The 115,343-nt window shown below is 70.6% G+C and carries 99 protein-coding genes (2 of these 99 only partly in view); 51 read left to right on the forward strand and 48 right to left on the reverse strand.

Annotation, left to right across the window (positions count from 1 at the left end; translation table 11 throughout):
* Positions 1 to 1,517 carry the 5' portion of a winged helix-turn-helix domain-containing protein gene (locus ABD235_RS09845; RefSeq protein WP_344172259.1) on the reverse strand. The gene continues 1,018 nt to the left of window position 1, outside the view, so 1,517 of the gene's 2,535 nt are visible here — the first part of the coding sequence; the start codon lies at positions 1,515 to 1,517; its stop codon lies beyond the left edge, outside the window.
* A gap of 99 nt (positions 1,518 to 1,616) precedes the next feature.
* Here ABD235_RS09845 and ABD235_RS09850 point away from each other — a divergent pair, with 99 nt between their 5' ends.
* Complete coding sequence (locus ABD235_RS09850; protein ID WP_344172261.1) at positions 1,617 to 2,240, forward strand: hypothetical protein; 624 nt, start codon at positions 1,617 to 1,619, stop codon at positions 2,238 to 2,240.
* Positions 2,237 to 3,400, forward strand: coding sequence for a PrsW family intramembrane metalloprotease (locus ABD235_RS09855; protein ID WP_344172263.1), 1,164 nt, complete (start codon positions 2,237 to 2,239; stop codon positions 3,398 to 3,400). The genes ABD235_RS09850 and ABD235_RS09855 overlap by 4 nt, the downstream gene beginning before the upstream one ends.
* Here the strand turns inward: ABD235_RS09855 and ABD235_RS09860 are convergent.
* Complete coding sequence (locus ABD235_RS09860) at positions 3,374 to 3,550, reverse strand: TetR family transcriptional regulator C-terminal domain-containing protein (protein ID WP_344172265.1); 177 nt, start codon at positions 3,548 to 3,550, stop codon at positions 3,374 to 3,376. The genes ABD235_RS09855 and ABD235_RS09860 overlap by 27 nt on opposite strands.
* Here ABD235_RS09860 and ABD235_RS09865 point away from each other — a divergent pair.
* The 3 genes from ABD235_RS09865 to ABD235_RS09875 are packed head-to-tail and all read left to right on the forward strand — an operon-like array spanning position 3,531 to position 7,218.
* A complete protein-coding gene (locus ABD235_RS09865) occupies positions 3,531 to 4,382 on the forward strand; it encodes an SDR family NAD(P)-dependent oxidoreductase (protein WP_344172267.1) in 852 nt (283 codons plus the stop codon). The two genes, ABD235_RS09860 and ABD235_RS09865, sit on opposite strands and share 20 nt — an antisense overlap.
* Positions 4,383 to 4,393: 11 nt before the next feature.
* Positions 4,394 to 6,103: a cation:proton antiporter gene (locus ABD235_RS09870; protein ID WP_344172269.1), complete on the forward strand. Its 1,710-nt coding sequence runs from the start codon at positions 4,394 to 4,396 to the stop codon at positions 6,101 to 6,103.
* 41 nt (positions 6,104 to 6,144) lie between these two features.
* Entirely contained in the window at positions 6,145 to 7,218 is a 1,074-nt protein-coding gene (locus ABD235_RS09875) for a zeta toxin family protein (protein ID WP_344172271.1), read from the forward strand.
* Here the strand turns inward: ABD235_RS09875 and ABD235_RS09880 are convergent.
* On the reverse strand, positions 7,215 to 7,403 hold the full coding sequence (locus tag ABD235_RS09880) for a hypothetical protein (RefSeq protein WP_344172273.1): 189 nt from the start codon (positions 7,401 to 7,403) through the stop codon (positions 7,215 to 7,217). The genes ABD235_RS09875 and ABD235_RS09880 overlap by 4 nt on opposite strands.
* 80 nt (positions 7,404 to 7,483) lie before the next feature.
* The gene (locus tag ABD235_RS09885) at positions 7,484 to 8,092 is read right to left on the reverse strand and encodes an HD domain-containing protein (protein WP_344172275.1); all 609 of its coding nucleotides are present in this window, start codon (positions 8,090 to 8,092) and stop codon (positions 7,484 to 7,486) included.
* Between the two features lie 146 nt (positions 8,093 to 8,238).
* On the opposite strand from ABD235_RS09885, the gene ABD235_RS09890 reads away from it, so the two are divergent.
* Complete coding sequence (locus tag ABD235_RS09890; protein ID WP_344172277.1) at positions 8,239 to 9,147, forward strand: NADP-dependent oxidoreductase; 909 nt, start codon at positions 8,239 to 8,241, stop codon at positions 9,145 to 9,147.
* Positions 9,148 to 9,150: 3 nt separating this feature from the next.
* On the opposite strand, the gene recD is transcribed toward ABD235_RS09890, so the two are convergent.
* Genes recD through ABD235_RS09925 form a run of 7 tightly spaced genes read right to left on the reverse strand, consistent with a single transcriptional unit; the run spans position 9,151 to position 22,960 of the window.
* Positions 9,151 to 10,914, reverse strand: coding sequence for an exodeoxyribonuclease V subunit alpha (gene recD / locus ABD235_RS09895; RefSeq protein ID WP_344172279.1), 1,764 nt, complete (start codon positions 10,912 to 10,914; stop codon positions 9,151 to 9,153).
* Positions 10,911 to 14,189, reverse strand: coding sequence for a UvrD-helicase domain-containing protein (locus tag ABD235_RS09900; RefSeq protein WP_344172281.1), 3,279 nt, complete (start codon positions 14,187 to 14,189; stop codon positions 10,911 to 10,913). The genes recD and ABD235_RS09900 overlap by 4 nt, the downstream gene beginning before the upstream one ends.
* Complete coding sequence (gene recC / locus ABD235_RS09905) at positions 14,189 to 17,500, reverse strand: exodeoxyribonuclease V subunit gamma (protein WP_344172283.1); 3,312 nt, start codon at positions 17,498 to 17,500, stop codon at positions 14,189 to 14,191. The genes ABD235_RS09900 and recC overlap by 1 nt, the downstream gene beginning before the upstream one ends.
* Before the next feature lie 48 nt (positions 17,501 to 17,548).
* Positions 17,549 to 18,775 carry a D-mannonate dehydratase ManD gene (gene manD, locus ABD235_RS09910; protein ID WP_344172285.1) on the reverse strand — a complete coding sequence of 409 codons (1,227 nt, stop codon included), beginning with the start codon at positions 18,773 to 18,775 and terminating at the stop codon, positions 17,549 to 17,551.
* A gap of 8 nt (positions 18,776 to 18,783) precedes the next feature.
* Positions 18,784 to 19,983, reverse strand: a complete 1,200-nt coding sequence (locus tag ABD235_RS09915) for an acetate/propionate family kinase (protein ID WP_344172287.1) — start codon at positions 19,981 to 19,983, stop codon at positions 18,784 to 18,786.
* The gene (gene pta, locus ABD235_RS09920) at positions 19,980 to 22,103 is read right to left on the reverse strand and encodes a phosphate acetyltransferase (RefSeq protein WP_344172289.1); all 2,124 of its coding nucleotides are present in this window, start codon (positions 22,101 to 22,103) and stop codon (positions 19,980 to 19,982) included. Before pta ends, ABD235_RS09915 begins: the two co-directional genes overlap by 4 nt.
* A gap of 14 nt (positions 22,104 to 22,117) precedes the next feature.
* Positions 22,118 to 22,960 carry a helix-turn-helix transcriptional regulator gene (locus tag ABD235_RS09925; RefSeq protein ID WP_344172291.1) on the reverse strand — a complete coding sequence of 281 codons (843 nt, stop codon included), beginning with the start codon at positions 22,958 to 22,960 and terminating at the stop codon, positions 22,118 to 22,120.
* An 86-nt stretch (positions 22,961 to 23,046) separates the two neighbouring features.
* Between ABD235_RS09925 and ABD235_RS09930 the strand changes: the two genes are divergently transcribed.
* Positions 23,047 to 23,832 (forward strand): SDR family NAD(P)-dependent oxidoreductase, encoded by a 786-nt coding sequence (locus ABD235_RS09930; protein WP_344172293.1) that lies wholly within the window; start codon positions 23,047 to 23,049, stop codon positions 23,830 to 23,832.
* 1 nt (position 23,833) lies between these two features.
* On the opposite strand, the gene ABD235_RS09935 is transcribed toward ABD235_RS09930, so the two are convergent.
* Positions 23,834 to 24,355 (reverse strand): hypothetical protein, encoded by a 522-nt coding sequence (locus ABD235_RS09935; RefSeq protein ID WP_344172295.1) that lies wholly within the window; start codon positions 24,353 to 24,355, stop codon positions 23,834 to 23,836.
* 156 nt (positions 24,356 to 24,511) lie between these two features.
* On the opposite strand from ABD235_RS09935, the gene ABD235_RS09940 reads away from it, so the two are divergent.
* Complete coding sequence (locus ABD235_RS09940; RefSeq protein WP_344172297.1) at positions 24,512 to 27,733, forward strand: BTAD domain-containing putative transcriptional regulator; 3,222 nt, start codon at positions 24,512 to 24,514, stop codon at positions 27,731 to 27,733.
* A 67-nt stretch (positions 27,734 to 27,800) separates the two neighbouring features.
* The gene (gene ligA, locus ABD235_RS09945) at positions 27,801 to 29,795 is read left to right on the forward strand and encodes an NAD-dependent DNA ligase LigA (RefSeq protein WP_344172299.1); all 1,995 of its coding nucleotides are present in this window, start codon (positions 27,801 to 27,803) and stop codon (positions 29,793 to 29,795) included.
* On the opposite strand, the gene ABD235_RS09950 is transcribed toward ligA, so the two are convergent.
* On the reverse strand, positions 29,792 to 29,992 hold the full coding sequence (locus ABD235_RS09950; RefSeq protein WP_344172301.1) for a three-helix bundle dimerization domain-containing protein: 201 nt from the start codon (positions 29,990 to 29,992) through the stop codon (positions 29,792 to 29,794). The genes ligA and ABD235_RS09950 overlap by 4 nt on opposite strands.
* 220 nt (positions 29,993 to 30,212) lie before the next feature.
* Here ABD235_RS09950 and ABD235_RS09955 point away from each other — a divergent pair, with 220 nt between their 5' ends.
* Entirely contained in the window at positions 30,213 to 30,983 is a 771-nt protein-coding gene (locus ABD235_RS09955) for a hypothetical protein (protein ID WP_344172303.1), read from the forward strand.
* A gap of 96 nt (positions 30,984 to 31,079) precedes the next feature.
* On the forward strand, positions 31,080 to 33,191 hold the full coding sequence (locus tag ABD235_RS09960) for a hypothetical protein (protein WP_344172305.1): 2,112 nt from the start codon (positions 31,080 to 31,082) through the stop codon (positions 33,189 to 33,191).
* A 34-nt stretch (positions 33,192 to 33,225) separates the two neighbouring features.
* Here ABD235_RS09960 and ABD235_RS09965 read toward each other — a convergent pair whose 3' ends face one another.
* Positions 33,226 to 33,858 carry a TetR/AcrR family transcriptional regulator gene (locus ABD235_RS09965; RefSeq protein WP_344172307.1) on the reverse strand — a complete coding sequence of 211 codons (633 nt, stop codon included), beginning with the start codon at positions 33,856 to 33,858 and terminating at the stop codon, positions 33,226 to 33,228.
* Between the two features lie 77 nt (positions 33,859 to 33,935).
* On the opposite strand from ABD235_RS09965, the gene ABD235_RS09970 reads away from it, so the two are divergent.
* The 6 genes from ABD235_RS09970 to ABD235_RS09995 all read left to right on the forward strand — a co-directional run bounded on the left by ABD235_RS09970 (position 33,936) and on the right by ABD235_RS09995 (position 39,044).
* Entirely contained in the window at positions 33,936 to 34,736 is an 801-nt protein-coding gene (locus tag ABD235_RS09970; protein ID WP_344172309.1) for an SDR family NAD(P)-dependent oxidoreductase, read from the forward strand.
* A gap of 297 nt (positions 34,737 to 35,033) precedes the next feature.
* Positions 35,034 to 35,324, forward strand: a complete 291-nt coding sequence (locus ABD235_RS09975) for a hypothetical protein (protein WP_344172311.1) — start codon at positions 35,034 to 35,036, stop codon at positions 35,322 to 35,324.
* 201 nt (positions 35,325 to 35,525) lie between these two features.
* Positions 35,526 to 36,203, forward strand: coding sequence for a GAF and ANTAR domain-containing protein (locus tag ABD235_RS09980; protein ID WP_344173701.1), 678 nt, complete (start codon positions 35,526 to 35,528; stop codon positions 36,201 to 36,203).
* 108 nt (positions 36,204 to 36,311) lie between these two features.
* Positions 36,312 to 37,019, forward strand: a complete 708-nt coding sequence (locus ABD235_RS09985; RefSeq protein ID WP_344172313.1) for a GAF and ANTAR domain-containing protein — start codon at positions 36,312 to 36,314, stop codon at positions 37,017 to 37,019.
* Complete coding sequence (locus tag ABD235_RS09990; protein WP_344172315.1) at positions 37,016 to 37,711, forward strand: GAF and ANTAR domain-containing protein; 696 nt, start codon at positions 37,016 to 37,018, stop codon at positions 37,709 to 37,711. Before ABD235_RS09985 ends, ABD235_RS09990 begins: the two co-directional genes overlap by 4 nt.
* Before the next feature lie 40 nt (positions 37,712 to 37,751).
* The gene (locus tag ABD235_RS09995; RefSeq protein WP_344172317.1) at positions 37,752 to 39,044 is read left to right on the forward strand and encodes a cytochrome P450; all 1,293 of its coding nucleotides are present in this window, start codon (positions 37,752 to 37,754) and stop codon (positions 39,042 to 39,044) included.
* On the opposite strand, the gene ABD235_RS10000 is transcribed toward ABD235_RS09995, so the two are convergent.
* The 3 genes from ABD235_RS10000 to ABD235_RS10010 all read right to left on the reverse strand — a co-directional run bounded on the left by ABD235_RS10000 (position 39,045) and on the right by ABD235_RS10010 (position 40,365).
* Complete coding sequence (locus tag ABD235_RS10000; protein WP_344172319.1) at positions 39,045 to 39,428, reverse strand: VOC family protein; 384 nt, start codon at positions 39,426 to 39,428, stop codon at positions 39,045 to 39,047. It abuts the gene before it with no gap.
* Between the two features lie 78 nt (positions 39,429 to 39,506).
* Positions 39,507 to 40,190 carry an alpha/beta fold hydrolase gene (locus ABD235_RS10005; protein WP_344172321.1) on the reverse strand — a complete coding sequence of 228 codons (684 nt, stop codon included), beginning with the start codon at positions 40,188 to 40,190 and terminating at the stop codon, positions 39,507 to 39,509.
* A gap of 22 nt (positions 40,191 to 40,212) precedes the next feature.
* Complete coding sequence (locus ABD235_RS10010) at positions 40,213 to 40,365, reverse strand: hypothetical protein (RefSeq protein WP_344172323.1); 153 nt, start codon at positions 40,363 to 40,365, stop codon at positions 40,213 to 40,215.
* A gap of 133 nt (positions 40,366 to 40,498) precedes the next feature.
* Here ABD235_RS10010 and ABD235_RS10015 point away from each other — a divergent pair, with 133 nt between their 5' ends.
* Entirely contained in the window at positions 40,499 to 41,242 is a 744-nt protein-coding gene (locus ABD235_RS10015; RefSeq protein ID WP_344172325.1) for a helix-turn-helix domain-containing protein, read from the forward strand.
* A 15-nt stretch (positions 41,243 to 41,257) separates the two neighbouring features.
* Here ABD235_RS10015 and ABD235_RS10020 read toward each other — a convergent pair whose 3' ends face one another.
* A complete protein-coding gene (locus ABD235_RS10020; RefSeq protein ID WP_344172327.1) occupies positions 41,258 to 43,534 on the reverse strand; it encodes an Hsp70 family protein in 2,277 nt (758 codons plus the stop codon).
* A 68-nt stretch (positions 43,535 to 43,602) separates the two neighbouring features.
* On the opposite strand from ABD235_RS10020, the gene ABD235_RS10025 reads away from it, so the two are divergent.
* Entirely contained in the window at positions 43,603 to 45,603 is a 2,001-nt protein-coding gene (locus tag ABD235_RS10025) for an NlpC/P60 family protein (RefSeq protein WP_344172329.1), read from the forward strand.
* 102 nt (positions 45,604 to 45,705) lie between these two features.
* Positions 45,706 to 48,411 (forward strand): AfsR/SARP family transcriptional regulator, encoded by a 2,706-nt coding sequence (locus tag ABD235_RS10030; RefSeq protein ID WP_344172331.1) that lies wholly within the window; start codon positions 45,706 to 45,708, stop codon positions 48,409 to 48,411.
* On the opposite strand, the gene ABD235_RS10035 is transcribed toward ABD235_RS10030, so the two are convergent.
* The 8 genes from ABD235_RS10035 to ABD235_RS10070 are packed head-to-tail and all read right to left on the reverse strand — an operon-like array spanning position 48,377 to position 55,433.
* Positions 48,377 to 48,919: a phage tail protein gene (locus ABD235_RS10035; protein WP_344172333.1), complete on the reverse strand. Its 543-nt coding sequence runs from the start codon at positions 48,917 to 48,919 to the stop codon at positions 48,377 to 48,379. The two genes, ABD235_RS10030 and ABD235_RS10035, sit on opposite strands and share 35 nt — an antisense overlap.
* Positions 48,919 to 50,865: a putative baseplate assembly protein gene (locus ABD235_RS10040; RefSeq protein WP_344172335.1), complete on the reverse strand. Its 1,947-nt coding sequence runs from the start codon at positions 50,863 to 50,865 to the stop codon at positions 48,919 to 48,921. The genes ABD235_RS10035 and ABD235_RS10040 overlap by 1 nt, the downstream gene beginning before the upstream one ends.
* Before the next feature lies 1 nt (position 50,866).
* On the reverse strand, positions 50,867 to 51,301 hold the full coding sequence (locus ABD235_RS10045) for a GPW/gp25 family protein (RefSeq protein ID WP_344172337.1): 435 nt from the start codon (positions 51,299 to 51,301) through the stop codon (positions 50,867 to 50,869).
* Between the two features lies 1 nt (position 51,302).
* Complete coding sequence (locus tag ABD235_RS10050) at positions 51,303 to 51,584, reverse strand: PAAR domain-containing protein (RefSeq protein WP_344172339.1); 282 nt, start codon at positions 51,582 to 51,584, stop codon at positions 51,303 to 51,305.
* 18 nt (positions 51,585 to 51,602) lie between these two features.
* A complete protein-coding gene (locus ABD235_RS10055) occupies positions 51,603 to 53,354 on the reverse strand; it encodes a VgrG-related protein (RefSeq protein WP_344172341.1) in 1,752 nt (583 codons plus the stop codon).
* A complete protein-coding gene (locus ABD235_RS10060) occupies positions 53,355 to 54,098 on the reverse strand; it encodes a CIS tube protein (protein WP_344172343.1) in 744 nt (247 codons plus the stop codon). It lies immediately after the preceding gene.
* Complete coding sequence (locus ABD235_RS10065) at positions 54,098 to 54,538, reverse strand: phage tail protein (RefSeq protein WP_344172345.1); 441 nt, start codon at positions 54,536 to 54,538, stop codon at positions 54,098 to 54,100. Before ABD235_RS10065 ends, ABD235_RS10060 begins: the two co-directional genes overlap by 1 nt.
* A gap of 13 nt (positions 54,539 to 54,551) precedes the next feature.
* Positions 54,552 to 55,433, reverse strand: coding sequence for a hypothetical protein (locus ABD235_RS10070; RefSeq protein WP_344172347.1), 882 nt, complete (start codon positions 55,431 to 55,433; stop codon positions 54,552 to 54,554).
* 475 nt (positions 55,434 to 55,908) lie between these two features.
* Here ABD235_RS10070 and ABD235_RS10075 point away from each other — a divergent pair, with 475 nt between their 5' ends.
* The gene (locus ABD235_RS10075; protein WP_344172349.1) at positions 55,909 to 56,607 is read left to right on the forward strand and encodes a hypothetical protein; all 699 of its coding nucleotides are present in this window, start codon (positions 55,909 to 55,911) and stop codon (positions 56,605 to 56,607) included.
* A 262-nt stretch (positions 56,608 to 56,869) separates the two neighbouring features.
* On the opposite strand, the gene ABD235_RS10080 is transcribed toward ABD235_RS10075, so the two are convergent.
* The 5 genes from ABD235_RS10080 to ABD235_RS10100 form a co-directional block, all read right to left on the reverse strand.
* Positions 56,870 to 57,028: a DUF6760 family protein gene (locus ABD235_RS10080; protein WP_344172351.1), complete on the reverse strand. Its 159-nt coding sequence runs from the start codon at positions 57,026 to 57,028 to the stop codon at positions 56,870 to 56,872.
* Positions 57,025 to 57,474, reverse strand: coding sequence for a hypothetical protein (locus tag ABD235_RS10085; protein WP_344172353.1), 450 nt, complete (start codon positions 57,472 to 57,474; stop codon positions 57,025 to 57,027). The genes ABD235_RS10080 and ABD235_RS10085 overlap by 4 nt, the downstream gene beginning before the upstream one ends.
* Positions 57,474 to 57,917, reverse strand: coding sequence for a phage tail protein (locus tag ABD235_RS10090; RefSeq protein WP_112246009.1), 444 nt, complete (start codon positions 57,915 to 57,917; stop codon positions 57,474 to 57,476). The genes ABD235_RS10085 and ABD235_RS10090 overlap by 1 nt, the downstream gene beginning before the upstream one ends.
* A gap of 29 nt (positions 57,918 to 57,946) precedes the next feature.
* Positions 57,947 to 59,500 (reverse strand): phage tail sheath family protein, encoded by a 1,554-nt coding sequence (locus ABD235_RS10095; RefSeq protein WP_344172356.1) that lies wholly within the window; start codon positions 59,498 to 59,500, stop codon positions 57,947 to 57,949.
* Positions 59,501 to 59,610: 110 nt separating this feature from the next.
* Positions 59,611 to 60,594 (reverse strand): sigma-70 family RNA polymerase sigma factor, encoded by a 984-nt coding sequence (locus ABD235_RS10100; RefSeq protein WP_344172358.1) that lies wholly within the window; start codon positions 60,592 to 60,594, stop codon positions 59,611 to 59,613.
* Positions 60,595 to 60,722: 128 nt separating this feature from the next.
* Between ABD235_RS10100 and ABD235_RS10105 the strand changes: the two genes are divergently transcribed.
* Positions 60,723 to 61,328 carry a dihydrofolate reductase family protein gene (locus ABD235_RS10105; RefSeq protein ID WP_344172360.1) on the forward strand — a complete coding sequence of 202 codons (606 nt, stop codon included), beginning with the start codon at positions 60,723 to 60,725 and terminating at the stop codon, positions 61,326 to 61,328.
* On the opposite strand, the gene ABD235_RS10110 is transcribed toward ABD235_RS10105, so the two are convergent.
* From ABD235_RS10110 to ABD235_RS10130, 5 genes are all read right to left on the reverse strand, one after another.
* Positions 61,300 to 61,764 (reverse strand): hypothetical protein, encoded by a 465-nt coding sequence (locus tag ABD235_RS10110; protein WP_344172362.1) that lies wholly within the window; start codon positions 61,762 to 61,764, stop codon positions 61,300 to 61,302. The genes ABD235_RS10105 and ABD235_RS10110 overlap by 29 nt on opposite strands.
* 187 nt (positions 61,765 to 61,951) lie before the next feature.
* Positions 61,952 to 62,734 carry an eCIS core domain-containing protein gene (locus ABD235_RS10115; protein WP_344172364.1) on the reverse strand — a complete coding sequence of 261 codons (783 nt, stop codon included), beginning with the start codon at positions 62,732 to 62,734 and terminating at the stop codon, positions 61,952 to 61,954.
* Between the two features lie 51 nt (positions 62,735 to 62,785).
* Positions 62,786 to 66,760 (reverse strand): hypothetical protein, encoded by a 3,975-nt coding sequence (locus ABD235_RS10120; protein ID WP_344172366.1) that lies wholly within the window; start codon positions 66,758 to 66,760, stop codon positions 62,786 to 62,788.
* A complete protein-coding gene (locus ABD235_RS10125; protein WP_344172368.1) occupies positions 66,757 to 68,808 on the reverse strand; it encodes an ATP-binding protein in 2,052 nt (683 codons plus the stop codon). The genes ABD235_RS10120 and ABD235_RS10125 overlap by 4 nt, the downstream gene beginning before the upstream one ends.
* Positions 68,809 to 69,580: 772 nt before the next feature.
* Complete coding sequence (locus tag ABD235_RS10130; RefSeq protein ID WP_344172370.1) at positions 69,581 to 70,366, reverse strand: Pvc16 family protein; 786 nt, start codon at positions 70,364 to 70,366, stop codon at positions 69,581 to 69,583.
* A gap of 167 nt (positions 70,367 to 70,533) precedes the next feature.
* On the opposite strand from ABD235_RS10130, the gene ABD235_RS10135 reads away from it, so the two are divergent.
* On the forward strand, positions 70,534 to 72,081 hold the full coding sequence (locus ABD235_RS10135; protein WP_344172372.1) for a hypothetical protein: 1,548 nt from the start codon (positions 70,534 to 70,536) through the stop codon (positions 72,079 to 72,081).
* On the opposite strand, the gene ABD235_RS10140 is transcribed toward ABD235_RS10135, so the two are convergent.
* Positions 72,078 to 73,223, reverse strand: a complete 1,146-nt coding sequence (locus ABD235_RS10140; RefSeq protein WP_344172374.1) for a zinc ribbon domain-containing protein — start codon at positions 73,221 to 73,223, stop codon at positions 72,078 to 72,080. The genes ABD235_RS10135 and ABD235_RS10140 overlap by 4 nt on opposite strands.
* 77 nt (positions 73,224 to 73,300) lie before the next feature.
* On the opposite strand from ABD235_RS10140, the gene ABD235_RS10145 reads away from it, so the two are divergent.
* Both ABD235_RS10145 and ABD235_RS10150 read left to right on the forward strand, forming a co-directional pair.
* Positions 73,301 to 75,487 (forward strand): dynamin family protein, encoded by a 2,187-nt coding sequence (locus tag ABD235_RS10145; protein ID WP_344172376.1) that lies wholly within the window; start codon positions 73,301 to 73,303, stop codon positions 75,485 to 75,487.
* A 168-nt stretch (positions 75,488 to 75,655) separates the two neighbouring features.
* A complete protein-coding gene (locus tag ABD235_RS10150; protein ID WP_344172378.1) occupies positions 75,656 to 77,116 on the forward strand; it encodes a dynamin family protein in 1,461 nt (486 codons plus the stop codon).
* On the opposite strand, the gene ABD235_RS10155 is transcribed toward ABD235_RS10150, so the two are convergent.
* The gene (locus tag ABD235_RS10155) at positions 77,109 to 77,735 is read right to left on the reverse strand and encodes a helix-turn-helix transcriptional regulator (protein WP_344172380.1); all 627 of its coding nucleotides are present in this window, start codon (positions 77,733 to 77,735) and stop codon (positions 77,109 to 77,111) included. The two genes, ABD235_RS10150 and ABD235_RS10155, sit on opposite strands and share 8 nt — an antisense overlap.
* Before the next feature lie 79 nt (positions 77,736 to 77,814).
* Positions 77,815 to 79,047, reverse strand: coding sequence for an MFS transporter (locus ABD235_RS10160; protein ID WP_344172382.1), 1,233 nt, complete (start codon positions 79,045 to 79,047; stop codon positions 77,815 to 77,817).
* A 109-nt stretch (positions 79,048 to 79,156) separates the two neighbouring features.
* On the opposite strand from ABD235_RS10160, the gene ABD235_RS10165 reads away from it, so the two are divergent.
* Positions 79,157 to 79,627 carry a winged helix-turn-helix transcriptional regulator gene (locus ABD235_RS10165; RefSeq protein WP_344172384.1) on the forward strand — a complete coding sequence of 157 codons (471 nt, stop codon included), beginning with the start codon at positions 79,157 to 79,159 and terminating at the stop codon, positions 79,625 to 79,627.
* Here ABD235_RS10165 and ABD235_RS10170 read toward each other — a convergent pair.
* From ABD235_RS10170 to ABD235_RS10185, 4 genes are read right to left on the reverse strand one after another with little or no spacing between them, the layout of a single operon-like run.
* Complete coding sequence (locus tag ABD235_RS10170; protein ID WP_344172386.1) at positions 79,609 to 80,016, reverse strand: tautomerase family protein; 408 nt, start codon at positions 80,014 to 80,016, stop codon at positions 79,609 to 79,611. The two genes, ABD235_RS10165 and ABD235_RS10170, sit on opposite strands and share 19 nt — an antisense overlap.
* Positions 79,986 to 81,302 (reverse strand): amidase, encoded by a 1,317-nt coding sequence (locus ABD235_RS10175; RefSeq protein ID WP_344172388.1) that lies wholly within the window; start codon positions 81,300 to 81,302, stop codon positions 79,986 to 79,988. The genes ABD235_RS10170 and ABD235_RS10175 overlap by 31 nt, the downstream gene beginning before the upstream one ends.
* Positions 81,299 to 82,480: a hypothetical protein gene (locus tag ABD235_RS10180; protein ID WP_344172390.1), complete on the reverse strand. Its 1,182-nt coding sequence runs from the start codon at positions 82,478 to 82,480 to the stop codon at positions 81,299 to 81,301. The genes ABD235_RS10175 and ABD235_RS10180 overlap by 4 nt, the downstream gene beginning before the upstream one ends.
* Positions 82,477 to 83,376: a nitrilase family protein gene (locus tag ABD235_RS10185; protein WP_344172392.1), complete on the reverse strand. Its 900-nt coding sequence runs from the start codon at positions 83,374 to 83,376 to the stop codon at positions 82,477 to 82,479. The genes ABD235_RS10180 and ABD235_RS10185 overlap by 4 nt, the downstream gene beginning before the upstream one ends.
* Positions 83,377 to 83,501: 125 nt before the next feature.
* On the opposite strand from ABD235_RS10185, the gene ABD235_RS10190 reads away from it, so the two are divergent.
* The 3 genes from ABD235_RS10190 to ABD235_RS10200 all read left to right on the forward strand — a co-directional run bounded on the left by ABD235_RS10190 (position 83,502) and on the right by ABD235_RS10200 (position 84,782).
* On the forward strand, positions 83,502 to 83,951 hold the full coding sequence (locus ABD235_RS10190) for a winged helix-turn-helix transcriptional regulator (RefSeq protein WP_344172394.1): 450 nt from the start codon (positions 83,502 to 83,504) through the stop codon (positions 83,949 to 83,951).
* Positions 83,952 to 84,040: 89 nt separating this feature from the next.
* Positions 84,041 to 84,349, forward strand: a complete 309-nt coding sequence (locus tag ABD235_RS10195) for a hypothetical protein (protein ID WP_344172396.1) — start codon at positions 84,041 to 84,043, stop codon at positions 84,347 to 84,349.
* Positions 84,350 to 84,413: 64 nt separating this feature from the next.
* A complete protein-coding gene (locus ABD235_RS10200; RefSeq protein ID WP_344172398.1) occupies positions 84,414 to 84,782 on the forward strand; it encodes a hypothetical protein in 369 nt (122 codons plus the stop codon).
* Here ABD235_RS10200 and ABD235_RS10205 read toward each other — a convergent pair.
* The gene (locus ABD235_RS10205; protein WP_344172400.1) at positions 84,772 to 85,632 is read right to left on the reverse strand and encodes an aldo/keto reductase; all 861 of its coding nucleotides are present in this window, start codon (positions 85,630 to 85,632) and stop codon (positions 84,772 to 84,774) included. The two genes, ABD235_RS10200 and ABD235_RS10205, sit on opposite strands and share 11 nt — an antisense overlap.
* Before the next feature lie 167 nt (positions 85,633 to 85,799).
* Between ABD235_RS10205 and ABD235_RS10210 the strand changes: the two genes are divergently transcribed.
* From ABD235_RS10210 to ABD235_RS10235, 6 genes are all read left to right on the forward strand, one after another.
* The gene (locus ABD235_RS10210; protein WP_344172402.1) at positions 85,800 to 86,798 is read left to right on the forward strand and encodes an MBL fold metallo-hydrolase; all 999 of its coding nucleotides are present in this window, start codon (positions 85,800 to 85,802) and stop codon (positions 86,796 to 86,798) included.
* 116 nt (positions 86,799 to 86,914) lie between these two features.
* Entirely contained in the window at positions 86,915 to 88,030 is a 1,116-nt protein-coding gene (locus ABD235_RS10215) for a sensor histidine kinase (protein WP_344172404.1), read from the forward strand.
* Positions 88,027 to 88,629 (forward strand): response regulator, encoded by a 603-nt coding sequence (locus ABD235_RS10220; RefSeq protein WP_344172406.1) that lies wholly within the window; start codon positions 88,027 to 88,029, stop codon positions 88,627 to 88,629. Before ABD235_RS10215 ends, ABD235_RS10220 begins: the two co-directional genes overlap by 4 nt.
* A 95-nt stretch (positions 88,630 to 88,724) precedes the next feature.
* Positions 88,725 to 89,609 (forward strand): ABC transporter ATP-binding protein, encoded by an 885-nt coding sequence (locus ABD235_RS10225; RefSeq protein WP_344172408.1) that lies wholly within the window; start codon positions 88,725 to 88,727, stop codon positions 89,607 to 89,609.
* 28 nt (positions 89,610 to 89,637) lie between these two features.
* A complete protein-coding gene (locus tag ABD235_RS10230; RefSeq protein ID WP_344172410.1) occupies positions 89,638 to 90,354 on the forward strand; it encodes an ABC transporter permease in 717 nt (238 codons plus the stop codon).
* An 18-nt stretch (positions 90,355 to 90,372) separates the two neighbouring features.
* The gene (locus ABD235_RS10235; RefSeq protein ID WP_344172412.1) at positions 90,373 to 91,050 is read left to right on the forward strand and encodes a GOLPH3/VPS74 family protein; all 678 of its coding nucleotides are present in this window, start codon (positions 90,373 to 90,375) and stop codon (positions 91,048 to 91,050) included.
* Positions 91,051 to 91,095: 45 nt separating this feature from the next.
* Here the strand turns inward: ABD235_RS10235 and ABD235_RS10240 are convergent, their stop codons facing one another.
* Complete coding sequence (locus tag ABD235_RS10240; protein ID WP_344172414.1) at positions 91,096 to 91,350, reverse strand: GlsB/YeaQ/YmgE family stress response membrane protein; 255 nt, start codon at positions 91,348 to 91,350, stop codon at positions 91,096 to 91,098.
* Between the two features lie 220 nt (positions 91,351 to 91,570).
* On the opposite strand from ABD235_RS10240, the gene ABD235_RS10245 reads away from it, so the two are divergent.
* The 14 genes from ABD235_RS10245 to ABD235_RS10310 all read left to right on the forward strand — a co-directional run bounded on the left by ABD235_RS10245 (position 91,571) and on the right by ABD235_RS10310 (position 109,781).
* Positions 91,571 to 92,374, forward strand: coding sequence for an AfsR/SARP family transcriptional regulator (locus ABD235_RS10245; RefSeq protein WP_344172416.1), 804 nt, complete (start codon positions 91,571 to 91,573; stop codon positions 92,372 to 92,374).
* 13 nt (positions 92,375 to 92,387) lie between these two features.
* The gene (locus tag ABD235_RS10250; protein WP_344172418.1) at positions 92,388 to 94,967 is read left to right on the forward strand and encodes a peptidoglycan-binding domain-containing protein; all 2,580 of its coding nucleotides are present in this window, start codon (positions 92,388 to 92,390) and stop codon (positions 94,965 to 94,967) included.
* Positions 94,964 to 96,259, forward strand: a complete 1,296-nt coding sequence (locus ABD235_RS10255) for a hypothetical protein (RefSeq protein ID WP_344172420.1) — start codon at positions 94,964 to 94,966, stop codon at positions 96,257 to 96,259. Before ABD235_RS10250 ends, ABD235_RS10255 begins: the two co-directional genes overlap by 4 nt.
* The gene (locus ABD235_RS10260) at positions 96,256 to 96,498 is read left to right on the forward strand and encodes a hypothetical protein (RefSeq protein ID WP_344172422.1); all 243 of its coding nucleotides are present in this window, start codon (positions 96,256 to 96,258) and stop codon (positions 96,496 to 96,498) included. Before ABD235_RS10255 ends, ABD235_RS10260 begins: the two co-directional genes overlap by 4 nt.
* Positions 96,488 to 97,288 (forward strand): hypothetical protein, encoded by an 801-nt coding sequence (locus ABD235_RS10265; RefSeq protein ID WP_344172424.1) that lies wholly within the window; start codon positions 96,488 to 96,490, stop codon positions 97,286 to 97,288. The genes ABD235_RS10260 and ABD235_RS10265 overlap by 11 nt, the downstream gene beginning before the upstream one ends.
* The gene (locus ABD235_RS10270; RefSeq protein WP_344172426.1) at positions 97,285 to 98,658 is read left to right on the forward strand and encodes a S8 family serine peptidase; all 1,374 of its coding nucleotides are present in this window, start codon (positions 97,285 to 97,287) and stop codon (positions 98,656 to 98,658) included. Before ABD235_RS10265 ends, ABD235_RS10270 begins: the two co-directional genes overlap by 4 nt.
* Positions 98,655 to 100,538 carry a hypothetical protein gene (locus tag ABD235_RS10275; protein ID WP_344172428.1) on the forward strand — a complete coding sequence of 628 codons (1,884 nt, stop codon included), beginning with the start codon at positions 98,655 to 98,657 and terminating at the stop codon, positions 100,536 to 100,538. The genes ABD235_RS10270 and ABD235_RS10275 overlap by 4 nt, the downstream gene beginning before the upstream one ends.
* An 18-nt stretch (positions 100,539 to 100,556) precedes the next feature.
* The gene (locus ABD235_RS10280; RefSeq protein WP_344172430.1) at positions 100,557 to 101,612 is read left to right on the forward strand and encodes a hypothetical protein; all 1,056 of its coding nucleotides are present in this window, start codon (positions 100,557 to 100,559) and stop codon (positions 101,610 to 101,612) included.
* Entirely contained in the window at positions 101,609 to 102,721 is a 1,113-nt protein-coding gene (locus ABD235_RS10285; protein WP_344172432.1) for a hypothetical protein, read from the forward strand. The genes ABD235_RS10280 and ABD235_RS10285 overlap by 4 nt, the downstream gene beginning before the upstream one ends.
* Positions 102,721 to 103,554, forward strand: coding sequence for a hypothetical protein (locus ABD235_RS10290; RefSeq protein WP_344172434.1), 834 nt, complete (start codon positions 102,721 to 102,723; stop codon positions 103,552 to 103,554). Before ABD235_RS10285 ends, ABD235_RS10290 begins: the two co-directional genes overlap by 1 nt.
* A 1-nt stretch (position 103,555) precedes the next feature.
* Positions 103,556 to 105,163, forward strand: a complete 1,608-nt coding sequence (locus tag ABD235_RS10295) for a hypothetical protein (protein WP_344172436.1) — start codon at positions 103,556 to 103,558, stop codon at positions 105,161 to 105,163.
* Positions 105,160 to 106,311 (forward strand): hypothetical protein, encoded by a 1,152-nt coding sequence (locus tag ABD235_RS10300; protein WP_344172438.1) that lies wholly within the window; start codon positions 105,160 to 105,162, stop codon positions 106,309 to 106,311. The genes ABD235_RS10295 and ABD235_RS10300 overlap by 4 nt, the downstream gene beginning before the upstream one ends.
* 21 nt (positions 106,312 to 106,332) lie before the next feature.
* Positions 106,333 to 108,933 carry a phage tail tip lysozyme gene (locus tag ABD235_RS10305; RefSeq protein WP_344172440.1) on the forward strand — a complete coding sequence of 867 codons (2,601 nt, stop codon included), beginning with the start codon at positions 106,333 to 106,335 and terminating at the stop codon, positions 108,931 to 108,933.
* Positions 108,934 to 109,097: 164 nt separating this feature from the next.
* Positions 109,098 to 109,781, forward strand: a complete 684-nt coding sequence (locus ABD235_RS10310; RefSeq protein WP_344172442.1) for an AfsR/SARP family transcriptional regulator — start codon at positions 109,098 to 109,100, stop codon at positions 109,779 to 109,781.
* A 9-nt stretch (positions 109,782 to 109,790) separates the two neighbouring features.
* Here ABD235_RS10310 and ABD235_RS10315 read toward each other — a convergent pair whose 3' ends face one another.
* Positions 109,791 to 110,588: a hypothetical protein gene (locus ABD235_RS10315; protein WP_344172444.1), complete on the reverse strand. Its 798-nt coding sequence runs from the start codon at positions 110,586 to 110,588 to the stop codon at positions 109,791 to 109,793.
* A complete protein-coding gene (locus ABD235_RS10320) occupies positions 110,588 to 111,874 on the reverse strand; it encodes a hypothetical protein (protein ID WP_344172446.1) in 1,287 nt (428 codons plus the stop codon). Before ABD235_RS10320 ends, ABD235_RS10315 begins: the two co-directional genes overlap by 1 nt.
* A 263-nt stretch (positions 111,875 to 112,137) precedes the next feature.
* Between ABD235_RS10320 and ABD235_RS10325 the strand changes: the two genes are divergently transcribed.
* Both ABD235_RS10325 and ABD235_RS10330 read left to right on the forward strand, forming a co-directional pair.
* The gene (locus ABD235_RS10325; protein ID WP_344172448.1) at positions 112,138 to 112,746 is read left to right on the forward strand and encodes an RNA polymerase sigma factor; all 609 of its coding nucleotides are present in this window, start codon (positions 112,138 to 112,140) and stop codon (positions 112,744 to 112,746) included.
* A complete protein-coding gene (locus ABD235_RS10330; protein ID WP_344172450.1) occupies positions 112,739 to 113,203 on the forward strand; it encodes a hypothetical protein in 465 nt (154 codons plus the stop codon). The genes ABD235_RS10325 and ABD235_RS10330 overlap by 8 nt, the downstream gene beginning before the upstream one ends.
* A 13-nt stretch (positions 113,204 to 113,216) precedes the next feature.
* Here the strand turns inward: ABD235_RS10330 and ABD235_RS10335 are convergent, their stop codons facing one another.
* On the reverse strand, positions 113,217 to 115,343 hold the 3' portion of the coding sequence (locus tag ABD235_RS10335; protein WP_344172452.1) for a CHAT domain-containing protein. 465 nt of this gene lie beyond the right edge of the window; 2,127 of the gene's 2,592 nt are visible here — the last part of the coding sequence; the start codon falls outside the window, past its right edge; its stop codon occupies positions 113,217 to 113,219.

Here is a 115,343-nt window from a genome sequence, read left to right on the forward strand (position 1 = left end):
GCCTCGGAGAACGTGTCGACCGCCGTACCGAGATCGCCGGCAGCCCACGCTGCCAAACCGACGAACCCGGCCGCCGCGCCGCGCGGGAAGTGATCTTCGGGCCCGGCCAGCGCGAGCGCCCGGCGAGCGTGCGACACCGTCCCGCCGACATCGCCACGCGCCTGCGCGACCGACGCCCGATAGACCGCGATCATCGCCGGCAGCTCACCCTCGCTGACGTTCAGCCCCGCCTCGGCAGCATCCAGCCACTGCTCGACGCCCTCGAAGTCGCCCTCCGACAGCCGGCTCCACCCGACCTGGATCGCGAGCGCCGGCCGACGCCGTACGACGTCCTCGGGCAGCGCGGCCAGCCAGCCGCGCAGCAGGCGATCCTGCCGATCCCGACGCAGCGGCGCCTCCGCCAACTCGAGGAGGTCGGCCGTGTGCTCGTGGTCCCCGCTCGCGATCGCGTGCGGGACGGCGTCGACCAGCAGCGCGTTCGCGGCGAGCCAGCGACTGGCCGCGGCGTGCAGGTCGCCGACGCGACCGGCGACCCGAGCACGCAACGCGTCGGCGAACAGGTGGTGGTAGCGGTACCACCGCCGCTCGTCGTCCAGCGGTACGACGAACAGGTTCTCCCGCTCGAGCGTCTCCAGCATCGCCTGCCCGTCGGACCGACCGGTGAGCGCGTCGCACAGCCCGCCGCTGAGCTGGTCGAGCACGCACGTGTCGAGCAGGAACGCCCGTACGTCGTCCGGCTGCCGATCCAGCACCTCCTCGACCAGGTAGTCGAGCACGAACCGATGGCTCCCGGAGAACTCCTCGACGAACCTCGCCACATCCGCCCGGGTCCGCGCGGACAGGGCAGCCAGCTGCAGCCCTGCCGCCCATCCCTCGGTCCGTTCCTCGAGCGCGGACACCAGGGCGGGCTCCAGCCGCAACCCCATCACGTCGTTCAGGAACACCTCGGCCTCGTCGGCCGTGAACCGGAGCTCGGCCGCGCGGATCTCCACCAACTCACCCCGCGCCCGCAGCCGGGCCAGCGCCAGCGGTGGATCCGCTCGGGTGGTCATCGCGACGGTGACTCGCGAAGGCAGGTTCTCCAGCAGGAAGCCGACCGCTTCGTGCACGGCGACCGAGTCGATGACGTGGTAGTCGTCGAACGCGATCACCGTCCGTCCGGTCAGACCGCCCAGCTCGTTCACCAGACTCACCAGTACGGCGTCGGTCGTTCCACCGTCGTCCAGCAGTGCCAGCGCCTCGGCACCAGCGCCGGGCTCAGCCGTCTGGATCGCCGCCACGAGATGCGTCACGAACCGCCGTACCTCAGAGTCACCCGGGTCCAGCGCCAACCAAGCCACCCGGCGGTGCGACGCCAGCCACTGCGCCAGCACCGTGGTCTTGCCGAACCCGGCCGGCGCCGCCACCAGCACCAACCGCGGCGCTTCGTCGGTACTCAACGGATCGACCAGCCGGGCGCGCTCCACCAGCCGCCGGCGCGGCGACGGCAGATGCACCTTCGTGCCAAGGACCGGCATGCGCTCAGCGTAAGCGCGCGGCCGACCGGCGGCACGGCTCGTCGCAACCACGACCCGGCGGCCGCGCACGTACAGTGAACTGGCCGGAAGGGGAGCGTCATGGCCGTGGGAACACGTGAGTGGGTGCCGGTCGAGCATCGGTGGTTCGGGCTGGATCGGCGGACGTTCCGGCCGGGGTTGATCGTGCTGCTGATCGCCTTGGTGCTGATCTACGGGCTGCCCGCGCTCAACTCGGCGATTCCGTGGCACAACGAGATCAAGGCCGGGCAGGTGCTCGAGCTGGGGAACGGCGCGACGGCCGTGCCGCCGGCCGGGTGGCAGTTGGAGAGCGGGACGCTGACCGGCGGGAGCGCGACGAGCCTGCAGGTCACCCTGGCCAGCGGTGGCGCGACGATCCAGCTGAACGGTTCGGCGTACGACGGCAGCGCGGACGCGTTCCTCGACCAGGTCGAGCGGGCCGACGGCGATCGCCCGGGGATGAGCGGCGATCGCGGGACGCTGACGACGGGCGCGGGACTGGTCGGAGTCGTCGAGACCAGGACGACGGCCAGCGGCGACGACGAGGTGGACGCCGCGTTCAAGATGGCGATCGGCAACGCCGAGACGGTGGCCGCCGCACCGGCCCTGCTCGTCCGGATCCGTACGGCGGCCGGCCAGTTCGAGCACTACCAGGACGAGGTCGCGGCCCTGCTGCGCAGCATCACGCCGGGAGCGGCCCGATGAGCGACACAACAGTTTCGGACGTACGGACGGCGCAACTCGCGGCGATCGAGGAATCGGGCTGGGGGCAACCGTTCCGGTTCCTGCAGCCGCACAACCTGGCGTTCTGGGTCTACCTGCTCGGCATCGGCGGTGGCGCGCTGACCATGCTCAAGTACTTCGGTGCCGGCGGCTCCTTCTACTCCCGCGCACTGGCCGGCGGCGTACTGCTGTTCGGGCTGTACCTGATCCCGTGGCTGCTGCTGCTCCGCCACCACAACCGCTTCACCGCCCAGCCCGCCGGGCTGCTCGCGACCGGCTTCGCCTGGGGCGGTATCGCCGCGACGTTCTGGATCGCCCTCCCGGCGAACGGCGCGCTGCTGGAGATCTGGACCAAGGTCGGCGGCCCGTCGTTCGCCGCGGACTGGGGCGCCGGCTTGACCGCCCCGATCAACGAGGAGTGGGGCAAGGCCCTCGGCCTGGTCCTGCTGATCGGCCTCGCGCCGCGGCTGGTGCGCAGCGCGTACGACGGGTTCATCATCGGCGCGTTCATCGGCCTGGGCTTCCAGGTCTTCGAGGACGTGCTGTACGTCTACAACGGCGCCGCCCAGCAGTACGGCGTGGACCAGTTCGGTACGTCGCTGCAGGTGTTCCTGATCCGCGGCGCGGCCGGGATCGTGTCGCACGCGTTGTTCAGCGCGATCTTCTGCGCCGGCCTGATGTGGGTTCTCGGCCGTGCCCGCGGCGAGCGCAACGTCCTCCGGGGCGTCCTGACGATGCTCACCGCGATGGCCTTCCACTTCGCCTGGGACGACGTCGCCGGGCTGAGCGACGGCGTCGGGTACCTGGCCGCCGGCCTGCCGTTCGCCATCGCGGTCGTCGAACTGATCACGCTCTTCTACGTCCTGCGGCACGCCGCTCGCACCGAACGCGTCTGGACCCGCGCGCTCTTGACCCCCGAGCTGGCCACCGGCGCCATCGACCCACCGCTGCTCGACGCCGTCAGCGGCCTCCACAAGGACCGCCGGGCGTACCGCAAGCACCTCCACAGCCGCAGAACCGCCCGCCACCTCCAAGAGGCCGCCTCGGACCTCTCTCGCGAGCTGGCTTACGCGGGCGGCAACGACTCCCCCGCCGTCACCCACGCCCGCAACGAGCTACTCCGCCTCCGCAGCAAGACCTGACAAGGCCCGTACGGCGAGGCCGGTGAGCGCGTCGGCGTACGGCTCGTCGAACGGATGCGTCCGCAGGATCCAGCGGTGGTAGATCGGCCCGAAGACCAGCTCGACCGCGACGTCGAGAGAGGAACCGCCGATGAGGCTGTGGATGATCACCGGGGCCGGCCGGGGTCTGGGCCGTGCGTTCACGCAGGCCGCGCTGGAGCACGGTGACCGGGTCGTCGCGACGATCCGTCAGGACGGCGTACTCGACGACCTGGTCAAGCAGTACGGCGACCGCCTGATCCCCCGGCGCCTCGACGTGTCCTCGCACGCGCAGGTGCACCGCGTCGTCGCCGACGTGGTGGCGACGACCGGTACGCCGGACGTCGTGGTGAACAACGCCGGCTACGGCCTGGTCGGCGCCGTCGAGGAGCTGACCGAGGACGAGCTGCGAGCCCAGTTCGACGTCAACCTGTACGGCGCGGTCTGGGTGACCCAGGCGGTGCTCCCGCACCTGCGCGCCCGCGGCTCCGGCAGGATCGTGCAGGTCTCGACCGTCGGCGCGGTCGGCCACCTGCCGCTGTTCGGCGCCTACAACGCGTCGAAGTGGGCGCTCGAGGGTCTGAGTTCAGCCCTCGCGGCCGAGGTCGCGCCGTTCGGCATCGGCGTGCACCTGCTGCAGCTGGGCGGGTTCGCCACCGACTGGTTCGGTTCGAGCATGAGCTTCACCAGCGCGAACCCGGCGTACGACGGAACGCGCGAGGGCATCCTCGGTATGCCGGACTACCCCACGGCGGCGATACTCAGCGAGGCAGAGCCGTCGGCCGAGGAGTCGCCGGCTGTCGCCGCCCAGGCATTGCTCGAACTGCTCAACGAACCCGAACCGCCGCTGCGCAAGATCATCGGCACCGGCGCCCACGACATGGTCAAGACGGCCCTGGAGTGGCGCCGCGACGACTACGCGCGCGACCCCGCGTTCACCTGGCCCGGCCGGCCGTCCATCTAGACTGCCGTCGCGTGGACCATCAGTTCCTGCTTGTGGCCGGTGCCGGGCTCGCGATCATGATCGCGGCGTCGGTGTTCGCACGGCGCACAGGGGTCGCGGCGCCGCTCCTGCTGGTCGGACTCGGGATCGGCGCCAGCTACCTGCCCAGCACCCCGACGATCCACGTCGACCCGGAGCTCGTCCTGGCCGGCGTCCTCCCACCGCTGCTGTACGCCTCGGCCGTCCAGCTGCCCGTGCTCGACGTACGCCGGAACTTCGGACTGATCGCCTGGCAGTCCGTTGCCATGGTCATCGTTTCGGCGCTCGCCATCGGCGCCGTCGTGCACGCGGTCTTCCCCAGCATCTCCTTCGCCCTCGCCACCGCACTGGGCGCCGTCGTGGCACCGACCGACGCGGTCGCCGCCACGGCGATCGGTCACCGCGTCGGTCTGCCACCGCGACTGATGACGGTCCTGGAAGGCGAGAGCCTGGTCAACGACGCGTCCGCGCTCGTCGTCCTCCGGACGGCGGTCGCCGCGATCGCGGCGACCTCCGGCTTCAGCATCGGCGAGACGGTGCTGGAGTTCGGCTGGGCGGTGGTCGGCGCCGTGCTGATCGGCGGCGTCGTCGGCTGGGCGACCGCGCTGCTGCGGCAGCGCCTCGACGATCCGGTGCTCAACACGACGATCTCCTTCGCGGTCCCCTTCCTCGCGTACTTCCCGGCGGAGGAGGCGCACGCGTCCGGCGTACTGGCTGTCGTGATGGCCGGCCTGCTGACCGGTGCCCTCGGCAGCAAACGCTTCAGCGCCCGCGACCGGCAGACCCAGGCCACGACCTGGACGACGATCAGCTTCATCCTCGAGAGCGCCGTGTTCCTTGCCATGGGCTACCAACTTCCCGAGCTGGTCGACGCCGCCCGTACCGAGACCACCACCGGCGAGATCACCGGATTGGTGCTCCTCGTGGTGGCCCTGCTGGTCGCGCTGCGGTTCGCCGGGTTGGCGGGGCCCGCGCTGCGTGAGCGGTTCGCCCGGCCCGCCCGCAACGAGCAGACCCGCGCCAGGCTCGGGCAGTTCGAGGAGCACCTGGACGCGATGACGCCGGCCGACCGGCGCGAGGAGAACCGGATCGCCTGGGCCCGTCGCCGGCTCGCCCGCGGCCGGGCCGACGTCGAGTTCGAGGAGCGCGAACCGATCACCGGGCGCGGGTACGCCGTACTGGGGTGGACCGGCATGCGCGGCGTCGTCACGGTCGCCGCCGTCCAGACGATCCCGGCCGGTACGCCGCACGTCGACACCGTCGTTCTCGCGGCCTTCCTGGTCGCGCTGATCACGCTGGTGCTGTTCGGGCTGACCCTGCCGATGGTGATCGCGCGGATGAACTTCCGCCCGGCGGACGACGAGCGCGACTCCGTCCAGGCGCTGCTCCGGCGGGTCGGCGAGTCCGCGATCGACACCCTCGGCCCGCTCGAGGAGCAGACCATCGACGGCGAACCCCTCGACCCCGAGCTGGTCAGCACGATGAAGGAACGCATCGTGCCCCGGCTCGTCGCCGGGACCCGCGAGCTGCGGGAGACCAGACCGGACACGCACGAGCAGATGCTGATCGTGCAACGCCGCTACCTCGACGCGATGCGCGACGCCCTCGGCAGCGAGCGCAGCATCGGCGCCTACAGCTCCGCGGCCTACCGCGAGGTCGAGACGTTGCTCGACACCATCGAGCAGCGCGTCAAATCGAGTTGACCCTGGCGTCCGGTGGGACCGGGTCGCTATCGTTCCCGACCGTGGCGAGCGTCCTGACCGGGTTGCAGCCGGCGAGCTGGTCAACCGAGGACGCCGTCCGGTACGAGACCGCCCTCGAAGGCGCCGCACAGGTGATCGGCTTCTGCGCCGCGGCTGACGTCCGGGCGCGCGGCAGTTGGCAACGACTGCAGGCCACCTGGGCCGTACGCCGGCGCGCACTCACGCCGTACGCCGTGGACGAGGTCGCCGCGATCTACTCGGACGCCGAGGACCTCTTGGCCGAGGCGCTTCCTCCCCCGCAGGCACAGCCGGCGTTCGACAGCGACCGCGTCTTTCGCGAGCGCATCGTCCCGAACGAGCTGACCGGTACGCCGCAGCGCGACCCGGTCGTCGTCATGGTCAGCCAGCCGGCCGTGACCGCGCTCGTGCGTGACCTCCTCGACCGTCGCGGGCAGCCGGTGGTGATCAGCCCGGACCGTTACGAGCCCTACCATCCCGACTTCTGGCACCCGATCGACGACGAGCCACGTCCGGCACCCGACTGCAGCCGGTGGACCGATCAGGCCATCGAGTACGCCCGCGCCCAGCGTTTCGACGTCGTCCTGGAGTCGTCGCACGAGCAGGTCGCCCGCGACTTCAAGGCCGCCGGCTACCGCGTCGAGGTCGCGATCGTCGCCACCTCGGACGCGGCCCAGCGGTTCGGCGTACTGGATCGGCATCTCCGCGCCCTGGAAGCCTTCGGCTGCGGCCGGCTCGCCGAACCGATCACCCCGGAGCACCACGCAGTTGAGCAGGACGCCGACCTGATCGGCGTCTTCCGTCCGAACGGCGAACTCCTGTACGGCAACCAACGCAGCCCCGACGGCCGCTGGCATCGGGACCCTGCCGCGGCCGAGGCGATCGCCGCTGAACGCGATCGCCAGTGGTCGATCGTCGAGTCCCGCCGCTTCCTCGAAGCCGTTACGGCGTACGAGCGCCGCGGGCTGTCGGCGCCGATCCCGTGGGTCCGCGAGAAGACCGTCGAGGGCGCCAGGGCGGTCCTCGCCCTGGCGCAACCCCATCTCCATCCCGACGCGGTCGCCTTCCACAAGGCGACCGCCGGGATCACCGACTAGACGCCGTGCTCGTTGCCTTCCTTGCGCTTCAGACCGGCGAGGTTCTTGATCACCTTGCCCTTGGGGTCGACGACCGTCTTGCCCTTGATCCCACCGCCCGACCCCGGCGCCCGCTTGGCCTTCCGGCCGGACTGCCAGCCACCGTTCGCCGGATCCTGCACAGCCTTCTTCTTACCGCCCCACATGGCGTCGTCCTCTCAGCTGTCGCGAAGCCGGGATGCTACGGCGGCAGCAGCGAAGCGGACAAGGCCTCGATCGACGAGTTCTACAACAGTTCGTGATCGAGCGGGTTGCCGGCGATCCGGGTGCTCAGGCCGGTGTCGATCGCGCGGGCGGCGGTGCTGGTGGACTTGCGCTCGGCCTGGGCCTGGAAGCAGGCGAGGAACTCGTCGGTGAGCCCGAGGCGCGGGTGCTCGCGCAGGACCTCGGCGCGGAACTCGGGGGTGAGCTGGTCGTGGTTCCGGCCGACGATGTCGAGCGCCGCGGCGCGGGAGATCAGGTGGCCCTCGGGGTCGTCGTTCACGTCGACGTCCGGCCACATGTGCCGGACGATGACCTCGGCGAGGCGGTCCTGGCGTTCGCCGGACCAGCCGGCGCCGGCGGCGAAGACGCGGGCGACGTGCCCGGCAGCCTCCTCGAAGGAGACGGTGTGGCTGTCGAACTCGGGCCGCAGGCCGAGGTCGTGGAACATGGCCGCCACGAACAGCAGCTCGTCGTCGAAGGCGATGCCCTCCTGGCGGGCCAGCGCCGCGGCCCACACGTACACCCGTCGCGAGTGGCTCAGCAGCGCCGGCGAGTGGTACGCGGTGGCGACGTCGAGCGCCGCCGTCGAGGCGGAGGTCGCCGGGATCACCAGGTCGTTGAAAATGATCATACTTCGACGGTACGCCGGGAGCGGCCCGCGTCGTTGGTCCATTCCGACGGCGTGACCGTGGGCCACTTGCGCCGGCCAAGCGGCCCAGCAACACCGTCCCGAAGTGGCCCACCGACAGCACCCCGCGCGCGCCTAGAGTCGTCAACATGCAAGCCATCACTGTCCAGGACCGTCAGGCCGGCATCGACGGACTGTCCCTCACCGAGCTGCCCTCCCCGCACGCCGCCGAGAACGACGTGATCGTGCAGGTCCACGCCGCCGGTGTCACCCGCGGCGAACTGGACTGGCCGGGCACGTGGACCGATCGCGCCGGCCGTGACCGCACGCCCAGCGTCCCCGGCCACGAGGTGTCGGGCGTCGTCGTCGACCTCGGCTACGGCACCACCGGCCTGACCATCGGCCAGCGGGTCTTCGGGCTGACCGACTGGCTTCGCGACGGCACGCTCGCGGAGTACGTCGCCGTCGAGGCCCGCAACCTGGCACCGCTGCCGGCCGGCGTCGACCACGTCACCGCGGCCGCCCTCCCGATCTCCGGGCTGACCGCGTGGCAGGCCCTGTTCGACCACGCCAACCTCCAGCCGGGCCAGACCGTCCTCATCCACGGAATCACCGGCGCCGTCGGCTCGGTCGCCGCTCAGCTCGCCCAGGAGATCGGCGCCCACATCATCGGGACCGGCCGCGCCGCGCACCAGGCCCGCGCGACCGAGCTCGGTGCCCACCGCTTCGTCGACCTGGCGGGATCGGATCTCGAGAAGGCCGGCCCTGTCGATGTGGTGCTCGACGTCATCGGAGGCGAGGCCGGCGAGCGCTCGGCCGCCTTGGTCCGGCCAGGTGGCACCTTCGTCACGATCGCCGCGCCGCCGACCGTCCAGCCGGCCAACGCCCGAGCCGTCTTCTTCGTCGTCGAGCCCAACCGCGACCAGCTGGTCAAGCTCGCCACCCGCCTGCAGGACGGGCGCCTCACCCCGCTGGTCACCGCCACTGTCCCGCTGGCCGAGGCGGCGGCCGCTTTCCAGCCCGGGTCCGGCCGGACCATCATCACGGTCGCCGAGTAGCGCTCAACTGCCCAATCGTTGCCGCAGGCCCGTAGCTCGCAGCGCCCGGCACCCCAGCGCCAGGCGGACCGAGTCCTCGCCGCCGACCACGCGCACGCGATCCACGGCCCGGGTGATCGCCGTGTAGAAGAGCTCCCGGGTCAGCAGCCGGGACTCCTCGTTCGGCAGCAGGACGGTGACTTCGGCAGCCTGACTGCCCTGGGACTTGTGGATCGTCATCGCGTGCAGGGTCTCGATGTTGCCGAGCCGGCTCGGCGCGAAGTCCCGGCGACCGCGGGCGCCCGCGATGCACACGCGCAGCGAGCCGTCCGGCCGCCGGATCGTCACGCCGACATCGCCGTTGTAGATGCCCAGCGCGTAGTCGTTCGCGGTCACCAGCACCGGCCGCCCGACGTACCAGGTGTCCCAGAGCGGGTCCTCGGTCTCCTCGGTGATCCAGCGCTCGACCGTCCGGTTCCACTGCTGCACACCCCACGGCCCTTCCCGGTGCGCGCAGAGCAACCGATGCCGGTCGACCGCGGCCAGGGCGGCGTCCGCGTCGCCCGCCTCGGCGGCCTCGCGAATTGCCAGTACGTCGGGCAGCAGCGCCGACCGCAACGTCTCCCGCGGATCGCCGTCCTCGACGAACACCACCCGCTCGTCACCGCCGCGCAGCACGGTGAGCACGTCGTCCGCGCGATCCTCCCGGACCGCGAGCGCCAGCTCCCCGATCTCGCTGCCGAACCGGTGCGAGGTGCGCAGCTCGGCCGCCTCGATGTGGCCTCCGGCAACCAATCCGTCGACGAGGTCGGCGAGCACCGCGCCGGCCTCGATCGAGGCGAGCTGGTCGGGATCGCCGACCAGGATCAGCCGGGCGCCGGGGCGGACCGCTTCCAGCAGCCGGGCCATCATCGTCAGCGAGACCATCGACGTCTCGTCGACCACGATGATGTCGTGCGGCAGCCGATTGGTTCGGTCGTGCCGGAAGCGGCTCGACGAATCGGGCCGGCGCCCGAGCAGCATGTGCAACGTGCGGGCGTGGAAGTCGCCCAGCCGCGCGGTGTCCTCCGGGGAGAGCCGGTGGGACATCTCCCGCCGTACGGCTTCTTCCAAACGGGCAGCCGCCTTACCGGTCGGCGCGGTCAACGCGATCCAGGGCCGACGCTCCCCCGCGATCTCCGCCTGCTCGGCGAGCACGGCCAGCAGTCCCGCGACCGTGGTGGTCTTGCCAGTACCCGGTCCACCGGTCAGCACGGTGGTCCACTGCCGCGCCGCGGTCTCCGCGGCGGCGCGCTGCTCGACGTACGACTCGCCGGGGAACAACCGGTCGAGTCCGGCCCGCAGGACGGCTTCGTTGGCGATCACCGGCGCCAGTCGCGCGGTCCGCCCGCGCAGGTCCTCCTCGACCTGCGACTCCTCCCGCCAGTAGCGGTCGAAGTACAGCAGCGTCCCGTCGAGCCGCAACGGAAACGGTGCCCCGAGCAACGGACTCGCCGCCAGCGCCGTCCGCCAGGCGTCCAGCTCCGGCCAGTCCAGCGAAGCGCCCTCCTCGCCGACCTCCTCGCGGACCTCCGTCAGGTCCAGGCAGATCGATCCGGCGCGTACGGCCCGCGCGACCAGCGCACACGCGAGCGCGACCGTCTCGTCGGTCTCGCCCAGCATCGCCGTCAGCCGCGACGCGACGTGCACGTCCGCGGCCAGGATCACGCCGGCCTGGTTGAACTCCCGCAACCGCCCGGTCGCACCGAGCGCCAGCGCAGAGTCGAACTCGTCCACACTCGTGGTCATCCGGCCCTCCCGTCGAGCAGTTCGGACAGCGCGACGACCAGCGCCGAAGGCAACGGCCAGCTGAACACCCCGGTCGGATGCCCGTCCACGACCGGCGTCTCCGCACCGCACATCCCGCGCACGTACAGGTAGACCACTCCACCGAGATTCTTCGCAGGTTCGTAGCCAGGCAGCCGCCACCGCAGGTACCTGTGCAGCACGACCGAGTACAGCATCGCCTGCAGCGGGTAGTCCGAGTGCAGCATCGCCGCGCCCAACTGGTCCTGCGTGTAGTCGGCCGAGGTCGACGGCAGTTCCTGGTCCCCGAGCCGGTTCGTCTTGTAGTCGACCACCACGAAGCGATCACCGGGCACCCGGAGTACGACGTCGATCGACCCGGTCAGGTATCCCCGCAGGCTCTGCTCACCGAGCAACGGCTGCTCCAGCCGTTCGGCGTACGCGAGCAACGGGTCGTCCGACGGTAGATGGGCCCGCAGCAGCGGCGCCAGCTCCTCCAGCCGTACGTCGGCGCCCGCGTCGTCGCCACCGGCCAACGGGATCTCGAAGTCCAGCTCCCGCAACCGGTCCTCACGCCCGAGGTCGCCCAAGGTCAGCCCGGGAACCAGCGGACCGAGTGGCGTCGTGTGCATCGGCAGCATCGCCGTCGCCAGCACGTCCGGCGCCACGTCGACGCGCCACAACGGCAGCTGCTCCCGGATCCGCTCGGTCAGCTCCGCGTGCAAGTCGGCGGCCTTGGGGTCGGCCTCCTCCAGCGCCCCGTGCACCAGCGACCCGAACTCGGCACCGACCGGCAGCCCATCCATCGGCGACGGCAGTGCATCAACGGCTGAAGACACCGTCGGCACCACATCCAGCGCCTCGTCCTCGAGCTGACTCTCCTCCGGCTCGCTCGTGACACCGGACTGCTGCTCAGCAGCCCGGATCAACCCCGAGTACGACGTACGCCGCCACGCCAGGTCGACCTCGCGCGAGAACCTCGCGATCCCCAGTCCAGCAGGCAGCTCAGCCTCGATCGGCTCGGCCTGCTCGCCGATCACGGAGTCCTCGACGACGGGCCCACCGGCCTGCTGCCAGCGCCGTAGCCAGATCAGCACCTCGTCGTCCGACGACGCCCGGTCCAACTGGTCGGGCACCACCGGCTCGCCCTGCTTGCGCCCGCGCAGCAGTCGCGACACTCCCCCGTTGATCTCGTCCCACGACGGCGCCCACCAGGCCACCACCTGCGACTGCGCGCGGGTCAGCGCGACGTACGTCAGCCGGATGTCGTCACCGGCGACCTCGGCCCGCCAGCGCTTCTCGTTGGCCGCGTACCCGGGACGGTTCCGGCCACCGATGTCGAGACTCCGGACGCCGTCCTGGTGGAACAGCAGCAGCTCCTCGTCGTCGAAGATGTGCCGGTTGAACCCGAACGGCAGGTAGACGATCGGGTACTGCAGCCCCTTGCTCACCCAGACCGTCATGATCTGGACCGCCGCCGCATCGCTGTCCAGCCGCCGGGTCCGCTCGGCCGTACGACCCTTGCCGGTGGACTCCTGACGCAGCCAGTCGAGTAGCGCCGGCAGGCCGAACCGCTCCCGGTGGGCGGTCTCGTGCAGCAACTCGGCCAGGTGCGCGAGGTCGGTCATGTCCCGTTCGCCACCGCGCCAGCCGAGCACGCGATCGGCCATCCCACGGAGCTGAGCGGCCTCGAACACCGCGGCCACACCCCGCGTCCGCAGCAGGTCCGCCCACGCGCGCAGCGTCAGCCCGATCCGGTCGGTGAGGTCCTCGCCACCGGCGTACAGGCTAGCGGCGGTCTCCCCGAAGAACATCGTGGTCGCGGCGGCCCGGACCAGCCCGGACCGGTGCGGCTGGTCGAAGGCTTCCAGCAGGCAGAGCCAGTCCTGCGCGGCCTGGGACGAGAAGATGTCGAGGTCGCCCGAGTAGACCGCGGGGATGCCGGCCTTGCCCAGCGCCTCCCGGCAGGCCCGTGCGTCCTTGTGCGCCTCGACGATCACCGCGAGGTCGCCCGCCCGCAGCGGTCGGCCGTCGTACGTCGCACCGGAGGCGAGCAGCTGACCGATGTCGGCCGCGAGATCGCGCGTGATGTGGTCGCGCAGCTCGTCCATCGGCACGCTCTTGCGGCGCGGCGATCCGAACAGCTCGCGCTGCGCGACCCGCAGCCGGAACGGCGCGTCGCACGGCGCTCCGGCCAGACGCGTGCCCTGGTGATGCGCCTCGACGGGATGCACCACGATGTCCGGGTGCCCGAGCCGGGCGCCGCCGAGCACGGCCTGCAGGCAGTCCACGAGCGGCTGGTCGCTGCGCCAGTTGGTGCCGAGCGTCCGTCGCTGCCCCGCGGTCGCCGCCGCCGTCAGGTACGTCGCGATGTCGCCGCCGCGGAACGCGTAGATGGCCTGCTTGGGATCGCCGATCAGGACCAGCGTGCTGTGCCCGTTGAAGGCCCGGTCGATGACCTTCCACTGCACCGGGTCGGTGTCCTGGAACTCGTCGACCATCACCACGGACCACCGCCGCTGCATCCGCTGCCTGGCCGGTGCGCCCGGGTCCTCCAGCGCCGCCGCGAGCCGGGTCAGGAGGTCGTCGTACCCGAGGATGCCGAGCCGGCGTTTACGGCGTTCGATCTCGTCCAGCACGGCGTGCGCGAACGCGACCCGGACGCCGGCCGGCGTCGACTCGTCGGCCTGCTCGGGCACCAGCCGGGTGTGCGGATTGCCGACCACCTTGAGCGCGAGCTCCAGTGCGACCGCCCTGGTGATCGGCGGCTTGTCCGCCGACCGCGCGAAGAGCGCGAGGTACAGGTCGTCAACGACCTCGGTGACCAGGTCGGTCAGGTCCTCGACCAAGGTCACCCCGGCGTCGGTGTCACCGGCCACCCCGAGCGATCGCAGCACGAGCTGACAGAACTGGTGCGTCGTCGCGATCGTGGCCGCGTCGAAGTTGGCCAACGCGTCGCGCAGCCGGCTGTGCCGTACGGCGACCTCGTCCTCGCTGCCACGGGCCAGATGACCGAGCAGCCCGGGATCGTCCTGCCACGCCTTGGGATCGGCGAGCGCCTGCTCGGCCTCCGAGATCTGCGAGCGCACCCGTTCGCGCAGCTCCTGGCTGGCCGCGCGGCCGAAGGTGATCAGCAACATCTCGTCGAGCCGGGCCGCGCCTTCCGCGACGTACCGGGTGACGAGTCCGGCGAGTGCGTAGGTCTTGCCGGTGCCCGCGCTCGCCTCGAGGACGGTGGTCCCGGTCGGCAGCGGGCCGAGAAGGTCGAAGGAGTCCATCAGCGGGCTCCCTGCTCGAAGCGCAGCATCGGTTCCCACACGCGCGCCGCGTAGGCGCCGAGCCGGGTCGGCTCGCCCTGCCACTCTTCGCCGGGACGCGTCGGTTCGAGCAGGACCTTGAGCGGCATGTTCGGGCCCCAGACGCGGACGTGCGCGGGGTCGGCGTTCTCGCCGTCGAAGTTGGCCGGCTTCCAGCGCCGCCCGGCCGCGACCATCGGGTCGTCGTCGGTACGACGGGCCTGGCACCAGGCGAACGAGGTCTTCAACGGCAACGGCAGCGGTTCCTGGCGGCCGGCGTCGTACACGGCGACCAGGTCGTTGAGGAATCCGCGCGCCTGCGCGTCGACCGGCCCGAACCCGCGGGTCCCCGACCCGGCCATGCGGGAGTTGCTCGGCCGTCCGATCGCCAGTGCCGTCCAGTTGTGGTCCTCGTCGTTGGCCGACAGCGCCAGCAGCTGGATCCAGGAGGTCAGCAACTGCTTGGCGTCGAGCCGCGAGTAGCTCACCGAGACCAGGCGGTGCCCGTAGACGCCGGGCACCGTCCCGGTCAGCCGTCGGCCACCGCCGAGGTCGATGTCCACGTCGAACGCCTTGGCCTCGCCCTGGCGATGCGGGTGGGCCGCGACCGCCAGGCTGCGGGCGATGTCCCGGATCTCGGTCGCGGTCCGCCAGCCGAGCCGTCCCGGCGGCAGAGTGCCGCGTCGCCACTCGGCCTGCAGCGCCGCGTCCGGGTGGATGCCGGACAGCATGTCGTGCAGCATCCGGTCGCCGACGGACCACTTCTCCAGGTTGTCGATCTCGACCGGCATCGCGTCCGAGACGCCGTCGACCTCCCATGGCAGCGTCACGTCGAGCGCCCGGAAGAACCCCTTGACCGGGTCCTTGAAGAACGCGATCAGCTCCGCCAGCCCGACGTCCTCGCCACCGGCCAGCTTGAGCGGGTCCCCGATGAACGCCGGCCGCGGCGGCCGTGCGCCGCCGCCGACCCGCGCCGCGACCAGAGCGGTCGGGTCGAACGTGAACGGCCCCGGCGCACCGAGCCGCCCGGGCTCGAGGTTCTTGCGGTCGAAGGGCTGCAGCGGATGCTTCACCACAACGGCGTCCCGGACCGGCGCCTCCGTCGTACGGTCGAGCACGTCCACCAGCTCACCCAGCGGTACGGCGGGCGGCCGCGGCTGACCCGAGTACTCGTTGGCGCCGGTGTAGGTGATCACCAGCGACTCCGTCGCGGCCAGGATCGCGTCGAGCATCAGCTGCCGGTCCTCGCTGCGGACATCGCGCTCACCGGTCACCGGCCGACGAGCCAGTACGTCGTCGCCGTCGGCGAGACCGAACCGCGGGAACACACCGTCGTCCAGGCCGAGCAGGCAGATCACCCGGTGCGGCACCGACCGCATCGGGACCATCGTGCAGACCGTCAACGTGCCGCTGCGGAAGTTCGCACGCGTCGGCCGCCCGGCCAGGTGCGCCGACAGCAACGACCGTACGTCGGCCAACCGCAGCACCATCCCTGTGAGCTCCCCCGCGCCGGCCGCGACCTGGGCGAACTCGCGCTGGACCTGACCGATCTGCCAGCCGTCGTCGTGGCTGACCGAGGTCAGCCGGTCGATTCCGCCGCGCAAGGCGTCGAGCCAGGCCGCCAGCGGCTGCGTGCCGTCCAGCAGATCAGTTGCCGCTCGCAACCGATCGACGTACTCCGCGAACCGGCCGGCCAGCTCGATCCTGGTGCTGCCGACGTCGTCCAGCGGCAGCGTGGTGTCGATCCAGGCGTGCGCGTCGGCCGACATCGTGACGCCGGCGAGCACCCGGTCGAGGCCGAACTGCCAGGTGTTCTGCGGGAAGTCGGCCAGGCCGAACCGGTCCCGGTCGTCGCGGCCGAACGCCCACCGGACGCCGGACTCGCGCACCCAGGCCGTCACCGTGTCGAGGTCGTCGTCGGTGAAGCGGAAGCGTCGTCGTACCGGCTCGGACTGGGCGAGGTCGAGCACCTGGCTCGCGGTGGCCCGGCTCCCGGCGAGGTCGAGCAGCTGGGCCGCGACGGAGAGCAGCGGGTTCGTCTGGGTCAGCGAACGGTCCGCCAGCTGCACACGCAGCTTGTGCGCCGGGTGACCGTTCCGGTCGAGGTCGGCCAGACCGAAGCGCGCGCTGATCAGCGGCGCGTAGGTCTCGATGTCCGGGCACATGACGAGGATGTCCCGCGGCTCCAGCGTCGGATCGGCCTGCAGCATCCCGAGCAGCACTTCGCGCAGTACGTCGACCTGCCGGGCGGTGCCGTGACACGCGTGGATCTGCACGCTGCGGTCGTGCGGAGCGAGCCGACGCCCCTCGGCAGCCACGGTGTTGCCGCGCAGATCCTGCTGCAGCCAACCGAGCAGCGTGTCGGGCGCCTGGGGCGAGGCGAGGTGACTGTCGACGGTCGGTACGGCGGCGAGGGCCAGCTCCAGCTCGCGGCTGTCGCGCGCGAGGGTGGCCAGCAACGGGTGGTCCGCCTGCTGATGACTCGTGTCATCGGCGCGGACGCCGGCGGTCGCGCCCTGCAGCCGCTCCCAGAGCGCGCCGCTGGGGTTCGGCAGCCAGACATGGACGTCACGATGCTCGGCCACCGCGGAGATCAGCTCGATCTCCGTCGACGGCAGCCGCGTGTGCCCGAACAGCGACAGGCGAGTCGGCAGGTCGAAAGCCGACGGCTCCGCACGGAGTCGTGCGACGGTCTGCTCGTGGCGAGCCGCGGGCGGCGGTGCGTCGATCCGCGCGACCAACCGGCGCCACAGCTCGGGCTGCCAGGACAGGTCGCTGTCGATCGTCGTTCCGAGGCCGTCGGTGTCGCGCCCGTCGCTCCAGTCGGCGAGCAGCGTCGGGCGCTGGACGGCGTACGCCGCGAACAAGCGCGCGAGCCGCGACGCGACGGCGTACCGGCGGCCTCGCCGCAGCTCACCCTCCGCGCCGGTGTCGAAGTGACCGAGGTGCCGCGCGACCGGCTCGCACCACGGCTGGTCGAGCGAGTCGTCGAGCACGGCGAGCAGCGGCCACGTCATCGCGTCCGCGGCCCACGGGTCGTCGCTGATCCCCAGCACGGCCGCGACGAGCGAGCGCGGCGAGGTGAAGCGCACCCCCGCGCACACGCCGTCCCGACCGGTCGGTCCCGCACCCAACCGGTGGGACAGCCGTTGCGAGAGCCAGCGCTCGACGCCCTTGGCCGGCACCACGACGAGCTCTTCGGCGAACGGGTCACCGAGCGGTACGGCGAGCAGATCGCCCAGACCGTCGGCGAGCACATCCGTCCGCTCGGCGCGGTGCAGGTACAGGGTCATCGTGGAAAGCATGCCACGCGCGGCCGCGCGGTTTTTGCAAGGTGTGGACTACCAGTCGTGGACGGTGCCGTCCTTCAGCCGGTTGTACGGCAGGTAGGCCGGCTGGTACGGGTGCTTGGCCGCCGCTTCCTCGTCCAGCTCGACCCCCAGACCCGGCTCGTTGCCGGGGTGCAGGTACCCGTTGTCGAAGGTGAAGCTCTGCCGGAACACCTCGTTCGTCGCGTCGCCGTGCTGCATGTACTCCTGGATCCCGAAGTTGTGGATCGCCAGGTCGAGGTGCAGCCCGGCGGCCATGCCCACCGGCGAGATGTCGGTCGGGCCGTGGATGCCGGACTTGATCTGGTACTGCGCGGCGTAGTCGAGCAGCTTGCGCATCGCGGTGATCCCGCCGGTGTGGGTGACCGCCGACCGGACGTAGTCGATCAGCTGGTCCTTGATCAGCGTCTGGTAGTCCCACACCGTGTTGAAAACCTCGCCGATCGCCAGCGGCGTCGTGGTGTGCTGACGGACCAGCCGCAGCGCGTCCTGGTTCTCCGCGGGGGTGCAGTCCTCCATCCAGAACAGGTCGTACGGCTCCAGGTCCTTGCCCAGCCGCGCGGCCTGGATCGGCGTCAGCCGGTGGTGGACGTCGTGCAGCAGCGGCAGCTCGGGCCCGAACTCGGACCGGACCGCCTCGAAGACCTTCGGGATGTGCCGCAGGTACGCGCGGGTGTCCCAGTCCTCCTCCATCGGCTGCGCGGCCCGCAGCGCCGGCTCGTAGTGGTGCTCGGGCACCTCGCCCACCGGCGCCCGGACGCCGTACACGGCGTCGATGCCCGGCACTGACGTCTGGACCCGGATCGACCGGAAGCCCTGCTCGAGGTGACGGCGGATCGAGTCGAACAGCTCCTCCTGGTCGCGCCCGGACGCGTGGCCGTACGCCATCAGCCCGTTCCGCGAGGCGCCGCCGAGCAGCTGGTACAGCGGCATCCCGGCGGCCTTGGCCTTGAGGTCCCACAGCGCGACGTCGACCGCGGCGATCGCGGCCATCGTGACCGGCCCCCGCCGCCAGTACGCCGACCGGTACAGGAACTGCCAGGTGTCCTCGATCCGGTGCGCGTCCCGGCCGATCAGCAGCGGGACGACGTGGTCGTTCAGGTACGACGCCACCGACAGCTCGCGGCCGTTCAAGGTGGCGTCACCCCAGCCGACCAGCCCGTCGTCGGTGGTGAGTTTGAGCGTGACGAAGTTCCGGTCCGGGCTCGTCACGATCACTGCGGCGGTGGCGATGTTCACGGTGCGGTCTACTCCTCGCGTTGGTCAACCAGGGCAACCGCCTGACGGGCGATCTCCCACTCCTCGTTGGTCGGGATCACCAGCACGGCGACGTCGCTGTCGCCGGTGGACACCACACCATCCTCGGCCGGATCGGCGTTGCGTACCGGGTCGAGCCGGATGCCGAGACGCTCCAGGCCCTGCAGCGCGGCGGACCGGACATCGGCCGAGTGCTGGCCGACGCCGGCGGTGAAGACGATCGCGTCGACCGTGCCGAGCACGGCGTAGTACGCGCCGACGTACTTCTTGATCCGGTGGCAGTAGACGTCGAACGCGAGCTGGGCCTTCTCGTCCCCCGCGTCCCGCCGGCGGGACAGCTCGCGGAAGTCGTTCTCGCCGGCCAGGCCCTTGAGTCCCGACTTCGCGTTGAGCGCCTTGTCGATCTCGTCGATCGACCAGCCGAGCTCGCGGGCCAGGTGGCCGTGGATCGCCGGGTCCAGATCGCCCGACCGGGTGCCCATCACCAGGCCTTCGAGCGGCGTCATGCCCATCGACGTCTCCACCGAGCGGCCGCCCTGGACGGCCGACGCGGAGCATCCGTTGCCGAGGTGCAGCACGATCAGGTTCACGTCCGCGAGCTCGCGGTTCAGGCGCTGGGCCGCCTGCTCGGCGACGAACGAGTGCGACGTCCCGTGGAACCCGTACCGGCGGATGCCGTGCTCCTCCAGCCACTCGGCCGGTACGGCGTACGTGTAGGCGTGCGGCGGCAGTGTCTGGTGGAACGCGGTGTCGAACACCGCGACCTGCGGCAGGTCCGGGAAGAGCCGGCGCGCGACCTTGATGCCCTCCAGGTTCGCCGGGTTGTGCAGCGGGGCCAACGGCACCAGCTCGGTGACCTCGGCCACCAGGGCGTCGTCGATCAGGACCGGCGCGGAGAACTTCGACCCGCCGTGGACCACACGGTGGCCGACGGCCGCGAGCTCCAGGTCGTCGAGCGACGGGCCGTGCTTCTCGAACGCGTCCAGCGCCGCGCGCAGCGCGTCCTCGTGCGACGCGATCGGGTCCGAGCTCTCGGTCTCGCCGTCCGGGCCGCGGTGCTTCTGGTGGCTCTCGGACTCGCCGATGCGCTCGATCAGCCCGTCGGCCGCCGCCTCGCCGGACCCGGCGTGGATCAGGCTGTACTTGAGCGAGGACGACCCCGCGTTGATCACCAGGACGTGGTCGCTCATCGGCTGCCGCCTTCCGCCGGCGGCGTGGCCGGCCTGGTCTGCTCGGGCGTGCCCTGCTGGGCCTGGAGTGCGGTGATCGCGACGGTGTTGACGATGTCCCGCACGGTGGCGCCGCGGGACAGGTCGTTCACCGGCTTCTTCAGCCCCTGCAGGACCGGGCCGACCGCCACGGCGTTCGCGGACCGCTGGACCGCCTTGTACGTGTTGTTGCCGGTGTTCAGGTCGGGAAAGATGAAGACCGTCGCGCGTCCGGCCACCGGCGAGTCCGGCAGCTTGGTCCGGGCGACGGCGGCGTCGATCGCCGCGTCGTACTGGATCGGGCCCTCGACCAGCAGCTCGGGCGCCCGCTCGCGGACGATGGTCGTTGCCTTGGACACCTTCTCCACGTCGGTGCCGGTGCCGGACGAACCGGTCGAGTAGGACAGCATCGCGACCCGCGGTTCGATGCCGAAGGCAACCGCAGTCGCGGCCGAGGAGATGCCGATGTCGGCCAGCTGCTCGGCGGTCGGGTCCGGGTTGACCGCGCAGTCGCCGTACACGAGCACCTGGTGCTGCAGGCACATGAAGAACACCGACGACACGACCGACACCCCGGGGACCGTCTTGACGATCTCCAGCGCCGGCCGGATCGTGTGCGCGGTGGTGTGGACCGCGCCCGACACCATCCCGTCGGCCAGGCCGAGCTGGACCATCATCGTGCCGAAGTACGACACGTCCTTGACCAGCTCCCGGGCGCGGTCGAGATCGACGCCGCGATGCTGCCGCAGGCGGTGCAGCTCGGCGGCGAACCGCTCCGCCAGCGGGTCGTTCTCCGGATCGACGACGTGCGCCGCGGACAGGTCGAGACCCAGCCCGGCCGTCTTCGCGCTGATCGCCACCGGGTCACCGAGCAGCGTCAGCTCGGCCACGCCACGGCGGAGCAGGACGTCGGCGGCCCGGAGGATCCGTTCCTCCTCGCCCTCCGGAAGCACGATGTGCTTGCGATCGGCAACGGCCGCGTCGATCAGCTGGTGCTCGAACATCAGCGGCGTCACCGCGTTGCTGCGGGCCACCGCCAGCTGGTCCAGCAACGCCTGGCTGTCGACGTGCTGCTCGAACAACGCCAGCGCCAGGTCGATCTTGCGCGGCGAGTCCTTGGTCAGCCGGCCCCGGACGGCGGTCAGCGCCGCCGACGCGGCCTGGGTGTCGAGATCCGTCTCCAGGATCGGCAGCGTCACCTCGAGGCTCTCGATCAGCCGCTGGACCTGGGCCGGCAGCGTGAACCCGCCGTTCAGCACGATCGTCGAGATCTGCGGGAAGGTCCGCGACGCGTGCGCCATCAGCACGCCGAGCACGACCTCCGGCCGGTCCGCCGCCGTGATCACCGCGGCGCCGTCGAACAGCCGGTCGAGCACGTTCGGCATCGTCATCCCGGCGACCACCAGGCCAGTGACCTCCCGCGTCAGCAGCTCGGGATCACCGCTCACCATCCGGCCACCGATCGGCGCCAGCAGGTCGGCGGGCGTCGGCTGGCTGAGCACCGGCTCCTCCGGCAGCGCGTACGCCGGTACGCCGACCACCGCCAGCGCCTCGGCGAACTGGTCGAGGTCCTTCGGGTCGGCCCGGTTCACGACCACCGCGGCGAGCGCGCCGTGGTTGGCGGTGAGCTCGGCGACCGACAGATCCGCGATCGCCTGCAGGTCGTCCAGCGTCCTGCGGAACCCGTTGAGCACCAGCAGCACCGGCGTACCCAGGTTCGCCGCGATCTTCGCGTTGTAGGAGAACTCGGTCGGCGTACCGACGTCGGTGTAGTCGCTGCCGACCACCAGGACAGCGTCGGCCTGCTCGGCCACCGCGTGGTACCGGCGGACGATCACGTCCAGCGCGGCCTCCGGGTCGTCGTGCACCTCGTCGTAGGTGACCCCGACGCAGTCCTCGTAGGCCAGGTCGACCGCGTCGTGCGAGATCAGCAGGTCCAGCACGTAGTCGCGTCCACCGTGCCGATCGGTGTCCGGACGGACGATCGGCCGGAACACGGCGACCCGCCCGACCCGGCGCGACAGCTGCTGCAGCACGCCGAGCGCCACCGTCGACTTCCCGGTCGAGCCTTCGACGGATGCGACGTACACGCTGCTCCCCATGCCAGAACCCTATGTCAGCGGCTCGTCCGCACGCCCTCGGCTCCCAGCACGTTCAGCAGGGCCAGCGCCTCGGCGTCGCGGGATCCCGCCGGCGCGCTGTAGAGCACCAGGTTCTGGTCCCGGTCGGTCAGCGCGAGCGAGTCGCAGTCGACGGTGACGTCGCCGACCGCGGAGTGGTGGAAGGTCTTCGTGAGCATCCGCGGCGCCTGGACGTCGTGCCGCTCCCAGAGCCGGTCGAACTCGGCACTGCCGGCGCGCAGCTCCTCCACCAGGCCGGTCACCGCGGGATCCGAGGGGTAGCGCGCGGCCGTGGCGCGCAGGTGCATGACCGCGTGCAGGCGGAACTCGGCGGCGTCCGACACGCCGTACAGGGTCGTACCGGGGACGAGGAAGGCCCGGCGGGCGAGATTGCGGTCCTTCGGGGCGAGTTCCGCGAAGTCCTCCATCAGCGCCGCCGCGAGGTCGTTCCAGGCGAGCACCTCGAGCGTGGCGGACGTGACGAAGGCCGCGGTCAGCGGGAGCCGATCGATCATGGCGAGGATGCTCGGGCGGACGTCGCGGCGGTGCAGGCCGCTGCGGCTGGGCGCCGTACCGGCGAGGACGTGGAGGTGGTCGGCCTCGGCGTCGGTGAGCCGCAGCGCGGTGGCGATCCCGGCGAGGACCTCACCGGACGGCCGCGGAGCGCGGCCCTGCTCCAGGCGGACGTAGTACTCCGTCGAGATGTGCGCGAGGACCGCCACCTCTTCCCGGCGCAGCCCCGGTGTCCGGCGGCGCGGGCCCGAGGGAAGGCCGACGTCCTCCGGGCGGAGGCGTTCGCGCCGCGTGCGGAGGAAGCCACCGAGCTCCTGCTTGTCCATGTCCCCAGTCTGCCCGGCGTACGGCGGTGGAGCCTGGTACAGCCTGTGCCTGTCTGGGGTGCGCGGGCCGGACGACAGTGGTTGGCATGACCACAGACACCAGCTCAGCACCCATCGGCCTGCTCTCCGGCAAGGTCGTGTTCATCACCGGCGCCAGCCGCGGAATCGGGGCGGCCGCGGCCCGGCTCTTCCCTGCCGAGGGCGCCGCCGTCGTACTCGGTTCCCGCGGCCTCGAGCCGATGGAGAAGCTCGTCGCCGAGATCCGCGCCGACGGCGGCGTCGCGGACGCCGTCCAGCTCGATCTCGCGGACCGCGCGAGCATCCGGGCCGCGATCGATCGGGTCGAGCAGCTGCACGGCCGCCTCGATGGCGCGTTCAACAACGGCGCGGCGATCCAGACGGCGCCCGGCCCGCTCGACACCACCAGCGACGAGGACATCGAGGAGCAGTTCGCGGTCAACTTCCGCGCGCACTGGACCGCGATGAACGCGGAGGCGGCGCTGATGCGCCGGGGCTCCGGCGGGGCGATCGTCAACACGTCGAGCATCGGCAGCCGCCGGGCCAACCCCGCCCTTCCGGCGTACGGCGCGATGAAGCGCGCCCTGAACAGCATCACGGAGACCGCTGCCGTCACCTGGGCGCCGCACGGCATCCGCGTCAACGGCATCACCCCCGGCGGCACCGCCACCGAGATGATCGACACCTGGGAAGCGGCGACCCCCGGAGTGGTCGACCGGATCATGGCCTCCGTCCCGCTCGGCCGGATGGCCGAACCGCGCGAGGTCGCCGAGCTCGCCGCCTGGCTCCTCAGCGACCGCGCGTCGATCGTGACCGGCGCCATCATCCCCGCCGACGGCGGCGCCGGCGCCTGAGTCAGCGGTCGGCGGCGGCTTCGGCGGCCCAGAGGTGGTTGGTGGCGGCGATGTCCAGGCTGGCCCGGCGGAAGGAGCCGGGCGGTGAGCCCGAACCGCCGCCGCTCAGGGCGGCGGCCAACGTCATGACGATCAGGAACGGCAGGAGACCGACCCGGACCAGCATCGCCCACGGCGCGCGGAGGCCGGGACGGCTGCCGTCCTTCAGCTGCACGAGCCGGGTGCCGGTCAGCAGTCCGCCGAGCGCCCGGCCGCTGCCGGAGAAGACGCCGTACAGCAAGGGGACCGCGAACAGAAGGATGATCGCGCCCAGTCCGACCTGCCCGTCGTCGAGGGTCGGCACGGTAGTGAGGGCCACGCTCCCGGCCAGCACACCGACGACGACCACCAGCCAGTCCACCAGCCAGGAGAAGAACAGTGGCCAGGACCCCGCGCGGACGTAGCGACGCCCGTTCCCGAGTGGTTCGATCCGCTTGGCGACGTCCGGTCCGAGGACGTCGACCGGATCCACGTACCTGTTCATGAGGCGAGACCGTACCGCGCGGTGGGCCCTTCGCGAGTACGGGAGGAGTACGGGCAGCGCGGCGACGATGCAGCCGTCTAGGGTGCCGCCTCGGACTGTTGCCCAGCGCAAGCAAGCGGCCGTCCGGTGACCTGTCCGGACCGCTAGGATCCGACCGTGTCCGGACGGCCGCTTCACGATGTCACAGGTGATGCGCCTGCCCACGGGCCGCCGGACCGGTTCGGCGAGCTGCTGCGCTCCTTCCGCCGGCAGGCCGACCTCACCCAACGCGAGCTGGCCGACCAGGCCGGACTCAGTACGGCCGCGATCCGCGACCTGGAGCAGGGCCGGACCAGAAGTCCCAGGCCGGACTCGATCGACGCCCTCGCCGCCGTACTGGCACTGAGCAGGCACGACACCGGCGTACTGCACGCTGCTGCCAAGCTCCACCGCTCCCCCGAGGCCACACCCGCCACCGGCGCGCTGCGGATCAACATCCTCGGCCCCCTGGACGTCCGGTACGGCGACGTCCCGCTCCACCTCAACTCGGACGCCCAGCGCGCTCTGCTCGTCCGCCTCGCGCTCGCGGCCGGTACGACGGTCAGCCAGGACGAGCTCGTCGACCTCCTGTGGCCGCGCGGCGTACCGGACAACGCCGGGAACCTGCTGCAGACCCGGATCGCCCGGCTGCGTCGCGTCCTGGAGTCCGGCAGTCCGTCCACCCCGATGATCGTCGGCGGCCGCGCCGGCTACCGGTTGGAGGCGAGCACCGAGAATCTCGACCTGCTGGCCTTCCGGGAGCTGGTCGCGCGGGCGGCCGACGACGACCAGGAGGCCGCGCTGGCCGGTCTCGCGGACGCGCTGGCGTTGTGGCGGGGCGATCCCGACATCGAGGCGTCCCACCCGCTCTACCTGCCGCTCGCGACCGAGTACGCCGAGGCCGTTCGCGCGTACGCCGCGGTGGCCCGTGAGGCCGACGTACCGGAGTTGGCGCTGAAGACCCTGCGAGACCTGGCACCGCGGCACGAGCTGGACGAGCCGCTGCACGCCGAGCTGATCCAGAACCTCGCCGCGGCCGGACGGCAGGCCGAGGCGCTCTCGGCGTACGACCGGATCCGTACGGCGCTGGCCGACCAGCTCGGCATCGACCCCGGTGAACAACTCCGGGCGGCCCACCTGGCAGTGCTCCGCCAGCAGAGCGGCCCGACGCGGCGGGTGGTCGCCCAGCAAGCACCGTCGGCGCCACCGGACTTCGTCGGCCGCCGTGACGAGCTGGCGATGATCGCCCGTGCGCTCAGGCAACCTGGCGCTGTGTCCTCGCGCGCCGTCCTCGTCAACGGCATCGCCGGCGTCGGCAAGACGGCCCTGGCGCTGACCGCCGCCCACCACCTCCGCGCGGAGTACCCGGACGGCCAGCTGTACGCCGACCTGCGCGGCGCCGACACCGTCAGCCCGACACCGCTGCAGGTGCTCGGCCGCTTCCTGCGGGCGCTCGGAGTCTCCAGCCGGCGGATCGGGACCGACGAGGCCGAAGCGGCCGCACTGTTCCGCAGCGAGCTCGCCGACCGGCGGATCCTCGTCCTGCTCGACAACGCGCAGGATGCGGCCCAGGTCCGGCCGCTGCTGCCGGGGGCCGGCCGCAGCGACGTCATCGTGACCAGCCGCCGGCGACTCCCGGAGCTGCCCGCCGCCGAGGTCGTGAACCTCGAACCGCTCCCCCGCGACGACGCGGTCCGGCTGATCACCTCCACGGCACGGATGCTCGACGCCGGGACGGAGGAGGTCGCGGCCCTCGCGGAAGCGTGCGCCCGGCTGCCGCTCGCCCTCCGCATCGCCGGCGCCCGGCTCGCGACGCGGAAGGAGTGGACGGTCGCCGACCTGGCCCGCCGCCTCGACGACAGCAACCGCCTGCTCTCCGAGCTCAGCCTCGGTGAGTCCAGCGTGCTCAACAGCTTCCAGCTCAGCTACGCCGACCTGGGGCCGGACGCCCAGCGCACGTTCCGGCTCTGCAGCCTGCACCCCGGCGACGACTTCAGTGCCGAGAGCACCGGAATCCTGCTCGTCCTGCCGACGGCCGACACCGAACGCATCCTCGAGGACCTGCTCGAGGCGAACATGCTGATGCCGCACCCGCAGAACCGCTACCGCTTCCACGACCTGCTCGGCCTCTACGCCCGTCGCCTGGTCGAGGAGGATTCCGAGGCGGAGACCGCTCGCCGCCGGCTCTACTCCTGGTACGCCGAATCGGTCACCGCCGCGATCGACTGGATCTACCCGCAAGTCGTCCGGCTCGCCACCCACGGCGACCGGGACAGGTTCTTCGGATCGGAGAGCGCCGCGCTCTCCTGGCTCGGCGAGGAACTGCGCGCCTTGGTCGCCGTGGCGACCTTCGGCGACCGCCCGGTGTCGTGGCAGATCGCCGACCAGCTCCGCGGGTACTACCTGATGAACCGCGACGCCGACGGCTGGCTTCAAGCGGCCCAGGCCGGTACGGCGGCCGCTATGGCTGCCGGTGACAACGTCGCGCTCGTGGCCATGCTCTTCAATCGCAGCCAGGCCCTGGCGTCCGCGGGCCGGGACGACGACTCGCTGGCGGACAGCCTGGCCGGTCATGTCCTCGCGGTCGCCGTCGGTTGGTCCGCGGGAGCCGGCTACACCGCCCACCAGGTCGGCTGGCACCACCTCGAGCGGGGGACCCTGCGCGAGGCCGCCCACTGGATGATCCGCTCGATGGCCTGGACCGAGGACGAACCGGGCGGTCTTCTCCGGTCGATCGCCGTCAACGGTCTCGGGATGGTGCGCCTCTACCAGGGCGAGCTGCGCGAGTCCGCCGACCTGTTCGCGGAGGCGCTCCGGATCAACGAGGACAGTCGCTCGGCGGCCGCACTCGTCATCCAGGACAACCTGGCCAGCGCGCTGCGGCTGCTGGGCGACATCGACCGTGCCGCCGACCTGCTGGCCGACGTACTGGACGGGTACCGGCATCAGGCGTACCCGCGCGGCGAGCTGTCCACCCTGGACGAGCTCGCCCGGCTGCACCTCCAGCGTGACGACGCCGTCGCCGCGCTCGACTTCGCCCGGCGGGCGCAAGAGATGGCGATCGCCGGCCGTGACCGCAAGGCCCAGGCCCAGACGGTGGCGACCGTGGCCCAGGTCCACCTCGCGCTCGGCGACCTGGACGCGGCCCTCCAGTACGGCGAGGAGTGCCGCAAGATCGCGCGCGGCCTCTACCCCTACATCGAGACCGAGGCCCTGCTCATCCTGGCCGCCGCGCACCACGCCGCCGGTGACCCACGCGTCGCGGTCGACCTCGCCACCCGAGCACGGACGATGGCCGCCACCCGGGGCTTCGGGCTCCTCGAAGCCGAGGCCCGCTCGCTCCTCGATCGCTTCCGCTGAGACTCGCGCCCTTCCGTCCAGCCGCAACAGACGGCATTTGTCGGCGCGCTTGGGTAGCGTCCTCGTCGTGGACGTTGGGGAACGCATTCAGGAGCTCGCTGACCAGATCGTGCAGCTGCGCGACGCCTACTACCGGGGTTCGCCCTCGGTGGCCGACGCGGAGTACGACGCGATCGAGGACGAGCTGCGCGCGCTGATCGAGGCCAACCCGGCGCTGGCCCCGGATCCGAACCCGCTCGACCAGGTCGGCGCGCCGGCGGTGCTGCACGCCCCGGTCCGGCACTCGCGGCCGATGCTGTCGCTGGAGAAGGCGACCCGGCCGGAGCAGGTCGAGGCCTTCTTCAACCGGTTCCCCGGCCGGTCCGTGGTCGTGATGCCGAAGCTGGACGGGCTGTCGCTGGCTCTGGTGTACGAGGACGGCCGACTGATCCGGGCGATCACGCGCGGCGACGGGACGACCGGTGACGACGTGACGCCGCTGGTCCGGGCGCTCACCGACGGCGTACCGGCTTCTGTGGATGCGCCGGGTCGCGTCGAGGTCCGGGGCGAGGCGGTGATGCTGCGGTCGACGTTCGCGGCGTACAACGCGAACCACCTGGACAAGCCGCTGATCAACCCGCGCAACGCCGCCGCGGGCACGCTGCGCGCGAAGGACCCGGCGACCGTCGCGGAACGGCGGTTGCAGTTCTTCGCCTTCGACCTGCTCACCGATCCCGACAGCACCGACTCGGACCTGGATCGTGCGCTGCGGACGCTCGGTTTCACGGCCGCCGACATGCGGCACTGTGACGACGCGGCCGCGGCGCAGGCGGTGATCACGACGATCGAGGAGCAGCGCAACGACCTGGACTACGACCTCGACGGCGCGGTGCTGCGGCTGGCCGACCGGGACGCGTTCGCCGCGGCCGGGACGCGGTCGAGCTCGCCGCGGGGCGCGCTGGCGTTCAAGTTCGCCGCCGAGGAGAAGACCACCGTGCTGCTCGAGGTGCGCTGGGACGTCGGCAAGACCGGCAAGATCGCCCCGGTCGCCTGGCTCGAGCCGGTCTTCGTCGGCGGTACGACGGTCACCCGCGCGACCCTGGCCAACCAGGAGGTGATCCGGGCCCGCGGCATCAAGATCGGCGACACGGTTCTGGTCCGCCGCGCCGGCGACGTGATCCCATTCGTGGCCGGCGTACTGGACGCCTCGAAGCGCACAGGCGCCGAGCAGGACATCGTGCCGCCGACCGTGTGCCCGTCCTGCGCGCAGCCGCTGACCGAGCAGGGCAACAGCCGCGAGCTGTTCTGCACCAACGTGGCCTGCCCGGCCCAGACCGTACGGCGCCTGATCCACTGGGCGTCGCGTGCCGCGGCCGACATCGACGCGATCGGCGGGGTGTGGATCGAGCGCCTGGCCGAGGCCGGGATCCTCGAGCACCCGTCGGACTTCTACCAGCTGACCAAGGAAGGCCTGCTCGAGTTCGACCGCATCGGCGAGGTCTCGGCCGCGCGGATGATCGAGTCGATCGACACCAGCCGTCAGGTCGGCCTGCGCCGCGCGATGATCGGCCTGGCGATCCCGATGGCTTCGGAAGGTACGGCGGCCCGGATCTGCCGCGCGGGCTTCGGCTCGCTGGAGGAGGTCCTCGAGGCCGGCGAGGAAGGTCTGGTCGCCGTCGACGACATCGGCCCGAAGGTCGCCGCGTCGCTGATCGAGCACCTGACCCGCCTCCAGCCCGAGCTGCAGCGGCTGCGCGCGGCCGGCGTCTCCCTCGACGTACTGGACGAGGACCTGCCTCCGGTCGTCGCCGCGGGCGCACCCCTGGCCGGCAAGACCGTCGTCGTCACCGGCTCGATCAGCGACCCCCGCTCGGGCGAGAAGGTCCCGCGCCCCGCCTTCCAACGCCTCTGCGAAACAGCCGGCGCCACCATCGCGTCCTCGGTCTCGGCCACCACCGACCTGCTGATCACCGGCGCCGACGTCGGCGCCTCGAAACTCACCAAGGCCGAGAAGCTCGGCGTCCAGGTCGCCGACCAGTCCGAGATCTGGCCCCAACTGTTCGCAGCGGGAATTACGGTCTAGCTGGAAGTTTGGCGGAGGCGTTGTTTCGCACCGCGTTCGACGAACAACGGCACGAAGTCCCTGATCGGCGCCTCGTCGAACTCCGGCTGGACCTGGTGGACGACCTCGGCGACGTTCTCGCTCGGGACGCCGGGGAACTGCTTCGCCAGCCGGTCGACGACCTCGTCGATGGCCCGGGTTTCCTCTGACCTGTCCATGTTTCAACCATGCCGCCGGCCACCACCCGACACAACACACTCGTCCCCGCAGCCGCATTTGTTCATCTGCTGTCCACCTGGCCGATCCCGGCTCGCGAACCTTTGCGCCGGCCCGCAAAGGCTGCGCGTTACCGCATCTTCACCGAACCAAAGTCCCGCAAACCCCGTCTACCAAGGCAATCCGGGGCACCACTGCCCCGGCGTAGACCAGGGGGAAACCATGCGTTCCAAGCTTCTCGGCCGTGCCGTCGTCACCGTCGTCACCGCCGCTGCCGCCGTCACCGGCACCGTGCTGGCCGCCGCGCCGGCCGACGCCGCCACCGCGTCCAGCTGCCTGAAGGTGCTGACCGAACAGCAGCGCTGGGGGTCCGACGCGACCATGACGACCAGCGGCGCGCTGACCTTCTACACCGGCTGGCCGAGCAAGGCGTCGACCTGCGCGGGCGTCTCGGTGTCGCTCGGCATCAGCCGGACCAACACCCGCGACTTCCGCAACCAGAACGCGCGCCGGATCGTCGACCCGCGCCGGATCGACCACTTCTCGAGCACGTTCAAGCTCGGCACCGACGACTACGGCGACTGGATGATCCGGCAGATCGCGGTCAAGGACCGCAGCGGCAAGCTCGCGGTGAAGACGTTCACCAGCACCACCACCCCGCGCGTGCTGCGGATGCGGTTCGCGTCGACGATCGCGGCCAATCCGCGCGGCACACTGGTCCCGAAGGGCGGCCGGCTCGCCGTCCAGGGCAACCTGAAGTCCTGGCACTACACCGGTCGGCAGGTCAACGTGCAGAACCAGCCGGTCGTCGTACAGGTCCGCAAGGGCAACGGCGAGTACGCGACCAAGGCGGCGGCGACCACCAACCGGTACGGCAACTTCGCGACCTCCATCCCCACCGCGGGGCTGAAGGGCTCCTCGGTCCGCGTGGCCTACTACTCGCGCATCCCGATCGTCGCCAACCAGTGGTACTACCTCGGCACCATCGCCTGATCGCCGCGACCCGATGTCCGATTCCGGACGCCGGTCTGGTCTCCGTGGACCGGACCGGTCAGGGTTGATGGCAGTCGAGCACACGGGGATGGGCACATGAGTGACCGCACCGCGGAGGCCACCGGGTTTCAGGAGCAGGCGCCGTACGACGCGACGATCGACCTGCGCACCGACTTCGTGATGGTCTACGGACTCGACGAGTCCACCGCCGAGCGGATCGAGCGGTGGCGCGAGGCCGGGTACCGGGTGCACCTGGTGACCGGCATCTCCTGGGGCAACTACCAGGACTACCTCGACGGCCGGTGGGACGGCTCGGACCACTGGGCCGACGCGCAGACCGCGGGCGACGGCAAGCCGATCCTGCACGGGCACAGCACCGACATCCCGTACATGGTCCCGACGTTCGCCTTCACGGAGTACCTGATCGAGAAGCTGCGCCCGGTGATCGAGCTCGGGGTCGAGGGCATCCACCTCGAGGAGCCCGAGTTCTGGGCCCGCGCCGGGTACTCGGAGTCCTTCAAGCGCGAGTGGCAGGCCTTCTTCCGCGAGCCGTGGCAGCCGCCGCACAGCACCGCCGAAGCGCACTTCCGCTCCGGGCAGCTCAAGCAGCACCTGCTTTCCCGCAGCCTCGACCGCGTCACTTCCGTACTGCGCGACGAAGCTCTGCACCAGGGCCGCGAGGTGCGCTTCTACGTCCCGACCCACAGCCTGCTGAACTACACCCAGTGGCAGATCGTCAGCCCCGAGTCGCGCCTGCGCACGCTGCCCTCGATCGACGGCGCGATCGCGCAGGTGTGGACCGGCACCGCGCGGACGCCGAACGTGTACGCCGGCAAGGCCGCAGAGCGCACCTTCGAGACGGCGTACCTGGAGTACGGCATCGCCCAGGACCTCACCCGCGGGACCGACCGCCGGATGTGGTTCCTGCACGACCCGATCGAGGACCATCCCGACCGCACCTGGGAGGACTACCTCGCCAACTACCAGCGCACGCTGATCGCGTCGCTGCTGCACCCAGGCATCGCGCGGTACGAGGTCGCACCGTGGCCGAACCGCATCTTCAACCGCCCGTACCTGCGCGAGGGCTCGACCGAACGGCAGCCCATCCCGCCGTCGACGGCGACCAGCTACCTGATCGCGATGAACAGCCTCCGCGACCTCGATCAGCCCGACGTCCGGCGGGAATCGGACGGTCCGCGGATCGGGATCGCGCTCTCGGACACGGCGATGTTCCAGCGCTGGTCGCCGGGCGGTTCCAACTCCGGCCAGTACGACGGCCTCCAGGACGCCTTGGCGCTGGAGGGCCGCGAGCAACTGCACTTCTCCGACTTCTACGGCCTCGCCCTGCCTCCGCTGTACGACGGGCAACAGGTCTGCCCGGTCCAGCTGGAGAACGTGATCGACACACCTGACGCGCTGGAGGACGTCGACGTGCTGGTCCTGAGCTACGAGTTCCAGAAGCCAGTTGCCCCCGGCATCCATTACGCCCTGGCCGGCTGGGTCAACCGCGGCGGCACCCTCCTGTACGTCGGCGACGACGCCGACCCGTACCACGAAATCCGCTCCTGGTGGACCGGCCGCTACCCGACCTGCGCGGACCATCTGGCGGAGGCCTTGGGCACAGAACGAGATGGCGCTGACCTCCAGCAGGTGGGCCTCGGCCACGTGCGGTTCCTGCCGACGAGGCCGGCGGACTTCACCGAGTCACCCGAACGCGCTGCCGAACTGGTCATGGCCATCCGCGAGATCGCCGAAGCCGGTGGTCACCTGTGGAAATCCACCAACTGGCTTTCGGTCTCCCGAGGCCCGTACCTGATCGGCGCCGTCCTCACCGAGTCCAACGCCACACACATTGTCGAAGGCAACTACCTCGACCTGCTGGACCCTCAGCTCGGCATCGTCCACCACCGCGAACTCTCCCCCGGCGACCTCACCTGGCTCCGCGACCTGACCTACGACAACGAGACCCTCCTGGCCTCGGCCGGCCGAGTCAGCAACTGGCACCAGGACCCCACCACCATCACCTTCACCTGCGAAGCACCCAGCGGGGTCCAGGTCGTCACCGCGCTCCGCGTCCCAGCCATCCCGACAACCATCCAGGCCAACGGCATCCCCCTCACCACCACCCGGCACGACGCCGAGGCCGGCGTCCTCTGGCTGCACCACCCCGGCGAGCCAGCGGGCACCGAGCTGTCGATCACGCTCTGACTTGCGGACCGCAGCCGAGATTCTGACCGGCGGACTACTGCTCCACGACCACCGAGAGCATGCTCGTGAGCTGTTCGACGAGCAACGCCGAGTCGGCTTCCCGGAGAGCCGGTGTACCGATCACGGTGCGCAGGAGCCAGACCCCGGCGAGAAGAGCCAGGCCGAGTTCGGCGCGCTCGTGAGTGCCCGGTCCTTCGAGGGCGTCGGCGAAGCGCGCGCCGACGTGCCGCTCGATCCCCGCCCGCAGGATCTCGGCCGCCCGCGGATTGGCCGCCGATCGCAGCATCAGCTCGAACGGACCCAGGTGATCTGCGCCCGGCGCCGTGCGCGCAGCCAACGCCTTTGCCGTCTCGCGCGCAAGCTCCCGCGAGGCCACCCGCTTCCGCGACTCGTCCCGCGTCTCAGGCTCACTCGCCGCCTCCGCTCCACCCGACGCACCTGACTCCCCCGGGACCATCGTCGGCGGCGCGAGCATCGTGTCGACGACCTCGGCGAACAGCTCCTCCTTCGACCCGAAGTACCGGTTGACGAGCATCGCCGTCACGCCGGCGTCGGTGGCGATCTCGCGGACGCCGGCGCCGTCGTACCCGCGCTTGGTGAACGCCGTCATCGCCGACTCCAGGATCGCCTGCCGGGTGGCTGCCGCGTTACGGGATCGCTTCTCCATGGAGCTAAGTCTACGTGTGTATACTCGGAAGTGAAGTCTACGAGTGTAGACATGAACGACACGGAAGAAGTGGAGTCATGGATCTGCAGTTGCACGACCGTCGCGCCCTCGTCACCGGCTCGACCTCCGGGCTCGGCGAGGCGACCGTCCGGATGCTCGCCGCGGAAGGCGCGGCCGTCGTCGTCCACGGCCGCAACGCGGCCCGCGCGCAGGCGATCGCCGACGACATCGTCGCCGCCGGTGGGCGCGCGTCGGTGGCGATCGGCGACCTGACCACCGACGCCGGAGCCGACGCCGTGGCCGAGGCCGCACTCGCCGGCGGGCCGGTCGACATCCTGGTCAACAACGCCGGCGCCTACGAGCACTTGAACTGGAACGAAGCGACCCCGCAGGCGTGGGCCGAGACCTACGACCAGAACGTGATCTCCGGCGTCCGGATGATCCAGCGCCTGGTCCCCGCGATGCGCGAGCGCGACTGGGGCCGGGTGATCACCATCGGCGGCGGCCTCGGCGGCCAGCCGATGAACACGCACCCGCAGTACAACGCAACCCTCGCCGCCCGGCACAACCTCGCGGTCTCGCTGGCCCGCGACTTGAAGGGCACCGGCGTCACCTCCAACGTCGTCGCCCCCGGCGCGATCCTGGTCCCAGCGGTCCAGGACTTCCTCGTCGGCATCGCCGGCGACCGCGGCTGGGGCGACACCTGGGCCGACATCGAGCTGAACTCGGTCCGCGAACTGGTCCCGAACGACGCCAACCGGTTCGGCCGCCCCGACGAGATCGCCGGCGCCGTCACGTACCTGTGCGGCCCCCTCGCCGACTACATCACCGGCGCGTCGATCCGCGTGGACGGCGGCACCGTCCGCGGCGTCCAGTAGGCGGCCCCGGCGCACCGCGCCTCCGGTACGTCGTACGAGGTTCTGCACCCGCGGCAACTGGCCGCCGCGAGACGCGGCTGAGCAGATCGTGATGCTTCGCGCTGGGCGCCGTGCTCGCCAGGCCGAGACCCGGCTTTCGAGCGTGGCTGCACTCGGCCAAGCCGAAGGCGTGCCCAGCGCGAAGCCGCTGATCTCAGTGGGCGCCGATCCGTCAGCGGCGTCAAGTGCTGGGGCCTCGTTTGACGATCGACCGTCCGGTAACCGGCCTGGAAGGAGCGTGATCGAAAGGAGGACTGCATGAACACCCTGTGGCCTGCCCGGCCGGCTCGATCCGTACTGGCGACGCTTCTCGTGGCGCTGACGCTGTGCACCGGCGTACTGCCCGCCGTCGCCGCAGACGCGCCCAGCCCGACGGTCGGCACCAGTACGCCGAGCCCGCCACCACCCGGCGATACCGACGAGGACCCCAACGACTGGACCGGCACACCGTGGGTGGTGGCCGCCATCGCTGTGTTCGTCGTGGCCGTCGGCGGCGTCTCCTACCTCGGCTACCGCCGGCTGAAGAGCCGCGACCAGGCTCCCCTGTGAGCCCTCCGCGCAATCGGTGCGATCTGCTCCACCGTTTCCCGCCCGGACCGACACAAGCCGGTTCGTGCGTTCCCGCGCGGAACGAGGCAAGATGGAGGCGAGTCGCTCCAGCCACGGGGTGACGCCGACCACTGTCGACTGGAGACCGGCATCGTGGAGCACGACCCGCACAAGGCAGCGCAGCGGTATGCGCAACTCGCGATGGACCTGCACGGCACCGACGGGGTGGAAGAGACCATCGACGCCGTGGTCCAGTTCGCCCTGCAGGCCCTCGGCTGCTCCCATGCCGGCGTGGCCCTCTCCGTTCGCGGGCGGCGCGCGGAGGCGCCCGCGGTGACCGACCCGGTCGTTGCCGAGATCTACAAGTCGCAGCTGGCCGGTGGCGACGGTCCGCTGATCGCGTGCATGCGCGAGCAGAAGCCGGTCCTGGTCCGGGACACGTGCACCGACGACCGCTGGCCCGAGTGGGTCGCCGTGGTCAGGCGTCTGGGCGTCCGCAGCGTGCTGGACGTCCCGCTGGCGACCGGCGACGGGACCGTCGGCGTACTGGGCCTCTACCACCTCAAGCCCGACGCCTTCTCCGCCGACGACGAGGCCGTCGCCCACATTCTCGCCCGCCACGCGTCGGTCGCGGTCGCGACCGCGCGCCAGGAGGAGTCGATGCTCCAGGCCATCGACGCCCGCAAGCTGGTCGGCATCGCGATGGGCCTGCTGATGGAGCGCTACGACCTGCCCGAGGACAAGGCGTTCGCCGTACTGCGTCGCTACTCCCAGGACACCAACACCAAGCTGCGCGACGTCGCCCAGCACCTCATCGACACCCGCAAACTCCCGACCCGGTCCGAGGACCCGCCGGTCGCCGCGTCCCACGGATCCTGACCGGCGGCGGGTCGGTGGGGGTGTCGGCCCCTCGGACTGGTGGAATGGGCTGGCCGGATTGGTGCGAAGCTCGTGCCGGTGGTGAACTGGGGACGAGGTGATCGGCAGATGAGCGACCTGGACCCGGCGACCCTGCTGACACGCCTGGCGCGGCTGATCGCCGACGGCGGTTCGGAGCACCCGCTGGAGACGCGCCTGGCGCGCGGCTACCTGACGCTGCTCGGCGGCGACGGCGCCGCGATCACGCTGTCCTACACCCTGGCCGACCGGGTCACGCTGACCGCGACCGACGACATCGCGGCCCGGCTCGAAGACCTGCAGGACGTCCTCGGCGAAGGCCCGGCGCCGGCGGCCTACACCACCGGCGAGATCACCGTCGCCGACCTGGGCAACAGCGATCCGGGGCAGTGGCCGCTGTTCACCGAGGCCGCCCGCGGCCTCACCGGCGTTCTGTACGCCGTACCGATGCGCCCCGGCGGCGTCGTCCTCGGGGTCCTGAGTGTCCACTACCCCTCGGCGAGCGACCTGCCGAACGCCGAGACGGCGCAGTTCCTCGCCGACGCCATCGGCGCCGCGCTGGTCAAGGACTCCCCCACGAGCGAGTCCGACTGGCATCACAGCAGCTGGGCCAGCCGCTCCCAGATCCACCAGGCCACCGGCATGGTGGTCGCCCAGCTCCGGATCAGCCCGGACGACGCGCTCGCGCTGCTTCGGGCGCACGCGTTCAGCCACAACCAGACGCTGCCCGAAGTCGCCGAACAGATCCTGCGCCGGCGTCTGCGCTTCTCCGACGACCCCGAAAGCGAGACCCCATGACCGCCGTCACCGCTGCCCAAGCGTTCGCCGACGCCGCGGCAGCCATGGTCAGCCAGCACGACACCACCGACACCCTGGCCCACCTCCTGACCAGCTACGCCGACCTCACCGGCGCGGCCGCGGCCGGGATGCTGGTCAAGGACGACCACGGCCAGCTCGAGCTCCTCAGCGCGACCTCGCACCAGGCCGGCGAGCTCGAGCTCTACCAGCTCCAGCACGACACCGGGCCGTGTGTGGAGGCCTTCCAGTCCGGGACGGCGGTCAACGCCCGGTCCGACGAGATCGGCGAGCGCTGGGGTGACGTCGGTACGGCGATCCTGTCGGCCGGCTTCCACGCGGTCGTCGCCGTACCGCTGCGCTGGCACGGGCAGGTCCTCGGCGCGATGAACGCGTTCCACCGCACCCCCGAATCCGTCGACGAGGAGACCCGGCTGCTGAGCCAGGCCTTCGCCGACGTCGCCAGCATGGTCATCGTCCAGACCGAGCTCAGCACCGCGCAGGTCGAGGAGCGGATCCGCACCGTTCTCGGCGGCCGGACCGTCGTCGAACTGGCCAAGGGCGTCCTCGCCCACACCACCGGTCTCGACATGGCCGCCGCCTACCGGCTGCTGGTCGAACGCGCCCTCGACAACGGCACCACGCTCAGCGAGACCGCCGACGACGTCATCCGCCAGGCCCAGCACCGCGACTGAAACGGTTTCACCGGGCCGCCTCCGGGGCACCGGCGCGGCCATGGCCAGTCTTCCCACCGCCTCCGTCGCCGACACCGCGCGGATCGCCAACGACATCCTGCTCCCGCTGGTCGCGCAGGGGGCGATCGTCCGGCGCCCGATGATGTCGCGGCTGGCCGATCGAGTCTCGGCGGACGACAGGGCGCTGCACCGCGTACGGCGGTTGCGCGCGAAGTACAGCGAAGGTCCGCTCCTGGTCAGACTGGCCCACCGCACCGTCGCCGTGGTTCTTGACCCGACCGACGTCCGGCGGCTGCTCGACAACACACCCGATCCGTTCTCGGCGGCGACCAAAGAGAAGGCCGGCGCCCTGCGTCACTTCCAGCCGCACGCCGTACTGGTCACCGATCCCCCGCTGCGCGCGCCCCGGCGGGCCATCAACGAGCACGCCCTGGACACGCACCAGCCCGTGCACCGCCACGCCGACGCGATGCTGACGGCGATCGCCGAGGAGTTCGGCGAGCTGAGCGGCACCCTCGGCTGGGCCGACTTCCGCGACCGCTGGTCCCGGCTCGTCCGGCGGATCGTGCTGGGCACCGCGGCGCGCGACGACACCGAGGTGACGCGGCTGCTCGACGGGTTGCGCGCGGACGCCAACTGGGCCGAGTTCCATCGCCGGGACACGCGCAGCCGCCGGCGTTTCCAGCAGCTCCTCGACGAGTACGTCGCCAAAGCCGAACCCGGCAGCTTGGTCGGCGATCTGCCGCCCGCCGACGATCTGGATCCGGCCGGGCAGGTTCCCCACTGGCTGTTCGCCTTCGACGCCGCGGGGATCGCGCTGTGGCGGTTGCTCGCCGTACTGGCGACGCGTCCTGAGGAGGCCGCGCGGATCGCCGACGAGGACGCTCACCACGCCCCGTTGCTCGCGTACGCCGGTGCGTCGATCCAGGAATCGGTCCGCCTCTGGCCCACCACGCTGGTCGTGCTGCGCGAAGCCCGTCAGGCAACGGACTGGCGAGGCCGTACGGCGCCCGCCGGTACCCAGTTCGCCATCGTCAGCTCGGTCTTCCACCGCGACGACGAGGCTCTCGACTTCGCGAACGAATTCGTCCCCGACATCTGGCTCGACGGCCGCTCGGACGGCCAGTGGCCGTTGATCCCCTTCAGCGCCGGGCCCGCCGTCTGCCCGGGCCGCAACCTCGTGCTGCTCACCACCAGTGCGGTGACGAGTCAGATCGTTGCCCACCATCAGCTCGACGTCGACCCGACCACGCGGGACAAGCTGAGCGGCAAGGACCTGCCCACCACCTTCGACCACACCAGCATCCGCTTGGGCTTCTGGCCGGCTCGGTAGTCACCAGCCCGGCAGGAACAGGCAGAAGATGTGCCCGGCCGGATCGGCCATCACCCGGACGCCCTCTTTCTGCGGCTGCCAGTCCATCAGCGTCGCGCCGGCGTCGAGTGCCTTCTGCTGGGCCGCCTCGAGGTCGGCGACCTCGAAGTCCAGGTGCACCTGCATCTGCTGCCCTTCCACCTCGCTCGGCCACAGCGGCGCACGATGCCGAGGCTCACGCTGGAACGACAACTTGCTCGACCCGTCGGGCCCGCGCAGTTGCACCCAGTTGTCGTCGCTCTCGACCATCTCCCACCCCAGCAGCCGCCGGTAGAACTTCCCCAGCGCCTTCGGATCGGCCGCGTCCAGCACCACACCCGCCATCGGAACCATCTCGTCAGCCACAAAGCCTCCCTCAACGCGATGCCCCACCGATTCCCCACCCGCCGGCACCTCATGCGTCCCGCAGGAACGCCCGCAAGCTCAGGACCAGGTCGGCGGGTGCGTTCTCGGCGATGTGATGCGTCGAGTCGATCCCGTGGCCGCGGACCTGTTCGCACCAGGGTTCCCAGACCGCGACCGGGTCGCCGTACAGCTCCTCCAGGTCGTCGCGAGTGGACCACAGAACCAGGACCGGGCAGGTGATCTTCCGGCCGGCGTCACGGTCGTCCTCGTCGGCCCGACGGTCGACGCCGAGGCCGGCACGGTAGTCCTCGAGCATCGCGTGGACGGTCGCGGGATTCCGTACGGCGGCCAGGAAGTCGGCGTGGTTCTCGGGGCGTCCATCACCACCAGCTTGCTGACGCGGCCGGGATGATCCAGTGCGGTCCGGTAGGCGACGTAGCATCCCCGGTCGTGCCCCACGACGGCGAACCGCTCGTGCCCCAGCGCGCTCATCAGGCCGACGATGTCGTACGCCTTGGCTCGCGCCGAGTACGGCGTGTGCTCCGCGTCCGTGATCGGCTTGCTCGATCCACCGTAGCCGCGGAGGTCCGGGCAGACGACGCTGAAGCCGGCGTTCGCCAGCGCCGGCGCGACGGCGTACCAGGTGGTGTGGGTCCGCGGATGCCCCTGCAGCAGCACGACCGGCGGACCTGAGCCGCCGTACCGCACGCGCAGTACGGCGTCACCGACGTCGATGTGATCCAGCGTGAAGCCCTCGAACATGCCGGCCCGGTACCCAGTCGGGTCAGCCGGCGACGACCTCGATGCCGAGGATGCCGATGGTGAAGCCGGAGACGATCAGGAAGGTGCCGGTGACGAGGCGGTAGCGGAGGGCGGCGACCAGGCCGAGCAGGACGGCGACGAGGCCGACGGCCCAGACCAGGTTGGCGATGAGCATCCGGGAACCCTACCGAGCGATCCGGCGCGGATCCCGCGTCCTCACAGTTCTCTAACACCCCGCGCGCGCCGACGTTTCTCCGATGGTGAACGCTACGCTGACCTGCAGTCAGGCCGATGGAGGGAGAGCGGCGGTGTCAGGTGGCAGGCTCAGCCAGAAGGAGCGGCAGCAGATCGCGCTGGGGCTTGGGGACGGGCTCGCGTACGCCGAGATCGCCCGGCGGCTCGACCGGCCGACTTCGACGATCACGCGTGAGGTGATGCGCAACGGCGGCCCGACCGACTACCGCGCCGACGCCGCCCACCGCGCGACCGAGCGCCGGGCGCACCGGCCCAAGCAGGCCACCCCGCGGGCCAAGGGGGTGCGGACGCTCGGCCACCAGGGCGACCCCGAGGCAGTGCGCCAGTACGAGGACACGTTCACCACGCTGCTCACGTCCCAAGGTCTGCCCAAGATGGCGTCGCGGGTGCTGACGTGCCTGCTGATCGCCGAGGCCGGCAGCCTGACCGCGTCCGAGCTCGTCCAGCACCTGCAGGTCAGCCCGGCGTCGGTCTCCAAGGCGATCACGTTCCTCGAGGAGCAGGGCCTGATCCGCCGTGAGCGCGACGAGCGCCGCCGCGAACGCTACTTCGCCGACAACGACGTCTGGTACCAGTCGACGATCGCCAGCGCCCGCAACATCGGCCGGCTCGCCGAGACCGCTCGCCAGGGCGTGCCCGTGCTCGGTCCGGGCACGCTCGCCGCGACCCGGCTGGAGAACGTCGCCCGCTTCAGCGACTTCATCAGCGAGAGCATCCTCCGAGCCGCCGAGCAGGTCCGCGACGTGCTGCACACCCGGCCTCCGGACGGCAACGCAGAATCATCCGTACGCCGCTGAAGCGGCGGGCCGCTGTCAGCGGGTGGTCCACGCGGGAGCCAGTTGGTTGCCCAAGGTGGTGCGCCAGATCGGGCGGGGAGCCGCGCTGCCGTCGAGAGGCGCGACAAAGATCTGCGCGGCGTCGAGAGGCCCACGTCGGAAGGCGAGCTGGGTACCCGTTGTCGACCAGGTCGGGTCCTGCTCGAACGTACCGCCGTCGGTGAACTGGCAGAGCTTGCCGCCGCCGAGAGGGTTGGCCTCCGGAAGCCGACGACAGGCGACATCCTTGCCGTCGACGTTGGTCAGGAAGATCGCCCACGAGCTCGCGGTCAGGTAGTGCCGGTACGCGATCACGCCCGGCGCGGTCGGCGACCAGACCGGGTCCGCGTCAGCACCGGTCGTCACCTGACGGACCTTGCCGCTGCCGTCCATCGGTACGACGTACACGCCCTGCTTGCCCTGGAACGCGACCCGGGTGCCGTCCGGCGAGACGGTCAGGTCGCTGCGGAACAGCTTGTCGCCCTTGGCCGTGAACAAGGGCCGCACGACCTTGCCGTCGGTGTCGACCAGGTACAGACCTTTGGTCGTGCCCGCCGCGCAGGACACGACGAGCTGGGTACGAACCTTCTGGTTCCAGGCCGGCCGGTCGATGCCGTCCGCGCACTGCGCCGGCAGCTTCGCGAACAAGGGTCGCGCGCCGCTGCCGTCCACACCGGACACCCACAACGTGCCCTTGGCCGAGGCTGTCGTTCGCGTGAAGATCATCGCCCGCCGGTCCGGCGACACGACCGGGCCCGAGTCGACGCCCTCCCGCGTACCGGCGGCGAACTTGCTGAGCTTCGTCGAGGTACCGGACTGGCTGACGTCGGCCAGGTGCAAGCTCTGACTCGTCCCGTTCCGCACGGGAATGATCAGCTGGCTGTCGCTGAGCCCTGGTGATGCGACGGGCAGCGCCCTCGGACCTGCCGGTGGCGTCACGGTCGGCGGTGCCGAACTGCTGGTCACAGTCGTCGGACCAGGCCCCGGACCCGACACCGGGTCGGGCGACTCACCGGACGCCAACTGGATCGCGACCACGACCACGATCGCGAGCAGGGCCACTCCCCCGGCGCCCAGAGCCAGCAGCCGACGAGTACTGCTCGACAAGGGCGTCCGGACCGGCTTCGGCAAAACCCCCGGCGCCGCAACGCCCGCGCCCACGGCGGCCATCGTCGCGGTCGGCGCCTCGGGGACGAACTGCACCGCGCCCAAGGCGATGTCGTGCTTCGGGTGCGTGTCCAGCGCCGTCGGCGTCGAGAAGCGCGACTGCAACAGGTGACTCACCAGCGGGATCCGCGAGCTGCCGCCGACCAGCACGATCGCCTTCAGCTGTTCGCTGGTCGTACCGGCCGTTCGCAAAGCCCGACCGGTCGCCTCGACGGTCTGCTCGAGCGCGGGCGCGATCAGCGTCTCCAGCTCGGCCCGCGTCAGCCGCACCGACGTACTGCGTCCCGGCAGCGTGATCGGGATCGAGGTCTCGACGTCGACCGACAGCGCTTCCTTCGCCTCGACGCAGTCCCGGCGCAGCCTCGTCAGCGCGGTGCGCCCTTCCGGGCTGTCCAGGTCGAGGTCCTCCATCGCCGGACCGAGGGCGCGTACGACGTGCTGGAACACGGCCTCGTCGAAGTCGACCCCGCCCAGCTGCTCGATCCCCTCGGGGTTGCCGAGGATCGTGAACCCGTCGCCGGTCTTCTCCAGCACGCACACGTCGAACGTCCCGCCACCGAGGTCGTACACCGCGACCCGGTCGCCTGCCCGCAGCTTCGCCTGCGCGGCGTACTGGATGGCGGCGGCCTGCGGCTCGGGACAGGTGACGGCCGGTCCGACGTCGGCCAGCGCGATCACCTGGTCGACGAGCTCGCGCTTGTACGCGCCCCAGTTCGCCGGGTACGTCAGCACGATCTCGTCCGGCGCGGCGCCGCGGCGCTCGGTCGCCGTCGCCACGACCGACGACAGCAACCGCGCCGACAAGGCCTGCGCGGAGAACGGCGTACCGGCAACCATCAGCGGGATCGGGTCACCGATCCGGCGCTTGAACTCCCGGACCACCCGCGCCGGATCGGTCGCGCCGCGCCGCTCGGCCGCCTCGCCGACCAGGAACTGGCCGTCCTCCTGCAGGTAGAGCACGGACGGGATCTGCAGCGCGCGGTTGCCGAGTCCGAGCATGCTCGGCGGACCGCCGTTCCGCATCGCGGCGGCAGTGAAAGTGGTCCCCAGGTCCACGCCCAGCCGATACCCCATGCCCCACCCCGGATCGCCCGACGGTTCCCCCATGACGTCTCCTTCTTGATGGTAGGGCACCGCGCTTACTCTGGTGACAGAGTCGGAACAGGGGGTTGCCGATGCCGACGCTGTCGATCGCCGAGATCTACCAGGCCGCACTGTCCGCGGGGTTCACGCCGCATCAGGCGACCACCTGGACCGCCATCGCCCTGGCCGAGTCGGGCGGCCGGACCGGCGCGCTCAACGACCAGGGCGAGCACTCGATGGGCCTGTGGCAGATCAACGTCGCCGCGGACGGGAGCCGGGGCACCAAGTACGGCGACCTCAACGACCCGCTCGCGAACGCGAAGGCGGCGTACGCGATCTCCCGCCACGGCACCGACATGCGGCCGTGGACCACCACCCACTCGTCGAACAAGGGCACCGCCGCGGACTACCGGACCTACCTCGACAAGGTGGAGGCGGTGACGGGCGTGCAGGGCGACGGCCGTGGAGTCGGCGGGTACCGGTCGCAACTGCTGGAGCCGTTGCCCGGCGCGAACGACGCGGCGCCGCAGCAGCTCCAGCCGGCGGTCTCGTACGACAAGATCGACACGGGCCAGACCGTCGGCATGCAGCAGGACACCGACCACGACGGGCTGACGGACGCGTTCGAGCGGGCGGCCGGGACCGGCCTGAAGCTGGCCGACACCGATCAGGACGGGCTCGGCGACGGGTACGAGATCGCGGTCAGCCACTCGAACCCGACGCTCGCCGACGGCGATCGGGACGGGCTGTCGGACAGCACGGAGGCCACGCTCGGCAGCGATCCGCTGAAGTGGGACAGCGACAACGACGGGCTGTCGGACCAGATCGAGATCACGTACGGCTCCGACCCGACGCACGCCGACAGCGGGGACGGGGTCATCCCTCGACCGGCGACGCCTGCGGTGCAACAGCCTGTGGTGCAACAGCAGCCGGCCATGACGCGGCAGGCCGTCGTACCGGCGCAGACGATGCAGTCGCCGGCCGACTCGACCAAGGTCGGGCGGTTCGTCGAGGTCGCGCAGGCGCAGGAGGGCGACCAGTACGTCTTCGGCATCCGGGCCAAGCTGAGCGATCCGGACCCGGAGAAGTTCGACTGCTCCGAGCTGACCAAGTGGGCCGCGTACCAGGCCGGCGTGGAGATCCCGGACGGCGCGATGTACCAGTACCTGGATCTCAAGCAGAAGGACGCGCTGATCCCGGTCGACCAGGCCCTGCACACCAAGGGCGCGCTGCTGTTCTACTTCTCCAACGAGCCCACGCCCGGCGGTGGCCGGCCGTCGAAGGCGCACGTCGCGATCAGTCTCGGCGACGGCCGCACGATCGAGGCGAAGGGCACCAAGTACGGCGTGGGCGAGTTCACCGCGCACAACCGGTTCAACTACGCGGGCGTGATCCCAGGGCTGGACTCGTCCGCCGCGCCACCGGCCGCCGCCGGACCGGACGTCGTTCCCGTCGCTGCCGCTCCCGCCGGCAACTACGACCAGATCGACCTCGGTACGCCGATGGCCGCTCCCCCGGACACCGATCACGACGGCCTCACCGACGCCTTCGAGAAGCTCGCGGGCACGAGCCCGGCATCGGCCGACACCGACAAGGACGGCCTGCCCGACGCGTTCGAGGCGATCAAGTCGCACACCGACCCGCTGACGGCCGACACCGATCGCGACGGCGTCTCGGACCCGTTCGAGATCTCGGCCGGTACCGATCCCGGCAAGATTCCGGGCGTGGCCGGTGTGGGCGGGCAGGGCCAGTTCGCCGAGGTGATCCGCAACGGCGTGGTGGACAGTGACAAGGACGGACTGACCGATACGTACGAGACGAAGGCCGGCCTGAATCCGCGCAGCATGGACACCGACGCCGACGGTCTGTCGGACAGCAGCGAGGTGTCGCTGGGGACGAACCCGACGCTGCTGGACTCTGACAACGACGGCATCAGCGACTCGATCGAAGCGCAGTTCGGTTCCGACCCCCTGAAGAGCGGCCTCGGCGGGGACCTCGGTACCGGCGCCGGCCCGGAAGGGCAGGATCTGGGGATCGGCGGAATTGACGGGGCTGATGGGCTGGGCGGGACCCCCGACGTTGCTCCACACTGAAACTTGGTGTCGTGCCAGCACGCCGGGGGGCTTGCCGTGGGTTCAGTGGTGTTCAGGGAGAAAGTGCGTCGACCGGAGCCCTCCGGTCTGTCCCGTGACCGCTTGGAACGTCCGCTGCTCGACGAAGCGGGGCCCAGCGTCGGTCTGCTGCTCGCACCGGCTGGTTCCGGCAAGACCACGCTGCTCGCGCAGGTCGCCGCGACTCAACTCCGGCCGACGGCCTGGTACCGGGCCAGACCGGAAGACCGGACCGAGGACGCGCTCGTCCAGCACGTGACCGAGGCGCTGTCCGTCGTACTGCCGAACGCGCTGCCAGTCTCGACGACCGTCGACCAGCTCATCCTCGCAACGGAAAGCGGGGTTGCGCAGTCGGTTCAGCTGATCGTGGACGACGTGCACGAGTTGGCCGGCAGTCCTGCGGAGACGGCGTTGGAGCGGTTCCTCGAGTTCCGGCCGCGACACCTGCGGTTGCTGTTCGGTTCGCGTCGGCCGCTCGCGTTGAACACGTCGCGGCTGCAGGTGTCCGGCGATCTGCTGGAGCTCGACAGCGACGATCTGCGGTTCCGCTCGTGGGAAGTCGAGGAGCTGTTCCGGTCCGTGTATCGGCAGCCCCTGTCGCCTGAAGCGGCGGCCGCGCTGACTCGTCGTACGGGTGGGTGGGCTGCCGGCTTGCAGTTGTTCCACCTGGCGACGTTGGGAAAGTCCAGTACCGAGCGGATCCGGGCCGCGACCGAGCTCGGTGGACGGTCGCGGTTGGTGCGGGCCTACCTGACGCGCAACGTGCTGGCGGGGCTGGCGCCGGAACGGCGGAGGTTCCTGCTCATCACCAGCGCGCTCGGGCGGCTGACCGGGCCGCTGTGCGACGAGTTGCTGGAGCAGACCGGTAGCGCCGCCGTACTGGAAGAGTTGGAGGCGTTGCAGTTCTTCACGACGTCGACCGACGACGGTACGACGTACAGGTATCACCAGGTCCTTCAAACGCACTTGAAGGGTTTGCTGATCGACGAGCTGGGCGCGGCGGCGTCGCGGGAGCTTCACTCGCGCAGCGCGCAGCTGCTGGAGAAGGCCGGTTGCCCGCGCGACGCGATGCGCGCCCACGCGCTGGCCGACGACTGGGCGTCGGTCGCGCGGTTGCTGCAGCAGGGGAACACGGCCGGGCACGACTGGGTCGCTCGGTCGGGACTGCCGGACGACGATCCGTGGCTCGCGCTGGCCCGGGCGCGGCGGTTGTTCCGGTCTGGATCGGTCGAGGCCGCGGTGCGCGCGTACAAGGACGCGGAGGCGTTGCTCGACGATCCGGAGTTCCAGGCGCGGTGTGCCGACGAGCGGACGCAGGCCGAGGTGTGGCTGCCGCAACCGCCGGCGGCGCCCGTACGACGTGATGGGCAGACCGTACGGCGTACCGGCCACGCGATCCGGCAGGCAACTCGGCGCATCCCTGAACCAGGAGTCGGTACAGACGATCCGTTGGCAGCCGGGACGATTGCCTTGCTGGCCGGCCGGCTGGACGAGGCGCGCGAGCTGCTGCTGCCAGTGGCGGCGGATTCGTCGGCACGATCGGCCGGGCGGTTGTGGGCCGCGATCTCCGTCGTCGTCACGGACCTCGCGCGCGGCAACTGGTCGGACGCCGAGGTGCCGCTGGAGGAGATCGCACTCTCGGCGGAGCTGGAGGAGCTGCCGTGGCTGGCCCGGTTGGCGCGTGGGTTGCAGGCGGCCGTCCTGCTGGCGACCCGCCCGGAGGACTGGCGACCCGACGGCTGCGCGGCGCTGGTCGACGAGTGCACCCGGGACGGCGACCGCTGGGGCTCGTTGCTGATGGCAACCTCTATCGGTGCGGCTCAGCTCCGGACGCGAGACGACCAGGCCGCGCTCGACTGGCTGCGACGAGCTGCCGTGGAAGCCGCCGCTCTCGATGCGCGGGCGCCACGAGCCTGGGCGCTCACCTTCGGCGCGGTCGCGATGGCCAGACTCCGACATCCCGGCACGGCCGCCCAGCTGACCGAGACCGAGCACCTCATCCGTGCAGCCGCCGTGCCCGGCGCCCACCGCCTCCTCGACCACGCCCGCCGGCTGATCGAGGAACCTGCAAAAGGTGTTACCAGCAGCCGTGCGCGCCTGCACACCCTCGGTGGCTTCCGCTTGGAACTCGACGGACAAGCCGTGCACTGGCCGCCGCTGCGACCAAGGGCCAGGGCGCTGTTGCTGCTGCTGGCCATTCATCCTGGTAGGGACCTGCACCGCGAACGCTTGATCGACGCCTTGTGGCCGGACGCGCCCACCGAAGCCGGGCCCCATCGCCTGCAAGTGGCGGCGTCGAACGTGCGGCAATGTCTGGCAGCAGTAGGCCTGGGCGACCAAGCCGTGCAACGCAACGGTGACGCCTACCGGCTGGTGCTTCCCGGCACGTGGAACGACCTCACCGAGTTCGAGACCCGGTTGCGGCAGGCAAGGAAGAGCCGCACGCTCACCGACTGGTCCGCCGTCCTCGACCTCTACGTCGGCGAACTGCTGCCCGAGGTGGGCGCCGCGGAGTGGGTCCTGGCCGAACGCGACCGCTACCGGCTCGCCGCCGCCGAGGCCGCGCTCCAGGTCGCCGACCTTGCGACCGACGTACAGGCTCTGCATGCAGCCCACCGTGCCGTCGAGCTCGACGCGCTGCGCGACTCCTCCTGGCTCCTCCTTGCCGATCTGCAGGAAGAACAAGGCGACCCGACGGCAGCGGCAGCGACCCGTCGTGAGTACGCCAGGATCTCCGCCGAGCTGGAGGCTCCGGTCAGTCCGCGGGAACGACCTGCACGCGATGGATGACGTGCGCCGGCTTGAGCGCCGCCACGACATCCTTCAGCCGTTGCTCGTCGATCTCCTGCCCGACCACCGGAAACACCCGTACGACGACCGCAGGCAGAGCCTCCCCCGGCAACGGATCGTTCGGATCGACCGACCAGCTCGCCCCGCCTGACTCGACCACCTCGGTCCGCACCCCCAGTACGGCGCTGATCGCCAGCTCGATTCCCAGCCGCGTCCCCTGCCGACCGTGCAGCACGCCGGTCGACCGCAACAACTCGCGCTGCCGCGCCGGGTCGTCACCCCGATCGACCGCCAGCCCGATCCAGTGCGCCAGCCAGGGCAGCATGTCCTCGGGCGCCGTCCCGAGATCCAGGTAGGCCGGAAAGTTGTCGAGGACACTGATCACCGGCGCGAGCACCTCGTCGAAGCTCGCGCACAACTGCTGCGTGAACTGGTCGGTCCGGTAGATCGACGGCAGCGACTCCCCCAGCGGGTGCGGGCTCGGCAGCTGCCCGAGCGCGCCGCGCATCAGCGCACCCGCACTTGGTGCTCGTACGAGAAGACCAGCGCCGTCGCCGGCAGGTCCAGCCGCTGCACGGGAGCCGATCGCCGGCCGGTCACCGGATCGGCCGGGAACAGCGCGACGCTGATCTCCTGCGCCATGTCGACGCCCGGGATCCGCGCCAGCGCGGCGTGCACCTCGTGCGACTGCACCGACCGCCCGAACGGCCAGCCCGTCCCGTCCGGGCCACCCGTCAACGGATGCAGCAAGCTGTACAGCGCTTCGAGCACGCCCTCCTTCACCTCGTCCGGGTCGAACCGCGACCGGGCACTCACATCGACCACCGCCGTCAGTCCGACGTACTCCGGAGGCGCGACCAGCAACCGCGTCCCGACCAGGCGCCGCTCGTCCAGCGTCTGGGTGATCCGTTCGAGCGTTCCCTGCGGCGGGATCAGGTCGTCGCGGCGAATCCGCCCGACGGCATCGCCGGACACATGCGGTACGACGAGCACGCGAATGCCACCCGCGTCGGCGGCCTCGGTCGCCGGGACGCAGTGCACGCGCGCCGCGTCCGGCGCGACCTCGCGCGCCAGCTCCTCGAAGTCCTCGACGGTGACCGCACGGCCGCGCGACCTGAGCAGCATCGGCCCGCGGACCTTGGCCTCGTCGAGCGTCTCCGCGTCGGCGCCGCCGATCGCCGGTGCGCGGTTCTCCACGCGGGCGACGTACGGAACGCTGGACTTGAGCACCCGCACCTGGCCCCGGGCGACGTTGCCGGAGCGGCCACCGCCGGTCCGGTATGACGAGATGGCGACGCTCGTCCCCGAGCGCGGCGCCGCGCCGTACGCCTGGAGCCGTCCGTCGGCCGCGCGGACGGCCGGACCGAACTGCACCCACCCGGCGAACGCGTCGATCCGAAAGTGCCGATCGTCCTCGGTCGAGTCGGCGAAGCTGCTCACCGGCTCCCACGTCTCGACGCCGTCGTCGTCGGTGACCTCGACCGTGCACGGTTCCTCGGACGGCACCACCGGCCGGCGTTTCAGCGCGAACCGCTGCCCCGGCGTCCCGTCGGAACGGCCGAGCAGCTCGTGCCGGATCACCTCGGCGTGCATCATCGGAACCGTCCCGCCGATGGTGAACGCCGACACGGACAGGATCCGCGGCGACTTCGTGTACGTTGGGCGGCCCTCGTCGACGGCGAGCAGGCGGCACCGGATCCACCCGGCCCGCTGGCGGGCGATGATCGAGGTCTCGTGCTGCGGCGGGACGTGCACGACGACGTCGCCGGCCTTGTTCAGGCCGCCGGTCTCGTCCTTGTCGAGGTCGCACTCGGTCCAGCCCGACCCCGTCCACGCCTCCCAGACCAGCGGCGGGTGCCGCGGATCGACGCCGCTGCCGGAGACGCTGCAGGTCATCCGGACGGTCACCGCGCAGGACGGAACCGCCTCACTGAGTCCGATCAGCAGCGCGTCGCCGGGCACCGGACGTTCCGAGAAGCAGGGGAAACCGTCCCGGCCGGAGAGCGCCGTGGTGAGGTCCACCGGCGGCCCGTCGGCCGGCATCGCGCCCGCGTGGCCGAACGAGCACGGGATCACTTCCAGATCCTGGGTGGTCGTGAAGACGATCGGCTCGTGGATGTCCGTGCGCGGGGTCGCGACCTCCGTGCCGGCGCGGACCAGCACCGGCTGCGGTTGGGGCGAGGACAGCCAGAACGTCACGCCTCCACGAGCGGCAGCCGACGGCCGGAGCTCGACCCCGATCAGCTCGAGGAACTTCACGTAGTTGAGGTCCGGGACCCGGTTGAGCCGGTAGATCAGCTGGTCGACCATCTGGGCGAACGCCTCGATCAGCGTGACGCCCGGGTCCGACACGTTGTGGTCGGTCCACTCGGGACAGCGGCGCTGGACCAGGCGTTTGGCCTCGTCCACCAGGCCCTGGAAGGTCCGGTCGTCCAGGTTCGGCGCGGGCAGCATGTCAGACCCCCAGCTCGGCCGGTTGCGTCGTACCGGCGACCTGCTCGTCCGGGATGACGTAGAACGGGAAGACCAGGTTGCGCGGATCGTTGCTGCCGAGAACGAGGTAGCCGACGTCGACCACCACGCGGCCCTGCTCGATCCGGTCGTAGCCGACCCCGACGTCCTCGACCGAGATCCGCGGCTCCCAGCGTTCGAGGGCCTCGCGGACGTCGTACGCGATCTGGCCCGCGGTGGCGGCGTTGGCCGGGCCGAACACGTGGTCGTGGATCCGGCAGCCGAACTCGGGCCGCATCGGCCGCTCACCCCGCGCGGTGCCGAGGATCAGCCGGATCGCCTGCTCGATCTCGCGTTCGCGGGTGACCAGCGCGACCGCGCCGGTGGCGTCCGTGGTGACCGGGAAGGCCCACCCGGCGCCGATGAAGTCGGTGCTCATCTCATCCTCCGATCAAGACCGTCGGGGCGCCCAGGACGATCGGGGCGCCGCAGGCGGCCAGGTCGCCCATCCGCGCCGCGGGCAGGCCGCCGATCAGCACGGTCGGGCAACCGGGCGGCGCGATCACGGTCGGCGGGTGTACGGCCGGTGGCGGGAACGAGCAGATGTGCGGCGTACCGACTGTTGCCGCAGGCAACCCCGCGATCAGGACGGTCGGTACGCCGGGAGGCGCGATCACTCCCGGATGTCCGGTCGGGTCGCCGACCCTGGCTGCTGCGGGCATCGCCGTCTCCTCAGTGACTCAGTTGATCTTGACCAGGGCGGCCGAGACCGAGCACAGGGCGCCGCCCTTGACCTCGGTGTTGGCGCTGCCTTCGAGGGTCGTGTTGGCCCCCTTGAGCTGCAGGTTGCCGGTGGCGGTGACCGAGACCTCGCCGCCCTTGAGCTCGAGCTTGGCCGCGGCGGCGTCGATCACGACGCCCTTGCTGCCCTCGATCTTCACCGTCCCGTCGGCGTGCACGGTGATCGTCGTACTGGTCGCGTCGACCGATACGCTGAGCTTGCCGTCGCCGGTCTCCAGCGTGATGCCCTCCTTGCGGCCGTCCTGGTCGAGCAGGTCGATCCGGTGACCGTTCCTGGACACGATCGAGCGGCGGTTGACCGCGCCCGAGCCGGAGTCGATCGGTTCGATGCCCTTGGCATCCGGTACGTCGACGCCGTTGTAGAGCCCGCCGAGCACGTACGGCCGCCGCAGGTCGCCCTGCTCGAAGACGACCAGCACCTCGTCACCGACCTCCGGGATGATCAGCGCGCCGCGATCCTTCCCGGCGCCCGCGTGCACGGTGCGGGCCCAGGCGCTCACGTAGTCGTCCGACAGCCAGGGCAGCGTCACCTTCACCCGGCCGAGCTTCTCGGGATCGTTGTTGTCGCTGACCTGACCGATCACCACACCCGCCGGCGCCCGTTGCGCTGCTGCCGAACCGGTGAGTCCGAGCAGGCTGCGGTCGTGGGCGCCGGTGACCGCGAACGACGTCGTGTAGCCGGTCGTCGGGTCGATCCGGTGCCTGGTGGTGGTGACCGTGTACTTGCCGTCGAACGGCGTACCGAGGTTGTCGACCGTGATGGCGACGCCCGCCTTCAGCGCCGGGTTGCCTTGGGCAACACCGGTGAACTCGGCGAAGGCGCCGGCCAGCTCCTCCGCGATCGCGGCCGCGGCGGCGTCCACCTCCGACTGGGTCCGATGCGGTACGTCGGTCGCGACGTACACCTTGTCGCCGAAGGCGTGAGCGAACTCGGCCGGACTCGCCTGGGGCAGCTCGGCGCTCCTGGTCTGCGCCGGCCGCCTGGTCGTCAGCGCCTGCTTGGTGGACGTGTCCCAGCCGCGGACCTCGACCTCCTTCACCTGGCCGGCCGAGGTGAGTACCGCGCGGAACCTGAGCAGGTCGGTACCGAGCTTGAGCACGAGCGGGTTCTGTTCGTTGCTCGGGGCACCGGCCGCCGTCGCCGGCGGGCCGAAGTTGAACTTGCCGTCGCGGACGGAGACCTCGTACCCGGCCTCGGCGGCCAGCGCGTCCAGGAGCTCCCAGTCGCTCGTCCCGGCCTGCGACACGTGCTCGAACACGGTCGTCGTCGAGGCGATCGTCCCGTTGGTGAACCCGGCGCGCTGCGAGACCTTCTGCGCGATGTCCGACGCAGTCATCTGCAGGTAGCTGCCGGTGCCGCGTCCGCGGAACAGGCGATGCGCGGGGTCGTAGCCGCGGATCACCGTGAACGATCCGCCGGTGTCGAACTCGGCCTCCAGCGCGGTGATCTCGCCGGCCATCAGCAGCGCGGCGGTCTGGCTCGTGCTGGTCAGCACCGAGATCCGTACCGGCGCGCCGATCTTGGCGCCGGTCTTGGCCAGTACGACGTGGTCGCCGTCGCGGAAGCGGATCTCGAACAGGTCCGGCAGGCGCTGGCTGTCGTCGACGTACACGGTGCTCAGCAGGTTGACCACGTCGGCCGGCAGCGGCGACCCGTTGATCTCGATCAGGCAGCTGTTCGTGATCGACATTCAGAGCAGCTCCTCGGCCGCCGGGAACACGACCACCGATCCGCTCGGCAGGCGCATCGGGTCGTCGATGCCGTTGTAGCGGGCGATCGTGCGCCACATGCCCGGGTCGCCGTACTCGGTGTAGGCCAGGGACGCCAGGCTGTCGCCGTCGATCATCCGGTGCGAACGGCGGACGGACTGACCGCCAGAGGTCGGGTTCTGCCGCCACGGCTCGTTCGGCATCTCCTCCATCGCGACGCTGCAGACCGCGCGGATCGGGACGCCGTCGGCGCTGAACAGCGTGTACTTGACGCTGACCGAGGTGACGAACGCCGGGAAGCTGGCGATCTTCCCCCACTGCAGCATCACCAGCGGCGGCGTCGGCTTGTCCTTGCCGCGGCTCTCCTCGGTCGGCACGCAGCAGCTGAACAGCTTCTCGACCGCGGTCACGACACTGTTGTCTTGGTTGCCGGAGGCATCGAAGAACATCTCGACGGTCAGCTTGCACGGCTCCGCGCCGCTGAACTCCGGCGGCCCGGCCGACTTCGCCTTCTTCGCGGGCTTGCGCTCCCACTTGGCCGACTTCTGGATCGTCACCTCCTTCGGGTTGAACTGGAACGGGATCTCGCCGCGATCCTGGCCCTGCGACCCTTCCTTGGACGGGTCGAACAGCTTCAGCTTCGCCTTCTGCAGGGACTTCTTCTCCTCGGCCGGCGCCGCGCCACCGCCACCGCCGGACGCCTTCAGGGCGATCGGGTCGGTCATCAGCTCACCCTCTCCGCGGTGAACCCGTGATGGGCGAGCTCGAGGGTCTCCATCGCGACCTTCGGCGAGTCGAGGTTCAGGCCGGGGCCGGACCACTTCACCGGGATCACACCGGCGAGCCGCCACGTGGCGACCTTCTGCAGCCCGGCGGTCATCGCGGTGATGCTGCCGGTCGCGGGCTTCACCCCCGACGTCATGCTGGCGAGCCAGGCCATCACCTCGGTGGTGTCCTGGCACAGCGGACGGGTGAGCTTGATGTTGCTGTACTTGATCCGCGTCGGCAGCTGCCAGACGAACCCGTTCTGCCCGCCCTCCTCACGCTGCTCCAGCACGACCTCGAGCCCCAGCCCCTCGCAACTGTTGAACGCCCCGAGCCGCTTGTCGTCGATCGTCACCCCGAAGCACACGGTGACCGCCGGTTCCGGATACTGCGGATTCATCCCGCCACTCCCCCTACCATCGGTCCGACACCCGTCCCGCCCGCTCCCGATCCAGCCAGAGCTCGGCCTTGAGCTTCGCGGTCAACGGCTCGTAGAGCCGCTTCGCCAGCTCCTCCACTTCGGCCGCGCTCACGGTCGGCTTCTTCGCCTCGACTGTCGCCTGGGGAACCGCCTGAGGTGGCGGCAGCGCTTCCTCAGCCGTCTGGACGACTTCCTCACCGAACATCCGCTGCAAAGGCACCGACCGCACAGCCTCCGCCGGCTGGAAGCTGTCCTCCAACGACCAGGACAACGCCTCACCCTCGGTCCGAGCCTGTACGGCGGTGCTCTGCGAGGTCTCGCGGGTCGGCATCACCGACGAGGCTTCGCGTGCGGGCTGCGGCATCACCGGAGCACCCAGCGCCGGATGCCCGTGCACCACGCGCTGAACAGCTGGTGTCGGCGCTGTTTCCTCACCGATCGCGCGCTGCACCAGTTCCACGGCCCCCGCAAGCGGCGCTACCCCGCTTGCACGTTGCGGTTTTGGCGGCGGCCACAACAACTCAGCAGATGCAACCCGCTGGACCTCCACAGGCCGCTCGGCAGGTCGCACACCCACCGGCTCTCCACTCGTATCCACCCGCGCGGACCCGCCCGTCGTTTCCTGCACCGGCGCGCCCGCGGCCATCCGCTGAACAGCAGGCCCACCCAGCGCCGCCACAAACGGCGACCGTTCCAGCGGCTCCGAAGACCCAACCAGCGGCATCTCCTGCACCGCCTCCGCTCCTCCGGCCTGCACCTGCTCGACGCGCTGCACCTGAACCGCCCCGCGCTCCTCTGTCGGCAACTGCGGCGCACGCACCTCACCCACGAGCGGCACCTGCCGCACCCGCGACACCACCTGCATCTCGGGCATCCGCTGTACCGACGGTGCACTCAACCCAGCAGGCTCCTGCGCCGGCCTCGGAATCTCCACAGCCCCGTCCGCCACCTGCTGCACCGTCGGAACGGCCGCCACGCGGGACACGACTGGTACCTCCGGCGCAGACACAGGAAGCACAGGTGGTGCGGACGACAAAGTCGGCAGCTCCGCCGGCGGTTGCCCACTCGGCACCTGCGACGCACTGGCCTGCAACACTGTTGATGCCTCAGCAGACACCAGAGGCATCTGCGAGGCCGGCGATCCACCAGGCATCACCGGCCGCCGCACCGACGGCACCTCCGTCGCACCCGACGATCGCGAGACCATCGGACCCTCCGGCGCACTCGCCACTCGCGACACCACCGGCACGTCGGGCGCACTCACCGCCCGCGACACCGTCTGCACCTCGGGCGAAATCACCTCCCGCGACACCATCGGCACCTCGGGCGCACTGACCACGCGCGATACCGTGGGCATCTCGGACCTGCTCGCCGTCCGCGACACCGCCGGAACCTCCGGCGCACTCTTCTTCCCCGACACCGTGGGCACCTCCGGCGTGTTCACCACCCGCGGCACCGGCGCCGCCTCCGGCGCACCCACCATCCGCGAAACGATCGGCACCTCCGGCGCACTCGCCGCCCGCGACACCGTCGGCCCTTCAGGCGCACTCACCTTCCGCGAAACCATCGGCACCTCCGGCGCACTCACGGCCCGCGACACCATCGGCATCTCGATCCCGCTCGCCCCACCCGACACCTGTGGTGCGCCCTGCTCGACGGGCAGCTCCGGCACCGATCTCACCGACGACCCCTCCGACTCCTGCGCGACCTCAGACACCCCCAGGTCCGCCGACGTCTGCACCACCGACTCCGACGCCCCGCGCCGCTGCACCACCGGCCCCGGACTCACCGGCACCGACCGCGCCTCCACCGGCGGCAGCACCACCGCACCCACTCCACTTGTCGCCGGCAACGAATACGTCTGGACGCCGGACAACACCTCCTCCGCCGGCAAACTCTCGACAGCACGCTGCACCGTCGCCCCCGAGAACCCCGAAGGAAAACTCACCTTCCCACCGGCGACCGGCGTCGCATACCCACCGATCTCTCCCCGCGGCGCCTCCACCTCCAGCGCATGCCCGAGCGGCGCGAGGAACCGCGGATCCTGATGCGTCGCCAAAGACCCCCGAAACGACCCAACGGCCGCGACCGGCTCGATCTCCCCCACCGACCGCTGCAACGGCGGCAGATCCACCCACTCCCCGCGCGACTGTCCCAGCCCCCAAGACCCCGACGCGTCGGCGCCGCCACCAGCACCAGCACCAGCACCGGCTCCCGCGGCAGCATCAGGAGCACCACCGGCAGCGCCGGCGCCCCCACCACTACCACCGAACACCCCACCAGACCACCGGAAAGGCCACCGCACCCCGCTCACCTCCCCGACTGGACGCGCGTGTTCAGTTGACCGATCTCCTCGACGAACCGCCGTCGCTCAGGGTGCTCCAGATCGAGGATCTCGTCCCGCGACCAGTGGAAGTGGTAGGCGACGTACGCGACCTCGGTGTACAGCTGGTCGGGCGCGTACGTCACGATTCCCCCAGGCGCCCACCCGCCAGATCCACGGCGAACGCGTGCCCGCACTCGGGACAGTCCACCCCGGCCCGCGTGTGCCCTTCCTGGTTCACCCGCCGGTACAGGTCCTGCAGAAACGCCAGGTCCGCCGCGAACAGGTCCTCGATCACCCCGGCGTGGATGTCGGTCACGCTCCCGAGCCGCGTGACGACCCGCCCGAGCAGCACCACCGTCAGGTACGCCGGGTTCTCCCGCACGCGGTCGTCCCGCAACGGCACCAGCTCGTCCCGGGCAGTCGCCAGTCGCATCACCCCGTCGCGGTGCACGACGCCCGACCCGTCGACGTACCCCCGCGGCAGCACGAACGGGAACTCCGTCCGCAACGTCTCCTGCACCGGGGCCGCAACAGCAACCTCAGCCGCGGGGAGCTGGGCCTCGAGCGCCGCGGACGCCGTACGGCGCATCACTCCACCTCGAGCCGTTCACAGGTGACGACCAGCTTCTCGGTCATCACCGAGGTGTCGCCGGCCTTCATGGTGCCGATCTCCAGGCTCTTCGGCCACGCGTTGGTCAGCTTGTACCGCTTCAGCGGCGCGCCCTCGTAGTCGTACACGATGATCGCCCCGCCCTTGCGGACCGCGCCCATCTTGCCGAACTGCGAGTCCTTGATCCACTTGTCGAAACTGGTGTCCGACGACAGCCCGCGGGTCAGCGTGATCTCCGGCGCCTTCCAGCGACCGGGCAGCTTCTTGATCACGTACTTGCCGTCGGCACCGTTCTCCTTGAGCTCGATCACGTCCTGCTCCATCTTCAGGCCGCTGATCTCGGTGATGCTCTTGATCTGGATGCCGTCGAACTCCAGCCCGAAGGAGTGACCGACACCGGAGTCCATGTCCGGAAGCGCCATGACTGGTTACCTTTCTCGCGTACTGGGGGTCACTCGCTGACCAGGCTGGTACCGCCGGAGAACTGCGACAGCCGGAAGACCACGAACTCGGCCGGCTTGACCGGCGCGACGCCGATCTCGCAGACCACCTGGCCGGCGTCGATCCCCTCGGCCGGGTTGGTCTCGGCGTCGCACTTGACGAAGAACGCGTCGTCCGGGGTCTGGCCGAACAGGGCGCCGTTGCGCCACTCGTTGACCAGGAAGGCCGAGATCGTCCGCCGGACGCGCGCCCACAGCGCTTCGTCGTTCGGCTCGAACACGACCCAGTTGGTCCCGGCGAGGATGGACTCCTCGAGGTAGTTGAACAGGCGCCGTACGTTCAGGTAGCGCCAGGCCGGGTCCGACGACAGCGTCCGCGCGCCCCAGACCCGGTTGCCGCGGCCGGGGAACGTCCGCAGCACGTTGATGCCGACAGGGTTGAGCAGGTCGTGCTCGGCCTTGGTGATCTGGATCTCGAGGCTGACCGCGCCCCGGATGACCTCGTTCGCGGGCGCCTTGTGCACGCCGCGGGTGTCGTCGTTGCGCCCCCAGATCCCGGCCATGTGCCCGGACGGCGGCATGAAGCCGAGCTGCCCGGTGCCTGGGTCGGCGGTCTTGATCCACGGGTAGTAGAGCGCGCCGAACGCCGAGTCGTAGCCGGCCTTGTCGACCAGCCACTCCTTCACCTGCTGGGCGTTGAGCCCGGGCGGTGCGTCGAGGATCGCGATCCGGTCGCCCATCAGCTCGCAGTGTCCGAGCATCGCCAGCTGAACCGCCTGCACCGTCTCCAGGTCGATCGCGCCCTGCTGGTACGCGCTCATCAGGTCCGGGACGCAGAGCATCGTGATCTCGTCGACCGCCTCCAGGCCGCCGAAGCCGGTGCGTTCGGACACGTCGCCGACGTAGTCCTCGGCGCTCAACCGCGGCGACGGTACGGCGGGCGCCGGCGGCGGCGCGTTCAGCGCGACCTCGCCGAGCGCGGGCCGGTCCAGCGCTGCGCCGGTGATCTCCTCGATCTTGACCAGCTTCGAAGTCGCGTTGACCACGGTGGCGACGTTCGTCTTGCCGCGGGACACAGTCAGCCGGTCGAACTCCTCGGTCTGGTTGCCGTTCTGCTTCACGACGATCCGGAACATGTCCTCGGACGGGTTCTCGCCACCGGCGTCGGTGATCTCGACACTCATCTCGCCTGGAGCCTGAGCACCGTCGAGCGCGACCACCCGAAACCGGCCCAGCATCGCCTGCGGCCCGGCCGGCACTTCCTTGCGCCCGCGCGCCGTCTTGCCGTCGTTCGCGTCCGCACCGCCACCGATCCGTACGACGTAACAGTTCCCGCCGCCGTTCAGGAAGTACCCGTACACGGACTGCGCCAGGTACGACCCGGGGACGAATCCGCCGAACGTGTCCATGAACGCGGTCCAGTTGCTGATCAGCGTCGCGGTGTTGAAGGGGCCGTCCTCGGCGAGCCCGACGAACGCGGCCACCGCCGTACCGACACCTTCGAGCGGGCGGGCGCCCGATTCGACTTCCTCCACGTACACACCTGGTGACAGGTACGTCGGCATGCTGCCCTCCTCGATCAGGATTTGCTCCAGCCTGCGGCCGAGGCCGGCTGACCCGGGCGACCATGTGGACGCAGACCAGGGCACTCTCGCTTGCCCGAAGGGGAACCTGGTCAGCGCGCGGGGAGCGATCGTGGCAGCCCGAAGAATGGGAGGACGGTGTTCTCGAAGCGCGTCAGGGCGCGGATCCGGTCGCCGGCGAGCGTGACGACGTACAGGCCGGTCCCGCGGCGGGTGCCGGACGGCGTCCGCAGGTAGGCGCCAAAGGCCGGCTGCCCGTTGGCCCGCGTCGGCACGAGGTCGAACCGGCGGCCGGCACCGAACAGGAGGGCGCAGAAGTTCGCGACGACGTCGCGGCCCTGGTACTCGAAGGGCAGCGGCGGCATCGACATGAACACGTCGTCGGTCAGCAGAGCCACCAATGCGTCGACGTCGGCGGACTCCCAGGCGTCGACGAACTTGGCCACGACTGCTTCTTCGACGGATGAGTCGGTCGTGGCGGCTTCCTGGCGCTGGAGTCCCGCCCTGGCTCGCTTGAGGGCACTCTTGACCGAGTCGACGCTGGTGTCGAGCAGCTCGGCCGTCTCACTCGCACGGAACCCGAGTACGTCGCGCAGTACCAGTACGGCGACCTGCCGCGGCGGCAGCAGCTGGAGCGCGGTGATGAAGGCCAATGAGATCGACTCGGTCTGCTCGTAGCGGGCTTCCGGTCCAAGCGGGACGTTGATCGCGCCTTCGAGCAGAGCGTCCGGGTAGGGCTCGAGCCAGGCGACTTCGCCGAGGCGCGTGGGCTCGGGCGGTTCGACGCCGGGGATGTCCCACGCCTTGGCCGGGCGCCGGCTGGCCGCGCGCAGCACGCTGAGGCATCTGTTGGTCGCGATCCGGTAGAGCCAGGTCCGGATCGACGCGCGACCGTCGTACCCGTTGAGCCCGCGCCACGCATCGAGCAACGTCTCCTGCAGCGCGTCCTCGGCGTCCTGGAACGAGCCGAGCATCCGGTAGCAGTGCACGTGCAGCTCGCGGCGATGCGGCTCGGTCAACGCCCGGAACGCGTCCTCGTCCCCGGCCCGCGCCCTGCTCACCAGATCTGCCCTCACGTGCTCCACCTCTCTCGTGGTCCTCCTCTACAGACGCCGGCCGGACGGCAAAGGGGGCGGCGACCCTTTTCCGGATCCCGCGGCGTCTGCCTCGGTGACAGCTACACAACACCACCTGGGAGAACGCCATGGGAAAGCTCGTCATCAGTCAGAACATCTCGCTCGACGGAGTCATCGAGGACCCGGTCGGCACCCGCGGCCGGGGCAACTGGTTCGACTTCATCAGCGCCCGTGATCGTGAGGAGTGGGCCAAGCTCGAGCTCGCGGAGGCGCTGGGAGCGGAAGCCCTGCTGATGGGACGCCGCAGTTACGACTGGTTCATCGGCCGGGGCTGGGTCACCCGGGAGGGCGAGTGGGCCGACCGGCTGCGCAACCTGCCGAAGTACGTCGTCTCGTCCTCCGCGCTCGACGACCCGAACTGGAAGAACTCGATGGTCCTGTCGGGCGACGTCGTCCAGGAGGTCGCGCAGCTAAAGCGGCAAGTGAACGGCGATCTCGTCGTCAACGGCAGCGGCCAACTCGTCCACACGCTCCTGGAGCACGACCTCGTCGATGAGCTGCGGCTGATCACGTACCCGGTCGTGGTCGGAGCGGGTCAACGCCTCTTCCCTAAGACCAACAGCCTGCGACCGCTGCGGCTCGTCGACGTCCACACGGTCGGCGACGGTCTGGCAGTCCTCACCTACGTAATGCCTGGTTCTTCGGTCAGCAGTCGAGGTCGATCGGCCGGTTGAACGGGTCGATCGAGGCCGAGTCGGCGTCCGCGGCGTCGGCGCGGGCGGTCGCCTCGGTGTCGTGCATCTCCTGCAGCTTGCTCGCCATCTCGCTCTCCAGACCGGCCTTCCCACAGCCCGTGACCGAGTACGGCCGCCGCGTCGTCCCGTTGTACTTCCGCAACCGCCGCGCATGATCCTGCTCGTGCGGCCCGAGCACGTCCCGCAGAAACACCCGCACCCGCCGCTGCTGGCAGGCACTCAGCCCGTCCGGCATCCCGGGCATCCGAATGTCCACGTCCACGTGGTACGTCACCTCCAGCGTCCCGGTCGCCTTCAGACAAGGATCTTCGTCCGAGCAGTCACAGTCCTTCGCCCGCACCACCTTCGGCTTCCCTACGACGCTGGTCCCACCGTCGTAGGTCCCCTTCGTCTCCCCATGAAGACTCACACTCACCGGCCCACCCAGCAACGCCACGGACACCGCCCGATTCCCAGCAGTCTGCTGCAAGGCCAACACCCGCTCGTACGACGTACCAACCGCCGCCCGCGCAACAGCCCCCGGCGGCACCTTCCGCCCCACGGCCTTCCGAACCCGACCCTGCACACCTCCAGTGCACCTTGCCCGGCTCCCGCTGTCTACCTCACCCCTCCTCCTGAGCCTCTTCCTCCTCCTCCCGCTGCACGAACGCCCCCTGCACTTCCTCTTCCTTCTCCTCCCCTTCCTCCCGCTGAACCTCCGCGCCCTGATCCGCATCCCGCTGAACCCCAGCGTCGTCCTCCTCGTGCCGCTGCACCTCCGCGTCCCCCGCAGCCACCCGCTGCACCCCCGGCACCACAGCAGCGGTCGCCGGCGCTGGCGACGCCATCACCCGCTCCGCATTAGCCGAAGCCTCCCGCTCAAACCGGTCCGACGGATCACTCACCTTGATCCCACCAGGCACCGAAGTCCCCTCCACCGGCCCACTCCGCTGCTGCACCACATGTGTCAACTCATGAGCCAGCATCGTCTTCCCCGCATCAGACGCAGGATCGTACTTGTCCCGCTGAAACACCACGTTGCTCCCCACGGTGTACGCATGAGCATTCACCGCCTTCGCCGAGTCATGAGCCGCCGAGTCGTCATGCACCCGAACATCCGAGAAGTCATGCCCGAGACGCCCCTCCATCTCCCCCCGAACCTCAGGCTCCAACGCCCGCCCCCCAGAGGAGATCACCCCATGCACCGGCGACTTGTCCTCCTCCACCATCGCCGTAACCCCACTGTTCCCCACAGCCCGCTGCAACCCGAGCATCCCAGCCCCGCCCAGCACATCGGTCCGCCCCTCAACCCCCGCCTTCCCCACCTGATCCGAAACCTGCTCCTCAACCCGCCCACCCTTGGGCCGAAGCGCCTTCTCCTCAGCATCAAACCCGTGCTCGTGCATGTTTCAGTCCTCCTGAAGAACGTGCGATCTCTTCGGTGACATCCGGGTCGATCAAGACCTCCCGCCAGGTCGCCGATTCCGGATCCGCTCCACCTTGTCCCGAACCGCGCCCCGGCTCATCACCTCCTCGTAGACCAACCGGATGATGTTGCCCATCTGCGTTCTCGACGTACCGTCGATGGCGTTGAATCCGGGTGTCGGCGCCTCGTTGCCGCGCCGCTGCCCGTTCGTCCTCGTCGCGCCGGGCTCGACCATCTGGTTCTCGGTCTGGACCGCGTCCACGGTGCGGGCGACCGCGTCCTTGCGGATCTCCTCCAGATGCGCCTTCACCGCCTCCCAGGCGCGTTCGCCTTCGGACGTGTCCATCCCGAGCTCACCACGGTCGGCACCCCGCGCGATGATCTCCGCCATCCCAGAAGCCTCCAGGATCGCCTGGAAGCTGTAACTGCGGGCGTTGTCCGCAGGCGTCTTGATCCGGGCCGCGCGCTCGTAGATCATGATCGTCGTCTGGGCGTCGTCCTCGTGACTTCCCCGCCACGGCAGGTAGAGCTTCAGTGCGCGCCACAACGACTTGCCGGCGGCGAATGGGATGATGTGTTCGGACTCGAGCCAGAGCAGCCGGTTCTGATCGCGAAGACTGGACGGCTTCTCGCCGTGCAGGCCAGGCCGGCCGATACCGTCGGCCGGGTGCCCGGGGTCACCCGTCGTAGTCTCGTGATTGATGACGTAGGCCTTGGTCGCCGCCACCAGTTGCGTGAGGATCTGCTCCGCCTGTGCTTTCAGCGCCGCGGCCTGCTGGGCGGCTGCAACGTCCCCGTCAGCTCGTGACGCCGTCGCCACGTAGTTGTCCATCACCGTCCGGAACTGTGCCTCGAGGTCCGCCACGGCCGGGGTCGGTGCAGCTTGCGCACTGGGCGCCTCGACCGACGCGGTGTAGAGGATCCCCGGCTTGCCCTTCTTCGTGTAGACCGAGTGCTTCTCGCCGCCGGCTTCGAAGGTGCGGCGGAAGGTGATACCCAGCAGCCTGTCCCGGATTCCGCGCAGCCCAGCCGCTCCGGCAGCGACCTTGCCCTTGACCCAGTTCTTGCCGGCCTCGGCCTTGCCCTTCACCCACGCCTTGCCCGCGGCGATCTTCGCCTTGGCCTTCCCACCGATCGACTTCAGCCCCCGGATCACCGGCCCCGCCAGCTTCAGCCCCGTCTTGATCACAAAATCCAGCGCCTTGTTCACCGGCTTCTGCAGTTTCTCGACGATCTCCCGGATCTTCTGCCCGATCCCGCCCAGCCCGATCACGCTCGCCAGGAACCCGATGATGATCGGCACCATCTGCCCCAGCACGTCGTTGATCTTGTTGACCACTCCCCCGACGTTGCCCTTGACGATGTCGGCGACCGAGTCGATCACAGTGTTGACGAACTTCAGGATCCGGCTGCCGTTGTTGACGAAGAACATCACCACGTCGTAGATCAGCTTGCAGGCCTTGATGAACGCCGCGGCCGGGTTCAGCAGCCCGATCAACCACGTGATCCCGGCAGTGATGATCTTCGTGATGACGAAGTCCTTGACCTGCTCGAGGATCATCTCCTTGATGTCGCCGAGCTTCTCCATCAGCATCTGCCAGAGCCCCGCGATCCCCTCGCTGCGGAGCTTCTGGAAGATCTCGACGCCCTTCTCCATCGCCGTCATCGCCGGTTCGCCGACCTGCTTGACCAGCCGGTTGCGGATGTTCGCCCATGTCAGCCCGAACAGCGACAGCAGCAGCTGCAGAATCCCGCGTACGTCGAACTTGTCCGGCAGCTGCACCCCACCCTCGGCCAGCGCCCCGAACAGCCAGCTCATCAGCCCCTTGCGCAGGTGGTCGACGATGTTGTCCTTGAACTTGAGGATGCCGCCCTTCACCCCGTCGATCAGGTTCGACAGGAACCCGACCGGGTTCTTGACGATGTCCCCGACCACGCCCGCCACCCTGGCGAGCACGTTCTTCAGCATCCCGACCAGTTCGCGGATCGTGTTGATGACCGCCTTGATCGCGCCGATCGCCTTGTCGACCAGGCCCTTGTTCTCCGCCTGCAGCTCCTCGATCCGCTCGTCGAGGCCCTTGCGCGCCTCGGTGTACTTGCTCGCCAGCGACTCCACCAGCGCGTCCTGCTTGGAGTCGACGTCGCTCTCCAGCTGCTCGAACTTGTCGCCGATCTCGCTGGAGGCCTCCGACCCGATCTTCTGCAGGTCCTTCGGCAGACTCTTCACGTACGCCGCGATGTCGGCGCGCCCCTTCGCGATGCGCGCCTTGGCCGCGGTCAGGTCGCCACCGACGATGTCGGCGACCCGCGAGATCACCCCGTCCATTTGCTTGAGGTAGATCTCGCGGCCGGCGTCGTAGAACTCGTTGACCTTGTCCGGCATCCCGACCAGCTTGTCCTTGGCCCACCGGAACCCGCCCAGCCATCCGCCGTACCGGTCCTTCTTGAACGCCGACATCTTGGCCGCGACGTACCCTTCGAACGCCGCCCGCGCCTTCGCCTCGCCCTGCTCGAACTCCGCGTCGACCTTCGGGTCGATCCCGTCCAGGATCACCTTCACGTCGGCCTCGGCCGCGGTGAAGATGTTCTGGATCGTCGTGGTGACCTCGGCGCGTTTCAGCTCGTCCTTCGACTTCGCCTTGCCCTTGTCGGCGACCAGCTTGGCCAGCGCCGCCGCCTTCGAGCCCTGCATCCCGGCGACCCCGGTCTTCGTCTCGGCGGCCGCCTCGGTCTTGTTCTGCTCGATGACCTGCTGCTCCTGGGCCCGGAACGCGGCGGGCGCGGTGTCCGCATGCGCCGCGGCGGTCTGCTTGTCGGCGAGCGCCCCCTGGAACTGCGGCTCGTTCGACTGCGCCAACTGCTGATCGGTGACCTCGGCCTCGGCCATCTCGCTGGTGGCCTCGTGTTTGCCGGCCTCCAGATTCGTCTGCTCGGGCGGCGCGACCTTCGGCGCGGCCCCGCCCGCGGGGATCGCCGCCGCCTGACCAGGATCCTCGGTCTCCATCGGCGTGACCGGCTTCGCCACGCCCTTCGACGTGTCCGGCGGCGCGGCCGTCGCGGTCTCGATGTCCTTGGCCTGGCCCTCCTTGCCCTGGCCGACCATGCCCTTCAGCTCGCCCTTGACCTCACCGGCCTTGCCGGACTCCTTGTACTCGTCGGCCTCCTCGAGCGTCTTCGGCGACTTGGCCTCGATCGCGGTCTTCACCGACGCGATGAACGCCTTCTTGTCGAACGTCCCGGCCTGCTGGGCGTCCATCGTGTCGGCCTTGGCCGCCTTGGCCTGACCGCTCAGGTCGTCGGTCGGCGCCAGCGCCGCGTCCTGCGCCTCCTTCGCCTTCGACGCCGCCGGCGGGTGCGCCCGCTTGGCCTTGGCGAAACCCTTCACATTCCCGGTCACACCCGTGAACGCCGGATCCTCCTCAGGCCGTACGCCGGTAGGCGGCGCCGGCGGCTCCAGCAGTTGCGCCCCCGACAACGGCGCCATCGCCGGCGCCGCGCCACCTCCACCGGCCGCTGGCGCAACACCACCGCCCCCGCCGCCGGAGCCCTTGCCCTTCCCACCCGCCTTGACCGGCTTAGCCGCAGCCTTCCCCAAGGGACTCACCGCCGGTACAGGCTTCGTCGGAGGCACCGCCTTCTTCGGCGCAACAGCCCCCGGCCCAAACCCGGTCTTCGTCACCGCCAACGCCGAAGCTGGCGGCTTCACCCCTTCCAGATCAACCGGTACGCCGGCCGCCTTCGCCGCCTTCAGCCCCTTCTCGACGGTGTCGACCGCAGGCTCGTCGTTCCGGATCTCCACCAGCGCCGCGTCGATCTCACTCGCCGCATCCCCACCCGGCGAGGTCAACTTCGCCGCCATCAACGCACTCACCGCGGCGTTCCCCGCCTTCCGCTGCAACGCCAGCAACCCCGGCGGGACAGCATCACCGGCCGGGCGGTCAGGCGCGGTCCGCCGCCTGCCCTCCACCAGGGCTTCGGACACCTTCGCCGGAGGACGGTCGCTCACGGCGTCGCCCCGTCGAGCATCCCGTAGTACCGGCCGAACTCGCGTTCCAGCACCAGCCGGCCGAGTTTCCGGTACTCCTGCCCGACCGCCATGATCAGGTCGGCCATCCGCACCGGCTGCCCCGACTCCGCGGCCAGGTACGCCGCGCTCACCGAGGCCGACCGAATGTTGCCCCCGGCAAGCTCGAAGGACTCCGCGCAGAATTCCAGTTCGAGGTCGTCCCCGAGCGGCAGCGGCGGCGCCAGGCACTGCTGCCACAGCCGCAGCCGCAGGTCCGGCGTCGGCGCCGGGAAGTCGATGATCGCGTCCAGCCGCCGGGTGAACGCGTCGTCGATGTTGGCCCGCAGGTTGGTCGCGAGGATCGCGAGCCCGTCGAAGCTCTCCAACCGCTGCAGCAGGTACGCGCTTTCGATGTTGGCGTACCGGTCGTGCGCGTCGCGGACGTCGCTGCGCTTGCCGAAGATCGCGTCCGCCTCGTCGAAGAACAGCACAGCGTTCACCCCACCGGCCTCGCTGAAGATCCGCTCCAGGTTCTTCTCGGTCTCCCCGACGTACTTGTCGACCACTGTCGCCAGATTGACCGTGTAGAGATCGAGCCCGAGCTCGGTCGCGATCACCTCGGCCGACATCGTCTTGCCGGTCCCGGAATCACCCGCGAACAACGCCGTCACACCCCGCCCGCGCCCGCCGCCGCGCCGCATCCGCCAGTCGGTCAGCACGGTGTCGCGGTGCCGTGCGCGGGCCGCCAGCCCTTGCAGCGCACGCCGTACGGCGGGAGCAAGCACGAGGTCGTCCCACCCGACCTCCGGCTCGATCCGCCGGGCCAGCCGCTCCAGCCCAGCCGCGTTCTGAGCACGTACGCCGCGCCGCAGGTCGTCGGCGGTGATCGCCGTACCCGCCAGCAACGCCGACGCGGCCGCGGTCCTGAACACGTTCCGGACCTGCCCAGGCCCGAGCGCGAGATGCGACGCGAGGATCTCGGGATCGAGGTCGGACTCGCGCAGGTGTTCCCGCCAGAGCTCGATCCGGTCGTGCGCACCGAGTACGGGCGCATCCACCGTCAACGGCGTCTCGGGACTCCACCGCGGATCCCAGGTCGTCGTACCGACGAACAGCACCGGCGGCTCCCACCGACTCAGCCGGTGCAGCGACTCCAGCGACGCCTCAGCCAACGCCTCGACGGGACCGACCACCAACCCCGCGTCTTGCAGCAACGCCTCCCGCCCGGCGATCACCGCCAGCCCGAGCGGATCCGAGTCGCGAGCCATCAGGTTCAGATCGATCGCGACCACCCCCCGACCCGCGGCGGCGAGTGCCGCCGCAGCGATCGACTGCCCAGTCCCCGCTTCGTGCTCCCGCACATGAACCAGCCGCACGCCGGCCGCCAAACTACGCCCGAGATCCGCGCTCGCGTCCGTCTTGTACGCCGTCAGCTCCGCCAGCATCGGCACCAAGCGATGATCAGGCAGATCGTCTCCCAGCAGATGCGCGGCAACGCGATCCGGCACCCGAATCGCCCGAGTCAAAAACGGCCGCTCGGGATCCTCGACAATCAACAGCCCGCGATCAACCAGCGGCCCACCCGGCAACAACCGCCCACGAGCAAGCGATGACATCGAGGAGACCCCAGCAAGCTCCAGCGCCAGCCCAACACTCGGCCGCCGCCGAGTCACGTCGTCGTTGAGATACCCGTAGAGCCGTTCAAACCGACTGTCCAGATCAGGCAACAACGCAATCACCAGCAACTCGGTGTCCAACTCGGACAACCCCGCCGTCGAAGCCAACCGCCGCAGCCGAATGACGTTGCCCTCAGCAACGTACTCGTCCGCCTGCTGCTCAACCGCCGAGGCCGCAGCAACCTGGTCCACAACCTCCGCGCGCGCCTGGCCGCTGAGCAACCGATCGACCAACTCGTCGTTCACATACAGCCCACGGAACGGGTCGTCCATCGCCGGATCATCCGCCCGACGCTCGGCAACAAGCGCCCGGATCCGGTCCTCAACCAGTCCCAGCCGCGCCAGCAGATAGTCCAGCCCGTGCCCTGTCACCCGGACCCCTCACGCGCCCGCCGCAAACCATGCCACGGCGTACCGCCTGCTCCCTGCCGCGACGCTTCGCCGCCCAGCTCGTACGCCGCACCACCAGCCACCCCACGCCCCGGGCCGGCAACCGCCTCCTGCCGGGTACCGCCCGCAGCCTCATGCGCCGCACGGCTTGTCCCCTGACGCGCCGCGCCGCCAACTCCCTCACGCGCTGCACCGACGACTCCCTCGCGCGCCGTACGACCGGCTGCTACACGCCCCGGACCCGCAACCAGCTCCTGCGGCGTACAGCCTGCTCTCCCACGCGACGCACCGCCACCTTGCACACGCGACGTCCTGCTGGCATCTCTACCCGGCGTACCGCCAGCATCCTTACGCGAGAGATCGCCCACCTGCTCGCGCGGCGCAACGTCTGCATTGCTCCGCGACGTACCACCGTCGCCCCCACACGACGTACCGCCTACCTCGCCACGCGGCGTACCACCGCAATATCCAAGCGGACCGCCGCCGGTCCCACGCGGCCTACCACCCGCATCCCTGCGCGACGTTCCACCAGCCCCATCGCGGGGCCCGCCGCGATGTGCGCGCGGCGTACCGCTGGCTTCTTCGCGTGCGATAGCGCCAGCAGCCCCAAGCGCTGCATCACCGGCATCCCGACGCGGCGCACCGCCGGCTACCGCGTCCGACGCACAGCTGGCGCCACGTACGGCGACAAGCGCCCGGATCCGGACCTCGACCAGTTCCACGCTCACCAACAGGTAGCCCAGCCCTCGCGCAGTCACCCGGACCTCTTCCGCGGCCGGCGGGGATTAGGACGCGCCGTACCGCTGGCACCATCGCGAGACGTACCGTTGCCGGCCTCGCCCCCACCGTCGCCGTCGCGGGACCCACCGTCGCCGCCGTCGTCGTCGCCGGGCCCACCGTCGCCGGGCGGCGAACCTCCCGCTCCCCCGCGCGGCCGACCGTTAGCTTCCTCGCGGGGCGGCCAGCCGTCGGTCCCACCTATCGACACCCGCGGCGGCTGATCGACAAGGGTCGCGGCCTCGTAGACGCGGCCGGTCGGGGTCGGTGCGCAGACGACCAGGTCGAGGGAAGGTTTGAGCTCACCGCCGAGAGCCGACCAGACATCGGCGAACGAGCGGTCCTCCGGCGGCGGCAGGGCGATCGAGACCGGCACGGATAGGCCGAGCTCGGCGAGCGGCCCGGTCACCAGGTCGGTGGGCAGCGCGTCGTGGCGCAGGAAGCACGAGAGCAGACCGGACAGCAGCCGGTGCTCGTCTTCGGGCCTTTGGGTCCAGGCCGTCACCAGGTACGACAGCTTGAAGTAGCGCGGCGGCAGGTGCCGCGCGGTGATCCGCCGCTCGTCGTCGTACTCGTTCAGCAGGCCGCGCTCGCGGCGGCGGAGGTCCTCGCGGATGTCGTACAGGTAGACGTCGATCGTGGGCGCGTTGCGACGGCTCGACCACTCCTTGGTCGGGGCGTCGAACACGACTTCGACGTCCCGCGCGCCGATCGCTTCGCGCTGGATCAGGGCCTGCAGCGCCGAGTCCACCTCTTGGATCACGTCATCGAGTGTTCGACCGGTACGCCGTACGCCGGCAGCGGGCCGGGGTCGAGCCCGGGGCACTGTCCGCTGCCCGATCGGGCACACCGGCATGCACCACCAAGCAGGCGACGCCGCAGGGTCGCCGGGCTTAGCCTGAACCCGACGATCACGGGAGGGGACGCCGAGTGACCGACCCGGTGCTGCGGCTGGAGACGACGCAACTGGCCGCCGAGCCTGGTGGTCAGGCTCGCGCGGAGTTCACCGTGCTCAATCCCGGGACGATCGTGGAGAGCTACGAACTGGATGTCGTCGGTGAGCAGCCGATGCCTTGGGCTGAGATCACGCCGGCGGTGTTGTCGGTCTACCCGCAGCAGCAGGAGACGGCGACGGTCGTGTTCAACCCGCCGACTGGTCCGACCGGACCGGGCGGCACGGTGCCGTTCGGGATTCGTGCGAAGTCGCAGGTCGATCCGTCGAACAGCGCGGTGGTTGAGGGGCAGCTCGAGATCGGGCGGGTGTTCGGGTTGCAGGCCAAGTTGACGCCGGTGACCTCGTCGGGGCGTTGGCGTGGGCTGCATACCGTTCAGTTCAGCAACTGGGGGAACTCACCTGCCAGGTTGCGGATTGTTGCGTCCGATGCGGATCAGGCGCTTGGGTTCTTCGTTCGGCCCGACGTCGTCGACGTGCCGCTGGGGGCGACGGTGACCGCGCGGATCAAGGCCCGGACGCGCAAGCCGATACTCCGTGGATCGCCGGCACGCCTGCCGTTCAAGGTCGTCGGCGAACCCGATCCCCCACCGCCACCCGGTACGCCGGTGCCCGCGGGCCCGGATCCGGCGCGGCCGGTGGTGGACGGTGCGTTCAACCAGAAGCCGATCTTGACCCGCGGCGTGATCACAGCGGCCACCGTGGTCGGGGCCGCGCTGGTCGGCGTACTGGTGTTCGCGTTGACGCGCGGTGGTCCGGCACCTACGCCGACGGGTGACGGCACCACCGTGCCGGCCACGCCGGTGCTGACTGCTAAGGCGGGCGGGCCGGGGACCATCGCGCTGGTCTGGGCGACCGTGCCGAACATCGACTCGTACGCGCTGCACTTCGTCGACGCGGCCGGCAAGATCAACAAGTCCGAGCGCAACGTCGACGTCAAGCAGACCGCGAAGAACGTCGAGGGGCTGCAGGGCAGCACGAAGTACTGCTTCGTGCTGAGCGCGGTCAACGGCGAGCTGGAGGGTCCACCGTCGGCAGTGGCCTGCGCGACCACGATCGCGACGCCGGTGACCCCGACCTCGGGCGCGGTCTCCAGCGCGCCGCCGACCGGGGCGCCAACGAGCGCGGCCACCAACGGAACTACCAGCGGACCCCCGCCGACCTCGGGCGTCACGCCGTCAGGTCCGGCGACGGCCGGGCCGGACAGCCCCGCTTTCACGCCGGGCCAGTGGATCGCCGCGGTCGACTTCCAGCCCGGGGCGACCGGCATTGCGGAGCAGACCGCCAAAGATCTGGCCGCCCGCTTGAAGAGCGCCGGTGTCGACGCCAAGGTTTTGCATGCCACTGGCAACTACCCCGGGCTGGTCAAAGCCGACCGCAAGACGCCGCTGGCCGACGACTGGGTGGTCTACACCGGGCCGTCGGCAACGCCTGACCAGGCCGTCACCATCTGTAAGTCCGAGGCCGCGCAGAAGGTGTTCAAGGGCGCGTGTCTGGCCTACCAACCGGGCCAGGCCCCGAGCTAACGGGGGCGACTCTGCACCGCGAGGCTAGTGATCGCCGCGACCGGCTGAGCGGCTCCCGCCCGGCCGGGGTAGGTCGCGCCGATCGCGATCGTCAGATCCTTCACCGGTACGCCGGTGTCGAGCACGAGCTTCTGCACGTCGGCACTGTCCTTGAGCGCCAACTCCTGGCAGCGCCCCTCCGAGAGAACCAGCAGCACACTCGGGCGGAACTGCAACGGGCGTCGGGCGTCAGTGGCTGGCAGGCCGGCCAGTACGTCGAGCCGACGCACTCTGATCGGCGAGGGGAAAGACAGCCGGATCGTCCCCTGGGCGGCGGCCTTCCCGCTGCAGCCTTCCAGCGGCACGACCACGTTGGTCGCCCACGGAGTGGCCCAGGCGTCGTCGAGCGGAGCGGAGGTGAGCGCTTCGATGCTGTAGCCGCCCTCGGCGATCGACTCGGGCGGCGCGGCCGCGACCGTCGCCAGATCGACCGGGACGAGGGTGCCGCGTACGTCGTTCACGCGGTCCTTGGCCCAGGTCACCGGGTTCGTACCGACGACCGACAGCAGCACCCACGCGGCGGCGATCGCTCCGATCGTGATGATCACACGGCGCCAGCGGTAGAGCGGGGGGAGGCTGCGGCGGTAGTCGCGGCGGGCTCGACGGTCCTTCGGGTCCCAGAAGCGTTGCCACCAACCGTTTTTCGCGACCGTGGGCGGCGCTTGGTTGGCGGAGCTCGACGGGTGCAGGGCCTTCCCGCACTTGCGGCAGAAGCGGAGGGTTTGCGCGTTGGGGATCCCGCATTGGGGGCAGGCCATTTCGCCGGGCTTCGGGCGGGCGGAGTCGTCCTCGTACGGCGGGGGTGGCTGCACGTGAGTCTCGGGGAGGATCGCGGTCTGGCCGACCGCGGGCTGACCGGCCGCCGCCTGCGCGCCCGCGGGCTGGCCGACCGCGAACTGACCCGACGCGGACTGACCGGGCGACCGCCCGGGTCCCGGTTGCGCCGCCGCGGACTGCCCAGCGGTCGGCTGGCCGACAGCGGGCTGACGCACAGTCGGCTGGTCCGCGGCCTGGTCCCAGCCGAGGTAGACCCCGCAGTACAGGCAGAAGGCCGAGCCGGCCGGGTTGCGTTCCCCACAGGCGGTGCAGACGTCCTCGTTCATCGCGACCTCCCCCTTGCAGCCGAGTATGGCACTAGCCTTTGCTGCACGGTGAGTACGAAGGGGGGCTTCGTGATCCGATGATCAGCTGCGAGAGCTGTGGACGGTCGAACGACGACGACGCCGTGTTCTGTACGTCGTGCAACCAGTACCTGGCCTGGTCCAGCACCAAGCCGAAGCAGCCGGAGCCGGCCGCACCGCCGACCCCAGAGCCCGCCCCTGCAACACCAGAACCCGAACCCGAGCGGACACCCAGGCCCGAGCCCGAGTCGGCACCCGAACCCGAGCCCGAGCCCACACCCAGGCCCGAGCCCGAGCCCGAGCCCAAGACGCAGCCCTTTGCGCCTCCCCCACCCCCACCACCCCGCCCCGCCACCAACGTCGGTCTGCTGATCGCCGCGATCGACGAAGGCAAAACCCTCACCCAGGAACGAAAACGCCCCGACCTCGCTGCCCGTTTGGACACCGCAAAGGCCAAGCTCGACTCCCGCACTCTCACCGCTGTGGTCGTCGGCGAGTTCAAGCGTGGCAAGAGCACGCTCGTCAACGCCCTCCTGCAGACCGCGGTCTGCCCGGTGGACGCCGACATCGTCACCGCCGTACCGACCCTCGTCCGGTACGGCGAACCCCCGGGCCTCACGGCGTACCGCCAGATCGATACCGGCCAGGCTCCCGTCGGCTACCCCGCGCCCCTCAGCCAGATCGCGCAGCTCGTCTCCGAATCCACCGACGCCAACGAGCACGGTCGCCTGCAGTCGGTCACGGTCGAGGTCCCGCACCGCATGCTCCGATCAGGCCTGAGCCTGCTCGACACCCCGGGCGTCGGCGGCCTCGACTCCGTGCACGGCCAGCTCACCCTCGCCGCGCTCGCGTCCGCCGACGCGATTCTGTTCGTCACCGACGCCGCCCAGGAGCTCACGGCACCCGAGCTCGAGTTCCTCAAGACCGCGCTCTCCCGCTGCCCCGCCGCCGCACTCGTGATCACCAAGACCGATTTGTACGGCCACTGGCGCCGCATCGTCGAGCTGAACACCGCCCACCTGGCCGCCGCCGGCATCGAACTGCCGATCCTGCCCGTATCGTCCTTCCTCCGGCTCCGCGCCGCCCAACGCCCGGAACTCAACCAGGAATCAGGATTCGCCCCACTTGTAGAGTTCCTCGCGACGGCCGTCGTCGTCCCCGGTACGACGCGAGCAGCCGCCGCCGTCGCGCAGGAGGTCGACTTCGTTGCCACGCAGCTCGCGCAGGAGTCCGACGCCGAGCGCGTCGTACTGACCAAGCCCGAGAGTCGTCCCGCGGTGCTCGCCAAGCTCACCCGTGCCCGCGATCGCGCCGCGAACCTCACCGCGGTCAGCGCGACGTGGCAGCAGACGTTGTCGGACGGGATCGCCGACCTCGTCGCCGATGTCGAGCACGACCTGCAGAGCCGCCTGCGCACGGTGATGCGGGACGCCGAGACCATCATCGACCAGGGCGATCCGAACGAGACCTGGGCCGACACCGAGGTCTGGTTGCGCCGCCAAGTCGCCGTCGTCGGCGTTGCCAACCGCGACCTGTTGCTCGAACGCGCCCGCGACCTGGGCGACCGGGTCGCGGAGGCGTTCGACTTGGAGGCCGGCACCGAGATCGAGGTCGATCTGTCGGACTCGATTACCGACCTGGACCAGTTCGAGCTGGCGTCGGTCGCCACCTTGTCGATGCCGGGCGGGCGGCTCGCGGCGCTGCTGATGACCGGCCGGGCCGGGATCATCGTGCCGATGGTCGTCGTCACCCTCGGTGGGTTGATCCTGCCACCGCTGGCCGTCGCCGGCGTCGCGACCGCGCTCGGTGCGGGTATCGGCGGCAAGCTGCTCAGGGACGAGCGCAAACGCCAGCGCACCTACCGGCAGCAGCAGGCCAAGGCCGCCGTACGCCGGTACGTCGACGAGGTGGCGTTCGTGATGAACAAGGACACCCGCGACGGCCTGCGCAGGACCCAGCGACGGCTGCGTGACGACTTCCAGGAGCGCGCCGGCCTGATCCACCGCTCGGCCGGCGCCGCGCTCACCGCCGCGGACCGCACCGCGAAACTCGCTCCGGCCGAGCAGTCGGCGCGCGCCGCTCAGCTCTCGGTCGAAGGCGATCGACTGCGATCGATGCGGTCAGGACTCCGCGAAGTCGCGATGGCGGGTGCGCGCCCAGCCCTCGGGGCAGCCGCCGGCCTCGGCGTCGGCGCGACAGTGCACGCGATCGTCACCGACGACGACCAGGTGGACGACGATGACTGATCGACCCCGCGACAAGGGCGCCACGCATCCAGATCGCGTCGACGACGGGCGGACGACGATGACTGACGACCTCGTCGGCGCGGGGCCGCGCTGCCACCGACCGACGGACAGCACCGGAGGCCCGGGCCGCGCTGGCGCCGGTCCCGCTCGAACGACAGGTAGACGACGATGACTGACGACCTGTCCGCCGCCATCCTCGCGGTCCTCGACGAGGCCCAGCGCTCAGCCCGCACCGACGACCACCGGGCACAGCTCGACGAGATCCGGACCCGGCTGACCGGCCCGCTGCGGCTGGCGATCGCGGGCAAGGTGAAGGCCGGCAAGTCGACCCTGCTGAACGCCTTGCTGGGTGAGGAACTGGCCCCGACCGACGCCGGCGAGTGCACGCGCATCGTCACCTGGTACGCGCTCGACGACCGGCCGCACGCCACGCTCTTCCCGGTCGACGGCGTACCGCACGAACGCCCGTACGACCGCGACGGCGGCGCTCTCGAAGTGGATCTCGGCGGACTGGACGCGGCCGAGGTCGACCACCTCGAGATCGGCTGGCCGACCAGCCGGCTGCGCGATCTGACCATCCTCGACACCCCGGGCATCGCGTCGATCTCGGCCGACGTCTCCGCGCGGACGCAGCGGGTGCTCGCTGCCGACGACGGCCGGGTGCCGATCGCGGACGCGATCCTCTACCTGCTGCGGCACACGCACTCCAGCGACATCCGGTTCCTGGAGTCGTTCCACGACGACGAACTGGCGCACGGTACGCCGATGAACGCGATCGGCGTCCTGTCGCGTGCCGACGAGATCGGCTCCTGCCGGCTCGACTCGATGGAGGTCGCCGAGCGCGTCGCCCGCCGGTACGAGGCCGAGCCGCGGCTGCACCGGCTCTGCCCGGTGATCGTGCCGGTCAACGGACTGCTCGGGCACACCGCGACGACCTTGCGCGAGGCCGAGTACGCGTTGCTGGCGACCATCGCGCAGGCTCCGATCGAAGAGGTCGCCGAACTGCTGCTGACCGCCGACCGCTTCGCCTCGACGCCGAGCGGACTGCCGGTCACCGAGCTCGAACGCGAGCATCTGCTCGGACGACTCGGCCTGTACGGGGTACGGCTGAGTGTCGAGCTGATCCGGAGCGGAGCCGCGTCCAACTCGTCCGAGCTGAGCACCGAACTGACCGAGCGCAGCGGCCTCAACCGGCTGCGGGCGATCCTGGTTCGCCAGTTCGAGACGCGCAGCCGGGTGCTCAAGGCGTACTCCGCGGTCGCGGCGCTCACCGACCTCCTGCGGTCCGGCGACTTCGAGCCCGGGCTGCAGGCGCGGGTCGAGGAGATCAGCGCGGGCGCGCACGAGTTCCAGGAGATCCGGCTGCTCTCCGACCTGCGGTCGGGCGGGATCACCCTGAAACCCGAGCGGACCGAGCAGCTGGACCGGCTGCTCGGTGGATCCGGGCACGACCCGGCCGCGCGGCTCGGGCTTCCGGAGGATGCCGCCGCGGACGACGTACGGCAAGCAGCGCTCGCCGCGCTGTCGTCCTGGCAGTCGTTCGCCACGCACCCGCTGACCAGCCGGCCCGCCCAGCTTGCGGCCCGCGTCGCAACGCGAACGCTGGAAGGGCTTTTAGCAGTTAAATGAGCCCTTCTCTTACCGCATAAGCGACGGCATGCGAGCGGTTACGAAGCTGCAGCCGCGTGGTCACCTCGTGCAGCACGTTCTTCACGGTTCGTTCGCTGTAGTTCAGCGCCTGGGCGATCTCGCCCGTGTCCAACCCGTCCGCAACCAACCGCAATACGTCGACTTCGCGCGGACTCAGCCCGGTGAACGTCAGACCGCGCGGTGCGAGCACCTGCCGTTGCAGTCGACCCAGCTGCTCCATCAACCGACCCAGCAGGTCGGACGGGATCTCACCATCACCAGTTGCCACCCGCGAGATCGTCCGCACCAACGCATCCGGCGTGGCGTCGATCCGTCGCAGCAACCCACCGACGCCAATCTCCGCGGCCACCACCAGCGCCGCCTCGTCCAGCACGGTCGCCACCAGCAGCAGCCGAGGCATCTCGCCCCGACGCAGCGCGCGCATCGTCCGCGCGGTGTCGTCGTCCAGGTAGTCGGTGACGACGACCGCAACCGCGGCCTCGTCCACCTCCATCTCGTTGACCAGCCGCACCTCGGGCCGCGCCCGCAGCTGACTGATCACCCCCGCCCGCGAGATCGGGTCACTCCCGTGGACGTAGGTCAAGATCGGCACACTCATCGAAGCCCCTCCCCAAGGTCAAGACCTCCACCGTCCCGCACTGCCCTCCACAGCGGTTCTACGCCCGCTCCACAAACCCTCAGCCCTGTTCAGCAGCAGCCGTTTCAAGGGAACGTTCGGCTGGGACGGCATGGCGAAGCGACCTGCTCACGGTCAAGGCACCGACCAGCGAGACGGCGAAGACGACGCTGAACGCGATCGCGCCGGTGAAGAGACCGGTCATCAGACCGCGGGCCGTGACGATCGCGCCGAGGGCCGGCGCGCCGATGCCCTGGGAGAGGTAGCCGACCAGGTAACCGCCGGAGACCATGCTCGCACGGTGGTGCGCGGCGGCGTACCGGTTGAGGATGGTCAGCCCGCCGGCGAAGTCGAACGCGTAGCCGATGCCGGCGCAGGCCGACGCGAGGAAGAAGACCACGACCGAGTGCGTGACGCCGGTGACGACGAACAGCCAGACCGCGCCGGCCGAGAAGACTGCACCGAAGATGACGGTGGTCCAGATGTCCAGCCGCTTCGCCAGTAGCGCCGTGGCCGCGATCGAGAGCGCGAAGACCGACAGCAGCGCGCCGGTCACCAAGGCGTTGTCGGAGCCCGCGAGCTGGTGCGCGATCTTGGCGCCGAGTGGGAGGACGAGCGAGCCGAGCACGAACGACGAGGCGAACGCGATCGATCCGGCCGCGAAGATCCCCCGGTTGCCGCGCGGGATGACGATCGCGCGGATCCGCCAGCGCGAGCTGTCCTCGTCGGGCGTGTGCCGCGGCAGGCCGAGTGCGAAGAAGGCGACGACCAAGATCACCACTGCCAGGACGACGAAGGTCAGGCGCAGCGGGTACGGCGCGTACTCGGACAGTCCCCCGCCGACCAACATCGCGAGCGCGATCCCGAACGCCGACACCGCCGTACCGATCGCTCCGGCGCGCTTCTCGGCGCCGGGAGCCGAGAACTCGACCATCGCCACGCTCGCCGGGCTCAGCGACAAGCCGACGCCGAGACCCATGAAGGCCCGGCCGATCAGCAACCAAGTGACGTCCCGGGCCAGGACGAACAGCAGGACACCGACCAGCTCGGCCGCCAGGCCCAGCAGCATCGCGGCGCGGCGACCGATGTGGTCGGACAGGTCGCCGAACACGACGAGCACCGGGATCAGCGCGATCGGGTAGGCGGCGAAGATCCAGGCGACGGTCGTCGAGGTGACGCCCCAGTCGGTCTGGTACAGCGGGTAGATCATCGTCGGGCACGCACTGGTCCACAGCGCCAGCGCGACCACAGCGCCGGCGGTCCAGAAACTGGCGCGCTCACTGAGCGATCGCAAGTGATCCTCCAAGAAGACGCGGCGGGCGGAACCGCGGATAGCTGAGTTGAGTTTTTAAATCTAGCAGTACCTGGATATAGTTTCATAACTCAGCTCGGAGGACGGACAGATGCCCAAATCGCTCGGCAAGGACTCGACCTGCTCGATCGCGCGCAGCCTGGAGGTGCTCGGCGACCGCTGGACGCTGCTGATCCTGCGCGAGGCGCTGATCGCGGGCTCGACCAAGTTCCAGGAGTTCCGTGAGGCGCTGGGGATCGCGCCGAACCTGCTGACCCAGCGCCTCGCGTTCCTGATCGACGAAGGCCTGATGACCCGGCGGACCTACCAGGAGGCGGGCGCCCGCTCGCGCGACGAGTACGTCCTGACCGAGGCCGGCCGCAGCCTCAACCTCGTCATCGCGGCCCTCAGCGACTGGGGACGCACGCGCCGCCCCCGCCCGGACGGCACCTCACCGCGGTACGCCGACGAGAAGTCCGGTACGCCGGTGCGCCTCGCGTTCGTCACCGCGGACGGCGACCAGGTGGAGGCCGAGCACCTGGTCGCCCGTCGTACGCCCGACGGTCAGTTCACAGCTCGCTGACGCTCGTCGCCGCTCCAGTCGGTGTTGAAGCCGCCCAGGTGCGGGTGGTACATCTCGTCGCCGTCGTGCTGGGTGAACTCGACCTTCAGCCACACCGCGTCGAGATCGAACGCCTCCACGCAGGCGTCGATCAGCGACTGGGCCAGCAGGGCCCGCGTCTCCGGCGGCCGGCCTTTGCGGATGTCGCACATGATCAGGCCGGACGGCGTCGGCGGACCGGACTCGTGGCAGCGCCACACTCCCCCGACGCCGACGTCGTGGATGGAGACGGTGAGCAGATCCATGCCGACCTGCATGATGTCGCCGTAGAGCTGCCCGATGCGCTGGGCGAGCGCGCGCTTGGTGGCTTCGTCCGCGGTCAGTGGCAGGTCGACCTGGATGGAGGGCATGTCGTTCCTTTCTCGAAGGCCTGGGCCGCGGCGAAGAGAAGCCCTTCGCGGCCGGGCGCAGTGACAAGTTGGACGGCGATCGGCAGGCCGTCGAGGTGACCGGCCGGGACGCTGATCGCCGGTGAGCCGGTCAGGTTCCAGGGGCTGGTCAGCGAGAGCAGGGCCGACCGGACTTCGAGTTCGGTCCCGCCGACCGAGACCCTGCGCTCGCCCAGCAAAGGTGCCGTAACCGGCACGGCCGGCAACGCCAGTACGTCGTACGCCGACAGCAGGTCGTCGACCAGGACACTCAGCTGACTGCGCGCCTCATGGGCCTCGGCGTACTGCTGCTCGGTGATCCCTCGTCCCTTGGCGAGGCGCGCGAACACCTCGGGATCGATGAGCTCGGCATCCGCGTCGAGGTGGTGGCTGTGCACCTGGAACGCTTCCCTGCCTTGCAGCGTCGAGAAGATCTCGAACAGGTCCCGCCGCGCTTTCCACTCGACATCGACCGCACTGCTGACGAACCGCCGCGTCAGCTCCGAGACGCGCGGATCCGTCACGGCGATGGCGTCCGGTGGGATCCAGCCAATCGAAACGTCCCCTGTCTCTTCCTGTGCCGGTCGGTCGCTGATCGCCTGATAGCCGATCAACGCGTCCTCGGCGGTTGCGGCGAAGAGACCCACGTGGTCCAAGGTGGGCGCCAGCGGGTACACCCCCTTGCTCGACACCGCGTCGAAAGCCGGCTTGAAGCCCACCACCCCGCACAGCGCGGCCGGCACCCGGACCGAGCCCGCCGTGTCGGTGCCCAAGGCAAGCGAAACCATCCCGGCGGCGACTGCGACAGCGCTTCCACCACTGCTGCCGCCGGACATCCGGCGCGGATCGACCGGGTTGCGCGACGCGCCGTGCACGGATCGATCACCCGTCGCGCCGTACGCGAACTCGTGCAGCGTCGTCTTGCCGATGATCACCGCGCCGGCGTCGCGCAGTCGCCGGACGACTTCAGCGTCCTCGGTCGCAAGGCGACCGAAGGACGTCGCCGACCCGCAAGTGGTTGGCAGACCCGCCATGTCGATCAGATCCTTCACCGCCACGGGGATGCCGTGCAACGGTCCGAGGTCGATGCCTGCGGCAAGTTGTTCGTCGGCCCGCCGCGCCGCCGTACGCGCTCCGGCGTCGTCGATCAGCGCGAAGGCGTTGAGGGACGGGTTCAGTTCCCGCGTACGCCGTAGCGCTGCTTCGGCCAGCTCACTCGCCGAGGTCTCGCCTCGACGCAGCGCTCTGGCTTGGCCGGCGGCCGTCATGAGGTGAATCCCGGGAGCAGGCCGAGCGGCGGGACGATCAGCGCCGTACAGATACTCATCGACGCGACGTTGCCGATGAAGGGATGGAAGGTCTTCGGCAGCCGGGCCGCGATCGCCGCCGCTACGGGTGGAGCGATCAAGGCTCCGGCCAGTGCGCCGATCACGACGGACTGGAGGGTGCCGCCGTACACCAGCACGGTGGCCGGCGCGACGGAGACGACCGGGACAAAGGTCGGGTAGAAGCCGTGCCGGTGCCACTTCCTCCGCCAGACGATCACACCCGTGAGCGCGGCGAGCACCTGGCTGGCGAGCACCGCGACGAACAGGCCGGAGCCGTACGCCGTACTGGTCGGGCTGATCAGGTGGGCGACGACCGCGCCGAGGATCAGGGCCGCGCTCGCCCACTCGTTGCCGAAGAACTGCGCCTCGGAGAAGTCGGCCAAGGCGCGACGGGGTACCCATAGCGCTCCCGCGCGTTGCGGCTCGTCCTGTTGTTGCCCACGCCAACCACCCGGCGTGGGCATCCAGGTCAGGCGACTGCAGAACCAGAACGCCACGATCGCGCCGAGCCACATGCCGGTCGTCGCACCCACGACCGGCGGGAGGTCCAGGGGCGCACAGACGTACGTGACAGCGAGGATCGAGGCCGGTGGGGTCAGCACTGCTCCCAGTACGGCGGCCGTCAGACCGACTCTCCAGCCGGGTCCGTACAGAACGACGATCGCGGGTGCCACCGAGACCAGCGGGACGAACAGCGGCTGCCAGTCTCCGGACGCCGCGGTCCAGCCCCAGGCGAGGTTGCCGAGCAGCAGGCTGATCAGCGCACTGCCGGCCGCCCATGGCCACAGCCCTGAGCCACACGCCTGGACGAATCCCTGCCATCGCCACGACCGCTGGTGAGCGACGTGGCCCAGCAGACCGCCGACGAGCAGCAGCGCACCGGCCGGGGCGACCGCGTAGAACTGGGGTTCGCTGATCGAACCGGCCAGCCAGGACAGGAGCCGGCCGGGGTCGGTGTAGTCGCCGTTCCACGGCTGCCAGGGCGCCACCCGCGAGAACGTCCAGCCGACGAGCGCGAGCAGCGCGAGCCCGACCAGTCCCGCGCAGACGACGGACGTAGTGGCAGCACGTGGTCGGGCCGGACCGGCCACGCGCGCCGTACCGCGGAAGGTTGTCATCGCGGGAGCGGAGCGCGGTCGGTGTAGCCGAGCATCTGGTCGTACAGGTCGGTGCGGCGATCCCGGTGGAGGTCGTTGAGCTGGTTCCAGATCGGCGCCGTCCGGGCGGCGGTCAGGTCGATGTCGGCGTACACGATGGTGTCCTCGTCGGGGCCGGCGATCCGGTCGATCGGCCAGCCGTTGGTCCCGGCGATCAGCGAGTTGCCCATGAACCCCGCGCCGCGCTCCTGACCGATCCGGTCCGCGGTGGCGATGAAGACGTTGTTCGCGTGCGCCGCCGTCATCGTCAGGTACGCCGCCATGCAGGTGCCGCTCGCGTCGTACAGGGGCGGCGGGGTCCAGACCCAGCCGGTGGGGACGCAGATGATGTCGGCACCCAGCTGCGCCACGATCCGCGCGGTTTCGGGGAACCAGATGTCCCAGCAGACCAGCAGGCCGATCCGGCCGATCTTGGTGTCGAACACCTTGAACCCCTCGTTGCCGGGGGTGAACCACAGTTTCTCGGTGTTCCACAGGTGCGTCTTGCGGTAGCGGCCGATGTAGCCCTCGGGGCCGACCAGTACGGCGGTGTCGTAGAGCTTCACGCCGTCGAGCTCGGCCACACAGCCGACGATGTACACGTTCCGGGCGGCCGCGATCCGCGCGAACGACTCGACCGTCGGACCGTCCGGAATCGACTCCGCGTGGGCGTAGGCCTCGTCGCGGGTCTCGAACACGTACCCCGTGGTCGCCAGTTCCGGCAGCACGATCAGGCCGGCTCCCGCATCCGCGGCCGCGGTCAGCCGCTGCTCCACCGCGAGCGCGTTGGCCTTGAGGTTGTCCACCCCGACGCGGGGCTCGAACTGCACGACCGCGACCCGGACCGGGCTGACCCGCTGCTCCACCTGTGACGTCATGACGTTCCTCGCTCCTGGAAGTGGTTTCAACTTGAAACCGATTGAGCGAGAGCGTAGGGCAGGTGGTTTATACTTGCAACCACTTAGCCGCAACCGGTTGCGGCCGACGGCCGGAAGGATCGCGCATGCCGCAGCGGGTTACGCACGAGGACGCGGAGTGCCCGGTGGCGCGCGCGGTCGACGTGATCGGTGACCGCTGGTCGCTGCTCATCGTCCGCGACGCCTTCGACGGCATCCGGCGGTTCAGCGAGTTCCAGCGCAACCTCGGCCTGGCGAAGAACATCCTGTCCTCGCGGCTGCGCGAGCTCGTCGCGCACGGCATCCTCGAGATCCAGCCCGGCGCCGACGGCAGCGCGTACCACGAGTACGCGCTGACCCCGAAGGGCCGCGACCTCTTCGTCATCCTGGTCAGCCTGCGCCAGTGGGGCGAGGACCACCTGTTCGACGAGACCGAAGAGCACTCGGTCCTGCTCGACACGAAGTCCGGCAAACCGCTGCGCAAACTCCAGGTCACCGACCAGACCGGCCGAGTCCTCGACTCCGACCACGCGGCGGTCCGCAAAGTCGGCGAGTAACCCCGATCTGCCCCCGGAGAATCCTGATCCCGTCTCGTGATTGACACCTCGGCACAGCAGCGGTCTACTGCGAATCAGGGGTGGGGGAAATGGCACGAATCGTGCGGGAAAAGCGTTTCTACGACGGTGGATCCCTGAGCGGGGACGAGGCACCGGACCGGGACGCGGAACCACAGGTCAAACTCAAGCGTTTCATCGCGCACAAGGTCAGCTGGTTGAGCCGGCTGTTCGGGATGAACCGGGAGACCGAGACCTTCCTGCTGGAGCGCAAGATCGGGTACGAAGCGCGTTGGGACAGCGATTCCGAGCTGCGGATTCTCGTACCGAGTGACGACGACTTCGGCCGCGAACCGGCGGCGCGCTTCCGGTCCGACCTGACGTCGGTGCCAAACATGTAACTGGCTGTTCCCGCGCACGGGCCAGCACCTTCCTCCCTCGGGGCAGATGTCAGGGCGGACCGAGGTGCTGCAGAAGCGGTCGCCGACGGACTCGGTGGGCAATCTCTATTACCGGATCGTCGTTTTCGGAACCCTGGCACTGGTCGTTGCCCTGGGCCTGGTCGCATTCGTCGACCTTTTCGACTGGTGGAACGTTCTGCCCTGGATGGGCGCCAACGACACCGGCTGGGAACTGCTGTTCGCCGCCGTCGGAGCGTTCGTGGTTCCGGCCGGATTGTCGATCCTGTGGTGGAAACTCTGGCCGGCCGGCGTCATCACCGGCGTTTCGCTGTCGGTCTGCCTTTACCCGACGTTGATTCTGCTGGCGCTCACCGCATTGTTCGCGGCGCTCGACTACGCCACCCGAAACCGCACCGAGCCGGTCAGGGTGTGAACTGCAGGTCGTTCGTGTAGGCGGTGGCGAGGTCCTTGTCCCAGGGTTCTGACTCCGCGGCGAGGGAGTCGAGGATTGTTGCGGGCCTGGTGGCGCCGGAGACGACGGACAGGACCGGGGACGACTGGAGGAGGGCCTTGAGTTGCAGGCGTTGGAGGGAGACGCCGCGGTCGTGGGCCTGGGCTGTGAGGTGTGGGGCGGGGGCTGGGTGGCGAAGGGGTGAGTAGGCGAAGAACGGGACGTTGTTGGCTTCGCACCAGGCCAGTACGTCGGCCGACTCGCGGCCCATCGCGGTGTGCTTGTCCTGGACGGCGTCGATCGCTGTGACTGCTGCCGCGCGTTCGAGGTCGGTGACGGTGACGTTGGACAGGCCGATGCGGGCGACCTTGCCCTCGTCGCGTAGTGCCGCGAGGGCTGAAACGCCTTCTTCTACCGGCTGTTCGGCGAGGTCGACCCGGTGCAGGTAGTAGAGGTCCAGGGTTCCGAAGATGCGCAGGCTGGACTCGACGTCGGCGCGGACGCGGGGTGCGCTGAGGTCGGCGTCCCAGGTGGTGGGTCCGGTGCGGGAGTGGCCGCCCTTCGTGCCGACGACCACGTCAGTGCCGCGGGCGGCGTCCGCGGCGAGTTGCTCGCCGTAGAACGGGTCGTCGACGTGGGCGTACGCCCGTGCGGTGTCGAGGATGCCGGTGCCCGCGGCGAGGCCGGCGCGGATCGTGGCGAGGTCGGCGGAGCGGTCACGGGGGTCGAACGAGAAGCCGGCGACTCCGAGCGCGACGCGGCCGGCGAGCGGGTCGTGCAGTGCCCGGGACTCTATGACGGCCTCCTCGCAGTATCGCCCTGAGGGTAACAACCGCGTCGGTGACGGACCTTCTGCTCCCCCGCGCCGAGTACCTCACACCGCAAGCGTGAGACGCACCCCAGACACGGGCCCGTGCCAAGGACCAGGGAGTTCACGGGCGCGAGCGGCCCACTGGGCGGACGAGGCTCGGGGCATCCGACAACCACTGGGAGGAAGCCATGTCGACCACGATGCAGAGCACCCAGAGCGCCGTACCGACGTTCGCCGAGGACGCCAGGCTGCGCAGGGAACGACCGACCGCCCCGGTTCCCGAGATCGCGAAGGGACCCGAGGTCACGGCCGAGGGCTACGCGATGGAGGAACTGGCCGACGGCGTCTTCTGGCTCGGCGACGGCAGCTACCAGTCGATGTTCGCCGTCACGGATGACGGCGTCGTCGCGGTCGACGCGCCGCCGACCCTCGGCCACAACATCCTGCGCGCCATCGGCCGGGTCACCACCCAACCGGTCACCCACGTCATCTACAGCCACCACCACTCCGACCACTGCGGAGCGATGTCGATCTTCCCCGACTCCGCCCGCCGCTACGCCCAGCGCGCCACCGCGCACCGGCTCGAGCTCCTGGCCGACCCCGACCGGCCGCTGCCGACCGACGTCTTCGACGACACCCTCACCATCGACGCCGGCGACCACACCTTCGAGCTCGCCTACCCCGGTCCCAACCACGCCGAGGGCAACAGCTTCATCCACCTGCCCAACCAGCGCGTGCTGATGCTCGTCGACGTCATCTTCCCCGGGTGGGTCCCATTCTCCAACCTCGCCCTGTCCGCCTTCGTCCCGGGCACCATGCACGTCACCGAGAAGGCCCTCCAGTACGACTTCGACCACCTGGTCAGCGGCCACGTCACCCGTCCCGGTACGCCGGAGGACGTGCGGGTGCAGGTCGAGTACCTGGCCGACCTGCGCGCCACCGCCGAAGCCGCCCTGTCCAGCGTCGACCTGCCCAGCACGATGGCCGCGATCGACACCAGCAACGTGTGGGCCGTCTTCCGTGCGTACCTCGACGCCGTCGCCGCAGCCACGACCGACGACCTCGTACCCCGCTGGAAGGACCGCCTCGGCGGCGCCGACGTCTTCACGCTGCCGAACGCGTGGGCGATGGCCGAGTCGCTCCGACTCGACCTCAACTCGCTCGGTCCCTTCGGCACCAGGCCGTGATTCCCCGGCACTTGTGACACCACGTCACTGGTTCGCCTTTCGCAACGACGAGATACTGACGTCAACGACCGGTCCGGCACGGCACGGCACGGCACGGCACGGAGATTGCGGGCACCTTGACGTCTGAGCACAACCCGAACGGATCGAAGGCGACGCTCCGGCGGCTCAACCTGTACCGGCTGCTGCCGCTGGTCGCCGCCAGCGGCGTACTGCACGTCGCTCTGGACGCGCGGAACTGGTGGCACGCCGTCGTTCTGGGTGCCGGAGTGGTGGCCGGTCTGGTGGCCTTCGTTCGCTGGGTCGACGGCAGGCTGATGACGGTCGCCGTACCGTGCCTGGTCGTCGCGAGCGGCGTCTGGCTGTTCGGTGCGACGGTCGGCGACAGCAGCGGATCGTTCATCGGACTCCTGATCGTGGGTCCGCTCGTCGTACCGGATCTGCGGCGGCACCAGCTCGCCGCGGCCGCCGGACTGGTCGTCTTCGTCGCCGCGGTGGGTTCGACCAAGCTGTGGATCGCACCGGAGGAGTTCCGCGGCGACCTGATCAGGTTCGTCCTCGTCCCGGCGGCGATCACCGCCGTCGTGGTCGGGCTGAGGTTTCCCAACCGCAACTTCTACGACGTCGTACGGGACCTGGAGGAGACCCGCGAGCGGGAGGCCGAGCTGGCGGTGATGCGCGAGCGGGTCCGCTTCGCCGGCGACCTGCACGACATCCAGGGACACACCTTGCACGTGGTGAAGCTGAAGGTGGCGCTCGCCCAGAAGATCCTGCGCTCGGACGCCGCACAGGCCGAGCAGGAGCTGCGGGAGATCCACGCGCTGGTCGTGGACACGATCGGTCAGACCAAGGCGCTGGCCTACGGGCAGCGACGGCTCAACCTCCAGGCCGAGCTGGAGAACGCGAAGAACCTGCTCGAAGCGGCCGGTGCCGAGGTCGCGGTCGAGCGCGACGGCGAACCCGACCCCGGATGGAGCGACCCCCTGAGCCAGGTGCTGCGGGAGACGACCACCAACATCCTGCGCCACGCGCAGGCGCGGGAGGTCAAGATCCAGCTGGGGACGACCGGCCTGGTGATCACCAACGACGGCGCCGACGGCGACCGGGTCCCCGAGCTGCGCGGTTTGGCCGGCTTGCGCGAGCGGGTCGTGGACGCCGGTGGGACCCTGGTCGCGGAGCAGCACGGCGACAGGTTCCGGACGGCCGTGGTCTTCGGTGACGGGTCGTCGCGATGATCACGATCGTGCTGGCCGACGACGAGGTGCTGCTGCGCAAGGCGCTGGCGAAGCTGCTGCCGATGGAGGCCGAGATCCAGGTGATCGCCGAGGCGTCGGACGGCGCGGAAGCGGCGAAGGTGACGTTGCGCGAGCGTCCCGACGTACTGGTCATCGATCTGGAGATGCCGGGCACCGACGGCCTGGCCGCCGTCGCCACGATCCGGCAGACCCGTCCGGACCAAACGGTGCTGATGCTGACGCGGCACGCGAAGCCGGGCGTGCTGCGGCGCGCTCTGAAGCTCGGTGTGCAGGGCTTCGTCAGCAAGGCCGCCGAGCCGGCCCACATCGCGTCCGTGATCGGACTGCTGCACGAGGGCAAGCGCTGGATCGATCCGGAGGTCTCGGCGCGAGCCGTGGTCGACGACAACCCGCTGACCGACCGGGAGGTCGACGCGCTGCGGCTGACCAGCGAGGGGTACGCCGTGGCCGACATCGCGACCCGGCTGTTCCTTGCCGAGGGCACCGTTCGGAACTACCTGTCCAACGCCATGCGCAAGACGCAGGCCAAGAGCCGGCACGAGGCCGCCCGCTACGCCCGCGAGCACGACTGGCTGTAGTGACGTGGTGTCACCCCCGGACCCTGACCCATCTCACGGCCGGTGGTGACACGGCGACACTGTGGCCGAAGGCACCGATCGACTGAGATGGAGGCATGGCCTCCACCGCAGTGATCGAAGTCGAAGAGCTCAACCTCGCCTACGGCGACTTCCACGCCGTCCGCGACCTGTCGTTCGAGGTTCGCCAGGGCGAGCTGTACGCCCTGCTCGGGACCAACGGAGCGGGCAAGACCTCCACGCTGGAGGTGATCGAGGGCCATCGCGCCGCCACCTCGGGATCGGTCCGCGTCTTCGGCAGCAGCCCACGGAACCGGTCCGCGACCCGGCCCCGGATGGGCATCATGCTGCAGGAGAGCGGCTTCTCCCCCGACCTCACGGTCCGCGAGACCGTGCAGCTGATCGGTCGCCTGTCCCGGCGTACCGACGACGTCGAGCGGGTGCTGTCGGTCGTCGATCTGATGCACAAGGCAACGACCAGGGTGTCCCAGCTGTCGGGCGGCGAGAAGCGGCGGCTGGACTTCGCCACCGCCGTGTACGGCGCACCGGAGCTCGTCTTCCTCGACGAACCGACCACCGGGCTGGACATCCAGTCCCGCGACGCGCTGTGGGACGCCGTCGACCGGCTGCGCGAGGACGGCTCGACCGTCGTACTGACCACGCACTACCTCGAAGAGGCTCAGCAGCGCGCCGACCGGATCGGCCTGATGCACAAGGGCACGTTCTACCGCGAGGGAACCGTGCTGGAGCTCACCAGCACGCTTCCGGCCGTCATCTCCTTCCGGCTGCCCGACCAGGCTCCGCCGCCCCCGTTGAGAACCACCCGCGACGACCGCGGGCACCACCACGTCGAGACCTACGGGCTCGAGGCGGACCTCCGGACGTTGCTCAACTGGGCCTACGACGGCTCGGTGGCCCTGACCGAGCTCGAGGCCGGTCCGACCCGGCTCGACGACATCTTCCGGTCGATCGACCGCGGCTGACCGGCTCCTCACCCAGACAAGGATCGACATGCTCGACATCGCCCGGAGCGAACTCGCTCAGATCTTCCGCAACCGATCAGTGCTCGTCACCGGATTCTTCATGCCGGTGGCCGCGAGCGTGTTCTTCGTCTGGCGCCGCGAGATCTTCGCGTCCGTCGGGCAGGGGTTCATCGCCGCCCTCGTCGTGTTCACCATCGCGGCCTTCGGCCTCTACGGCAGCGCGGTCACCTCGCTGGCCGGGCGGCGGCAGAACCTGTTCCTCAAGCGTCTGCGGTCCACCTCGGCGAGCGACGCCGGGATCCTGGTCGGCATGGTGCTGCCGGCGACCGTCCTGGCCGCGATCCAGACGATCGTGGTCCTGGTCGTCCTCGCCGTGGTGACCGGAAGGCCCAGCGACCTGGTCCTGATCGTGGTCGGCTCGCTGCTCGTCCTCGCCATGATGATCGGCCTCGGACTCGCGACCGCCGGCGTCACCCGCTCCCCCGAGCACGCGCAGGTGACGACGCTTCCGATCAGCCTGGGCGTGATCGCGATCGTCAACTGGGTCGCGATCACCGGCAGTGAAGAACTCACCGTGCTCAAGCGTGCCCTGCCCGGAGGTGCCGCCACCGAACTGCTCACCCGCGCCTGGGACGGCGGCGTACCAGCAGCCGATGTCCTCGTACTGGTCGCCCCGACCCTGGCGTGGGTGGTTGTGTCGGCCGCCCTCGCCCTGAAGTACTTCCAGTGGGAACCACGCCGCTGAGTCCCTGAAAGGACAACCATGTCTCATCCAGAAGCTCCGACTCTGGCCGAGGACCTGCTCCTCCTGCTCTTCCAGCCGAGCTCCGGCACCATCGCCGGCGAGAACACCCTGTACTACGCACTGGGCGGCGCAGTGCTCGCCGACCTCGCCCTGCAGGAGCACGTGACCATGGCCCAGCAGTCCGGCAGCAAGCTGGAGACCGTCGGCGACAACTCTCCCGCCGATCCCAGTCTGCGATCGGCCTGGGACTACATCGCCGAGAAGCCGCGCCGCGTTCAGACCGTGCTCGCGGCCATCGGTCCGGCGCTGCGAGGGCCGCTGCTCGAGCGGCTGGTCGAACGAGGCGATCTCGAACGAGTCGAGCGCAAGACGCTGATTGTGTTCACCACCAAGGCACTCAAGGAGGGCCGGAACGGGCGACGGGCCGAACTCCTCGCCTCGGTCCGGGAGGCGCTGGTCGACGGCGTGGAACCGACCGCCCGCGTGGCCGCGTTGGCCGCCCTGATCTCGGGCAGCGGCACGCTTCCGCAGTTCCACCGCGAGATCCCGTGGGACTCCGCGGTGATCGCCCGGGCCAAGGAGTTCGAGCAGGGCAACTGGGGGGCCGGCGCGGCGGCCGAGGCGGTCACGCGGACGATTACGGCCACCATCGTCAACAACGCGATCGTGGCCACCACCGTGCTGCCTCAGCAATGAGGACAGGGTGCGCCGAAGCATGGTCGGCGCACCCTGTTGCCGGGCTCAGCGCTTGCTGCGGGCTGCGAGGCCTTCCGCCGTACCGACCAGCATCACCGAGGCGATGACGGCCACGACGAAGCCGAGCACGTTGAGCTCGAAGATTCCGCCGGTGCCGAGAATGTTGGCGATGACGCCGCCGATCACCGAGCCGGCCAGGCCGAGCAGCAGCGTCCAGAGCAGGCCGAGCTTCTGCTTGCCGGGCGTGAACAGGCGAGCCAGCGCGCCGATGATCAAGCCGGCCACGATGAATCCGATCATGCTTGCGTCCTCCACAGTTCCAGGCCGCTCCAGGTGCGGCCCCACGACGACTACTCAACCAGCTCGGACGATCCCAGCCATCGAGGCACGGCCCGACCGGTCCCCGGAGACGGCCCTGACTCGACCCTGACCACCTCGGTGATGCTCGCGGGACGGCGCAGCGACGCGCTGGTGACGGTCGCGGAACGCCGAGGTGATGCCGCCACGTCATCGTGAGGACATGCAGCTCGCGCCCGCCGTACTGGTGCACGACGCCGTCGAGTCCCGGTTACCCGGCGCTCCGTCCGGCGAAACCGCGGCGCCCCGACTCCGGTTGCTGCACAGCTTCGAGCTCGTCCTTCCCGGCGGCAGCCTCGCGTTGTCCAGCGGTGCGCGCCGGCTGCTCGCCTTCCTCGCGCTCTCCGGTACGGCGACGAGCCGCGGACACGTGGCGTACAGCCTCTGGCCGGACGTCGAGGAGGGCCGTGCGCAAGGCAATCTGCGCTCGGCGATGTGGCACGTACGACGAGCCGGTGCCGACCTCGTCGGATGCCCCGGTGGTCGCCTTCAGCTCGACCCGCACGTGGTGGTCGACGCGCGCCTCGCCGAGCAGGTCGCCCAGGACATCCTGGCCGGTAGCGAGATCCGGCCGACCGAGTCGGCCACTCAGCTGCTGACCGCCGGGGATCTGCTGACGGACTGGTACGAGCCCTGGGTCACCGAGCATCGCGAGCGCCTGCGGCAGTTGCGGCTGCACGCGCTCGAAGCGCTCAGCACGCGGCTGCTCGACTCCGGCCGGGTCGCGGCGGCGATCGAGACCGGGCTGGCGGCCGTCGCCGCCGAGCCGCTGCGCGAGAGCGCTCACCGGGTCCTGGTCCGGGCCCATCTCGCGGAAGCGAACGACGCGGAGGCGCTGCGTCAGTACGAACGCTTTCGGGCGCTGCTGTTCACCGAGCTGGGAATCCTTCCGTCGGTGCACCTCGAGGCCCTGATCGCGCCGATCCGGGCCGGCGGTCCGCGCCAGGTCGCCGCCGGCCATCGATGATCTGGAGGCAGCCATGACCTTTGGTACCGGAACGCTGAGGACGGGATCGACCGGCGACGGCGTCACCGAGCTGCAGCGGTGGCTGATCGGCAAGGGGTTCCTGATCGCGCTGACCAGCCCGACCGGCACGTTCGACGCCGCGACGGACCAAGCGGTCAAGGCGTTCCAGCTGTCGGCCGGCATCGGTTGCGACGGCGAGGTCGGCGGCGGGACGCGGACGGCGGCCGACGCGTACGCCGGGGACGCGCTCTCCGGCGGCTGGCACCCGACGGCGATCCGGAACGTGCAGCAGACCGCGATCGGTGGCAGCTACACGACCACGACGCGGCGCGGCGTGCTGCACACGACCGAGGGCAACAACCTGCCGGCGTACCCGGATCCCCCGCACTTCACCGTCGGCCGCAACGGCGGCTCGGTCCAGCTGTGGCAGCACTACCCGATCACCGTCGCCGCGCGGGCGCTGGCGAATCCGGCCGGCGACCCGGAGACCAACCGGTTCGGCGCGATCCAGATCGAGGTCATCGGCTTCGCGAAGGACAGCGCGACGATGGCGACCGCCGACGCGGACAAGTTCCGGGCGCTCGGCGAGTGGATGCGCTGGGCGGAGATGAACGCCGGCATCGCCAACGTCGCCAACCACGTCTTCGACGGCGACGCGTCGTACGGCGTGAACGGTACGACGCGGCTGTCGCTCGACCAGTGGGCCGCCTCGACCGGCTGGGTCGGCCATCAGCACGTCCCGCAGAACACGCACTGGGACCCGGGCAAGATCGACATCGCCGCGCTGCTCGTGGTCCCGGCACCGGTCGCGCCGGCTCAGGGCTTCGCCACGAGCACGAGCACGTCCGCGCCGACAGTGCGGGCGACCACTCGCGCCCTCAGCAACGCGTTCCCCAGTCTCACGCTGGCCGTGGATCCCGCCGGCTCGCCGTTCTTCGAGGTGCTGCTGACCACGTCCGCGGCACTCTTCCTTCCGCAGAACGCTCCGCTGCGCACGACGGGCAACTTCTACGCCTCGCGTCAGGACGGCCTGACCAGTTCCGCCGACGCCTACGGCCGGTACATCGCTCCGGTGAACACGATCAGCGCGTTCGCCCAGGCCAATCCGGGCGGCGCGCAGGTCTTCTACACGGTCGTCGGGTACGCCGACCCGAACGGCAGCGGTCCGGTCCCGGCCGCGCCCCCCGAGGTGCTCGCGACGGCCGCCGCCGGGGTCCCGATGATGCCCGGCTTCCGCGGCCACACCGCGACCGACAGCCTCGGCGTACCGCTGAGCATGCTGAGGCCGTCGGCCCGCAGCGCCTCGCTCGCCCTCGGCCGCACCCGCGTCCGCGCGTACGACGTACCGCCTGCGCCGGCCCCGGACCTCCGCGCGGCCGACCGGGTCGAGGGCGAGGACGGCTACGACCTGCGCAACCGGTCGGTGCCGTCTGCCCCGACTCCCCCGCCACCGCCGCCTCCCACCTTTACGGCTCCGCCACCGCCACCTGCGACTTCCGGGTTGGGCAGCAGCTACGACGACGGCTACGGCGAGTGGAGCCCGAACGGCCGCCCGCAGCCCCGCAACCTGTCCGGCGAGGACTCGACGGTCCCGGTCGCCGACGAGTACGACGACCTCGGCTGGCCCGGTTCGCCGTACGCCGACGAGTCCGTGCGGGTCGCCAACGTGACGCGAGCCGCGGCACCGGTGCTCGCACCGGAGCACAAGCGGGCCGTGATCGAGTACTACGTCGGCCCGGACACCGACCTCTACACCGCGACGACCGCCGACGCCGAGTACGCCGGCGGGGCGGGCACCGACCATCCGGCGTACCAGCGCTACCACACCGGTCTGGGCTTCGGGATCGTCGCGTTCTCGCAGGACACCGGTGATCTCGGCCAGTTGCTGACGCTGATGAACGACCGGGACACGGCGACGTTCGGGCTGACCTTCGGCCCGGACCAGGCCGAGCTGCTCGCCGTCACGAACCGGCCGGGCCCGCTCGGCAAGGACCTTCCGGAAGCGTCCGGCGGCGGCCGTTCGACGCGCGTCCAGCCCGTCGCGGGCGCCGACCTGTGGACGGACCCCTGGCTCGACCGGTTCACCGCCGCGGGCACGCACGTTCCGTTCCGCGGCGCGCAGATCGAGCTGGCCTCGGGGCTCTTCCTCGACCCGGTACTGCGCTTCGCCGGCGACCTCGGACTGGCCACGCCGCGCGGGCTGGCGATCCTGTTCGACCGCGCGGCCCACCGCGGGGTCGTGAACGCGATGACCTGGGTGGTCGAGTCGATCGGCGCGCTGCAGACGCCGCAGCTGGTGCAGGAAGCGCTGCGGGCGATCGGTGCGGACAGCGTCGAGGCGTTCCAGCGGTCGCAGCCCGATCTGCTCGTCGACGACCAGTTCGGTCCGCTCACGCACGCCGCGCTCACCGGGATGCTGCAGGCACTCGTGGCAGCCGGCGGCGTTTCGCCGGTGCCGTTGCTCGACTACCAACGGTCGATCGCCGGCCTGGGCACCCGGGCGACCGGGCAGCCCTGGGGTGACCGGATCGTCCGCCTGGTCGGCGACGCCGCCGTACCGGACACCTTCCAGAGCGCGGTGCTGGTGCCGTGAGCCAACCGGTCCCCTCCGAGAGCGACCCGCGCGCGGTGGTCGGCGCGGTGGTGGACGCCCTGCACGCGGCGCCCGCTTTCCACCGGCTGCCGGACCGGACGCGCACGGAGGTCCTGCGATCGCTCGGCCAGATCGGCGGGTACGTCGGTGCGGCGGCCCGGGGGCTCGCCGGCGCGCCGCTCCCCCGCCAGGGAACCGGTACGGCGCCGGCTCCGGGCGGCTCGCTCGCACCAGGCGGCTCGCCCGCGCCGGGCGGCGGCGGAACGGTCGGCCGGGTCGGCGAGGTCGCCCGCGCGACGCTGAACGCCATCGACTTCCCGTCCTTCGTGGGGGCGCTGATCAAGGGCACCTTCCAGGCCATCGTCGACGCCACCATCCAGCAGCTGGAGGCCTACGCGACCTTGCTGCAGGAGGTCGCGAAGACGGTCGACGACTACATGCAGGACAACGTCACCGAGGACTCCGCCCGCGACTACCTGGCCGAGCGCTACCCCGGCGTGCTCTACAAGGACGTCAGCGGGACGTCGCCCACGCTGGAGGTGGACCTCAGCAATCCGACCGCGACCCTGCCGACGTTCTTCACCGACCTCGGCTTCGACAACCCCGCCCAGATCGACCCGGTCTCGGTCGACGAGGTGCTGGTGCCGGCGGCGCGCAAGACCATCGCGGAGCAGCGGCACCAGACCCTGGCCACGATGGTGCTGCTCGGGCTCAACCGGATCGTCGTCGACACCGGCGAGATCAACGCCAAGCTCCAGTTCCACATCGACGCCGCCGAGACGATGGCGCTGAAGTTCGACTCGACGCAGACCAGCATGGGCACGATGGCCGGTACGTCGGGCCGCTCGACGTTCTCCGGCAACGGCATCATGGTCAACACCGCGAACATCAACGCCCAGAGCGACATCAACGTGCGGACCGACCTCACCGGTGAGGTGAAGGTCGTGTTCAGCAGCGACTTCCTGCCGCTGGAACGGTTCGCGGACTCGAACGCGATCCAGCTGATCAACCAGCACGCGACCGTTCCGGCGATCCCGCCCCCGCCGGTCCAGCCCGCGCCCGTCGACGGCACCGCGCCGGCGACTCCCGCACCGCAGTCGGCCGCTGTGGCGCCGCAGTCCGTCACCGCCGTCCCCGTCAGCCCGGCACCGCAGTCCGTCACCGCCGTCCCCGTCAGCCCGGCACCGCAGTCCGTCACCGCCGTCCCCGTGAGCCCGGCACCGCAGTCCGTCGCGGCCACGCGCCCGGCCGTCGCCGCCGAGCCGTTCGATCCCTGGGCGCCCCGGTCATGAGCGCGCCCGAGCTGCACCGGACCCTGACGGCACTGGTCGAGGCGATCAGTCCCCCGCCGGGTGGTGGTCTGCGCATCGACCGGGCCGACCTGCTGGTGCCGCTCGAGGTGACGATGCTGCCCGGTCCGGACGGCCCCCGCCTGCACGCCCGGGTGCCGCACTCGCGGTGGATCGCGGGCTTCCAGCCGCCGGTGGCGATGTCCCGGCTGAGCGTCGAGGCGGTGCGCGATGGCGGGTGACAGCACGTACGCCGTACAGGACTTCCTCGAGGCACTGACCGCGCAGCTCGACCGCACGCAGGACTCGCTGGCGCTCAAGGCCGTGAACCGGCCGCTGACGTACGCGATCCGGGACTTCTCGCTCAGCCTGCAGGTCTTCGTCGAGCTGAGCGACGACGGGCAGGTCCGGTTCCGCAGCTCGGGGCCGAGCGAGACCGGCGCGAGCACAGTCTCGATCGGGTTCACCACGATCACCCGCCCGATGATCGAGGAGAACACGGTCAACCTCAGCGACGCCAAGAGCCCCTCGCTCGACGAGCTCGGCCTGGCCCCGCAGGAGCAGCGCCAGCTCGAACGCCTCGGCGTCCGCAACGCCGACCAGCTGCGCAAGCTCAACTCCTCTTCGGGCGAAGGCGCCCTGGCCCGCTTCGCCGACGTGCCGGTCAACCGGCTGCGCGCGGCGCTGCAAGCGGGCAGTCCGAGCGTGCGTCAGGTCGCGCCGGAACGGCCGCCGACCGAGCCTGTCCCGCCGAACACCGAGCAGGAGGTCCGAGTCCCGGCCGGTACCAGGCGGTTGCGGCTCGACGGGCGCAACCTCGGCGCGCTGACCGACGGCGGCTCCGCCCGGCTCGACGGCATCGGCGTACCGATCGTTGCCGCGACCGACGACCACGCGGTGATCGACCTCGGTCATCTCGAAGCCTCGGGCCGACTCGAGCTGGAACTCGGCGACGGCGTCGCGCTCGCCTTCCAGCTCAGGCCGGAAACCGCACAGGTCAACGGACTGCAGGCCGATCGGGGGCCGTCGTGATCGACCACCGCCGGACCGGATTTCTCCTGCTGACCCTCGCGGCCGGCGAGGGGCGCGAGTACGTGCCCGCGCAGCTCGACGTCCTGGTCGGTGCGGCCCGTCCGTCGGTTCGGCTCACTGGCGGCCGCCTCGACCGGCTGCTGTCGTCGTACGGCGGAGCGTTCCGGGCGACGGCGGTCTACCACTCGCGGCGCAACCTCGGCCGGGTCGGCACGAGGTCCACCGGGTACGACGACCTCGAGGAGCAGCTCGGCCTGTCCCGCACGTACCGGCTGGAGCTCGCCGACCCGTCCCAGACGGACCGCGTCCTCGACAGCGCCCGCGACCTCGGCATCGTCGAGAACGTCTGCACGGACCGCCTCGCGCTCACCAGCACGGTCGCGGTCGACGCTCCGCTGACCCGCGAGGACGTGCTCGCGCCGTACGCCATGGTGCGCAGCGAGGAAGCCCACGCCGTCGAGCCCGGTGACGAGCGCGTGGTCGTCGCGGTGGTCGACTCCGGCGTCTCGCTCGGCCACTCCGAGCTCCAGCGCAAACTGCTCAGCGGGTACGACGTCGTCGACCTCGGCACCCGGCCGGTCAGCACCGAGGCCACGCTGCTCGGCGACAGCACCGGGCTCGACTTCGCGCCGATGGACGACCTCGGCCACGGCAGCCACGTCGCCGGCGTGATCGGGGCGCAGGGCTGGCAACTCCCCCGCGGCGTCGGTGGCCGGTCGATGCTGCTACCGGTGCGCGTCCTGGCCGCGGCCACCGTCGACGGCGAGCCCGCCGTCACCGGGATCGGCGCGATCTCCGACATCGACGTCGGCCTCAAGGTCGCGGTCGATCTCGGCGCGGACGTCCTGAACATGAGCTTCGGTACGCCGGCCACCGGTCTCGAGCCCGGCGACGCGATCCCGCACCGCGCCGTACTGGCCTATGCCCGCAGCAACGGCTGCGTCCTCGTCGCCGCGGCCGGGAACTCCGGGCTGGAGGAGAACTACTACCCGGCCGCCGATCCGAACGTGATCAGCGTCGGCTCGGTCGGCCCCGACCGTACCCGCTCCACCTTCAGCACGTACGGCGGCCACCTGGCGCTGTCGGCGCCCGGCGAACGCATCGTCGGCGTCGGCCGCCGCGGCTACCGGCGCGCCTCCGGTACCTCGCACGCGGCACCGTTCGTCGCCGGTGCCGCCGCGCTGCTCCTCGCCCACGCCCGCCGCCAGGGCAGGACGCTCGGCGCGGACGACGTGAAGTCCCTGCTCACCGGGTCCGCGCAACGCAGCCACTCGCCACCGGACGAGGTCGGCGCCGGCGTCCTCGACGTCGCCGCCGCTCTCGCCCTGTTGGACCAGCAGCTGAGCCATCCGCAAGGAGACCGACCATGACCGACCTGACCCCCGAGGAACGCCTGGCCCACCTCGCGTTCCGGACGCTGTTCCCGGACAGCGACCTGTCGGTCCAGGACGGGCCCGGCCTGGACCAGGACCCGGCGTTCGACGACCTGCGGCGATGGATCGCCGGTCTGTGGCCGACGCTGTCCCCCGCGGAGCGGCAGCAGCTCAGCCGCGTCCGCAAGGACGTGACGGATCCGGTCGGCACGAATCCCCGTTCCCTGCGCGAGCGGCTGGTGACCGTCCTCGGTCACGACGCCGTCGCCCGGACGACGGGCGAGAGCGGCCTGCCGGCCGCGCTCGGCACCGACGAGCTCACCAACGACCAGCTGCTGTCCGCCGTACGGGTGCAGCTCGGCCGGGCAGACGACCCAGGGAAGGACAGCACGAGCATGGCCGACGACAACAACCCCGCTGACGACTTCACGATCGACGAGCGCGGGCTTCCCGACACCTTCGACGCCGAGAAGTACACCAAGGCGGTCAAGCGCCTGTTCCGCGACCGCGACGTCGACCTCGGGACGCCGACCGCGAAGGCGCACCGCGCCTACGTAACCGGCGCGCTGATCCGCGACAGCTACTTCGACCCGGGCAGCCCCGGTTTCGACGACGCGTTCGTCGAGCAGTTCGACGAGGGCTACACGCTGGCCGAGACGATGGCCACCTTCCGGCTGGCCGCCCAGAACGGCCGGCGGATCCGCTACCTCGACGTGTACGTCGAGATCGCCGAGGAGATCGCCGCGATCAAGGGCGACGAGGGCGCCACCGTCCAGGAGCTCGCCGCGGTCTCGGACGCGGTGATCGAGCGCGGACCGGTCGACGACAACCTGGCGGCCAAGGTCCGGTCGGCCTTCGACGGCTTCGTCGGCCAGACCCCGTCGTACGACTCGCTGGAACTGCCCGACATCGTCACCGAGGACAGCTCGCAGGGCGTGTACGAGCCGTCCAACATCAGGGCCTGCTCGATGATCGGGGCCGCGATGCACCTCGACCGGGCCGGCCTGATGTCGGCGGTCGACCAGAGCGCGCAGGACTGGAGCGACGGCGTGCTGCCGATCAACGGGGCGGCCGGGCGGCTCTACGACCCGTACGTCTGGGAGGCCCGGGACCGGCTGGACCCGGCCGCGCGGCAGATCCAGTACGACCGGATCAAGGAGCTCGACGACTACCTGCTGCGGTTCTGCTCGGCCGTGTCCGAGCGGGAGCGGGCCACGTTCCTCAGCGAGTACCTGATCGGCGCCGAACGCGACCGGCGCAAGCCGCAGCCGCAGGACGCGGGCGTCCGCAAGACCGCGCGGGACCTGCTCGGGTACGCGTCGTTGCACGGCTGGGCGTACACGCAGTTCGCGGCCCAGCGGATCGGCAACCACATCCGCCAGTGCGTGGAAATCATCGAGCACCCGGAGGTGCAGAAGGCGTACGCCGCCCCCGGCCCGTGGCAGGTCGTCGAACGGGTGAACGCGATGAGCACCGGCCGCTCGCCGAACATCAGCAAGGAGCTGACGCTGGCCAGCACCGGCAAGGAGATCATCGACCTGCTGGCCTCGAAGTCGCTGGACATCGCGGCGAACCGGATCAGCATGCCGCTGTTCCCCACCGCCGAGCAGAACGGCGGGCGCGCGGTCTTCTCGCGGGCCGAGTACCAGCGGCTGCTCGGGCACGTGGAGAACTGGCTGGCCGCGAGCGCGGTCACCGACTCGCAGCGGTTCGACGCGGCCCAGCCGCGCGAGGTGCGGTCGAGCAACTCGTTGCCTGCCATGGGCGGCTTCTCGGGCAGCGACTCCACCGTGGTCCGGGACCAGCTGATGCAGATGGTCGGCTCCGGGCAGATGCCGACCGCCGACCAGCTGAACCAGCTCTTCGGCGCGAACTGACGACGGGGTGACGACCAGATGGTGACCAGCGAGCCCGCCTCCCGCGGCGCGCGGAGGCTGTTGACGTCGGCGGCCCGGTCGCTGCGGACCGCCGACCCGGTGGATGTCCTCGGCAACTATCTGGACGAGTCGCTGTCGCTGCCCGCGGGCGCGGCGGCGTACCGTCGCCCGCACGTGTTCGAGACCCGGTTCGCCGAGCGCAGTCCCCGGTCGCTGTCGCTCGACCTCAGTCCGAGCGACCCGTACGCCGATCCGGCCTCCCGGGTCACCGGGACGACCCAGGCGATGCGCCAGGTGGTCGGCGGCAGCTTCGGGGCGCAGGCGCTGTCGTGGCTCGACGGCCGCAGCGAGCCCCTGCGCTACGGCAGTGACGACGCGTGGTTCACCTCGTCCTTCGACGAGGGCGGGGTCCGCGAGAGCCAGGTGACCTACGCGTGGGGTCCGCAGACCACCGACTCGCTGGCCGGCCCGATCCACGAGACGGTCACGGCCGCCTTGGACGCGATGCCCGCGTTGCGCCCGGCGTTCACGACCGTACGGTGCGGGCGCAGCTACGGCAGCCAGGAGCTGGTCTTCGCGGTCGACGGCGCGTTGCGGTTGGCGGACCTGCGTCCGCTGATGGACCGCTTCGGGCTCGGCCGGCAGCACGCCCGGCTGGTGAACGCGCTGGCGTTCGTGCTCGGTGCACGCTTCGTGCTGCCGCCGTCGACGACGCTGCTGTGCCTGCGGCCTGCGCCGGCCGGGATGGAGCTGCGTCTCGACGTCGACCTCGAAGCGATTCCGGACATCCCGCCGAACGTGGCCTCGCTGCTGCAGCTGCAACTCGTCGAGCGGCCGCAGGGGCTGGCGGCCCTCGAGCACTGGGTCACCGCGATGACGCCGTCGGGCTGTGTGTCTCCCGGCGAGTTGTCGGTGCTGTCGGTCGTCGTACGGCCTGATCTCGGGCCGCGGCTCGCGATCCAGATGCGGCCCAGCGTGGTCGGCGAAGCGGAGGTCGAAGTCGCGCCCGTCGAGGCCGTACCGGTCGCGGCCGGTGTCCGGCGGAGCTCGTCGCCCTGGGACCCGCGGCCATGACCACCGTGGTCCAGGCCGCCGCGCGACCGACGATCCCCCTGGTCCGGCAGGAGGTGCGGGAGGTCCTCGAGCAGAGCCCGACGTTCAAGGCGCTGCCCGAGCAGAAGCGGCGCGACCTGGCCCACGACATGGTCAACATCGGCCAGTACCTCGCCGACGCGGGCGGTGAGACGTACGGCGTACCGCTGGCTGCCGCTGTTGCCCAGGACGCGCCGCGAGCGCTGGCGGACGCGCCACCGGTCGACACGGCCGGTCAGAAGTTCGGCGACCAGGGCGGTGGGGTCGCGGCGCAGGCCGGCGCCGACGTGCTGGCCGGGCTGGTCGCCTCGGTGGACTTCCCGGGCTTCGTGTCCGGGCTCATCCAGGGCGTCTTCCAGGCCATCGTGGACGCGACGATCCAGCAGATGGAGGCCTTCGCGGAGCTGGTCAAGAACGTCTCGAAGAGCGTCAACGAGTACATGAAGGACAACGTCACGCCGAACCAGGCGCGCGACTACCTGGCCGACCGCTACCCCGAGCACCTCCAGGTCGACATCGCCGGCGACCAGCCGAAGGTGGTGCCGCGCGAGGACGCCGACGAGAGCGAGATGCCGGACTTCTTCAAGGACCTCGGGCTCGACTTCCCGGTCGACTCGCTCGACGAGGACGTCACCGAGGAAGTCCTGGTGCCGGCCGCCCGCCAGCAGATGGCGATCGACCGGCAGCGGATGCTGCTGATGATGGTCATGATGGGCATCAACCGGCTGGTCGTCACCGACGGCACCATCAAGGCGGCGGTGATCTTCCAGCTCGACACCACCGACCGGGTCGCCCAGACCGCCACCCAGGCGACCGAGTACGACTACCGGAACAAGTCCAACTCGCGCAGCGGCATGTTCTCCGGGTGGTTCTCACCGTCGTGGACCAGCGAGTCCAAGACCCGGGTCAACGTGGCCACGTCCCGCACCGACGAGTCCGAGGCCGCGATCGAGCTGAAGGCGAAGCTGACCGGTGACGTGAGCGTGCGGTTCAAGACCGAGACCTATCCGCTCGACAGCATGACGACCCTGCTCGGCCTGCAGGAGCCGAGCCTGCCGACCACCCAGCCGCGAGAACCGGCCGCGCCCTGATGACGCTGGATCTCGCCGTCTCGGTGCTCACCGCCGACCGCGCGGTGCGGTTCGCCGCGCCCGCGGTGGTCGCCGGCGAGGATCCGTTCCGGCTCGACGTACCGCCGTTGGTCGGACCGGGGACCTCGGACATCGACGCGGCCGCCCTCGATGCGCTGGCCGGTCTCTACCTGACCGCCGAGCTGGAGCAGACCGGGCTTCTCGTGGCCGTCGAACTGCTGGTCGCGAACCGGGCGTCGCTCGACCTCACCTCGGTCGAAGCGGCCGAGCTGCTGGAACAGATCGCGTCGGCTGCTCGGGAATGGCTGCCTGCTGTGGCGCGGCAGCAGCTCTTCGCGCGGGTCTTCGGGACGGCGTCCGGTGCGTCCTCGGAGCTGGTCAACCGCGACTTCCCGCAGCTCTTGAGCGACCTGTGCTCGGCGATCACGGCGTACGACGAAGCCGAGAGTTGGAACCGGCCGCCGCCGAGCCACCTCCGCAGCCAGATCACCCGGACCGTTGAGAGGTTGCGCGAGAACCTGGCCCTTCGCCAGTACGGCGCGACGCTGGTCGCCGGACGGCGGATCACCGAGCAGGTGCGCCGATCGGTCGAGGTGATCAGTCATCCGGGCATCGTCGCCCTCGTGCGCGGGCGGTCGCCGTGGGACGTGGTGCGCGCGACCTGGGAGCCGAACGAGCAGCCGGACATCGAAGGGCTGGTCGGGCAGGGGCAGAGCGGTCAGGTGGTGATCGCGTGGACCGGTACGCCGGACGGCGTACCGCCGCAGCAGGTCCGCGACGCGGCCGCGACCTGGTTGCTGCACGCGGGGCTCGAACAGACCTGGGCCGCGTGAGATGGCCGGCCACGGCGAGCTGACCGAGCGGCGGCCGACCGTACCGCTTCCGGCGCCGTACGACGTGGCGCCGGGTGCCGATGGGCTGCACCCGTTGGGCGTCACGCGGGATCTGGTCCGCCGGGAGGTGCGCGCGCTGCTCGACGGTTCGGCCGCCTTCCGGGACCTGCCCGACCCGGACCGGATCTCGCTCGAGCACAACCTGAGCAAGATCGCCGGGTACGCCGCCGAGTGCGTCCGCGACGACTGGGCCACCAGCCGGCAGCTCGGCCAGACGCCGGTCCTGGTGGAACGCCCGGCGCGGGAAAGCGCACGAGTGGAACGCCCGGCACGCGGAAGCGCGCGAGTACTGGCTGATCCGGCGCGCGAAGGCGCACGAGTACTGGCTGCTTCTGAGGACTTCGCGCCGGCTGCCGCTGACCAGATCGCACGGGTGACCGAGGCGACGTTGCGGGCGATCTCGTTCCCGGACTTCGTGGCCGATCTGATCCGCGGCACGTTCACCGCGATCGTCGACAGCTCGATCCAGCAGATGGAGGCCTACACCAGGCTGCTCGAGAACGTGAGCAAGACCGTCGACCAGTTCATGGCCGACAACATCACCGACAACCAGGCCCGCGACTGGCTGGTCGCCACGTACCCCGCGCAGATCCGGCTCTCCGACGACAGGCCTCCGGTCCTCGTCGCCCAGGACGGCGCCGAGGACGCGCCGGCGCCGTCGTGGCGTGAATCGCTGCTGCTGACCGACGACGTCTCCCCCGGCGACGAGGACGCCTACGAGTCGGTCCTGCTGCCCGCCGCTCGTCGCAAGCTCGCGCAGAACCGGCTGCAGACCTTGTCGACGCTGGTGCTGATGGGGATGAACCGGATCCTCGTCACCGCCGGCAAGATCCGGGCGTCGATGGACTTCCACATCGACACCACCGACCGGGCCGCCCAGCAGCATGCCTCCGACTTCGACTTCCACACCGGGGCGTCCGGCTCGGTCGGCTTCGGCCCGTGGTCGGTCGCCGCGACGATGTCGGTCGGCTACGTGACGTCGAGCCGGTCGCAGTCGCTCAGCGAGCTCAACGTCGCCGCCGACCTGACCGGCGAGGTCGAGATCCACTTCCGCGCCGACGCCATCCCGCTCGAACGCTTCGCCCCCGGCGCCCAGGTCGACACCATCCGCGGCAACACCGCCGTCCCCACCGCCAACGAACCCTCCTGGGGTTCGGACATCGCACCCCGGACGCCGATCACCCGCACCGAAGCCCCCGCCATCGCACCCCTGCGCCCGGCCCCGACCGCCCCACAGGTCCCGGCGCTGCCCACTCCGGCGCCCGCCACGCCCGCTCCCCCCGCCACTCCTGCGCCGCCCGCAACTCCCACTCCCACTCCGACGCCCGCTCTCACCCCGACGCCCACCGCGAAGCCCACGCCCACGCCAACCCCGACACCCACGCCCGACCCAACCCCGACACCCACCACGACACCCACACCCACCCCGACACCCACACCCACCCCGACACCCACACCCACCCCGACACCCACACCCACCCCGACACCCACGCCCGCCCCCACGGCGAGCCCCACCCTCGTCGCCGAAGGGGCGGAGGCTGCCGCATGACCACCCGCGCCCTGCCGGGCCCCTTCGCCACTCCACCCGATCCCGACGGTGTCCAGGTTTCGCACGCCGTCGAGGACCTCGTCGTCCCGCAGGTCCAGGCCCTGCTGCGCAGCAGCCCGGCGTACTACCAGATCTCCCCCGAGCTCCGCGAGAACCTCGAGCACGACCTCGCCAAGGTCGCGTCGTACAGCACCGCTCTCCTCCACGACGGCTTCGGCCAGGCCCAACGGCTCGGTCAAACCCCCGTCCTGCGCCGCCAGACCCGCCGCGCTAGCACTCCCTGGGCCCGCGCCGCGGCCAACGAGAACACCGCGTTCGCCCCTCGCGCCGTCGACCAGGTCGCGCGGATCACCGAGGAGACGCTCGGCGCGATCGACTTCCCGCGCTTCGTCTCCGACCTCATCCGCGGCACCTTCAACGCGATCGTGAACGCCTCGATCCAGCAGATGGAGGCGTACGGCGAACTGCTGGCCAACGTCGCGAAGACCGTCGACCAGTTCATGGCCGACAACATCACCGACAACCAGGCCCGCGACTACCTGGCCTCGAAGTACCCCGGCCACATCGCCGTCGACACCTCCGGCCAGAGCCCGCAGGCGAAGCTCCGCGAAGGAGCCGACGACCTGCCCGCCCCGGACCTGCAGACCGACCTCGGCGTCCCGCCGGACACCCGGATCGACGAGGACACCGTCGAGCAGGTCCTGGTCCCGGCCGCCCGCCGCCAGCTCGCCCAGAACCGCCACCAGGTGCTGTCGACGATGGTGCTGATGGGCATCAACCGGATCGTCGTCACCAGCGGCCGGGTCCGCGCCAAGCTCGACTTCCACATCGACGCCCACGACACCGGGCAGGCCGAGAACGCCACCCAGTTCGACTTCAAGCACGAGAACCAGGCGGCGGCCGGCTGGTTCGGGTTCGGCAACGCCTCCCAGCGCACCAGCGTCGCGTACGTCCAGACCGCCAAGCAGGTGGCCAGTGACGACATCAACGTCGCCGTCGACCTGTCCGGCGAGCTCGACCTGAAGTTCGAGAGCGACGTGTTCCCGCTGGAGCGGTTCGCCGACTCCGGCGTCATCGGCCAGATCCAGGCCGCCACCCCGAACCCGGCCGCGAACCCGGCGTCGACCCCGGCTCCCCCACGCACCTGAGCCGACCGAGAAGGAGACATCATGCCCACCCTGACCCACCCCATCGTCGTCATCGACCCCGGGCACGGGGGCAGTCAGGACGTGGCCGGTTCCACCGCGGACCACGTGTTCGGCGCGGGCGTCTCCGAGAAGGCCGCGACGCTGGACCTGGCCCGCCGCGTCCGCGACCGGTTGGGCCGCTCGGCGACCGTGCTGCTCACCCGCGACAGCGACACCAACTTGTCGCTGGGCAGCCGGGCCGGGTTCGCCCGCATGGTCGAAGCGGACTACTTCGTCTCCCTGCACTTCAACGGCCACCCCGATCCGTCGTACGACTCGACCGAGGTGTTCGTCAGCCGCCAGTCGACCGACGGCGATCGCCTGCTGGCCCAGGAGCTGCACCGATCCATCACCGCGGCCATCGGTACGACGGCCGGCGGCGTCCTCGCGGCCGACCTCGGCGTGGTCGTCCGGGACCGGCACGCCGCCACGACCAACGTCGCGCTGCTGGAGATCTGCGACCTTACCAACAGCACCCGCGCCGGGTCGGCCACGAACCCGGCCTTCCTCGACACGATCGCCACGGCGGTCTGCGCCGCGATCCAGGCCCGGCTCGCCGTCGGGGCCAACGGCGTCGCCCCACTGGGACTGGTGCGCGCACAGGACCTCGACACCGACGTCCGCGGGATGCTGGAGCTGATCCGGGTCCGGGCCCAGGTCAAGGCGACGGCCGCCAGGCACTTCGCCGACACCGACCGCTTCGTCCAGGTGCTGCGCTCGCGCTACCTGGATCGCTACCTCGCAGACCCGTCACCACTCACCGGCCTCGAGGCGATCGCCCGGATCGGCGCGCAGAACACCTCAGGCGTGGTGACGACGATCTGCGGTACGCCGGACCGCTGGGAGCAGATGACACCGGCCCTCAACAGCATCCGCGTACCCGGCTTGTCCGACGTACCGGGCCTGGCCGGCCTGCTCGACGACGTCGGCGCCGCGACCGCCGTACTGACCGTGGCGAACCGGCGCGAGCTGGACCATGTCGACGGGCCGTTCCTGCTCGGCCGGCACGACGTCGACGCGCTGGACTGCGCCGCCCGGTCGACCGCGGCGCTCGACCCGGATCTTGCCGGAGGCAACGACATCAACGAGAGCCAGCTGATGCACTGGGCCACCGGCGTGAAGTACCACGACTGGTCCGAGGAACGCATCCGCGACCTGTTCGTCGCCTACGAGCTGTGGCACCTCGAGCTGTGGGACGTCTTCGGCCGCGACCCGATCAACGACCTGATCGCCGAGGACGCCGGCTGGCACCTGGCCCGGTCGTTGCGCAACGCAACGATCCACCCGGACCACCTGCTCGACGAGCTCGACCGCTGCTTCCGGGACGCGCGGGCGTGGGTCGGCGGGCTGCTCGCCCAGCGGCGCGACCAGCTCGACACGCAGATCCTCGCCGAGACGCCGCCGACCGCGCACATCCACTGGACCGGCGACGCGATCGACGCGGGGATGGTCGACCACCCGTATCGCGCGCCGAGCATCCGGCAGCTGCTGCGGGACGGACGACCGGTCGACGAGGTCCTGCAGTCGCGGCTGGTCGACAACTACGCCGCCGTGTACGCGCTGATCTTCGAGGCCGAGGCCAATCCGCAGCACGTCTCCGGCCTGCAGCGGATGATGGCGGCCGGCGATCTCGACTGGGCCTTCCGCCGGTTCGGTGAGCCGGGCCGGGCCACCACCTCGGGCCTCGGCCTGCCCGCGGCCAGATCGCTCGACGAGACCGGTCCGCTCAGCAACGAGGAGTGGACCTGGGTCGAGTCCTGGCAGGCCCGCGGGGTGGTCGGCATCGACCGGCTCACGGCGGACCCGGCCGCGAACGCCCGGCTCGTCGCCGGAGCGATCTTCTGCGGACGCCACATCGTCTCGCCGTCGGAGAACGCCGACCCGCTGCTCTGCGTGGATCCCGCCGTCACGGCCGCCGACCCACGGGCGCAGGCGCTGATCCCGCACGTCACCGCCCGCGGCCCGATCATCGACTGGCCGTCGGTCTCGTCGACCGAGCGGCTCCGGTACGTCGTCGCCCGGCTGGTCGACGGCTACGGCTACCCGGTCAACGGCGCGGCCGGCATCGTCGGCAACCTGACCGCGGAGTCGGAGGTCGTCCCGAGCCGGCTCGAGGGCAGCGCCCTGCTGACGCCGATGCGATCCCTGGACTTCGCCGGCAAGTCGCGGGACTGGGAGCCGGCCGAGGTGATGAACCGCGACGACGCGGCCAAGCAAGGACCGCTGAAGCCTGGCGTCGGCCTGGCCCAGTGGACCTGGGGACCGCGCCGGCGTGGACTGTTCGCGCACCGGTACGGCAACCGGCCCGCGGGCACCGGCATCCTGTTCGACCTGGACGCCCAGATCGACTACCTGGTGACCGAGCTGCGGACCGGCTACGCCGGGGTCGAGACCGTCGTGACGAACCCGGCCGTGACGGTCGACGCCGCGAGCGACGAGGTCGTCTACACCTTCGAGACGCCCGGATCGGTGCTCGACGCGAACCGCGACAAGCTGCCGCGCGCCGATCCCGCCGTCCAGGCGGTGTTCGCGGAACGCCGACCGATGGCGCAGCGCGCCAAGACGGCGTACGAGAACCACTGACGACGCGCTGACGACGGGGTCGACCGGCCATTGCGACCGGCCGACCCCGGCGCGATACTGACGAGGTCAGTAATTCCCTGCGGGGGTACCTCGGGCAGTTGCCCGAGGTGTGGCAGGGGGGAGCCACCGTGCTAGGTACCGCTACGTCCCACGGAGCACATCCAGTGACGGTGTGCCTGTTCGACGGGCCCGTCGTCACGTACGGCGGGGAGACGTGGGACGCGCCCGAGGTCTCCCAGCGTCTGCTCGCCCTCGTCTCGCTGCGCCGGCGCCGGATGGACCGCCGCATCATCGCGCGGACCCTGTGGCCGGACCTGTCGGACCGCCTGGCGTCGTCCAGGCTGCGAACCGCCTTGTGGCGTTTGCGATCCAGCGGCCTGGGACTGCTGACCGCCAACCGCAGCGCGGTCGTCCTGGACCCCGCGATCCGCGTCGACGTGCAGGACGCGTGTGCCTGGGCCGGGCGGCTGATCGACGGCTCCGCCACCACCGAGGACCTCCGCTGGTGGCACGCGGATCGCGAGGTCTTCGAACTGCTGCCCGGCTGGCAGGACGAGTGGGTCGTCTTCGACCGCGAACGCGTCCGTCAACGCATGCTGCACGGCCTGGAAGCCCTGTCCACCCGCCTGATCGAAGAAGACCGCGCGCCCGAGGCGGTCGAACCGGCGCTGGCCGCCGTACGGGTCGAACCCCTGCGCGAGAGCGCCCAGCGCACCCTCGCCCAGGTCCACCTCCACGAGGGCAACGTCGTCGAGGCCCGTCGTGTCTACGACAGCTACCGCCGTCTCCTCCACCACGAGATCGGCCTCGAACCCCGCTTCAGCCTCAAGCAGCTGGAGTCCAAGTAGCTCCCCGCCTCAGGGGCGCGGCGGCCAGTCGTTGACGTCGGGTGGGGCGAAGCCGACCCGGCGGACGAACCAATACCAGGAGAACGCGTCGGTGACCGCGTTCGGCGGGTTGCGGTGGACGGCGCGTTCCAGGTGCATCCAGGACTCCGGGAAGCTGGTGTCCGGGGCGTTCTTCAGTGCGGGGAACAGCGCCTTGATGCTGCGGTGCGCGCTGTTGCGGTGCGCTCCCCAGACTCCGCTCATCGCGCGGTGCACCCCGGCGTACTGGATGGCCTTGTAGCTCAGGCAGAGCTGGCCCATGCTGTTGCGCGGCCTGGTGTCTCCGGGGACCACTCTCGCGGCCAGGGTGTGCAGGTGCTGATACAGGTCCCACGTCATGTTGTAGTGGCCGGGCGGCCCGTCGTCCCTGCCGTTGCCACTCAGACCGTTGCGAGCCTTGAGGTACGACGCGATCTGCGCGCGGGCCTCGCGCGACGTGTCCCGGTCCCCCTTTGCCACGGCGTGGATGTGGTACGGCCAGTCCCCTTGGGACGGGGTGCGCAGCCAGGCGGCGAAACCCACCATCCGCAGGGCGACGACCGCCCGGCCCCGGCGGGCCGGCGTCAGGTCCCGGGCCCGCAGGTCCACCACGCCTCCGCCGTCGTGCGTGCCGGCCGACTTGGCCACACCGCCCTTGTTGTACGAGCCCTGGGTGACGACGAACGAGAAGTCGGCGATCCGCTCGGCCGCCTCGATCATCGCCCAGGTCCGCCGGTTCACGTTCGTCCGCCCGCGGTGGGCGAACGGAAAGTCCTCCTGCCAGGCCATCAGCTCTCGACCTCCTTCGGGTAGTCGACGCCGTCCCCGGCGTCCGGTCCGGGCGGCGCCTCCACCTGGTCGTCCTCGACGTAGTGGGTCTCCTCGGCGACCGGCAGCAGGGCGTCGTCGTCCGGCTCGTCCGGGGAAGGTTGCAGTGGTTCGTTGATCTCGATGACCTCGACGTCCTCGACCGGCCCGGCTCCCCCGTCGCCGGCGGGTCCGGGCGGTGGCGCCGGCGCGACGGCCGGCGGCGTACTGCTCTGCGGCGTGGGCGTGGTCGCCTCACCGCCGGGCAGCCCCTCGAGCAGGTCCTGCGCCCTGCGGTCGATCAGCCGCGTGAACGCCTGCTGCGCGAACCCGAACACCAGCGCGTACGCCAGGATCTGTCCTTGCGAATCGAGCACCGACAGCCCGGGGACGAACTTTCCCTGGATCGCCACCAGGGCGAGGATCGCGGTGAACGCGCCGAGCGGGATCTTCAGGAACGCCAGCGCGATCGGTACGTCGTACGGCGTGGAGGTGCCCTTCAGATGCCGGACCGACAACGCCGCCGACATCGCGCCGCCGAGCGATCCCAGCATCGCCACCACGACGACGTCGGCACCGACCGGTACGACGCCGGCGCCGGCCCGGGTCGGACAGTTCAGGCCCACCACCCGCGAGACACCGTCGGCCGCGGTCTCTTCGTTGGGGAAGCAGAGCGGGATCCAGTCGGGTCGGCGCGAGACGACGACCACCGCGATCACGACCAGGACGAAGACGCAGATCGCCGAGATCAGCGCGACGTTGCGGAAGTTCCGGAGCCGGGCGTGCTCGAGGTCCTGCTGCTCGTAGCTGTCGTCGATCAACCGCCGCAGTCCCGGCCGGATCCGGTCGACCCGGCCGGGGTGGCTCAGCTCGGCTGGCCACTGCTCGGCCGCGACCAGCCGCGGGTCGTCACGCCGCAGCGCGTGCCGTGCCCTGGCCAACGCGGCCGGCACCTCGGCCCGGAGCTCGGCCTCGTCCATCAGGTCGACCATCTGCGCACGGGCCGAGTGCAGGTTGTGGAACGCGATGTCGACGAGCGTGCCGCGCCACCAGTTCGCCCAGCGGCGAGGCATCGGGTCGTGGCGGAACGCCGCCGCGCGCGCGTTCTCCGCGAGCTCGGCGACCCCCTCCGCGACCGCGGCCTGCGCCGGGCTCAGTTCACCGGCCCGCGCGACGTTCAGCCGGATCAGCAGGTTGTCGGCCTCGACCGCCACCCGCTGCACCCAGATCCGCCGCCGCGGCCGGACTTGCCTCAGTTCCTGCGTCACGAAACATCCCCCCACCCCAGCCCCGTGGACCCACCCCGCTTCCGAAGTTACCGGGCTTGCGGCAACAAATCATCAGCTCGGCGCTGCCGAAAAGAAATTCCGCCGATCGGTGTATCAAGACCGCCGCGTGCGACTCCGAGTTGCGAAGGACCCGTTCGGGGGGAGGGTCCGGGGGGCCGGCGTGGCGGGAAGTCCGTGGGAGGGAGGGACTTCGCGCCGCGTCGGCGGTAGTGTCCGGTAACGACGAACGGGAGGACGGCGAGATGCGTGACGACCCTGCCGTCATCCGGATGGTCACCGGTGCCCGCGACGGGGACCGCGGAGCCTGGGACGACCTGGTGGAACGGTACGCACCGCTGGTCTGGACGATCTGCCGGCGCTTCGGGCTGACGCCGGCGGACATCGATGACGTCGGCCAGAGCGTGTGGCTGCTGCTGGTCGAGCAGCTGCCCAAGCTGCGCGAGCCGGCGGCCCTGCCCGGGTGGATCGCGACGACGACCCGCCACGAGTGTCTGCGGGTGGTGCGCGTCGGTCAGCGGACCGAGCCGGCCGACCCCGTCGAGTTGCTCTCGGCAACGCCGTACGACGAGGTCCCGGTCGACGAGGAACTGCTGCTGCACGAGCGCCGGACCGTGGTCCGGGCCGCGTTCGGTCAGCTGTCACCGCGGTGCCGGCTGCTGCTCTCGATGCTCGTGCAGGACCCACCCGCTGTGTACCGCGAGATCAGCGACAAGTTGCACATGCGCGTCGGCAGCATCGGCCCCAACCGGGCCCGCTGCCTGGATCGTCTGCGCCAGACCCCTGCACTGGCCGCACTGATCGGAGACCGGAACGAGCGCCCCATCGAGGACGGAGGTGAGCAGCATGGATGACCAGTGGTGGACCGACGACGACCAGCTGCTCGAGGTTCTGCAGGATGCGTTGACGAGCGCGAACGACGTACCGGCCGGGCTGGTCGCGGCCGGCAAGGCGGTGTACGCGTGGCGCACCATCGATGCCGAGCTGGCCGCCCTCACCTACGACTCCGCCTGGGAGAGCGAAGCAGTGGACGTCACCCGAACGGCGGAGACCGCGGCGCTACGACGGCTCACCTTCGCGTCCGACGTGGTGAGCATCGAGCTGGAGCTGACGCCGGACGAGCTGCTGGGTCAGCTCAGTCCCCCGCAGGGCGGCACGGTGACACTCGTGGACGGCTCCGACGAGCTCGGGACGACGCCCGTCGACGAGTTCGGGTTCTTCGTGATCCGGCCGGTGCCGAGCCGTCCGTTCCGCATCACCTGTCACACCGACTCCGGTACGACGGTGACGACAGGCCTGGTGTCGCCCTGACGGTGATCGACGCTCAGGCCCCCAGCGCGATGAACGACTGTGCGGCAGTCCGCGCGAAGCGGCTGCCGCCTGCCGACGCGCGACTTCCGGCCAACGCCTCGGCGAGCTCGTCGCCGGACCGCAGTCGCGCGTGCAGATCGAGCATCAGCGGCACGGTCCCCGGATCGTTCACCGGTACGACGCTCGCGACGACTCCGGCCGAGCCGAGCGCGGCCAACGCGCTGACCAGTCCGAGCAACTCGTCAGCACCACTCGGGCTGCCGACCGCCGAGCTGCAGCTCGACAGCACGACGCGATGCGGCGCCCGGCGCAACCGTTCAAGGTCGTACACCGTGAGCGGCCCGTCATCCAGCTGGAGCGCCGAGAACAAAGGGCTGTCGGCGCGGAACGTCCCGTGCGCCGCCACATGGACCAGCGCCGCACCGTCGATCGCCTTCAGCACGGCGTCCGCCGTCGCCGCGCCGTCGGTCAGCACGTCCGCGTCCGGATACAGCTCCGCGAGCCGTCGTACTTCCTCGTGGCCCGTCGACAGCTTCGGACCGCCGATCAGGACGACCCGATCGGTGGCCGGCGGCACCGCCTTGCGGGCGCGCAACCACGCGGCCGCGGACGGAGCCACCGAGGTCGGCCGATCCCGCAAGGACGGCAGCAGGCTCCACGGGACCGCGTGCAGCCGACCCGTCGGTACGACGACCACCGGTTCGTCCCGCAGATGCCTGATCGCCGGTCCGAGCAGCAGCGTCTCCAGCCGAGCCCCGATCGCGTCGAGATCGAGCTGGTCCGTGCCGCGCCCGGAAGCCTCGCGGCGCAAGGCGAACAACGCATGGGACAGGCGATGAGTCGCCAGCGCGGTCGGGCCGACCAGGTCGAGGTGTACACGGCCGCCCGCGACCACGATCGCGTAGAGCTGGTCGTCGACCTCGGTGAGCTCGATCAGACTGCGCGCGCCCAGGTGATCGAGCAGGTCGGCGGTGCGGAACTGGTCGGGCCGGTCGCCGACGGTCCCGGGAGCGAGCAGGGCGCGACGGCGTACGGACGACTCGAGGCGACGGCGTTCGCGTTGCAGCGGCCCGGCGCCCGGCCCGTGGTCGTAGTTCGCCTCCAGCCGGTGGGTCAGTCCGCGCAGCGCGGCGAGGTCGGCGACGAGACCGTCGTCCTCCTGCGGGCGGACCGGCGGGATCGCCAGCACAGTCGCCCGCCAGCGTTCGCTCCACTCGAGGACCTGCCGCGCGTTGTGCCGTCGTACGGCGTACCGCAGAGCGATCGCGGCGAGTTCAGAGCCCTGGGCCGTGGCCAGCACGCGCAGCTCGGTCGCGCCGAGGGTGCGCAGATAAACCTCGATCAGGCTCAGGCCCTGGCGGCAGGCGGCCAGCATTGCGCGCGACCGGCCTTCGCCTTGGTGCAGCGTGGCCTGCGCGAGCCAGCCGGCGCCTCGTGCCCGCAGTCCACGGTTTCGAGCGGCGGCCGCGATCGTCAGGTGCTGTCCGGCGGTGACCGGATCCGTACGTGCGAACGCGAGGCGGCCCGTGAGCAGGTGCGCCTCGGTGGCGAGGTCCGGGTCGAGGCGGTCGAGCTCGGCGCTGACGCGTTCGCCGGTGCGCAGCAGCCGGACGGTCCGATCACCCGCCGCGTACCGCGACTGCAGCAGCGCGAGCTCCGCGCGGGCCGCCCACCACGGACGCTGCTGACGGCGGAACAGCTTCAGCGCGGCCCGGCCGCGACTTTCGGCGACGTCCATCGCGCCGGTGGCGTTGGCCGCGAGAGCGGCGCAGTACAGGAGTTCCGCGCGGCGCGCGTCCGAGCCGCGCTGCTGCTCGATCCGGTCGAGCGCGCTGTCGATCTCGGTGAGCGCGTCCCGCGTCAGGCCGGCCGCGAGCAGCACGAGGCACTTGTTGGCGTAGAGGTCCGGCTCCAGGATGCCGAGCTCCTCCTCGACCACCCGTTGCGCGTCGTCGAGGTACCGCAGGGCGGTCGGCAGGTCGCCGCGCGCGAAGGCCGCGGCTCCGCGAGCCTGGCGGGTGTCGGCGTACTCGGCCACCTGGCCGCGCTTCGAGAACAGCTCCTCGCTGCGGGCGTAGTCCTGGTCGGCGCGTTCGATCGCGCCCATCGCGAGCAGCACCATCGCGCGGTGGGTCAGCGC

This window comes from Kribbella lupini, assembly GCF_039529595.1.
Taxonomy (GTDB): Bacteria; Actinomycetota; Actinomycetes; order Propionibacteriales; family Kribbellaceae; genus Kribbella; species Kribbella lupini.

Coding starts and splice junctions, on each gene's coding strand:
- ABD235_RS10300 (WP_344172438.1), top strand. CDS start 105,160: ATGACCACCCGCGCCCTGCCGGGCCCCTTCGCCACTCCACCCGATCCC.
- ABD235_RS10150 (WP_344172378.1), top strand. CDS start 75,656: ATGACTGACGACCTGTCCGCCGCCATCCTCGCGGTCCTCGACGAGGCC.
- recC (WP_344172283.1), bottom strand. CDS start 17,500: ATGACCCTGTACCTGCACCGCGCCGAGCGGACGGATGTGCTCGCCGAC.
- ABD235_RS09885 (WP_344172275.1), bottom strand. CDS start 8,092: ATGATCATTTTCAACGACCTGGTGATCCCGGCGACCTCCGCCTCGACG.
- ABD235_RS09995 (WP_344172317.1), top strand. CDS start 37,752: ATGGCCAGTCTTCCCACCGCCTCCGTCGCCGACACCGCGCGGATCGCC.
- ABD235_RS10290 (WP_344172434.1), top strand. CDS start 102,721: ATGACGCTGGATCTCGCCGTCTCGGTGCTCACCGCCGACCGCGCGGTG.
- ABD235_RS10245 (WP_344172416.1), top strand. CDS start 91,571: ATGCAGCTCGCGCCCGCCGTACTGGTGCACGACGCCGTCGAGTCCCGG.
- recD (WP_344172279.1), bottom strand. CDS start 10,914: ATGACCACGAGTGTGGACGAGTTCGACTCTGCGCTGGCGCTCGGTGCG.
- ABD235_RS10170 (WP_344172386.1), bottom strand. CDS start 80,016: ATGCCCTCCATCCAGGTCGACCTGCCACTGACCGCGGACGAAGCCACC.
- ABD235_RS10230 (WP_344172410.1), top strand. CDS start 89,638: ATGCTCGACATCGCCCGGAGCGAACTCGCTCAGATCTTCCGCAACCGA.
- ABD235_RS10280 (WP_344172430.1), top strand. CDS start 100,557: ATGGTGACCAGCGAGCCCGCCTCCCGCGGCGCGCGGAGGCTGTTGACG.
- ABD235_RS10235 (WP_344172412.1), top strand. CDS start 90,373: ATGTCTCATCCAGAAGCTCCGACTCTGGCCGAGGACCTGCTCCTCCTG.
- ABD235_RS10275 (WP_344172428.1), top strand. CDS start 98,655: ATGACCGACCTGACCCCCGAGGAACGCCTGGCCCACCTCGCGTTCCGG.
- ABD235_RS09955 (WP_344172303.1), top strand. CDS start 30,213: ATGCGTTCCAAGCTTCTCGGCCGTGCCGTCGTCACCGTCGTCACCGCC.
- ABD235_RS10020 (WP_344172327.1), bottom strand. CDS start 43,534: ATGGGGGAACCGTCGGGCGATCCGGGGTGGGGCATGGGGTATCGGCTG.
- pta (WP_344172289.1), bottom strand. CDS start 22,103: ATGGGGAGCAGCGTGTACGTCGCATCCGTCGAAGGCTCGACCGGGAAG.
- ABD235_RS10305 (WP_344172440.1), top strand. CDS start 106,333: ATGCCCACCCTGACCCACCCCATCGTCGTCATCGACCCCGGGCACGGG.
- ABD235_RS09850 (WP_344172261.1), top strand. CDS start 1,617: ATGGCCGTGGGAACACGTGAGTGGGTGCCGGTCGAGCATCGGTGGTTC.
- ABD235_RS10025 (WP_344172329.1), top strand. CDS start 43,603: ATGCCGACGCTGTCGATCGCCGAGATCTACCAGGCCGCACTGTCCGCG.
- ABD235_RS09925 (WP_344172291.1), bottom strand. CDS start 22,960: ATGGACAAGCAGGAGCTCGGTGGCTTCCTCCGCACGCGGCGCGAACGC.
- ABD235_RS09980 (WP_344173701.1), top strand. CDS start 35,526: ATGGACCTGCACGGCACCGACGGGGTGGAAGAGACCATCGACGCCGTG.
- ABD235_RS10240 (WP_344172414.1), bottom strand. CDS start 91,350: ATGATCGGATTCATCGTGGCCGGCTTGATCATCGGCGCGCTGGCTCGC.
- ABD235_RS10175 (WP_344172388.1), bottom strand. CDS start 81,302: ATGACGGCCGCCGGCCAAGCCAGAGCGCTGCGTCGAGGCGAGACCTCG.
- ABD235_RS10010 (WP_344172323.1), bottom strand. CDS start 40,365: ATGCTCATCGCCAACCTGGTCTGGGCCGTCGGCCTCGTCGCCGTCCTG.
- ABD235_RS10155 (WP_344172380.1), bottom strand. CDS start 77,735: ATGAGTGTGCCGATCTTGACCTACGTCCACGGGAGTGACCCGATCTCG.
- ABD235_RS09985 (WP_344172313.1), top strand. CDS start 36,312: ATGAGCGACCTGGACCCGGCGACCCTGCTGACACGCCTGGCGCGGCTG.
- ABD235_RS10060 (WP_344172343.1), bottom strand. CDS start 54,098: ATGACCGACCCGATCGCCCTGAAGGCGTCCGGCGGTGGCGGTGGCGCG.
- ABD235_RS10265 (WP_344172424.1), top strand. CDS start 96,488: ATGGCGGGTGACAGCACGTACGCCGTACAGGACTTCCTCGAGGCACTG.
- ABD235_RS10050 (WP_344172339.1), bottom strand. CDS start 51,584: ATGCCCGCAGCAGCCAGGGTCGGCGACCCGACCGGACATCCGGGAGTG.
- ABD235_RS10180 (WP_344172390.1), bottom strand. CDS start 82,480: ATGACAACCTTCCGCGGTACGGCGCGCGTGGCCGGTCCGGCCCGACCA.
- ABD235_RS10250 (WP_344172418.1), top strand. CDS start 92,388: ATGACCTTTGGTACCGGAACGCTGAGGACGGGATCGACCGGCGACGGC.
- ABD235_RS10225 (WP_344172408.1), top strand. CDS start 88,725: ATGGCCTCCACCGCAGTGATCGAAGTCGAAGAGCTCAACCTCGCCTAC.
- ABD235_RS10185 (WP_344172392.1), bottom strand. CDS start 83,376: ATGACGTCACAGGTGGAGCAGCGGGTCAGCCCGGTCCGGGTCGCGGTC.
- ABD235_RS09975 (WP_344172311.1), top strand. CDS start 35,034: ATGAACACCCTGTGGCCTGCCCGGCCGGCTCGATCCGTACTGGCGACG.
- ABD235_RS09950 (WP_344172301.1), bottom strand. CDS start 29,992: ATGGACAGGTCAGAGGAAACCCGGGCCATCGACGAGGTCGTCGACCGG.
- ABD235_RS10315 (WP_344172444.1), bottom strand. CDS start 110,588: ATGGCCTGGCAGGAGGACTTTCCGTTCGCCCACCGCGGGCGGACGAAC.
- ABD235_RS10095 (WP_344172356.1), bottom strand. CDS start 59,500: ATGCCGACGTACCTGTCACCAGGTGTGTACGTGGAGGAAGTCGAATCG.
- ABD235_RS10035 (WP_344172333.1), bottom strand. CDS start 48,919: ATGCGCGGCGCGCTCGGGCAGCTGCCGAGCCCGCACCCGCTGGGGGAG.
- ABD235_RS10045 (WP_344172337.1), bottom strand. CDS start 51,301: ATGAGCACCGACTTCATCGGCGCCGGGTGGGCCTTCCCGGTCACCACG.
- ABD235_RS09930 (WP_344172293.1), top strand. CDS start 23,047: ATGACCACAGACACCAGCTCAGCACCCATCGGCCTGCTCTCCGGCAAG.
- ABD235_RS10140 (WP_344172374.1), bottom strand. CDS start 73,223: ATGAACGAGGACGTCTGCACCGCCTGTGGGGAACGCAACCCGGCCGGC.
- ABD235_RS10085 (WP_344172353.1), bottom strand. CDS start 57,474: ATGCGCCGTACGGCGTCCGCGGCGCTCGAGGCCCAGCTCCCCGCGGCT.
- ABD235_RS10040 (WP_344172335.1), bottom strand. CDS start 50,865: ATGCTGCCCGCGCCGAACCTGGACGACCGGACCTTCCAGGGCCTGGTG.
- ABD235_RS10145 (WP_344172376.1), top strand. CDS start 73,301: ATGATCAGCTGCGAGAGCTGTGGACGGTCGAACGACGACGACGCCGTG.
- ABD235_RS10115 (WP_344172364.1), bottom strand. CDS start 62,734: ATGCACGAGCACGGGTTTGATGCTGAGGAGAAGGCGCTTCGGCCCAAG.
- ABD235_RS10330 (WP_344172450.1), top strand. CDS start 112,739: ATGGATGACCAGTGGTGGACCGACGACGACCAGCTGCTCGAGGTTCTG.
- ABD235_RS10055 (WP_344172341.1), bottom strand. CDS start 53,354: ATGTCGATCACGAACAGCTGCCTGATCGAGATCAACGGGTCGCCGCTG.
- ABD235_RS10165 (WP_344172384.1), top strand. CDS start 79,157: ATGCCCAAATCGCTCGGCAAGGACTCGACCTGCTCGATCGCGCGCAGC.
- ABD235_RS10090 (WP_112246009.1), bottom strand. CDS start 57,917: ATGGCGCTTCCGGACATGGACTCCGGTGTCGGTCACTCCTTCGGGCTG.
- ABD235_RS09960 (WP_344172305.1), top strand. CDS start 31,080: ATGAGTGACCGCACCGCGGAGGCCACCGGGTTTCAGGAGCAGGCGCCG.
- ABD235_RS10005 (WP_344172321.1), bottom strand. CDS start 40,190: ATGTTCGAGGGCTTCACGCTGGATCACATCGACGTCGGTGACGCCGTA.
- ABD235_RS09880 (WP_344172273.1), bottom strand. CDS start 7,403: ATGTGGGGCGGTAAGAAGAAGGCTGTGCAGGATCCGGCGAACGGTGGC.
- ABD235_RS10220 (WP_344172406.1), top strand. CDS start 88,027: ATGATCACGATCGTGCTGGCCGACGACGAGGTGCTGCTGCGCAAGGCG.
- ABD235_RS10195 (WP_344172396.1), top strand. CDS start 84,041: ATGGCACGAATCGTGCGGGAAAAGCGTTTCTACGACGGTGGATCCCTG.
- ABD235_RS09915 (WP_344172287.1), bottom strand. CDS start 19,983: ATGAGCGACCACGTCCTGGTGATCAACGCGGGGTCGTCCTCGCTCAAG.
- ABD235_RS09990 (WP_344172315.1), top strand. CDS start 37,016: ATGACCGCCGTCACCGCTGCCCAAGCGTTCGCCGACGCCGCGGCAGCC.
- ABD235_RS09935 (WP_344172295.1), bottom strand. CDS start 24,355: ATGAACAGGTACGTGGATCCGGTCGACGTCCTCGGACCGGACGTCGCC.
- ABD235_RS09865 (WP_344172267.1), top strand. CDS start 3,531: ATGAGGCTGTGGATGATCACCGGGGCCGGCCGGGGTCTGGGCCGTGCG.
- ABD235_RS10070 (WP_344172347.1), bottom strand. CDS start 55,433: ATGCCCGAGATGCAGGTGGTGTCGCGGGTGCGGCAGGTGCCGCTCGTG.
- ABD235_RS09855 (WP_344172263.1), top strand. CDS start 2,237: ATGAGCGACACAACAGTTTCGGACGTACGGACGGCGCAACTCGCGGCG.
- ABD235_RS09890 (WP_344172277.1), top strand. CDS start 8,239: ATGCAAGCCATCACTGTCCAGGACCGTCAGGCCGGCATCGACGGACTG.
- ABD235_RS10105 (WP_344172360.1), top strand. CDS start 60,723: ATGGGAAAGCTCGTCATCAGTCAGAACATCTCGCTCGACGGAGTCATC.
- ABD235_RS10325 (WP_344172448.1), top strand. CDS start 112,138: ATGCGTGACGACCCTGCCGTCATCCGGATGGTCACCGGTGCCCGCGAC.
- ABD235_RS10260 (WP_344172422.1), top strand. CDS start 96,256: ATGAGCGCGCCCGAGCTGCACCGGACCCTGACGGCACTGGTCGAGGCG.
- ABD235_RS10285 (WP_344172432.1), top strand. CDS start 101,609: ATGACCACCGTGGTCCAGGCCGCCGCGCGACCGACGATCCCCCTGGTC.
- ABD235_RS10190 (WP_344172394.1), top strand. CDS start 83,502: ATGCCGCAGCGGGTTACGCACGAGGACGCGGAGTGCCCGGTGGCGCGC.
- ABD235_RS09900 (WP_344172281.1), bottom strand. CDS start 14,189: ATGGACTCCTTCGACCTTCTCGGCCCGCTGCCGACCGGGACCACCGTC.
- ABD235_RS09970 (WP_344172309.1), top strand. CDS start 33,936: ATGGATCTGCAGTTGCACGACCGTCGCGCCCTCGTCACCGGCTCGACC.
- ABD235_RS10065 (WP_344172345.1), bottom strand. CDS start 54,538: ATGAATCCGCAGTATCCGGAACCGGCGGTCACCGTGTGCTTCGGGGTG.
- ABD235_RS10210 (WP_344172402.1), top strand. CDS start 85,800: ATGTCGACCACGATGCAGAGCACCCAGAGCGCCGTACCGACGTTCGCC.
- ABD235_RS09965 (WP_344172307.1), bottom strand. CDS start 33,858: ATGGAGAAGCGATCCCGTAACGCGGCAGCCACCCGGCAGGCGATCCTG.
- ABD235_RS10295 (WP_344172436.1), top strand. CDS start 103,556: ATGGCCGGCCACGGCGAGCTGACCGAGCGGCGGCCGACCGTACCGCTT.